The organism is Streptomyces sp. NPDC031554, from assembly GCF_055580685.1.
Genome location: NZ_JBVIKX010000009.1, coordinates 1 through 112531, shown reverse-complemented (window position 1 = coordinate 112531; position 112531 = coordinate 1). Strand labels below are relative to the sequence as shown.

At 73.5% G+C, this 112531-nt stretch carries 106 protein-coding genes, 2 pseudogenes and 1 riboswitch (1 of these 109 cut by a window edge); of the genes and pseudogenes, 60 read left to right on the top strand and 48 right to left on the bottom strand.

Going from position 1 to position 112531, the window contains the following annotated elements:
* The 19 genes from ACZ5FU_RS23335 to ACZ5FU_RS23245 form a co-directional block, all read left to right on the top strand.
* Positions 1–150: the final stretch of a 5-dehydro-4-deoxyglucarate dehydratase gene (locus ACZ5FU_RS23335; protein ID WP_451527984.1), read on the top strand. 792 nt of this gene lie to the left of the window's left edge; the window shows 150 of its 942 coding nt (coding positions 793–942); the start codon falls outside the window, past its left edge; it ends in the stop codon at positions 148–150.
* Complete coding sequence (locus ACZ5FU_RS23330; RefSeq protein WP_469046542.1) at positions 147–1310, top strand: hypothetical protein; 1164 nt, start codon at positions 147–149, stop codon at positions 1308–1310. The genes ACZ5FU_RS23335 and ACZ5FU_RS23330 overlap by 4 nt, the downstream gene beginning before the upstream one ends.
* Before the next feature lie 193 nt (positions 1311–1503).
* Positions 1504–2136: a TIGR03086 family metal-binding protein gene (locus ACZ5FU_RS23325; RefSeq protein WP_468837565.1), complete on the top strand. Its 633-nt coding sequence runs from the start codon at positions 1504–1506 to the stop codon at positions 2134–2136.
* A 442-nt stretch (positions 2137–2578) separates the two neighbouring features.
* Positions 2579–3328, top strand: coding sequence for an MBL fold metallo-hydrolase (locus ACZ5FU_RS23320; RefSeq protein WP_468837563.1), 750 nt, complete (start codon positions 2579–2581; stop codon positions 3326–3328).
* Between the two features lie 145 nt (positions 3329–3473).
* Positions 3474–4130 carry a GntR family transcriptional regulator gene (locus ACZ5FU_RS23315; RefSeq protein ID WP_451527988.1) on the top strand — a complete coding sequence of 219 codons (657 nt, stop codon included), beginning with the start codon at positions 3474–3476 and terminating at the stop codon, positions 4128–4130.
* Positions 4127–5038, top strand: a complete 912-nt coding sequence (locus tag ACZ5FU_RS23310; RefSeq protein WP_451527989.1) for a dihydrodipicolinate synthase family protein — start codon at positions 4127–4129, stop codon at positions 5036–5038. The genes ACZ5FU_RS23315 and ACZ5FU_RS23310 overlap by 4 nt, the downstream gene beginning before the upstream one ends.
* A complete protein-coding gene (gene araD, locus ACZ5FU_RS23305) occupies positions 5035–6771 on the top strand; it encodes an L-arabinonate dehydratase (RefSeq protein ID WP_451527990.1) in 1737 nt (578 codons plus the stop codon). Before ACZ5FU_RS23310 ends, araD begins: the two co-directional genes overlap by 4 nt.
* A 157-nt stretch (positions 6772–6928) precedes the next feature.
* Positions 6929–7864, top strand: coding sequence for a carbohydrate ABC transporter permease (locus ACZ5FU_RS23300; protein ID WP_451527991.1), 936 nt, complete (start codon positions 6929–6931; stop codon positions 7862–7864).
* Positions 7861–8763 carry a carbohydrate ABC transporter permease gene (locus ACZ5FU_RS23295; RefSeq protein WP_451527992.1) on the top strand — a complete coding sequence of 301 codons (903 nt, stop codon included), beginning with the start codon at positions 7861–7863 and terminating at the stop codon, positions 8761–8763. Before ACZ5FU_RS23300 ends, ACZ5FU_RS23295 begins: the two co-directional genes overlap by 4 nt.
* Before the next feature lie 118 nt (positions 8764–8881).
* The gene (locus tag ACZ5FU_RS23290) at positions 8882–10063 is read left to right on the top strand and encodes a Gfo/Idh/MocA family protein (protein ID WP_469046616.1); all 1182 of its coding nucleotides are present in this window, start codon (positions 8882–8884) and stop codon (positions 10061–10063) included.
* On the top strand, positions 10063–10914 hold the full coding sequence (locus ACZ5FU_RS23285; protein WP_451527994.1) for a DUF6807 domain-containing protein: 852 nt from the start codon (positions 10063–10065) through the stop codon (positions 10912–10914). Before ACZ5FU_RS23290 ends, ACZ5FU_RS23285 begins: the two co-directional genes overlap by 1 nt.
* Before the next feature lie 11 nt (positions 10915–10925).
* The gene (locus ACZ5FU_RS23280; protein ID WP_468837656.1) at positions 10926–12461 is read left to right on the top strand and encodes a glycoside hydrolase family 43 protein; all 1536 of its coding nucleotides are present in this window, start codon (positions 10926–10928) and stop codon (positions 12459–12461) included.
* A gap of 33 nt (positions 12462–12494) precedes the next feature.
* Complete coding sequence (locus tag ACZ5FU_RS23275; RefSeq protein WP_468837560.1) at positions 12495–13073, top strand: hypothetical protein; 579 nt, start codon at positions 12495–12497, stop codon at positions 13071–13073.
* A 67-nt stretch (positions 13074–13140) separates the two neighbouring features.
* Complete coding sequence (locus ACZ5FU_RS23270; RefSeq protein ID WP_451527996.1) at positions 13141–14481, top strand: ABC transporter substrate-binding protein; 1341 nt, start codon at positions 13141–13143, stop codon at positions 14479–14481.
* Between the two features lie 200 nt (positions 14482–14681).
* On the top strand, positions 14682–15476 hold the full coding sequence (locus ACZ5FU_RS23265) for a rhamnogalacturonan acetylesterase (RefSeq protein WP_451527997.1): 795 nt from the start codon (positions 14682–14684) through the stop codon (positions 15474–15476).
* Between the two features lie 32 nt (positions 15477–15508).
* Positions 15509–16828, top strand: coding sequence for a pectate lyase family protein (locus tag ACZ5FU_RS23260; RefSeq protein WP_451527998.1), 1320 nt, complete (start codon positions 15509–15511; stop codon positions 16826–16828).
* A 171-nt stretch (positions 16829–16999) separates the two neighbouring features.
* On the top strand, positions 17000–18127 hold the full coding sequence (locus ACZ5FU_RS23255) for a pectinesterase family protein (RefSeq protein WP_451527999.1): 1128 nt from the start codon (positions 17000–17002) through the stop codon (positions 18125–18127).
* 1 nt (position 18128) lies between these two features.
* Positions 18129–19154 (top strand): pectinesterase family protein, encoded by a 1026-nt coding sequence (locus ACZ5FU_RS23250; protein ID WP_469046540.1) that lies wholly within the window; start codon positions 18129–18131, stop codon positions 19152–19154.
* A 255-nt stretch (positions 19155–19409) separates the two neighbouring features.
* Positions 19410–20564: a right-handed parallel beta-helix repeat-containing protein gene (locus ACZ5FU_RS23245; protein ID WP_469046538.1), complete on the top strand. Its 1155-nt coding sequence runs from the start codon at positions 19410–19412 to the stop codon at positions 20562–20564.
* Between the two features lie 90 nt (positions 20565–20654).
* Here ACZ5FU_RS23245 and ACZ5FU_RS23240 read toward each other — a convergent pair whose 3' ends face one another.
* The 3 genes from ACZ5FU_RS23240 to ACZ5FU_RS23230 form a co-directional block, all read right to left on the bottom strand.
* Positions 20655–21485 (bottom strand): pectate lyase, encoded by an 831-nt coding sequence (locus ACZ5FU_RS23240; protein ID WP_451777076.1) that lies wholly within the window; start codon positions 21483–21485, stop codon positions 20655–20657.
* Between the two features lie 106 nt (positions 21486–21591).
* Complete coding sequence (locus ACZ5FU_RS23235; RefSeq protein ID WP_451528003.1) at positions 21592–22461, bottom strand: hypothetical protein; 870 nt, start codon at positions 22459–22461, stop codon at positions 21592–21594.
* A complete protein-coding gene (locus ACZ5FU_RS23230) occupies positions 22458–23027 on the bottom strand; it encodes a SigE family RNA polymerase sigma factor (RefSeq protein WP_451528004.1) in 570 nt (189 codons plus the stop codon). The genes ACZ5FU_RS23235 and ACZ5FU_RS23230 overlap by 4 nt, the downstream gene beginning before the upstream one ends.
* Before the next feature lie 272 nt (positions 23028–23299).
* Between ACZ5FU_RS23230 and ACZ5FU_RS23225 the strand changes: the two are divergent.
* Positions 23300–23590, top strand: a pseudogene (locus ACZ5FU_RS23225) (NCS2 family permease); the annotation flags it as partial.
* Between the two features lie 539 nt (positions 23591–24129).
* On the opposite strand, the gene ACZ5FU_RS23220 reads toward ACZ5FU_RS23225, so the two are convergent.
* Together ACZ5FU_RS23220 and ACZ5FU_RS23215 are read right to left on the bottom strand one after the other, a co-directional pair.
* Positions 24130–24600, bottom strand: a complete 471-nt coding sequence (locus tag ACZ5FU_RS23220; protein WP_451528005.1) for a GNAT family N-acetyltransferase — start codon at positions 24598–24600, stop codon at positions 24130–24132.
* A gap of 3 nt (positions 24601–24603) precedes the next feature.
* Positions 24604–25377, bottom strand: coding sequence for an IclR family transcriptional regulator (locus ACZ5FU_RS23215; protein WP_451528006.1), 774 nt, complete (start codon positions 25375–25377; stop codon positions 24604–24606).
* A gap of 144 nt (positions 25378–25521) precedes the next feature.
* On the opposite strand from ACZ5FU_RS23215, the gene ACZ5FU_RS23210 reads away from it, so the two are divergent.
* The 4 genes from ACZ5FU_RS23210 (at position 25522) to ACZ5FU_RS23195 (ending at position 29684) form a co-directional block, all read left to right on the top strand.
* Positions 25522–27051 carry an aldehyde dehydrogenase (NADP(+)) gene (locus tag ACZ5FU_RS23210; protein ID WP_451528007.1) on the top strand — a complete coding sequence of 510 codons (1530 nt, stop codon included), beginning with the start codon at positions 25522–25524 and terminating at the stop codon, positions 27049–27051.
* 51 nt (positions 27052–27102) lie between these two features.
* Complete coding sequence (locus ACZ5FU_RS23205; protein ID WP_469046536.1) at positions 27103–27738, top strand: DUF1349 domain-containing protein; 636 nt, start codon at positions 27103–27105, stop codon at positions 27736–27738.
* Between the two features lie 60 nt (positions 27739–27798).
* A complete protein-coding gene (locus ACZ5FU_RS23200) occupies positions 27799–28515 on the top strand; it encodes a DsbA family oxidoreductase (protein ID WP_469046534.1) in 717 nt (238 codons plus the stop codon).
* Between the two features lie 116 nt (positions 28516–28631).
* Entirely contained in the window at positions 28632–29684 is a 1053-nt protein-coding gene (locus ACZ5FU_RS23195; RefSeq protein ID WP_451528082.1) for an aminotransferase class V-fold PLP-dependent enzyme, read from the top strand.
* 27 nt (positions 29685–29711) lie between these two features.
* Here the strand turns inward: ACZ5FU_RS23195 and thpD are convergent, their stop codons facing one another.
* From thpD to ACZ5FU_RS23170, 5 genes are all read right to left on the bottom strand, one after another.
* On the bottom strand, positions 29712–30614 hold the full coding sequence (gene thpD / locus ACZ5FU_RS23190) for an ectoine hydroxylase (protein ID WP_469046532.1): 903 nt from the start codon (positions 30612–30614) through the stop codon (positions 29712–29714).
* Positions 30615–30621: 7 nt separating this feature from the next.
* Positions 30622–31026 carry an ectoine synthase gene (locus tag ACZ5FU_RS23185; RefSeq protein WP_451528011.1) on the bottom strand — a complete coding sequence of 135 codons (405 nt, stop codon included), beginning with the start codon at positions 31024–31026 and terminating at the stop codon, positions 30622–30624.
* A gap of 49 nt (positions 31027–31075) precedes the next feature.
* Complete coding sequence (gene ectB / locus ACZ5FU_RS23180) at positions 31076–32347, bottom strand: diaminobutyrate--2-oxoglutarate transaminase (RefSeq protein WP_451528012.1); 1272 nt, start codon at positions 32345–32347, stop codon at positions 31076–31078.
* An 86-nt stretch (positions 32348–32433) separates the two neighbouring features.
* Positions 32434–32943, bottom strand: a complete 510-nt coding sequence (ectA, locus tag ACZ5FU_RS23175; RefSeq protein WP_469046530.1) for a diaminobutyrate acetyltransferase — start codon at positions 32941–32943, stop codon at positions 32434–32436.
* Positions 32944–33632: 689 nt separating this feature from the next.
* The gene (locus ACZ5FU_RS23170) at positions 33633–34733 is read right to left on the bottom strand and encodes a pyridoxal-phosphate-dependent aminotransferase family protein (RefSeq protein ID WP_468646787.1); all 1101 of its coding nucleotides are present in this window, start codon (positions 34731–34733) and stop codon (positions 33633–33635) included.
* Positions 34734–34907: 174 nt separating this feature from the next.
* On the opposite strand from ACZ5FU_RS23170, the gene ACZ5FU_RS23165 reads away from it, so the two are divergent.
* The 4 genes from ACZ5FU_RS23165 to ACZ5FU_RS23150 are packed head-to-tail and all read left to right on the top strand — an operon-like array spanning position 34908 to position 38513.
* Entirely contained in the window at positions 34908–35759 is an 852-nt protein-coding gene (locus ACZ5FU_RS23165; RefSeq protein ID WP_451528014.1) for a transporter substrate-binding domain-containing protein, read from the top strand.
* Complete coding sequence (locus ACZ5FU_RS23160; RefSeq protein WP_451528015.1) at positions 35756–36589, top strand: amino acid ABC transporter permease; 834 nt, start codon at positions 35756–35758, stop codon at positions 36587–36589. Before ACZ5FU_RS23165 ends, ACZ5FU_RS23160 begins: the two co-directional genes overlap by 4 nt.
* Positions 36586–37377: an amino acid ABC transporter ATP-binding protein gene (locus ACZ5FU_RS23155; RefSeq protein ID WP_469046528.1), complete on the top strand. Its 792-nt coding sequence runs from the start codon at positions 36586–36588 to the stop codon at positions 37375–37377. Before ACZ5FU_RS23160 ends, ACZ5FU_RS23155 begins: the two co-directional genes overlap by 4 nt.
* Before the next feature lie 38 nt (positions 37378–37415).
* A complete protein-coding gene (locus tag ACZ5FU_RS23150) occupies positions 37416–38513 on the top strand; it encodes an amidohydrolase family protein (RefSeq protein WP_469046526.1) in 1098 nt (365 codons plus the stop codon).
* Between the two features lie 64 nt (positions 38514–38577).
* On the opposite strand, the gene cobC is transcribed toward ACZ5FU_RS23150, so the two are convergent.
* The 6 genes and pseudogenes from cobC to cobM form a co-directional block, all read right to left on the bottom strand.
* Positions 38578–39636, bottom strand: a complete 1059-nt coding sequence (gene cobC, locus ACZ5FU_RS23145; RefSeq protein ID WP_451528018.1) for an Rv2231c family pyridoxal phosphate-dependent protein CobC — start codon at positions 39634–39636, stop codon at positions 38578–38580.
* Positions 39626–40558 carry a sirohydrochlorin chelatase gene (locus tag ACZ5FU_RS23140; RefSeq protein ID WP_451528019.1) on the bottom strand — a complete coding sequence of 311 codons (933 nt, stop codon included), beginning with the start codon at positions 40556–40558 and terminating at the stop codon, positions 39626–39628. Before ACZ5FU_RS23140 ends, cobC begins: the two co-directional genes overlap by 11 nt.
* Positions 40555–41153 (bottom strand): annotated as a pseudogene (locus tag ACZ5FU_RS23135) (precorrin-8X methylmutase). Before ACZ5FU_RS23135 ends, ACZ5FU_RS23140 begins: the two are co-directional and overlap by 4 nt.
* Positions 41150–42832, bottom strand: a complete 1683-nt coding sequence (gene cobJ / locus ACZ5FU_RS23130; protein WP_451528020.1) for a precorrin-3B C(17)-methyltransferase — start codon at positions 42830–42832, stop codon at positions 41150–41152. The pseudogene ACZ5FU_RS23135 and the gene cobJ overlap by 4 nt, the downstream one beginning before the upstream one ends.
* On the bottom strand, positions 42829–44160 hold the full coding sequence (cbiE, locus tag ACZ5FU_RS23125) for a precorrin-6y C5,15-methyltransferase (decarboxylating) subunit CbiE (RefSeq protein ID WP_469046524.1): 1332 nt from the start codon (positions 44158–44160) through the stop codon (positions 42829–42831). Before cbiE ends, cobJ begins: the two co-directional genes overlap by 4 nt.
* Complete coding sequence (gene cobM / locus ACZ5FU_RS23120) at positions 44157–44987, bottom strand: precorrin-4 C(11)-methyltransferase (RefSeq protein WP_451528022.1); 831 nt, start codon at positions 44985–44987, stop codon at positions 44157–44159. The genes cbiE and cobM overlap by 4 nt, the downstream gene beginning before the upstream one ends.
* A gap of 95 nt (positions 44988–45082) precedes the next feature.
* Between cobM and ACZ5FU_RS23115 the strand changes: the two genes are divergently transcribed.
* Positions 45083–45811 carry a ZIP family metal transporter gene (locus ACZ5FU_RS23115; RefSeq protein ID WP_451528023.1) on the top strand — a complete coding sequence of 243 codons (729 nt, stop codon included), beginning with the start codon at positions 45083–45085 and terminating at the stop codon, positions 45809–45811.
* 329 nt (positions 45812–46140) lie between these two features.
* On the opposite strand, the gene cobI is transcribed toward ACZ5FU_RS23115, so the two are convergent.
* The 9 genes from cobI to ACZ5FU_RS23070 all read right to left on the bottom strand — a co-directional run bounded on the left by cobI (position 46141) and on the right by ACZ5FU_RS23070 (position 59016).
* Positions 46141–46890, bottom strand: coding sequence for a precorrin-2 C(20)-methyltransferase (gene cobI / locus ACZ5FU_RS23110; protein WP_451528024.1), 750 nt, complete (start codon positions 46888–46890; stop codon positions 46141–46143).
* Positions 46887–48308 (bottom strand): cobyrinate a,c-diamide synthase, encoded by a 1422-nt coding sequence (locus tag ACZ5FU_RS23105; protein WP_469046522.1) that lies wholly within the window; start codon positions 48306–48308, stop codon positions 46887–46889. The genes cobI and ACZ5FU_RS23105 overlap by 4 nt, the downstream gene beginning before the upstream one ends.
* Positions 48302–48901 carry a cob(I)yrinic acid a,c-diamide adenosyltransferase gene (gene cobO / locus ACZ5FU_RS23100; protein WP_469046521.1) on the bottom strand — a complete coding sequence of 200 codons (600 nt, stop codon included), beginning with the start codon at positions 48899–48901 and terminating at the stop codon, positions 48302–48304. Before cobO ends, ACZ5FU_RS23105 begins: the two co-directional genes overlap by 7 nt.
* Positions 48901–50916: a putative cobaltochelatase gene (locus tag ACZ5FU_RS23095; protein WP_451528027.1), complete on the bottom strand. Its 2016-nt coding sequence runs from the start codon at positions 50914–50916 to the stop codon at positions 48901–48903. The genes cobO and ACZ5FU_RS23095 overlap by 1 nt, the downstream gene beginning before the upstream one ends.
* On the bottom strand, positions 50913–54569 hold the full coding sequence (gene cobN, locus ACZ5FU_RS23090; protein WP_469046519.1) for a cobaltochelatase subunit CobN: 3657 nt from the start codon (positions 54567–54569) through the stop codon (positions 50913–50915). The genes ACZ5FU_RS23095 and cobN overlap by 4 nt, the downstream gene beginning before the upstream one ends.
* Positions 54566–56164, bottom strand: a complete 1599-nt coding sequence (locus ACZ5FU_RS23085) for a cobyric acid synthase (RefSeq protein WP_469046517.1) — start codon at positions 56162–56164, stop codon at positions 54566–54568. The genes cobN and ACZ5FU_RS23085 overlap by 4 nt, the downstream gene beginning before the upstream one ends.
* Positions 56161–57129: a cobalamin biosynthesis protein gene (locus tag ACZ5FU_RS23080; protein WP_468837522.1), complete on the bottom strand. Its 969-nt coding sequence runs from the start codon at positions 57127–57129 to the stop codon at positions 56161–56163. The genes ACZ5FU_RS23085 and ACZ5FU_RS23080 overlap by 4 nt, the downstream gene beginning before the upstream one ends.
* Positions 57130–57230: 101 nt before the next feature.
* Positions 57231–57370, bottom strand: a riboswitch (cobalamin riboswitch).
* A gap of 151 nt (positions 57371–57521) precedes the next feature.
* Positions 57522–57743: a hypothetical protein gene (locus ACZ5FU_RS23075; RefSeq protein ID WP_451528031.1), complete on the bottom strand. Its 222-nt coding sequence runs from the start codon at positions 57741–57743 to the stop codon at positions 57522–57524.
* 34 nt (positions 57744–57777) lie between these two features.
* Entirely contained in the window at positions 57778–59016 is a 1239-nt protein-coding gene (locus tag ACZ5FU_RS23070) for an inorganic phosphate transporter (RefSeq protein WP_451528032.1), read from the bottom strand.
* Positions 59017–59237: 221 nt separating this feature from the next.
* On the opposite strand from ACZ5FU_RS23070, the gene ACZ5FU_RS23065 reads away from it, so the two are divergent.
* The 3 genes from ACZ5FU_RS23065 (at position 59238) to ACZ5FU_RS23055 (ending at position 63361) form a co-directional block, all read left to right on the top strand.
* Positions 59238–59930, top strand: a complete 693-nt coding sequence (locus ACZ5FU_RS23065) for a class II aldolase/adducin family protein (RefSeq protein WP_451528033.1) — start codon at positions 59238–59240, stop codon at positions 59928–59930.
* Between the two features lie 696 nt (positions 59931–60626).
* Positions 60627–61754: an alpha/beta hydrolase gene (locus ACZ5FU_RS23060; protein WP_451528034.1), complete on the top strand. Its 1128-nt coding sequence runs from the start codon at positions 60627–60629 to the stop codon at positions 61752–61754.
* A 170-nt stretch (positions 61755–61924) separates the two neighbouring features.
* Positions 61925–63361, top strand: a complete 1437-nt coding sequence (locus ACZ5FU_RS23055) for a hypothetical protein (protein ID WP_451528035.1) — start codon at positions 61925–61927, stop codon at positions 63359–63361.
* Positions 63362–63587: 226 nt separating this feature from the next.
* On the opposite strand, the gene ypfJ is transcribed toward ACZ5FU_RS23055, so the two are convergent.
* Positions 63588–64478: a KPN_02809 family neutral zinc metallopeptidase gene (gene ypfJ, locus ACZ5FU_RS23050; protein WP_451528036.1), complete on the bottom strand. Its 891-nt coding sequence runs from the start codon at positions 64476–64478 to the stop codon at positions 63588–63590.
* Between the two features lie 330 nt (positions 64479–64808).
* Between ypfJ and ACZ5FU_RS23045 the strand changes: the two genes are divergently transcribed.
* The 3 genes from ACZ5FU_RS23045 to ACZ5FU_RS23035 all read left to right on the top strand — a co-directional run bounded on the left by ACZ5FU_RS23045 (position 64809) and on the right by ACZ5FU_RS23035 (position 67884).
* Positions 64809–66407 (top strand): ABC-F family ATP-binding cassette domain-containing protein, encoded by a 1599-nt coding sequence (locus ACZ5FU_RS23045; RefSeq protein WP_403578576.1) that lies wholly within the window; start codon positions 64809–64811, stop codon positions 66405–66407.
* 334 nt (positions 66408–66741) lie between these two features.
* Positions 66742–66963 (top strand): helix-turn-helix domain-containing protein, encoded by a 222-nt coding sequence (locus ACZ5FU_RS23040; protein ID WP_004002281.1) that lies wholly within the window; start codon positions 66742–66744, stop codon positions 66961–66963.
* A 117-nt stretch (positions 66964–67080) separates the two neighbouring features.
* Positions 67081–67884, top strand: a complete 804-nt coding sequence (locus ACZ5FU_RS23035) for an enoyl-CoA hydratase/isomerase family protein (RefSeq protein ID WP_451528037.1) — start codon at positions 67081–67083, stop codon at positions 67882–67884.
* 59 nt (positions 67885–67943) lie between these two features.
* Here the strand turns inward: ACZ5FU_RS23035 and ACZ5FU_RS23030 are convergent, their stop codons facing one another.
* Complete coding sequence (locus ACZ5FU_RS23030; RefSeq protein WP_468837516.1) at positions 67944–68696, bottom strand: nucleopolyhedrovirus P10 family protein; 753 nt, start codon at positions 68694–68696, stop codon at positions 67944–67946.
* 87 nt (positions 68697–68783) lie between these two features.
* Here ACZ5FU_RS23030 and ACZ5FU_RS23025 point away from each other — a divergent pair, with 87 nt between their 5' ends.
* Genes ACZ5FU_RS23025 through amaP form a run of 5 tightly spaced genes read left to right on the top strand, consistent with a single transcriptional unit; the run spans position 68784 to position 71126 of the window.
* Positions 68784–69269: an Asp23/Gls24 family envelope stress response protein gene (locus ACZ5FU_RS23025; RefSeq protein WP_451528039.1), complete on the top strand. Its 486-nt coding sequence runs from the start codon at positions 68784–68786 to the stop codon at positions 69267–69269.
* Positions 69270–69311: 42 nt separating this feature from the next.
* On the top strand, positions 69312–69497 hold the full coding sequence (locus tag ACZ5FU_RS23020; protein ID WP_437088472.1) for a hypothetical protein: 186 nt from the start codon (positions 69312–69314) through the stop codon (positions 69495–69497).
* Positions 69494–69877 carry an Asp23/Gls24 family envelope stress response protein gene (locus tag ACZ5FU_RS23015; protein WP_451777035.1) on the top strand — a complete coding sequence of 128 codons (384 nt, stop codon included), beginning with the start codon at positions 69494–69496 and terminating at the stop codon, positions 69875–69877. Before ACZ5FU_RS23020 ends, ACZ5FU_RS23015 begins: the two co-directional genes overlap by 4 nt.
* Entirely contained in the window at positions 69874–70542 is a 669-nt protein-coding gene (locus tag ACZ5FU_RS23010; RefSeq protein ID WP_468837513.1) for a DUF6286 domain-containing protein, read from the top strand. The genes ACZ5FU_RS23015 and ACZ5FU_RS23010 overlap by 4 nt, the downstream gene beginning before the upstream one ends.
* Positions 70539–71126, top strand: a complete 588-nt coding sequence (gene amaP / locus ACZ5FU_RS23005; RefSeq protein WP_451528042.1) for an alkaline shock response membrane anchor protein AmaP — start codon at positions 70539–70541, stop codon at positions 71124–71126. The genes ACZ5FU_RS23010 and amaP overlap by 4 nt, the downstream gene beginning before the upstream one ends.
* Positions 71127–71183: 57 nt before the next feature.
* Here the strand turns inward: amaP and ACZ5FU_RS23000 are convergent, their stop codons facing one another.
* From ACZ5FU_RS23000 to ACZ5FU_RS22975, 6 genes are all read right to left on the bottom strand, one after another.
* The gene (locus ACZ5FU_RS23000) at positions 71184–71939 is read right to left on the bottom strand and encodes an SDR family oxidoreductase (RefSeq protein WP_451528043.1); all 756 of its coding nucleotides are present in this window, start codon (positions 71937–71939) and stop codon (positions 71184–71186) included.
* Positions 71940–71944: 5 nt separating this feature from the next.
* Positions 71945–73735: a glycoside hydrolase family 15 protein gene (locus tag ACZ5FU_RS22995; protein WP_451528044.1), complete on the bottom strand. Its 1791-nt coding sequence runs from the start codon at positions 73733–73735 to the stop codon at positions 71945–71947.
* Positions 73736–73962: 227 nt separating this feature from the next.
* The gene (locus ACZ5FU_RS22990) at positions 73963–74757 is read right to left on the bottom strand and encodes an SURF1 family cytochrome oxidase biogenesis protein (protein ID WP_469046515.1); all 795 of its coding nucleotides are present in this window, start codon (positions 74755–74757) and stop codon (positions 73963–73965) included.
* Positions 74758–74806: 49 nt separating this feature from the next.
* A complete protein-coding gene (locus ACZ5FU_RS22985; RefSeq protein ID WP_363091090.1) occupies positions 74807–75040 on the bottom strand; it encodes a hypothetical protein in 234 nt (77 codons plus the stop codon).
* Positions 75041–75119: 79 nt separating this feature from the next.
* Entirely contained in the window at positions 75120–76112 is a 993-nt protein-coding gene (locus ACZ5FU_RS22980) for a DEDDh family exonuclease (protein WP_451528046.1), read from the bottom strand.
* A 420-nt stretch (positions 76113–76532) separates the two neighbouring features.
* Positions 76533–78065, bottom strand: coding sequence for a S8 family peptidase (locus ACZ5FU_RS22975; RefSeq protein ID WP_451777032.1), 1533 nt, complete (start codon positions 78063–78065; stop codon positions 76533–76535).
* 310 nt (positions 78066–78375) lie between these two features.
* On the opposite strand from ACZ5FU_RS22975, the gene ACZ5FU_RS22970 reads away from it, so the two are divergent.
* The 3 genes from ACZ5FU_RS22970 (at position 78376) to moaA (ending at position 81518) form a co-directional block, all read left to right on the top strand.
* Positions 78376–78732: a DUF485 domain-containing protein gene (locus tag ACZ5FU_RS22970; RefSeq protein ID WP_451528048.1), complete on the top strand. Its 357-nt coding sequence runs from the start codon at positions 78376–78378 to the stop codon at positions 78730–78732.
* Positions 78729–80351, top strand: a complete 1623-nt coding sequence (locus ACZ5FU_RS22965; RefSeq protein WP_451528049.1) for a solute symporter family protein — start codon at positions 78729–78731, stop codon at positions 80349–80351. Before ACZ5FU_RS22970 ends, ACZ5FU_RS22965 begins: the two co-directional genes overlap by 4 nt.
* A gap of 177 nt (positions 80352–80528) precedes the next feature.
* Complete coding sequence (moaA, locus tag ACZ5FU_RS22960; RefSeq protein ID WP_451528050.1) at positions 80529–81518, top strand: GTP 3',8-cyclase MoaA; 990 nt, start codon at positions 80529–80531, stop codon at positions 81516–81518.
* A 79-nt stretch (positions 81519–81597) separates the two neighbouring features.
* Here the strand turns inward: moaA and ACZ5FU_RS22955 are convergent, their stop codons facing one another.
* Complete coding sequence (locus tag ACZ5FU_RS22955) at positions 81598–81867, bottom strand: hypothetical protein (RefSeq protein ID WP_451528051.1); 270 nt, start codon at positions 81865–81867, stop codon at positions 81598–81600.
* A 175-nt stretch (positions 81868–82042) separates the two neighbouring features.
* Positions 82043–82480 (bottom strand): DUF3099 domain-containing protein, encoded by a 438-nt coding sequence (locus tag ACZ5FU_RS22950; protein WP_451528052.1) that lies wholly within the window; start codon positions 82478–82480, stop codon positions 82043–82045.
* 199 nt (positions 82481–82679) lie between these two features.
* On the opposite strand from ACZ5FU_RS22950, the gene ACZ5FU_RS22945 reads away from it, so the two are divergent.
* The gene (locus ACZ5FU_RS22945; RefSeq protein ID WP_451528053.1) at positions 82680–82958 is read left to right on the top strand and encodes a GlsB/YeaQ/YmgE family stress response membrane protein; all 279 of its coding nucleotides are present in this window, start codon (positions 82680–82682) and stop codon (positions 82956–82958) included.
* Positions 82959–83270: 312 nt separating this feature from the next.
* Here the strand turns inward: ACZ5FU_RS22945 and tyrS are convergent, their stop codons facing one another.
* From tyrS to ACZ5FU_RS22930, 3 genes are read right to left on the bottom strand one after another with little or no spacing between them, the layout of a single operon-like run.
* Entirely contained in the window at positions 83271–84539 is a 1269-nt protein-coding gene (tyrS, locus tag ACZ5FU_RS22940) for a tyrosine--tRNA ligase (RefSeq protein WP_451528054.1), read from the bottom strand.
* 55 nt (positions 84540–84594) lie between these two features.
* Positions 84595–85989: a metallopeptidase TldD-related protein gene (locus ACZ5FU_RS22935; RefSeq protein ID WP_451528055.1), complete on the bottom strand. Its 1395-nt coding sequence runs from the start codon at positions 85987–85989 to the stop codon at positions 84595–84597.
* Positions 85986–87509 (bottom strand): TldD/PmbA family protein, encoded by a 1524-nt coding sequence (locus ACZ5FU_RS22930; protein ID WP_451528056.1) that lies wholly within the window; start codon positions 87507–87509, stop codon positions 85986–85988. Before ACZ5FU_RS22930 ends, ACZ5FU_RS22935 begins: the two co-directional genes overlap by 4 nt.
* A 461-nt stretch (positions 87510–87970) precedes the next feature.
* Between ACZ5FU_RS22930 and fabG the strand changes: the two genes are divergently transcribed.
* The 3 genes from fabG (at position 87971) to ACZ5FU_RS22915 (ending at position 89982) form a co-directional block, all read left to right on the top strand.
* On the top strand, positions 87971–88690 hold the full coding sequence (gene fabG, locus ACZ5FU_RS22925) for a 3-oxoacyl-[acyl-carrier-protein] reductase (protein WP_451528057.1): 720 nt from the start codon (positions 87971–87973) through the stop codon (positions 88688–88690).
* Between the two features lie 5 nt (positions 88691–88695).
* Positions 88696–89463: an enoyl-ACP reductase FabI gene (fabI, locus tag ACZ5FU_RS22920; protein WP_363091077.1), complete on the top strand. Its 768-nt coding sequence runs from the start codon at positions 88696–88698 to the stop codon at positions 89461–89463.
* A gap of 162 nt (positions 89464–89625) precedes the next feature.
* Positions 89626–89982: a hypothetical protein gene (locus ACZ5FU_RS22915; RefSeq protein ID WP_451528058.1), complete on the top strand. Its 357-nt coding sequence runs from the start codon at positions 89626–89628 to the stop codon at positions 89980–89982.
* Here ACZ5FU_RS22915 and ACZ5FU_RS22910 read toward each other — a convergent pair.
* On the bottom strand, positions 89963–90652 hold the full coding sequence (locus ACZ5FU_RS22910; RefSeq protein ID WP_451528059.1) for a FadR/GntR family transcriptional regulator: 690 nt from the start codon (positions 90650–90652) through the stop codon (positions 89963–89965). The genes ACZ5FU_RS22915 and ACZ5FU_RS22910 overlap by 20 nt on opposite strands.
* Before the next feature lie 81 nt (positions 90653–90733).
* On the opposite strand from ACZ5FU_RS22910, the gene ACZ5FU_RS22905 reads away from it, so the two are divergent.
* From ACZ5FU_RS22905 to ACZ5FU_RS22890, 4 genes are all read left to right on the top strand, one after another.
* Complete coding sequence (locus tag ACZ5FU_RS22905) at positions 90734–92029, top strand: CynX/NimT family MFS transporter (RefSeq protein WP_451528060.1); 1296 nt, start codon at positions 90734–90736, stop codon at positions 92027–92029.
* 136 nt (positions 92030–92165) lie between these two features.
* Positions 92166–92282, top strand: a complete 117-nt coding sequence (locus tag ACZ5FU_RS22900) for an SGM_5486 family transporter-associated protein (RefSeq protein WP_365468142.1) — start codon at positions 92166–92168, stop codon at positions 92280–92282.
* A 174-nt stretch (positions 92283–92456) separates the two neighbouring features.
* Entirely contained in the window at positions 92457–92666 is a 210-nt protein-coding gene (locus ACZ5FU_RS22895; RefSeq protein WP_451528061.1) for a hypothetical protein, read from the top strand.
* Positions 92667–92772: 106 nt separating this feature from the next.
* Positions 92773–93291: a SixA phosphatase family protein gene (locus ACZ5FU_RS22890; RefSeq protein ID WP_451528062.1), complete on the top strand. Its 519-nt coding sequence runs from the start codon at positions 92773–92775 to the stop codon at positions 93289–93291.
* Between the two features lie 68 nt (positions 93292–93359).
* Here the strand turns inward: ACZ5FU_RS22890 and serB are convergent, their stop codons facing one another.
* Positions 93360–94583, bottom strand: a complete 1224-nt coding sequence (gene serB, locus ACZ5FU_RS22885; protein ID WP_451528063.1) for a phosphoserine phosphatase SerB — start codon at positions 94581–94583, stop codon at positions 93360–93362.
* 517 nt (positions 94584–95100) lie between these two features.
* The gene (locus ACZ5FU_RS22880) at positions 95101–97056 is read right to left on the bottom strand and encodes a streptophobe family protein (RefSeq protein WP_469046513.1); all 1956 of its coding nucleotides are present in this window, start codon (positions 97054–97056) and stop codon (positions 95101–95103) included.
* A 256-nt stretch (positions 97057–97312) separates the two neighbouring features.
* On the opposite strand from ACZ5FU_RS22880, the gene ACZ5FU_RS22875 reads away from it, so the two are divergent.
* Positions 97313–99856 carry an FHA domain-containing protein gene (locus tag ACZ5FU_RS22875; RefSeq protein ID WP_451528065.1) on the top strand — a complete coding sequence of 848 codons (2544 nt, stop codon included), beginning with the start codon at positions 97313–97315 and terminating at the stop codon, positions 99854–99856.
* A gap of 99 nt (positions 99857–99955) precedes the next feature.
* Here ACZ5FU_RS22875 and ACZ5FU_RS22870 read toward each other — a convergent pair whose 3' ends face one another.
* From ACZ5FU_RS22870 to ACZ5FU_RS22860, 3 genes are all read right to left on the bottom strand, one after another.
* Positions 99956–100678 (bottom strand): transglycosylase SLT domain-containing protein, encoded by a 723-nt coding sequence (locus ACZ5FU_RS22870; RefSeq protein WP_451528066.1) that lies wholly within the window; start codon positions 100676–100678, stop codon positions 99956–99958.
* Between the two features lie 303 nt (positions 100679–100981).
* Complete coding sequence (locus ACZ5FU_RS22865) at positions 100982–102067, bottom strand: S-adenosylmethionine:tRNA ribosyltransferase-isomerase (protein ID WP_451528067.1); 1086 nt, start codon at positions 102065–102067, stop codon at positions 100982–100984.
* A complete protein-coding gene (locus tag ACZ5FU_RS22860) occupies positions 102064–102762 on the bottom strand; it encodes an SDR family NAD(P)-dependent oxidoreductase (protein ID WP_468837474.1) in 699 nt (232 codons plus the stop codon). The genes ACZ5FU_RS22865 and ACZ5FU_RS22860 overlap by 4 nt, the downstream gene beginning before the upstream one ends.
* Before the next feature lie 209 nt (positions 102763–102971).
* On the opposite strand from ACZ5FU_RS22860, the gene ACZ5FU_RS22855 reads away from it, so the two are divergent.
* The 3 genes from ACZ5FU_RS22855 to ACZ5FU_RS22845 all read left to right on the top strand — a co-directional run bounded on the left by ACZ5FU_RS22855 (position 102972) and on the right by ACZ5FU_RS22845 (position 105240).
* A complete protein-coding gene (locus ACZ5FU_RS22855; protein ID WP_451528069.1) occupies positions 102972–104141 on the top strand; it encodes a GAF domain-containing sensor histidine kinase in 1170 nt (389 codons plus the stop codon).
* Positions 104134–104775, top strand: coding sequence for a response regulator (locus ACZ5FU_RS22850; RefSeq protein WP_451528070.1), 642 nt, complete (start codon positions 104134–104136; stop codon positions 104773–104775). Before ACZ5FU_RS22855 ends, ACZ5FU_RS22850 begins: the two co-directional genes overlap by 8 nt.
* 219 nt (positions 104776–104994) lie before the next feature.
* Positions 104995–105240, top strand: a complete 246-nt coding sequence (locus ACZ5FU_RS22845) for a chaplin (protein ID WP_451528071.1) — start codon at positions 104995–104997, stop codon at positions 105238–105240.
* A 180-nt stretch (positions 105241–105420) separates the two neighbouring features.
* Here ACZ5FU_RS22845 and ACZ5FU_RS22840 read toward each other — a convergent pair whose 3' ends face one another.
* A complete protein-coding gene (locus ACZ5FU_RS22840; RefSeq protein WP_451528072.1) occupies positions 105421–106200 on the bottom strand; it encodes a Rossmann-fold NAD(P)-binding domain-containing protein in 780 nt (259 codons plus the stop codon).
* Positions 106201–106355: 155 nt separating this feature from the next.
* Between ACZ5FU_RS22840 and ACZ5FU_RS22835 the strand changes: the two genes are divergently transcribed.
* From ACZ5FU_RS22835 to ACZ5FU_RS22825, 3 genes are all read left to right on the top strand, one after another.
* Positions 106356–107153, top strand: a complete 798-nt coding sequence (locus ACZ5FU_RS22835; protein WP_468837468.1) for an ABC transporter ATP-binding protein — start codon at positions 106356–106358, stop codon at positions 107151–107153.
* A 54-nt stretch (positions 107154–107207) separates the two neighbouring features.
* Positions 107208–107639 (top strand): NfeD family protein, encoded by a 432-nt coding sequence (locus ACZ5FU_RS22830; protein ID WP_451528073.1) that lies wholly within the window; start codon positions 107208–107210, stop codon positions 107637–107639.
* A 139-nt stretch (positions 107640–107778) separates the two neighbouring features.
* Positions 107779–108726 (top strand): SPFH domain-containing protein, encoded by a 948-nt coding sequence (locus ACZ5FU_RS22825; protein WP_451528074.1) that lies wholly within the window; start codon positions 107779–107781, stop codon positions 108724–108726.
* A gap of 111 nt (positions 108727–108837) precedes the next feature.
* Here ACZ5FU_RS22825 and ACZ5FU_RS22820 read toward each other — a convergent pair whose 3' ends face one another.
* The 3 genes from ACZ5FU_RS22820 to ACZ5FU_RS22810 all read right to left on the bottom strand — a co-directional run bounded on the left by ACZ5FU_RS22820 (position 108838) and on the right by ACZ5FU_RS22810 (position 110922).
* Complete coding sequence (locus tag ACZ5FU_RS22820) at positions 108838–109344, bottom strand: HNH endonuclease (RefSeq protein ID WP_451528075.1); 507 nt, start codon at positions 109342–109344, stop codon at positions 108838–108840.
* Positions 109345–109556: 212 nt separating this feature from the next.
* Positions 109557–110096 carry a YbhB/YbcL family Raf kinase inhibitor-like protein gene (locus ACZ5FU_RS22815; protein ID WP_451777010.1) on the bottom strand — a complete coding sequence of 180 codons (540 nt, stop codon included), beginning with the start codon at positions 110094–110096 and terminating at the stop codon, positions 109557–109559.
* Positions 110097–110139: 43 nt separating this feature from the next.
* A complete protein-coding gene (locus ACZ5FU_RS22810) occupies positions 110140–110922 on the bottom strand; it encodes a sporulation protein (RefSeq protein ID WP_469046510.1) in 783 nt (260 codons plus the stop codon).
* 144 nt (positions 110923–111066) lie between these two features.
* Between ACZ5FU_RS22810 and ACZ5FU_RS22805 the strand changes: the two genes are divergently transcribed.
* Both ACZ5FU_RS22805 and ACZ5FU_RS22800 read left to right on the top strand, forming a co-directional pair.
* Positions 111067–111327 (top strand): DNA-3-methyladenine glycosylase, encoded by a 261-nt coding sequence (locus ACZ5FU_RS22805; protein ID WP_451777007.1) that lies wholly within the window; start codon positions 111067–111069, stop codon positions 111325–111327.
* Complete coding sequence (locus tag ACZ5FU_RS22800; protein ID WP_469046508.1) at positions 111324–111935, top strand: DNA-3-methyladenine glycosylase; 612 nt, start codon at positions 111324–111326, stop codon at positions 111933–111935. Before ACZ5FU_RS22805 ends, ACZ5FU_RS22800 begins: the two co-directional genes overlap by 4 nt.
* The last annotated feature ends 596 nt before the right edge of the window (positions 111936–112531 follow it).

Below are 112531 nucleotides of genomic sequence, written 5' to 3'. Positions count from 1 at the left end.
GCGGTCTCCCTCGTCAAGGCGGGCGTACGGCTGCGCGGCCTGGACGTGGGCGAGGTGCGGCCCCCGCTGCACGAACCCGACGAGGACCACGTCAAACAGCTCGCGCAGCTGATCGACCGCGGGTACGCGCTGCTGGAGGAGGACAAGTGAAGGCGTCGACGTTCGTCTACCCCTGGGACGTCAACGGCGACCCGGCGGCGCCGGACCGGATCGCCGCGCTCGGCGTCCGGCAGGTCACCCTGGCCGCCGCCTACCACTCCACCCGCGCCCTCACCCCCCGCCACCCCCGCCACCGCGTCGTCACCGCCGAGCACGCGGCCGTGCTGTACCCGGCCGGCAGCCGCTGGCACGGCCGCGCGCTGCGCCCGTACCCGGCCGGGGACTGGGCGCCCGGCGACGCGTACGGCGAGGCCGCCGGCGCGCTCGCACGGGCCGGCCTGGAGGTGCACAGCTGGGTCGTCCTCGCCCACAACTCCCGGCTGGGTGCCGAGCACCCGCGGACCTCCGTCGTCAACGCGTACGGCGACCGGTACCCGTGGGCCCCGTGCATCGCGCAGCCCGCCACGCGCGCGTACCTCGTCGACCTGGCCGCCGAGGCCGCCGTACGGCCCGGCGCGGCCGGCACCGAACTGGAGTCCCTCGGCTGGTACGGCCTCCAGCACCTGCACGCCCACGACAAGACCGGCGGGGTCGGGCTCGGCGAGGCCGGGCAGTACCTGATGTCGCTCTGCTTCTGCCCCGCCTGCCGGACCGGCTACGACGACCTGGGCCTGGACGCCGACGAGCTGGCGGCGGCGGTGCGGACCGCGCTGGAACCGGTGTGGCGGGGGCTGCCGGACGACGGGGGCTGGGCCGGCGTGGAGAAGCTGCTCGGCGCGGAGCCGGCGGCGGCCACGCGCGCGTGGCGGGACGCGACCGCCCGCTCGCTCCAGGAGGAGGCCGTCGCCGCCGTCCGCGCGGCGGCACCCGAGGGCTTCCAGGTGCTCCTGCACGCCGACCCGGTGTCCCACCGCGTCGGTGCCAACCCGGGCGTCGACCCCGCGCACATCCTGTCGGTGGCCGACGGCGTGGTCGTGCCCTGCGCGGGCGGTCCCGTGCTCCTGGAACCGTTCGCGCGGCAGCGCCGCGAGAACGCCGTGATCGCCGCCAACCTCACCGTCGTCTCCGGCATGGGCGGCAGCCCCGGCACGCTCGCCGAGGACGCGGCACGCGCGCGGGAGCTGGGCGCCACGGAGATCCGGCTGTACCACGCGGGACTGGCCTCGGACGCCGACCTGGAGGCGGTCCGCGAGGGACTCGCCGCGCTCTGATCCGGCGCGGCGGCGAGGGGGCGGGCCGGCAGCGGGGACGGGGCACGGGGTGCGGGCGCGGGTCGGCGGAGGGGTCGTCACCCCCGTGATCGCCGTGGGGCGCCGGGCCGCGGCGAGGAGGGGGTCCGCCCCGCGATGAGTCCGGGCCGCTCCGCCGGTCTTCCCTTCAGGCACCGACCCGGAGGAGCGACAGATGACCCACACCGACACAGACACCGAAACCGGCACCGGCACCGGCGGGACGGTCCTCGACCTCGGGGCGCAGGCCGAGGTGGTGGCCCGGCTCGCGGCGGCCGTGCGGGACGACCGGCTCGCGGACGGGACGCCCTGCCCCGCGTACGCGGTCCGCGACCTGCTGGGCCACCTCACCGGCCTCGCCGTCGCCTTCCGCGACGCCGCCCGCAAGGACCTCGGACCGACCACCGACACCCCTCCCGGCACCCCGCCCGACCTCGGCCCCGGCCGGCGCGAGGAGCTGCCCCGCGTCCTCGGCGAACTCGTCGAGGCCTGGCGGGAGCCCGCCGCCCGGACCGGCCTGACCCGCGCCGGCGGGATCGACCTGCCGGCCGAGGTCGCGATCGCCGTCGCGGTCGACGAACTGGTCGTCCACGGCTGGGACCTCGCCCGCGCCACCGGCCAGGACTACACCCCCGACCCGGCCGCGCTGCGGGCGTCCCACGCCTTCCTGCTGGCCGCCGCCGAGGACCCCGCCGGCGGCGCGGGCGTCTTCGGTCCCGTCGTACCGGTCCCGCCGGACGCCCCCCTCCTGGACCGCACGATCGGCCTGAGCGGCCGCGACCCGGCCTGGACCCCCGGGCGGGCGTGAGGGGGAGAGGGGCGGCGGAAGGGCGTGGCCCCGGCGGGGACGGGCGCACGACCGTGGCCCGTGCGGGGCACGGCCGCCCGGCCGGGTGCGCCCCGCACGCGCCCCGCCCCGGTCTGCCCGGCCAGGTCCGGCTCGCCTTGTCCCGGTCGGCTCGCCCCCGGTCCGGTCCGCTCATCCGGTTCGCCCGCCCCGCCCCGGCGCGGTCCGGTCTGTTGGCCGCGGATCAGGTCCGGCCCGCCCCGCCCCTGCCCGCTCGCCCGCGCCGCCCGGCCCGCCCCGGTCCGCTCATAGGCTGCCGCGGAAGTCCCGTCGGCGGCACCCGCGGCACCCGCGTGGCACCGCCGCAGCACTCCGGGGCGGCGTCGTGGACGCCTCCGCCGAAGAAACCGTAGACGGACGTGATCCGGGCGCGGTCCGGCGGCGTGGTACGTACCCTCCCTCCATGCCCCTCAGCCTCACCGTCCTCGGTACCGCCTCTCCGCACCCCGGGCCGGGACGGCCCTGCTCCGGCTACCTGGTGCGGGGCGGGGGCGCCGAGGTGTGGGTGGACGCCGGACCGGGGACGTTCGCCGAGTTGCAGAGGCACACGGATCCGCGGCGGCTCACCGCGATCTGGATCTCGCACCTGCACGCCGATCACAGCGCGGACCTCCTCGCCGCCGCCTACGCCTTCGCGTTCGGCGGCATGACCCCGCCGGCCCCGGTGCCGGTGTACGCGCCGCGCGACTGCGCCCGGCGCCTGGCGGGCTTCCTCGGCCGGCCGGACGTGCGCTTCCTGGACGGGATCCTCGACTTCAGGCCGCTGCACGACGGGCACACCGTCCGCCACGGGAACCTGCGCCTCACCTCCCGCGCGGTGCTCCACGGCACCGAGGCGTACGGGCTGCGCGCCGCGTGCCAGGGCAGCGTGCTCGCCTACTCGGGAGACAGCGGACCGTGCGAGGCGCTCGCCGAACTCGCGCGGGGAGCCGACCTGTTCCTGTGCGAGGCCGACATCGACGCACATGGCGAAAGCGAACAGCGGGTGCACCTGACTCCGGAGGACGCCGGCGCCTGTGCGAAGGGCGCGCGGGAACTGCTCGTCACCCACGTGGGACCCACCCTCACCCGGGAGGCCGCGGCCGACCGCGCCGCACCGGTCTTCGGCGGGCGGACCGCCGCCGCGCGCGAGGGCGAGACCTTCTCCCTCTGACGGGGCGGGGAGAAGCAACCTCGACTTCCTCTGTCAGAAGCATTGACGAAACACAGCGCCCCTCCTACCTTCATCCCGTCGTACTTCGTACGTCATATATGAGACGCGATACGCGAGATCAGATACGCGACACCGAGAGGCGCGCATGACCTCTGTGCCCACGCCGATCCCCTCCCGCACGCAGTACGTGCTGGAGGAGATCAAACGCCGCATCCTCACCGGGCAGCTGACCCCTGGCCAGGCGCTGGTCGAGACCGAGCTGGCCGCGCAGTTCGGGGTCTCCAAGACCCCGGTGCGCGAGGCGCTCAAGACCCTGGCCGGCACCGGACTGGTCGTCATGAGCCAGTACAAGGGCGTCACGGTGCGCATGGTGGACGCGGACATGGCGCGCGAGGTCTACGACGTGCGACTGCTCCTCGAACCCGAGGCGCTGAAGCGGGCCGTGCGCCGCGGTGCCTCCCTGGACGCCGCCCGCGCGGCGCTCACCATGGCCGACGAGGCGACCGACACCGCCGAACGCTCCCTGGCCAACCGGGAGTTCCACCGCGCGCTGTACCTGCCGTGCGGCAACCCGCTGCTCGGCCGGATGCTCGACGAGGTCCGCGACCAGGCCGCCCTGGTCTCGGCCGTCGCCTGGGCCGCCTCCCCCTCCTGGGAGCGGGAGGCGGGCGAGCACCGCGAGATCCTGCGGCTCGCCCTGGGCGGCGACGCCGACGGCGCGGCCCGCGCCCTGCACGCCCACATCGCGTCGTTCGTCCACCGGGCGTTCCCCGGCACCCAGGCAGAGGAAGGTCAGGAATGAGCAGCGTGGCGTTCGAGACCCAACGTGCGGCGCTCGCCGACGTCGTGGCCATCCCGGTGACCCCGTTCGCCGAGGACGGCTCCGTCGACCGGGACGTCCACCGGGCCCTGCTGCGCCGTCTGCTCGACGGCGGGATCAGGACCCTCACCCCCAACGGCAACACCGGCGAGTTCTACGCCCTCACCCCCGAGGAGCGCCGTCTCGTCACGGAACTGACGATCGAGGAGACCGGGGACCGCGCGGTGGTCCTGGTCGGCGTCGGACACGACGTGCCCACCGCCGTCGCCTCCGCCCGGCACGCCCGTGAACTCGGTGCGGGCATGGTGATGGTCCACCAGCCCGTGCACCCCTACGTCTCGCAGAGCGGCTGGGTCGACTACCACCGTGCCATCGCCGAGGCGGTGCCCGAGCTGGGCGTCGTCCCCTACATCCGCAACGCGCAGCTCGCCGGCGCCCGCCTCGCCGAACTCGCCGACGCCTGCCCGAACGTGATCGGCGTGAAGTACGCCGTCCCGGACGCCTCCCGGTTCGCCGCGTTCGCCCGGGACGCGGGTCTCGAGCGGTTCGTCTGGGTGGCCGGCCTCGCCGAGCCGTACGCCCCCTCCTACTTCTCCGCCGGCGCCACCGGATTCACCTCGGGGCTGGTGAACGTCGCCCCGGCCGTCTCGCTGAACATGCTCGAGGCGCTGCGGTCCGGCGACTACCCGGCCGCGATGAAGGTCTGGGAGCAGATCCGCCGCTTCGAGGAACTGCGCGCGGCCAACGGCTCCGCCAACAACGTCACCGTCGTCAAGGAGGCCCTCGCCTCCCTCGGCCTGTGCCGCCGCGAGGTCCGCCCGCCGAGCCGGCCGCTGCCCGAGGCGGACCGCGCCGAGGTCGCCGCCATCGCCGCGGGGTGGTCCATATGACCGAGCCCGTCCGCAGGCGCCCCGAGGACCTGCGCAGCCACCAGTGGTACGGCACGGAGGGCCTGCGCTCCTTCAGCCACCGCGCCCGCACCCGCCAGCTCGGTTACCTGCCCGAGGAGCACCTCGGCAAGCCGGTGATCGCGATCCTCAACACCTGGTCGGACATCAACCCCTGCCACGTGCACCTGCGGGACCGGGCGCAGGCCGTCAAGCGGGGCGTGTGGCAGGCGGGCGGCTTCCCGCTGGAGTTCCCGGTCTCCACCCTCAGCGAGACCTTCCAGAAGCCGACCCCCATGCTCTACCGCAACATGCTGGCGATGGAGACCGAGGAGCTGCTGCGGTCCTACCCGGTGGACGGCGCCGTCCTGATGGGAGGCTGCGACAAGACCACCCCCGCCCTCCTCATGGGCGCCGCCAGCGTCGACCTGCCGGCCGTCTTCGTGCCCGCCGGCCCGATGCTGCCGGGCCACTGGCGCAACGAGGTCCTCGGATCCGGCACCGACATGTGGAAGTACTGGGACGACAAGCGGGCCGGCCTGATCGGCGACTGCGAGATGGCCGAGCTGGAGAACGGCCTGGCCCGCTCGCCCGGTCACTGCATGACGATGGGGACGGCGTCCACGCTGACGGCGGCCGCCGAGGCGCTCGGCGTCACCGTCCCCGGCGCCTCCAGCATCCCGGCCGTGGACTCCGGGCACGACCGGATGGCCGCGAAGGCCGGCATGGCGATCGTCGACCTCGTCCACCGGGACCGCAGGCTGTCGGGCATCCTGACCCGCGACGCCTTCGAGGACGCGGTGACGACCGTCCTCGGCCTCGGCGGCTCCACCAACGCCGTCATCCACCTGATCGCCATGGCGGGGCGGGCGGGGGTCAAGCTCACGCTGGACGACTTCGACCGCATCGCCCGCACGGTCCCGGTCCTCGCCAACGTCCGGCCCGGCGGACAGAAGTACCTGATGGAGGACTTCCACTTCGCCGGCGGTCTGCCCGGGTTCCTCTCCCGCATCCCCGACCTGCTCCACCTGGAGCGGCCGACCGTGTCGTACGACACGATGCGCGAGCAGCTCGCCGGCGCGCAGGTGCACCACGACGACGTCATCCGGCCGCGGGACAACCCGGTCGCGGCCGAGGGCGGGGTCGCCGTCCTGCGCGGCAACCTCTGCCCGGACGGCGCGGTCATCAAGCACATCTCGGCCGAGCCGCACCTGCTCAAGCACACCGGCCCCGCGGTCGTCTTCGACGACTACCGGACCATGCAGCGCACCATCAACGACCCGGAGCTCGGCATCACCGCCGACAGCGTGCTGGTCCTGCGCAACGCCGGCCCCAAGGGCGGTCCGGGCATGCCCGAGTACGGCATGCTGCCCATCCCCGACCACCTGCTCCGGCAGGGCGTGCGCGACATGGTCCGCATCTCCGACGCCCGGATGAGCGGGACGAGCTACGGCGCGTGCGTGCTCCACGTGGCGCCCGAGTCCTACGTGGGCGGCCCCCTCGCCCTGGTCCGCACCGGTGACCTGATCACCCTCGACGTCGAGGCCCGCACCCTCCACCTCCAGGTGGACGACGAGGAGCTGGAGCGGCGCAGGGCCGACTGGACGCCGCCGCCCGACCGCTACGAACGCGGCTACGGCGCGCTCTACAACGAACAGATCACCCAGGCCGACACCGGCTGCGACTTCGAGTTCCTGGCCCGTCCGGGCACCGTGCGGGACCCCTACGCGGGCTGACCCGCACCACGGAACCACCTCGACACACCCCTGTCCGGGGAGAAAGCGCTTCCTGCACCACGAGAACACCGCGCGACCACCACCCGAGCACCTCGCGTACCGCGCCGCACCACGCCAGCACGACGTACGACGACGTACCCAGAAACGGAGAACAGTCATGGCCCAAGCCGCAGCCGTGGCGAAACCGCCCGCGCCAGCCCGGCGGCGCCGTGCCTCCGCCACGCCGCGCAGGCTGCCGTACCTGCTGATCGCGCCGGCGGCCCTGCTCATGCTGGGCTTCATCGCCTACCCGGTCATCAGCGTCTTCTACTACAGCCTGCAGAACTACAACCCCACCAAACCGTGGCGCAACGGCTACGCGGGCTTCGACAACTTCGTCCACGCCTTCACCGACGACCCGGTGTTCTGGGACACGCTCACCTTCAGCGCCAAGTGGGTGTTCGTCGAGGTCGGGCTCCAGCTGCTGTTCGGCCTGGCCCTCGCGCTCATCGTCAACCAGACCTTCGTGGGCCGCTCGCTCGGCCGCGCCCTGGTCTTCTCCCCGTGGGCCGTCTCCGGCGTGCTGACCTCCGCGATCTGGGTGCTGCTCTACAACTCCCAGACCGGCATCACCCGTTACCTCGCGGACATGGGCATCGGCAGCTACGGCACCAGCTGGCTGTCGGACACCTCGACGGTCTTCCCGGCCGCGGTCGTCGCCGACCTGTGGCGCGGCGTCCCCTTCTTCGCGATCCTCATCCTCGCCGACCTCCAGTCCGTCTCGAAGGACCTGTACGAGGCCGCAGAGGTCGACGGGGCGAGCCGGCTGAAGCAGTTCTGGCACATCACGCTGCCCCACCTGAAGGACGCGATCGTCCTGTCCACGCTGCTGCGCGCGGTGTGGGAGTTCAACAACGTCGACCTGCTCTACACCCTGACCGGCGGCGGGCCCGCGGGCGAGACCACCACGCTGCCCCTCTACATCGCCAACACCTCCGTGGACGCCCACAACTTCGGCTACGCGTCCGCCCTGACCACCGTCGCGTTCGTGATCCTGCTCTTCTGCTCGATGGTCTACCTGAGGCTGAGCAAGTTCGGAAGTGAGGCCAAGTGATCACCAAGGAGGCCACCGAGGCGGCGCCCACCCCCGTGAGCGTCCCCGTCGCGTCCGAGCCGGACCCGCGCGGCCGCAAGAACCGCGCCTGGGACGAGGCCCCGCGCTGGCAGATCTACCTGCCGCTGTCGATCTACCTCGTCTTCACGCTGATCCCCTTCTACTGGATCCTGCTGTTCGCGCTGCGCCCGGCCGGCTCCACCTCGCTCCTGCCCTGGCCGATCACCTTCGACCACTTCGAGAAGGTCTGGACGGACCGCAGCTTCGGCACCTACTTCCAGAACAGCCTGCTCGTCGGCGTCGCCACCCTGCTGACGACGACCCTCGTCGCGCTGGCCGGCGGCTACGCCCTCGCCCGCTTCGACTTCAAGGTCAAGCGCGCCTTCATGCTGGCCCTGCTCTGCTCCCAGTTCGTGCCGGGCGCGCTGCTCCTGGTCCCGCTGTTCGAGATCTTCGCCGAACTCCAGATGATCAACTCGCTGACCAGCGTGATCATCGCCGAGACGGTGTTCCAGCTGCCGCTGTCGATGATCCTGATCAGCAACTTCATCAAGAACGTGCCGTACTCCCTGGAGGAGGCGGCCTGGGTCGACGGGTGCAACCGGCTCACGGCCTTCCGCATCGTCGTCCTGCCGCTGCTGCGGCCCGGTCTGATCGCCGTCGGCTCCTTCGCCTTCGTGCACTCCTGGAACCACTTCCTGTTCGCCCTGATGTTCCTCAACAACCAGAGCAAGCAGACCATCCCGGTCGGCCTCAACACCCTGATGAGCGCGGACAGCGTCGACCTCGGCGCCCTCGCCGCCGGCGGCATCATCGCCGCCGTCCCGGTGGTGCTCGTCTTCGCCTTCATCCAGAAGTGGCTGATCACCGGCTTCAGCGCGGGGGCGGTGAAGGGATGAGCGACCGTCACCCCGCCGTCGCCGGCCGCGCCCACACCCCGCACACGGCGCACGGCCCCGGGACGGCACACGGAGCGGGCGAGGGGAGGATCCCGTGAGCACCCCCGAACCGCTGACCATGGGCACCCCGCCGAGCACGGCGGACGCCGGCGTCCCGGTCGTCCTCGCCGGTGCCCGCGGCCACGGCCGCTGGCACCTGGAGAACATCCGCCGTCTCCAGGACAAGGGCATCGTCCGCCTCGCGGGCGTCTGCGAGCTGACCCCGCTCACCCCCGGCGAGCTCCCCCAGGGCCTCGGTGCGCCCGAGCAGTCCGCCGACTTCGGCGAGCTGCTGGACCGCACCGGCGCCCGGGTCGCCGTCGTCTGCACCCCGATCCCCACCCACACCGACCTGGCGCTGACCGCGGCCCGCAAGGGCGTGCACCTGCTGCTGGAGAAGCCGCCGGCGCCGTCCTACGCGGAGTTCCGCCGGATGGCCGACGGGGTCGCCGAGGCGGGCGTGGCCTGCCAGGTCGGCTTCCAGTCGCTCGGCTCGCACGCCCTGCCCGCGGTCCGCCGGATGATCGGCGACGGGGTGATCGGCGAGGTCACCGGGGTCGGCGGGGCCGGCGCCTGGGCCCGCCCGGAGGCCTACTTCCGGCGCGCGCCCTGGGCCGGGAAGCGGCGGCTGAACGGCGTCGACGTGATCGACGGCGCCCTCACCAACCCGCTCGCGCACGCCGTGGCCACCGCGCTGGCGCTGGCCGGCGTCACCCGCGCCGAGGACGTCACCGGCATCGAGACCGAACTGGCGCACGCCAACGCCATCGAGTCCGACGACACCTCCTGCGTGCGGATCACCACCGCCGGCGGACGCCCCGTCGTCGTCGCCGCGACCCTGTGCGCGGAGGACCCCGACGACCCGTACGTCGTCGTCCACGGCAGCCAGGGCCGGATCACCTTCTGGTACAAGCAGGACCGCGTCCTGCTCCAGCGCGGCGGCCACGGCCCCGAGGAGTTCGAGTACGGCCGCACCGACCTGCTGGAGAACCTCGTCGACCACCTCACCGACGGCGCCGACCTGCTGGTCCCGCCGGCCGCGACCGAGGCGTTCATGCGGGTCGTCGAGGCGATCCGGGTCGCCCCCGACCCGCTCGAACTGCCCGAGGGGGCCTGGCACCGGCTCCCCGGCGAGGACCGCCGGGTCGTCCCCGGCGTCGACGGCCTGGTCGCCGCCGCCGCCGACGCCCTCTCCCTCTTCTCCGAGCTGGGCGCCGCCTGGGCGCCCCCGACCACACGTCAGGAAGGGGTGGACACCTGATGGCACAGGATCCCGACGCACCCGTCGTGCTGCGGGTCGCGGGCCGCCCGGTCGGCCACTACGTCACCCGGCCCGAGCTGCCCGACCGGCTCTCCCCGCGCCCCTTCCTGCACCCGGTCACCACCCTGGCCGGCACGGCCGTCACCGAACTGAGCCCCGCCGACCACATCCACCACCTCGGCGTCGGTGTCGCCGTTCCCGACGTCGAGGGGCACAACTTCTGGGGCGGCCGCACCTACGTCCGCGACCGGGGCCCGACCGAACTCGACAACCACGGCGTCCAGCGGCACACCGGCTTCCCCCTGTGCGACCCCGACGGCTTCGTGGAGGAGCTGCGCTGGACGGCCGCCGGAACCGAGCTGCTGCGCGAGCGCCGTACGGTCGCGGCCACCGGGCTCACCGACACCGCCTGGGCCCTGGACCTCACCTTCTCCCTCACCAACGCCACCGCGGCCCCGGTGACCATCGGCAGCCCGGCGACCAACGGGCGCCCCGGCGCGGCCTACGGCGGCTTCTTCTGGCGCGCCCGCAAGGAGGACCGGGCCCCCGACGTCTTCACCGCCACCGCCGAGGGAGAGGCCGGGGTGCACGGCGGACGCGCCGACTGGCTCGCCCTGACCGGCCGGGACTGGACGCTGGTGTTCGCGGGCGCCACCGACGCCACCCGCCGCGACCCCTGGTTCGTGCGCACCGCCGAGTACCCCGGCGTCGGCTCCTCGCTCGCCTGCGCCGAGCGGCTCGTGATCGCCCCCGGCGACACCGCCGTCCGCCGCGTCGTCACCGTCGTCGCCGACGGCCGTCTCGGCCGCGACGAGGCGGCCGCCCTCGCCCGGAAGGCGGTCGCCCAGTGACGGACGTGGCCGTGACCGGCGCGACGTACGAGAACCCGGTCCTGAACGCCGACTGGTCCGACCCGGACGTGGTGTGCGTCGGCGACGACTTCTACCTCACCGCCTCCAGCTTCGGCCGCGCCCCCGGCCTGCCGCTGCTGCACTCCCGCGACCTGGTCGACTGGACCCTGGTCGGGCACGCCCTCGAACGCCTCGAACCGGAGGCCGCGTTCACCTCCCCGCGCCACGACTGCGGGGTCTGGGCGCCCTCGCTGCGCCACCACGACGACCGCTTCTGGATCTTCTGGGGCGACCCCGACCAGGGCATCTTCCAGGTCAACGCCCCGGAGATCACCGGACCTTGGACCCGGCCCCACCTGCTGAAGGAGGGCCGGGGCCTGATCGACCCCTGCCCCCTGTGGGACACGGAGACCGGCGAGGCGTATCTGGTCCACGCCTGGGCGAAGTCCCGCTCCGGGATCAAGAACCGCCTCACCGGCCACCGGATGCACCCCGACGGCACCTCGCTCCTCGACGACGGCGAGGTGATCGTCGACGGGGACCGCCTCCCCGGCTGGTTCACCCTCGAGGGGCCCAAGCTCTACCGGCACGACGGCTGGTTCTGGATCCTCGCCCCGGCCGGCGGGGTGGAGACCGGCTGGCAGGGCGCCTTCCGCTCCCGGGACTTCCTCGGCCCCTACGAGGAGAGGATCGTCCTGGAGCAGAAGGACACCGACGTCAACGGCCCCCACCAGGGCGGCTGGGTGCGCACCCCGTCCGGCGAGGACTGGTTCCTGCACTTCCAGCAGCGCGGCGCGTACGGCAGGGTCGTGCACCTCCAGCCGATGCGCTGGGCGGCCGACGGCTGGCCGGTGCTCGGGGACGACGGCGCCCCCGTCACCGTGCACCGCAGGCCCGCCCTGCCCCCGCAGCCCGCCGCCGCGCCCGCCACCGACGACGACTTCCCCGGCGGACGGTTCGGCCGGCAGTGGCAGTGGACGGCCAATCCCCCGGCTCCGCCCGGGCCGGGGGACCCCCACGACGGGTGGGCCGTCCGGCACACGGGCGACGGACTGCGCCTGTCCTGCGTCCGCACGGCCGACGCGCACGACCTGCGCAGGCTGCCCCACGTGCTCACCCAGCGGCTGCCCGGCACCCCGTCGGCCGTCGAGGTGGAGCTGGAGCTGCACGACGAGGAGCCCGGAGCACGGGCCGGACTCGCGGTGCTCGGGGACGCCTTCGCCTGGATCGGGCTGCAGCGCGGCACCGACGGCGCGGTCCACCTGGTGCACCGCTTCGCCGAGGCGGCCGCCGGGAGGGAACGGGACGCCGCCCACCCGCGGCCCGCCCCGCACGGCAGGGTCCGGCTGCGCGTCGAGGCCGGCGCCGGCGCCCGCTGCCGTTTCGCCTACGACCTCGGCGACGGCCCGCGCCGCAGCGGGCCCGTCTTCGCCGCCACCCCCTGGCGCTGGGTCGGCGCCCTGCTCGGTCTGTTCGCCCTGGCGCCCGAGGGACCGGGCCGTCCCGGGACCGCCACGTTCACCCGCTTCAGGATCAGCCCCCTCTAACCCACCGCAACGGTCAGTCTGTCGGGAGCCGCAATGACGCACTTCCCCAGCAAGCACTCGTCGAGACCCGGCGCCGCCGCGGCCGGCCGGACCGCCGCGCCGGTCCTCGGCGTGGCCGGCGTGGTCGGCTCCGCTCCGGCCACCGCCGACGGCGGGGCGGTCACCGTCACCGCTGCGGCCTCCCGCGCGGCGCGTACGGCGTGCGCCGCGGGTGAGCCGAACATCTTGCCGCAGGGGACTGGACAGGGCCGCCCCGGCACCGTCATCGTCTACGGCACGCCTGTGACGTACGGGAGTCCGACCGGCGGTGCCACGGTCCGGATCGCGGCCCACGACGTCACCGCCCGCCCCCTCGTTCGCGGCGACGGCCTCGGCGACGACCTCGACGAGGCCGCGCACGAGCCGGACGCCGGGCGGGCGCCGGCGGCGGGGACGACCGGCGACCGGACCGTCCTCCAGGACACCGCCTCCCCGCCCGGCCGGGCCACCCCGGTCACCGACGGCCCCCGGCCGGACGCGGCCACCGGCGTCCGCGTCCACGCCCGCCGCTCCCAAGGCGGCACCGACCACCTCGGGGACACCGGCGACCGGGCTCCCCACGCCCGCCGCTGACCCCGCGCGCCCCCACATGCCCGCACAGCCCGTTGGATCCAGAAGAGAAGAAGAAGAGAGCCGACCAATGAAGATCAGCATTCGCAGAAACAGGCGCGCCGCCACGGCCGTAGCCCTGGGGGCCGCGCTCGCCCTGACCGCCACCGCCTGCGGTGACGACGGCAGCGGTGCCGGCGGGGACAAGGGGTCCGACGGCAGCGGCAAGGGCAAGATCGTCTTCTGGGACAACAACGGCGGTGTCCGCACCGACATCTGGAAGCAGGTCATCGCCGACTTCGAGAAGGCCAACCCCGACATCGACGTCGAGTACGTCGGCATCGCCTCCACCGAGTACCAGTCCAAGGTCGACACCGCCATCCAGGGCGGCGGCCTGCCGGACGTCGGCGGCATCACGGCGTCGATGGCGGCGTCGATCGCGGCGCAGGACGCCCTGGAGCCGCTGGACGGCCGCCTCGCCAAGTCGTCCCTGAACGGTGAGCTCAACAAGTCCATGGTCGAGTCGCTGAAGTCCGCCGGCGGCGGCGACGCGCTCTACTCGGTCCCGACCTCCGCCAACAACGGCGTCCTCTACTACCGCACCGACCTGTTCAAGGCGGCGGGGCTGGCCGAGCCGACCACCTGGGACGCGTTCTACACGGCGGCGGAGAAGCTGACGAACACCGGCAAGAACCAGTTCGGGTACACCATCCGCGGCGGCGCCGGATCCATCGCCCAGGCGCTGGACGCGATGTACGGGCAGAGCGGGATCACCTCGTTCTGGAACGGCGACAAGACCACCGTCAACGACCCGAAGAACGTCGAGGCGCTGGAGAAGTACGCGGCCCTCTACAAGAAGGTCACCCCGGCCGCCGACCTCAACAACGACTTCACCAAGATGGTCGCCCAGTGGGACTCGGGCACCATCGGCATGCTGAACCACAACCTGGGCTCGTACCAGGACCACGTGAAGGCGTTCGGCGCCGACAAGTTCCGGGGCATCCCGCAGCCGGTCGGCGCCTCCGGCAAGCGGGTGCAGGTGTCCAACCCGGTCGACGGCATCGGCATGTTCAAGAGCTCGAAGAACAAGGACGCCGCCTGGAAGTTCATCGAGTTCGCCACCTCGCAGGCGGAGAACTCGAAGTTCAACGAGTCGGCCGGCCAGGTGCCGTCGAACACCGCGGCGGCGAACGACGCCTGGATCGCCAAGGCCGAGCCGACCAAGCTGGCCGCGCAGGCGCTGTCGGACGGGTCCACGACGATCGTGCAGCTGCCGTACTACCTGCCGGACTGGGGCACCATCTCCAAGTCCGACAACGAGCCCAACTTCCAGAAGGTCCTGCTGGGCAAGCTCACCGCCAAGCAGTTCCTGGACACCCTCGCTGAGCAGCTGAACGAGGCGCAGGCGGAGTGGAAGGAACAGAAGGGCTAGGCCTTCCTCCCGCCGCACGGCGGCCGGCCGCGGCGTCCCGCCGGGGCCGGCCGCGATCCCCGCGGCGGAACCGACCGCCGCTTCCGCGGCGGGACCGGCCGTGGATTCCGCGGCGCAGCCGCACCCGCGCACCGTCCCGCGCCCCGGCAGGGGCGCGGGCCCCTCCCCGTGAGACATCCCTGTGCGAAAGGCGCACCCCCGTGTCCCTCACCCGCAGACAGGTCACCTCGGCGGCCCTCGCCGCCGTCCCCCTCGCCGCCGCGGCCACCGGCACCGCCCGGGCCGCGGGGCGTCCCCGCACCCTCTACATCGCCGGTGACTCCACCGCCGCCCAGAAGTACGCCGACGCGGCGCCCGAGACCGGCTGGGGCATGGCGCTGCCGTTCTTCCTGCACAAGGACCGGCCGGTCGCCAACCACGCGGTGAACGGCCGCAGTTCCAAGAGCTTCGTCGACGAGGGACGGCTGGACGTCATCCTCGCGTCGATCCGTCCGGGGGACTTCCTCCTGATCCAGTTCGCGCACAACGACGAGAAGACCACCGACCCGGCCCGCTACACCGAGCCCTGGACGACGTACCAGGACCACCTGCGGCTGTACGTCGACGGGGCGCGCTCCCGCGGGGCGCGGCCCGTGCTGGCGACGGCCGTGGAGCGCCGCCGCTTCGACGCGGCCGGCGACGCGCTGCCCACGCACGGCGACTACCCGGCGGCGATGCGCGCCCTCGCCGCGCAGGAGGACGTCGCGCTCCTCGACCTCCAGGCCCTGTCGCTCGCGCTGTGGCAGAAGCTCGGGGCGGAGGAGACCAAGCGGTACTTCAACTGGACCGACACCGAGCAGGACAACACGCACTTCAATCCGCCGGGCGCGATCGCCGTGGCCCGGCTCGTCGCCGCCGAGCTGCTGCGCCGCCGGGTGCTGACGGCGCGCGACGTGCGCCGGCTGGACACCGAGATCCCGGAGTCGTGGATCACCTGGCCCCCGGCCACCGCCTGACACACCCCCTCCCGCGAAAGAGAGAGCGCACAATGAGCACACAGAGATGGCATGGGCATGCCACAAAGACCGCCCTCGTGGTCGGCTGCACCGCCCTCGCCCTGACGGTCACCGGCACCCCCGCCCAGGCCCACTCCGCCCGTGACGTCGCCCGGCAGACCCTGCCGGCCGGCGACGGCTGGGCGTCCTACGGGACCGGCACCACCGGCGGTGCCGCCGCCGACGCCGAGAACGTCCACACCGTCACCACCTGGGCGGAGTTCAGGGCCGCCCTGGAGGCCGGCGGCACCGCACCGAGGATCATCAAGGTCAAGGGCACGATCGACGCCGTCTCGGAAGGGTGCGACGCCTTCGCCGCGCCCGGCTACGACTTCGACGCCTACCTCGCCGCGTACGCGCCCGAGGTGTGGGGCCTGGACACCGACCTGAGCGCCGAGCCCGCGGACAGCCCCGAGGGCCTGCGGCGCGCCTCGGCCGCCGCCCAGGACACGGCGATCAAGGTGAACGTCCCGTCCAACACCACCATCATCGGCGTCGGCAGGAACGCGGGCATCAAGGGTGCCAGCCTCCAGATCAAGGCCGTCGACAACGTGATCGTCCGCAACCTCGCCTTCGAGAGCCCCATCGACTGCTTCCCGCAGTGGGACCCCACCGACGGCTCGAAGGGCAACTGGAACTCCGAGTACGACACCGCCGTCGTCTACGGGTCCACGCACGTGTGGCTGGACCACAACACGTTCACCGACGGCTCCCACCCCGACAGCGCCGCGCCGACCTACTTCGGCATGCTCTACCAGCAGCACGACGGCGAACTGGACATCGTGCGCGGCTCGAACCACGTCACCGCCTCCTGGAACGTCTTCACCGAGCACGACAAGACGATCCTCATCGGCAACAGCGACAGCGAGTCCACGGCCGTGGGCGACCGGGGCAAGCTGAAGGTCACCTTCCACCACAACCTGTTCTCGAAGCTCGTCGAGCGCGCGCCCCGCGTCCGCTTCGGACAGGTCGACTCCTACAACAACCACTTCGTCGCCGACGCCGACTACTCCTACAGCTTCGGCATCGGCAAGGAGTCCCAGCTCGTCGCCCAGCACAACGCGTTCACGCTGCCCGCCGGCGTCAGCGCCGCGAAGGCGCTGAAGAAGTGGAGCGAGGCGCCGGTCACCGCCGACGACAACTACGTCAACGGCAAGCGCGTCGACCTGATCGCCGTGCACAACGCGGAGATCCCCGCCGAGACCCTCCGGTCCGGCGCGGGCTGGACGCCCACCCTGCGCACCAAGGTCGACCCCGCGAAGGCCGTCCCCGGCATCGTCAAGGGCCGGGCCGGCGCCGGAAAGATCTGCTGACCCGCACCACCCGCACCGCTCGCACGACCCGTATGACCCGCACCACCCGCACCACAGAGCACCGCACCGTGTGGGCCGGGGCCCCGCCGCCCCGGCCCGCACACCCACCCCCCCCCACCCGAGGTCCGCATCCCACGAGCCGCACGAGCCGCACCCCGAAGGAGCACCCGCATGCCCTCGCCCCACGTCCAGCTCCCCCTGTCCCGACGGGGTTTCCTCCTGGCGAGCGCCGGTGCGGGCGCCGCCCTCGGCCTGGCGGCCGGCCCCGTCAGGGCCGCCGCCCGCCGGCCGTTCGGCCGCTTCGGCTCCCCGTCCGCCCGCCTCACCCCGGGGACCCTCTACGTCGACGCGCGCGGACGCGGGGACCACACCTCGGTCCGGGACGCCGTGGCCGCCGCCACCGGGACCGGCCGCACCCTCGTCATCGCCCCCGGCACCTACCGGGAGACCGTCGCGGTCGACACCACCCGCACCGGGGCGACGTGGATCGGCGCCTCGGAGAACCCCCGCGACGTGGTGATCGTGTACGACAACGCGGCCGGCACCCCCAAGCCCGGCGGCGGCACCTACGGCACCACCGGCTCGGCCACCACCACCGTGCAGGCCGACGGCTTCACCGCCCGCTGGATCACCTTCGCCAACGACTGGCTGCGCGCCGACCACCCCGGCGTCACCGGCACCCAGGCCGTCGCGATCAAGGTCCAGGGCGACCGCTCCGCCTTCCACCACTGCCGCTTCCTCGGCCACCAGGACACCCTCTACGCCGACTCGACCGCCCTCGGCACCTTCGCCCGGCAGTACTTCTCCCACTGCTACGCCGAGGGGGACGTCGACTTCGTCTTCGGCCGGGCCACCGCCGTCTTCGAGCACTGCCACTTCCGCACCCTGCGCCGCACGGACCTCACCGCCGCCCCCTACGGCTTCGTCTTCGCGCCCTCCACGGCAGGCGCCAACCCCCGCGGCTACCTGGTGACCGGCGGCCGGGTCACGAGCGAGGCCCCGGACGCCTTCTACAAGCTGGCCCGCCCCTGGGTGCCCAGCTCCGACACCACCGCCCGCCCCATGCTCACCGTCCGCGACACCCACCTCGGCCCCGGCATCGACGCGGTCGCGCCCTACACGAACATGTCGGCCTCCTTCCCCTGGCAGGACCAGCGGTTCGCCGAGTACCGCAACTCCGGACCGGGCGCGGTCGTCACCGTCCCCGAGAACCGGCCCCAGCTCACCCCCGAGCAGGCCGCGTCGGCGACCCGGTCGGCCCACCTCGGGGACTGGCGGCCCTGGAAGGAGACCTGCTGACATGCGCAGGCGCACCCTCCTCGCGGGCATCGCCGCCGGGACCCTGACCGCGGCGGCCCCCGCCCACGCGAGCCCGCGCCGCGTCCTGCACGTGCGCCCCGGCGACTCCGTCCAGGCCGCCGTGGACGCCGTCACCGGGCCCGGCTGGACGATCGTCGTGCACCCCGGCACGTACCGCGAAGTCGTCGGCGTCCCCGCGGACAAGGCGGAGCTGACCCTGCGGGGCGCCTCGCGCGACGCCCGCGCCGCCGTCCTCGTCTTCGACAACGCCAACGGCACGACGAGACCCGACGGCACCACGTACGGCACCGCCGGCTCCGCCACCTTCACCTCCGCCGCCCCCGGCCTGACCGTGCGCGACCTCACCCTCGCCAACGACTGGCTGCGCGCCGACCACCCCGACGTCACCGGCACCCAGGCGGTGGCCGCGTACGTCACCGGCGACCGCTCCCGCTTCGACAACGTGCGCTTCCTGGCCCACCAGGACACCCTCTTCGCGGACACCACCGCCCTGGACGCCTTCGACCGGCAGTACTACCACCGCTGTCACCTCCAGGGCGACGTCGACTTCGTCTTCGGACGGGCACGCGCCGTCTTCGACGCCTGCCGCTTCCACACCCTCCGGCGGGACGTCGCCTTCACCCCCAAGGGCATGGTCTTCGCCCCGGCCACCGCCCGCGCCAACCCCTACGGCTTCCTCGCCGTCCGCGGCCGGATCACCTCCGGCGCCGAGGACGGGGCGTACAAACTGGCCCGGCCCTGGGTGCCGTCGTACGAGACGACCGCCTGGCCCTCCCTCGTCGTCCGGGACACCTGGATCGGGCCCGGCATCGACGCGGCCGCCCCGTACACGAACATGCGCGAGGCCTATCCCTGGCAGACGATGCGCTTCCGCGAGTACGGCAACACGGGACCCGGCGCGGTGATCTCCGAGCCCGGCGACCGGCCGCAGCTCACGCCCGCCGAGGCGGCCGTCCACACCCGGCGCTCCTACCTCGGGGACTGGAGGCCGTACGAGCGTGCGTGAACCGGTGGGCCGGCGGGCGTTCGTGGCCGGGACGGGGGCGGCCCTGCCGGCCGGGGGAGCCGCCGGCGGTGCGTGCGGCGGTCGTCGCCGGTCCGCCGTCGGGGCGACCATGGACTGACCGCGGCGAAAGTTCCGACAGCTTTTCGCACGGTCCGGCAACCCTTTCCGGCCACGGCGGCGACTGGTGGGAGGGAACGGGCCGGGGCGGTCCCCCCGGCCCGTTCCCCCACCATCCCTCCAGGAAAGGAACGCCCCGTGCGTTTGAGCACCGGACGCCACCGCAGGACGCGCACCCTCTCGATCGCCGCCGCGGTGGCCGTCGCCTCAGGGGCGGGCGGCGTCTACCTCGGCCTGACGGACGACGGCGCGCAGGCCGCGACGAGCACGGTCACCGTGTCGACCACCGCGCAGCTGGAGGCGGCCGTGAAGAACGCCGCCGCCGGCACCGTCATCCAGGTCCGCGGCGGCACCTACTACCCGACGGCCACCCTGAAGTCCACGGCGAGCGGCACCTCCTCGAACCGCATCACCCTGCGGGCGTACGGCACCGAGAAGGTGAAGATCGACGGTTCGAAGCTCCCGGCCGGCTCCTGGCTCGCCGGGATCTACGGCAGCTACTGGACCGTGCAGAACCTCACCTTCCAGAAGTCCCCGGCGCAGGGCTTCGTCGTGACCTCTTCCACCGGAGGTGTCTTCAGGAACCTGGTCACCGCCGGCAACGGCGACACCGGCTTCACCCTGCGCGGCGACGACACCGTCGGCAACCTCGTCCAGAACCTCGACAGCCACAGCAACTACGACGCCGCGAACCACGGCCAGAACGCGGACGGCATCGCCGTGAAGTTCGGCTCCGGCAGCGGCAACCGGATCACCGGCGCCCGTCTCTACAACAACTCCGACGACGGCCTCGACCTCTGGCAGTTCTCCACGGCGGTCACCATCGAGCACTCGTGGGCCTTCGGCAACGGCAAGAACCGCTGGGGCGACACCGCCTTCGAGGGCAACGGCAACGGGTTCAAGCTGGGCGGCGGGGGCGTCGTCGTCGCGCACGTCGTGAACGACAACGCGGCCTGGGACAACACGCTGAACGGGTTCACCGAGAACTCCAACCCCGGCGCGATCGTGCTGAACCGCAACACCACATACGCCAACGCGCAGGCCGGCTTCTACTTCGCGACCGGCAAGGCCCGCCTCGCCCGCAACCTCGCCGTGGCCGACAAGGGCGGCCGCGCGAAGCCGGGCCCCGCCACGGTGAGCGCCGCGAACAACTGGGACGCCGGCGTCGCCACCCCGGCGTTCAGGTCGACGGACGCGACGACGGCGTACGGAGCCCGCGCGGCGGACGGGTCGCTGCCGGCGACGACGTTCCTGACCACCGGGTCCACCACGATCGGCGCCGACATGGACTGAACCGGACAGCCGAACGCCCCCGCCGGTGACCGCCGGCGGGGGCGTTCTCGCGCCGGCCCGAGAGGGGCTCGGGCCGGCGCGCCGACAGGCCTACTTGTAGGTGATGTCGGACGAGGAGAACTTGCAGGTCTTGCCGTCGGCGCCGGTGCCCAGCTCGGTGGGCTCCTTGCCGGTGCTGTTGCCCTTGAAGCGGACGCAGGTCTTCGTCTTCTTCTTGGTGTCGCCCTGGATGCGGATCTTCGACAGGGTCGCGGTGTCGCCGTAGTTGGCGTTGACGCCGACGATGGCCTTCAGGGGCGCCACGATGTCGATGTCGCTCAGCACGACCGTGCGCTTGTACTGCGTCTTGCAGTTGCCGCACGAGCGGACCAGCTTGCCGGAGTTCTCCACCCGGAAGCCGGTCACGGTCAGCGTGCCGGCGCCGTTGAACTGGAGCACCTTGTCGGCGCCGTTCTTCGCGCCGCCGCCGATGACCTTGTAGACCGACGAGGCGGACTTGCCCTTGAAGCTGGCCGCGTCCTCGCCGACGTCCAGCCACCACACGTTCTGGAGCGTGCAGGAACCCTTGCAGTGGACGCCGTCGGCGGCCGGGGTGCCGATGATCACGTTCTTCAGGACGGCGCCGTCGGCGAGCTCGAAGATCGGGTCCTGGCCCTCCTCCTGGCCGCTGCCGCCCAGGGCGCCGGAGCCGACGAACTTCGTCAGCTTGCCGTCGTAGGTCCCCGACACCTTGATCGTCGACGAGACGGACTTGCTGCCGGTGGCGGTGGGCCACGCCGTCGCCGCGCCCGCGGACGAGAGCATCGTCGTGGTGACGATCGCCGCGCCCGAGACCGCGAGGGCGGCGGAGCCGGCGATCAGCGCCCGCCGCTTGGTGACCTTGCGACGGTGCCGGACGCGGGGCTGTGCTGGTGCAGTCATGTACCGGTTCCTCAAGTGGGTGGTGACTCTTGCGCTGTGTGGTCGTCACCGGTGAGGAAAGGGTTGCCGCTCCGCCGAAAGTTTTTTTCTCCGGATCCCGCGGCCGCTACGAGTCGCCCTCGTCGTCGTCCCGGGCCGCGAAGTCGCCGCCCACGGAACTCTCCCCGCCGTCGGACACGCCGGCCACCACGTAGCTGTCGTCCTTGGCGTCCCGGCCGCCGCGCTCGTGGTCGTACTGCCCGGCGAAGACCCACTCGCCCTCGGGGACCGTACGGCCCTCCTTGAGCACCCAGGTGTAGACGACGAAGCCGTCCCGCTCCTCGGCCGTGAAGGTGAAGTCGCCCTCGGGCAGCGAGCGCCAGGCACCCGCGGCGGACACCCCGCCGGTCTGCGCGACCTTCAGCTGCACGGTCAGCGCGGTGAGCCGCTCGGAGGTCTTGAACGTCACGTTGCTCTGCGCCCAGAATTCGTTGCTGTGCGGGTCCACCGAGCCGTCCGACCACAGCGGGCCGTCCTCGGTGTCGTCGACGGCCGGCAGCACGGCCGGGGCGGGCGCGGACGGCGACGCCGGCGCCGACACCGTCGGTGAGGCGCTCGGCTCGGGCTCGTCCTGCCCGCTGGCGCTCGGGTCGGGCGTCGGCTCCGGCGAGGCGGGCGGGCGGCTCGTCGCGTCCGGGGACTCCACCGGCGGCGGCGAGACGGCGACCGTCTGCTGCGACGGCGAGTCGTCCTTCACCGCGGACGCCACCGCGTAGCCGCCGACCGCGAGCATGCCCGCGACCGCGGCCGTGGCGCTCACGATCCGCGCCCAGCCCCACAGGGCCGGCCGGGTCGCCCGGTGGGCGCCGGGCCGTTCCTGCTCCACCATGCCGCGTTCGATCCGGGCGAGGATCCGCTCGCGGTTCGGCTCGTACGCCCCGGCCGCCTCGTGCAGCCGGGCGCGCAGCTCGCCGTGCCCGTCCCGCTGCGTCGTCATCGGTTCCTTCCTCCGGCCTCACCCGTGCGCGCCGCCATCACGGCGTGCACCTTCCGCGGACCCGACGGGGCGCCGAGCAGCTTCTGCAGCTCGGCCATCCCCTTCGAGGTCTGGCTCTTCACCGTACCCACCGAGACGCCCAGGGCGAGCGCGGTGTCCTTCTCCGAGAGGTCGAAGGCGTGCCGGAGCACCACACAGGCCCGTTTGCGGAACGGGAGTCTACGCAGCGCCGACTGGACGTCCACCACGCCCGCGACGTCCGGATTCTCCGTCTTCTCCTCGCGCTGCGACCAGAACAGGGCGATCCTGCGGCGCTCGCGGACCGCGCTGCGGATCCGGGTGCGGGCCAGATTGGCCACGACACCGCGCGCGTACGCCACCGGGTGGTCGGCCGCGCGGACCCGGTCCCAGCGGTGCCAGAGCGCGAGCAGCGCGTCCGCCGCCAGGTCGTCGGCCGCGTCGGCCTCGCCGGTCAGCAGATGGGCGAGGCGGGCCAGTTCGGCATGGTGGCGTTCGAAGAAGGCATGGAACTCCACGGAGGCGGCGTCGTCGACGACTGTGCCCACGAGTGACCTCTTCTCGATGCGGAATCCGCACCCCGGCGGGGGTGCGCGTTGTGCGTGTCATGTGAATGACATGGGGATGTCCCGGGGAGGTGGTCGGGACAAGATCCGGAGCGTAGCAGTGGTCAACCGCGCGATCGGTACGGGGGTTCGAACAGTGTATGGCCGACCGAACCCCGATTTCGTGACACGGCGAAAACCCCGACGGAGTTCGGCGGGGGAACGATCCAGTCGGCATCCGCCCGCGGATCGCCAGGTCACCAGGAGCGCCCGTCATGCCCGAGATCCAGAAGGCGGCCGACCGGCCGACGCCCCCGCCCCCGGCGGCGAACGGCGTCGACCGGTTCCTCGGAATCACCGAACGGGGGTCCACCCTCGGCCGGGAGGCACGCGGCGGCTTCACCGCGTTCTTCACGACGGCCCACCTCCTCGTCCTGGACCCCCTCGTCCCGGGCAGCGCCGAGGACGAGTTCGGACACCGGCTCGACGCCGTCCAACTCGCCACCGTCACCGCCTTGGTGGCCGCCGTCATGACCGTGGTCACGGGTGTCGCCGGCGACCTCCCGCCGACGTCACGTCCCGGGGCCCGACCACACCGGCCCGGCCCGGCCGGCTCGTCGACACCCCCGGCTTCGGACTCGTCGGCCGCCTCAGCCCGTTCGGCGCGTCCGGCGAGCCCACCGCCGTCACGGTCGTCCTGCTCGTCCTCATCCTGGTCCCGTCCGGCTTCCTCGACACCATGGGCACCGCCATGGCGGCCGGACGCCCCGGCAGCGGGCCGCCCGCCGGAACGCCGACGCGCCCGCCGTCCGCCGTCCGCCCGGACGGTCCTCGGGGCCGGGTACGGCGGACAGGCGGCGATCGTGACGGCGCGCGGGAGCCCGCGCCTCCCCGAAGGCGCGGAGCGGGCGGCGGGGTGCACGGCGGGGCGGGGGCACGCGAGCGGGGCATGCCTCCCCGCTCGCGCGCGGACCGGCCCCGGCACATCGGGCGCGACGACGATCCGCCTCCGCCGCACGGGGGAGGGGCCCTCGTCCCCGGGGCTCAGCCCGCCGGATCAACGACCGGACGCGGGCGGCGGCGGAGGAGCCCTCGTCCCCGGGGCTCAGCCCTCCAGCACCAGGACGACCTCGTCGATCTCCGCACCGCGCGCCTGGGCGAACCCCGTGGCCCGCGCGGTCACCCGGAAGCCGCACTTCTCCAGGACGCGCCGGGAGCCGGCGTTGTCGTCCGCCGCGCGCGCGTACAGCGGGCGTTCGGGCACCTCGGCGAGGAGCGCCGCCAGCGCGGCCGTGGCGATGCCGCGCCCCCAGTGGGAGCGGTCCACCCAGTAGGTGACCTCGCGCTCGCCCGGTTCGCCGTAGACCGCCGCGCTGCCCACCACGTCGCCGTCGGCCAGGATGGCGCGCACCACGTCGGCGGAGGCGCGGATCCTTCTCCAGCGGGCGTCGAAGGCGTCCCGGTCGGCCGGGTCCTTCGGGGTGAACGCGGCCATCCGCAGGGACTCGGGGTCGTTCATCTGCCGGTAGAACACCGGCAGGTCGCTGTCGTGGACCGGGCGCAGGGCGATCTGCATGCCTCAGAGCCTACGCGTGGCCAGGGTCAGCCGGTCGCGCGCGTCGAACAGCGCGTCCTTCACCATCTGCTCGTGCGCGGGCGTCAGCCGGGCCACCGGCACCGAGCAGCTGATCGCGTCGCGCGCGGGGGTGCGGTACGGGATCGCGACGCCGAAGCAGCGCAGCCCCAGCGTGTTCTCCTCCCGGTCCACGGCGAAGCCCTGCTCGCGGATCTGGTGCAGCTCCTCGATGAGCTTCTCGCGGTCGGTGATGGTGTGCTCGGTCAGCGCGGGCAGCGTCTCGGGGAGCAGCTTGCGGACCTGTTCGTCGGTGCAGGTGCTCAGCAGCGCCTTGCCGAGGGAGGTGGAGTGGGCGGGCAGCCGGCGCCCGACGCGGGTGAAGGGGCGCAGGTAGTGCTGCGACTGGCGGGTGGCGAGGTACACCACGTTGGTGCCGTCCAGGCGCGCCAGGTGGATGGTCTCGGTGGTGTCGTCCGACAGCCGGTCCAGCGTGGGACGGGCGGCCGCGACCACCTCGTCGCCGTCGATGTAGGAGGTGCCGACCAGCAGCGCCCGTACGCCGATGCCGTACCGCGTGCCCGTCGCGTCCGTCTCCACCCAGCCCAGCTCCACCAGGGTGCGCAGCAGCATGTAGAGGCTGGACTTGGGATAGCCGACGGCCTCCTGGACCGACGCGAGGGAGTGCATTCCGGGGCGGCCGGCGAAGTATTCCAGCAGTTCAACCGTCCGCACCGCGGACTTGACCTGCGCCCCGCCCCCCGTCTCGCCAGCCGACATCGCCCTTGACCCCTTCGTTCGACGGGAAATAGTCTCCGACAGCATATTCATCATCAGAGACAGCGTTCAGTATATCGAACATCCCTGGTGGTGAGGTAAGGACAGCGGCATTGCGATGCGGCGACGAACGTGGAGGGACCCGCGGTGGCAGCAGCACCAGTCTGGAGTGTCGACCCCCGAACCGGGAAGCAGCGTGAACAGGTCGCGGTGGAGGCCACGGTCCAGGAGGTGGACTCCGTCGTCCGTGCCGCGCACGGCGCGCGCGCGGCCCTCGCCGACCGCGCCGTGCGCGCCGCCTTCCTGCGCGCCGCCGCGGACCGGCTGGAGGCGGCCAGGGACCAGCTCGTCGAGGTGGCCGACGCCGAGACCGCCCTCGGCCCGGTCCGGCTGACCGGCGAACTCGCCCGCACCTGCTACCAGCTGCGCGCCTTCGCCGACATCGTCGAGGAGGGCGCCTTCCTCGACGTCGTCGTCAACCACCCCGACGACACCGCGACCCCGCCCGTGCCCGACCTGCGCCGCTACAAGGTGCCGCTGGGCGTCGTCGCCGTGTACTCGGCGTCCAACTTCCCCTTCGCCTTCTCGGTCGCCGGCGGCGACACCGCGAGCGCGCTGGCCGCGGGCAACCCGGTCGTCGTCAAGTCCCACCCCGACCACCCGGGCCTGTCCGAGCTGGTCGCCAACGTGGTCCGCCGGGCCGCCGCCGAGCACGGCGTCCCCGGCGACGTGCTGGGCCTCGTGCACGGCTTCGAGGCGGGTGTCGAGCTGGTCAAGCACCCGCTGATCGCCGCCGCCGGCTTCACCGGATCCATCCGGGGCGGCCGCGCGCTGTTCGACGCGGCGGCCGCGCGGCCCGTGCCGATCCCCTTCCACGGCGAGCTGGGCTCGCTCAACCCGGTCGTGGTGACCGAGGCCGCCGCCGCCGAGCGCGCGGAGGCCATCGGGACCGGTCTCGCCGGCTCCATGACGCTGGGCGTCGGACAGTTCTGCGTGAAGCCGGGCCTGGTCCTCGTGCCCTCCGGCGCGGCCGGTGACGGCCTCGTCAAGTCCCTGACCGACGCGGTCAGCGACACCGACGCGGGCGTCCTGCTCGACCACCGCATGCGCGACAACTTCCTCGCCGGCGTCGCCGAGCGGGCGCAGCTGCCCGAGGTCGGGACGCCGGTCACCCCCGGGGCCGGCGGCGAGCACACCGTGAGCGCGGGCTTCCTGACGGTCGCGGCCGAGAAGCTCACCGCGGAAGGGGCCCACGACCTGCTCCTGGAGGAGTGCTTCGGCCCGGTGACCGTGGTGGCGCGCTACGACGACGACGAGCAGGCGCGGTCCGTCCTGTCGCGGCTGCCCGGCAACCTCACCGCGACCGTGCACCTGTCCGAGGAGGAGGCCGCCGGCCAGGGCCGCGGCGCCGAGATCCTCGCCGAACTCACCCCGCTCGCGGGCCGCGTGCTCGTGAACGGCTGGCCGACCGGTGTCGCCGTGGCCCCCGCGCAGCACCACGGCGGCCCCTACCCGGCGACCACCTCCACCTCCACCTCCGTGGGCGGCACGGCCATCGAGCGCTGGCTGCGTCCGGTCGCCTACCAGAACGCGCCCGAGGCTCTGCTGCCGCCGGAACTGCGCGACGACAACCCGCTCGGACTGCCGCGGCGCTTCAACAACCGCCTCGAACGCTGACCGCCACCGGGCGACGGCCCGGGCGACAGAAGGATCTGGAAAACTCGCCGCATGGACCTCGAACTGCCGGAACTTCCCTTCCCGTTGCGCACCTACGGGCCCGACGGACACTGGAGCCATGAGGACGGGGTCCTCACCGCATGGGCCGGTCCCCGCCAGGACCGGTTCGTGCCGCCCACCGCGGAGGCGCTGGACCCGGCCGGCGACGCGCCCCGGCTGCTGGGGTCGCCCGAGGGCGACTTCCAGCTCATCGCCCGGGTGACGGTCGGCTTCAACGGCACCTTCGACGCCGGGGTGCTCTACGTCCACGTCGGCGAACGGGCCTGGGCCAAGCTCTGCCTGGAGTACTCCCCGGACGTGCCCACCGTCTGCACGGTGGTCACCCGCGGCCACTCCGACGACGCCAACTCCTTCTCCGTGGAGGGCAGTTCGGTCTGGCTCCGGGTGAGCCGGACCGGCCGGGCGTTCGCCTTCCACGCCTCCCACGACGGCGAGCGGTGGATCTTCGTCCGGCTGTTCACGCTGGGCGACGAGACGGAGACGGGCGCGGCCCTGGTCGGCTTCATGGCGCAGGCGCCGATGGGGGAGGGGTGTGTCGTCACCTACGACCACCTGGAGTTCCGGCCGAAGTGGCCGGACGACCTCCGCGACGGGCCGTGCCGGGCGGGAATGAACCGAACCGTTTGAACGTTCACGCAGTCGCCGGAGGGAGTCTCCGCACCCGTACGACCTGGAGAGAGCCGAGACATGCGCGTCGAGATCTGGAGCGACATCGCCTGCCCGTGGTGCTACGTGGGCAAGGCCCGCTTCGAGAAGGCGCTCGACGCCTTCCCGCACCGTGACCAGGTCGAGGTCGTGCACCGCTCCTTCGAGCTGGACCCCGGCCGCGCGAAGGGCGACGTCCAGCCCGTGCTGATCATGCTCACCAGGAAGTACGGCATGAGCGAGGCCCAGGCCCAGGCCGGCGAGGACAACCTCGGCGCCCAGGCCGCCGCCGAGGGCCTCGACTACCGCACCCGCGGGCGCGACCACGGCAACACCTTCGACATGCACAGGCTGCTGCACCTGGCCAAGGCGCGGGGCCGCCAGGACGAGCTGATCCAGCTCCTGTACCGGGCCAACTTCGCCGAGGAGCGGTCCCTGTTCGACGGGGGCGACGAACGGCTCGTGGAACTGGCCGTCGAGGCCGGCCTCGACGCCGACGAGGCGCGCGCGGTCCTCGCCGATCCGGCCGCCTACGCCGACGAGGTCCGCGCCGACGAGCGCGAGGCCGCCGAGCTCGGCGCGAACGGCGTCCCCTTCTTCGTCCTCGACCGCGCCTACGGCGTCTCCGGTGCCCAGCCCGCCGAGGTCTTCGCCCAGGCCCTCACCCGGGCCTGGGGCGAGCGCTCCCCGCTCCGCCTCGTCGACCAGGGCGCGGCCGAGGCCTGCGGCCCGGACGGATGCGCGGTACCGCAGCACTGAGACGGGCGGTGCCGGAGCCGAAGGGGCTGCTCACGGCCGGTGTATAAGCGTCCCTTGGGGAGACCGGGCGGAAAATCGCCATGGACTTCGACTTCGCGGCACCGCACAGTGGGGTCATGGAGACCTTCGAGACCCTCGTCCGCACCGAGTTCGCCCCGAAGAACACCCACCTCAACACCGCGAGCAACGGCCTGCTGCCGGCCCGCACCGTCACCGCCCTGCACGAGGCGGCGCTGCTGCGCGCCGAAGGCAGGCCGCTGACCCCGCTGTACGAGGACGTGGAGGCCTGCCGCGCGGCCTACGCCCGGCTGGCCGGCGTCCCCGTGGGCCGGGTCGCGGCCGGCGCCTCGGTCGCCGCGCACACCGGCGTGATCGCCGCCTCCCTGCCGGCCGGCGCCGAGGTCCTCACCGTGGAGGACGACTTCACCTCGGTGCTGAACCCGTTCCACGTCCGCGGCGACCTCAAGGTCCGCGCGGTCCCGCTGGAACGGCTCGCCGAGGCGGTCCGCCCCGGCACCGCGCTCGTCGCGGTCAGCGCCGCCCAGTCCGCCGACGGACGGATCGCGGACCTGCCCGCCCTGCGCGAGGCGGCCCGCGCCCACGGAGCCCGCACCTACGTCGACTTCTCCCAGTCGGCCGGCTGGCTGCCGATGGACGCGGGCGCGTACGACTACTCCGTCTCCGTCTCCTTCAAGTGGCTGCTCGGCCCGCACGGGGCTGCCTTCCTCGTGGTGCCCGAGGACTTCGGCGGGCTCACACCGCTGCTGGCCGGCTGGGTCGCCGCCGAGGTGCCGTGGGACAGCTGCTACGGCCCGGTCGCCGAACCGGCCCGTTCGGCACGGCGGTTCGACCTGAGCCACGCCCTGTTCACCTACGCCGGGCTGCGCCGGTCCCTCGACCTGATCGAGGAACTCGGGGTCGCCGCCGTGCACGCCCACGACCTGGCCCTCGCCGACCGGTTCCGGGCCGGGCTCGCGACCCTCGGCCACGAGCCCGTGCCCGCACCCGGCTCGGCGATCGTCTCGGTGCCCGGTCTCGGCGTCCGCCAGCCGGAGCTGAGCCGGGCCGGCGTCGAGGTCTCCGACCGGGCGGGCAACCTGCGCGCGTCCTTCCACCTGTTCAACACGGCGGCGGACGTGGACCGGCTGCTGGACGTGCTGTCGGGCTGAGCACGCCCGAACGCCCGGCGGGCGGGTTCAGCGCACCGGAGTGAAGTCGCGGGCACCGATGAACTCGGGCCGCCGCACCGGCGCCGCGAACGGTTCCACCGCGGCGTTCTCCACGCTGTTGAACACGATGAAGACGTTGCTGCGCGGGAACGGCGTGATGTTGTCGCCGGACCCGTGCATGCAGTTGCAGTCGAACCAGGTCGCCGAACCGGCCCGCCCCGTGAACAGCCTGATGCCGTACGCCGACGCCATCTCGGTCAGCGCCTCGTCGGAGGGTGTGCCCGCGTCCTGCATCTGCAGCGACTGCTTGTAGTTGTCCTTCGGCGTGGCGCCGGCGCAGCCCAGGAACGTCTTGTGCGAACCCGGCATGATCATCAGACCGCCGTTGGTGTCGTGGTTCTCGGTCAGCGCGATCGACACCGACACCGTCCGCATCCGGGGCAGGCCGTCCTCGGCGTGCCAGGTCTCGAAGTCGGAGTGCCAGTAGAAGCCGGAGGCGCCGAAGCCGGGCTTGACGTTGATGCGCGACTGGTGGACGTACACGTCCGAGCCGAGGAGCTGGCGGGCCCGCCCGACGACCCGCTCGTCGCGCACCAGTCGGGCGAAGACCTCGCTGATCCGGTGCACCTCGAAGACGGACCGGATCTCCTTCGACTTCGGTTCGACGATCGACCGGTCGTCGTCCCGGATCGCCGGGTCGGCCACCAGCCGGTCCAGCTCCCGCTTGTGGACGGCGACCTCGTCGTCGGTCAGGAGCCGGTCGACGGTGGCGAAGCCGTCCCGCTCGAACGACTGGAGGTCGAGCGGTTCGAACGGGCCGGGCGCGTCCGGGGCGCCCCAGACGACCGGGTCCTGGCGGGGGACGGTCACCTCGGTGGCGCCGCGGCTGGGGTAGAGATCGGTGACGGTGGTGCCGGTGACGGTGGTCATGGGGACGTCACACCTCCTCGGGCTCGGTGAGCAGCGGGTAGACGCCGTCGTCGTCGTGGTCCTCCCGTCCCGTGACGGGCGGGTTGAACACGCAGATGCAGCGGAAGTCCTCCTTGACGCGGAGCGTGTGCCGCTCGTGCCCGTCGAGGAGGTACATGGTCCCGGGCGTGATGCTGTGCGTCAGCCCGCTCTCGTGGTCGGTGAGTTCGGCCGCGCCCTCCACGCAGACGACGGCCTCGACGTGGTTCGCGTACCACATCGACGTCTCGGTGCCGGCGTAGAGGACCGTCTCGTGCAGCGAGAAGCCGACCCTCTCCCTGGCGAGGACGATGCGCTTGCTCTCCCAGGTGCCGGACGCCGCCTTCACATGCCGGTCGGTGCCTTCGAGTTCCTTGAACGAACGGACGATCACGGTGGTGCGATACCTCCCGGGTAGGGATCGATGACGGCCTGACGGGTCGTCAGGCGGTTTCGCGGACGGCGCGGGCCAGGACGCTCATGCCCTCGTCCAGTTCCTCGGGCGTGACGGTGAGCGCCGGCAGCAGCTTGACGACCTCGCTCTCGGGTCCGGACGTCTCGATCAGGAGCCCGAGCTCGAAGGCGCGCCGCGCCACCCGCGCGGCCCGCCCCTTGTCGTGGAACTCCAGTCCCCACACCAGGCCGCGGCCCCGGTACTCCTTGACGTCGGCGAGGTTCTCCTCGGTGATCGAGACCAGCTCCCGCTCGACCTGCTCGCCGCGCTGCCGGGTCTGCTTCTCCATCGCCGACCCGTCGGCCCAGTAGGTCTCCAGCGCGGCGGCGGCGGTGACGAAGGCCGGGTTGTTGCCGCGGAAGGTGCCGTTGTGCTCGCCCGGCTCCCAGACGTCCAGCTCGGGCTTGAACAGGCACAGCGACATGGGCAGGCCGTAGCCGCTGATGGACTTGGACACGGTGACGATGTCGGGGGTGATGCCCGCCTCCTCGAACGAGAAGAAGGCACCGGTGCGTCCGCACCCCATCTGGATGTCGTCGACGATCAGCAGCATGTCCTGCCGCTCGCACAGCCCGGCCAGCGCCCGCAGCCACTCCGGGCGGGCCACGTTGATGCCGCCCTCGCCCTGCACGGTCTCGACGATCACGGCGGCCGGCTTGTTGAGTCCGGAGCCCTGGTCCTCCAGGAGCCGCTCGAACCACAGGAAGTCCGGCACCTGGCCGTCGAAGTAGTTGTCGAAGGGCATCGGCGTGCCGTGCACCAGCGGGACGCCCGCGCCGGCCCGCTTGAAGGCGTTGCCGGTGACGGCGAGCGAGCCCAGCGACATGCCGTGGAAGGCGTTGGTGAACGACACGATCGCCTCGCGCCCCTTCACCTTCCGCGCCAGCTTCAGCGCCGACTCCACCGCGTTGGTGCCCGTCGGGCCCGGGAACATGACCTTGTACGGCAGGTCGCGCGGCCGCAGCACCAGGTCCTGGAAGGTCTGCAGGAAGGTCCGCTTGGCGACGGTGGACATGTCGAGCGCGTGCGTGACGCCGTCGCGCATCAGGTAGTCGATCAACGCCCGTTTCAGCACCGGGTTGTTGTGCCCGTAGTTGAGCGACCCGGCACCGGCGAAGAAGTCGAGGTAGGAGTGCCCGTCCTCGTCGTGCATGCGGCTGCCCTGCGCCCGGTCGAAGACGACGGGCCAGCCGCGGCAGTAGCTGCGCACCTCCGACTCGAGGGTCTCGAACACGCTGAGGTCGGGCTGGGTGATGGTCACGGCGAAACGCTCCTCGGTGCGGTGGGGGAGTCGTGCGGGTGGTCGTGCGTGGCCGGCGACGGGCGTCCCGTGCGGCCGGGGGTGGCTCAGACGGAGGCCAGCGGGCCGATGCGGTACAGGACCTCACTGTCGTGGGGGCCGTCCGGGAACAGGTCGGTGCCGAAGAGGACCTCGCGCGTGACGTCCGCGCCGTGCCGGGCGGCGTAGGAGGTGAACAGCCGCTCGGAGGCGGTGTTGCCCGGGGCGATGGTGGTCTCGACGGTGGTGAGGGGGCGCTCGGCGGCCACCCGGGCGGTCAGCGCGTCGAGCAGCGCGGCGGCCAGGCCGCGGCCGCGGTACGCGTCGTCGACCGCCACCTGCCAGACGAGCAGCGTCCGCGGCGCCCCGGGGCGGACGTACCCGGTGACGAACCCGACCGGTCCGCCGTCCTCTGCGCGCGCCACCGCGGAGGTGTCGGCGAAGTCCCGGCACCACAGCAGATAGCTGTAGGAGGAGTTCAGGTCGAGGGTCCCGGATTCTTTCGCGATACGCCAGAGAGCGGCCCCGTCCGCCACCGAAGGGCGGTCGATCCGCAGGTCTGCTTGTGTGGCAGTCATGCGGATTGAACTTACCGAGGGGCATGGAAAAATTCATGGAGAGGTCGCGTCGATTCGGTGTCACCCCCGTGGACACCTTCTGTTATGACCCCTTATGTGCCGGGCGTACCGGGACATAAGGGGGTTCGTGTGGAATGCGTCACGCGCCCTTGGTGTGCTCGAGAAATACCCGGGTTTGATCTCCTGGAATTCGGGCAGAAGAACTCGGGAAAACCATTCGGGGAAAAGGCTGGGAAAAGGCTCTGCGGGAAACTGCGAGAAACTTCGGAAAAGGGTGGCAATTTTCTGGATTCGGGATCCGGCGATTCCTTTGATGATTCCGTCGATCCGCTGCCGCGGGAATGTCCGCATGGCCGTCGTGCCGCGCGGAATCCCCGGCGTGGCTGATCGGCGGCCGGCGCGGACCGACCCGCGCGCCGGTCACCGGTCCGTCGGCGGCCCGCCGGTGGTCCGACCGGTGCCGTCCGGGCCCGCGCGTGGGCCTCGGGGGTGCGTGGCGCGGTGCGTGGCGCGCGGCGCGGGTCGAGCCGGCCGCGACCCGCCCGTCGCCGGGCACGGCCCGCAGGATCGCCGGTCGCCGGTCCCTGGTCCCTGGTCGCCGGAGGGCGGGGCCGGTCGGGAAGGGCGGCCGTGCCGCGGGCGCGGCGGGCGCCGTCGACGGCCCGGTCAGGGGCGCGCCTCGGCCGGTCTCACCGCCAGGCGCGCTCCGCGGCGCGCAGCGCGCCCGTCAGGTCCACGTCCAGGCCCCTCTCCGCGAGCGCCGCGCCCAGGGCCGTGAGGGAGCCGCGGACCGCGCCCGGCGTCGCGTCCGCCCCGTAGTGGTTGACCCGGATCATCTCCCCGGCCAGCGCGCCCCCGCCCGCGGCCAGCGGCACCGCGGGGTCGCTCGCCAGCGCCCGCGCCACCAGCTCCGAGGCCACGACGCCCGACGGCGTCCTGAGCGTCGTGGCGACGGGCGCCGCCTCGCGCGCCTCGCGCACGTACGGCTCCAGGCCGCCCCCCAGGGCCAGCGCCCCCGCGCGGGTCGCGGCGGCGGCGGACGCGTGCCGGGCCATCACGGTCTCCAGGCCCTCCGCCTCGATCCGCTCCACACACGCCTCGAGCGCCAGCATCTCCAGCTGTGCCGGCGCGTGCAGCAGGGCCTTGCGGCCGCCGTCGACCCACCGCTCCTTCCAGTCCAGCAGCGACAGGTAGGAGCGGCGCGGCGCCCGCGGGTTGGCGGCCATCCGGGCCCATGCCCGCTCGCTCACCGACACCGCCGACACGCCCGCCGGCCCGCCCATCGCCTTCTGCGCGCCGATCACGCACAGGTCCACGCCCCAGGCGTCCGGCAGCACCGGCTCGGCGCCCACGGAGGCCACGGCGTCCAGGTAGAACAGCGCGCCGTGCTCCTTGACGACCTCGCCGATCTCCGCGACCGGGTTGGTGTTGCCGGTGGCCGCCTCGGCGTGCACCAGCGACACGAAGTCGATCCCCGGGTGCTCGGCGAAGGCCGCGCGGATCTGCTCGGCGGTGACCGCCGTGTGGAAGGGCACCGCGAGGTCGATCACGGTGGCGCCGCAGTCGCGCAGCCAGTCGCCGAAGGTCTGCCCGTACGGGCCGGTGATCACGTTCAGCGCGGTCGTGCCCGGCCCCGCCGTCCCGCGGATCGCGCCCTCCAGCGGCAGCAACGCCTCGCCCTGCGTGATCACGACGTCCTGCCGGGTGTCCAGCAGCCGTGCCACCCGGTCCTCCACGGAGGCGAACCGGGCGGCGGTCAGCGGAGCGAGATCCAGGAAGGGGTGCGTCACGGCGGTGCTCTCTTCACTCACGGGGTAATGGTGACGAGAGTAACCGGAGTGACCCCCACCCCCCGGACCGGCGACTTCGCAGGCCGAAGGACCCGGCTGTCAAGGGTTTGGTTTGAGAGCCTCAAACTTCTCCTTATAATCGGAACTCACCGTTCTCCCACAGGAAGGCCCGCCGTGAACACGCTCCTCGGGCGTCGCACCCGTGTCCTGGCCGCCACCACCGCTGCCGCCGGCCTCATGCTCGTGGCCGCCTGCACCTCCAGCGACGACGGCGGCAGCGGCTCCAAGACCGCGGCGGGCGGCGTGGAGCTGGTCAAGGCGGGGAAGCTCACCACCTGCACCCACCTGCCCTATCCGCCGTTCCAGTCGGAGATCGACGGCAAGGTGCAGGGCTTCGACGTCTCCCTCATCGACCTCGTCGCCAAGGACCTGGGCGTCGAGCAGGCGATCCTCGACACGCCGTTCGAGAACTTCAAGACCGGCGCCTTCCTCAACTCCGGCGAGTGCGACCTGGCCGCGGCCGGCATGACCATCACTGAGGAGCGCAAGAAGAACGTCGACTTCTCCGACCCCTACTTCGACGCCACGCAGGCCGTCCTGGTCGCCAAGGACGCCGGGGTGGACTCCCTCGCCGACATCAAGTCCAAGAACGTCAAGCTCGGCGCGCAGGCGCAGACCACCGGCGAGGACTACGTGACGAAGCAGGGCTTCGACCCGGTCTCCTTCGAGTCCTCCGACGCCGTCCTCAACGGCCTGCGCACCGGCCAGGTCAAGGCCGTCGTCATCGACTACCCGGTCGTCCAGGGCTGGCTGAAGGACAAGGCCACCGCGGACGCCTTCGAGGTCGTCGACAACCTCAACACCGGTGAGCAGTACGGCTTCACGGTGAAGAAGGGCAACACGAAGCTGGCCGAGGCCATCAACAAGGCGATCGCCGACGCCAAGGCCGACGGCACGTACAAGAAGCTCTACGAGCAGTGGATCGGCCCGTACGACACCTCCGCGGCCTCCCCGTCCGCCTCATGAGCGACGCCACGAAGCTCGAGGTCCCCCGGCGCAAGGGCCTGACCCGGACCCAGAAGCGCAGGCTGTCGCGCGGTGTCCAGTACGTCGTCTTCGTCGCCGCCCTGGTCGCGTTCGCGCTCTCGGCGGACTGGGGCCGGCTGAAGAACCAGTTCGCGCAGGCGGACATCGCCGAGAAGATGTTCCCGGACGTCATCACGCTGGCGCTGAAGAACACCGTGCTCTACACGCTGTCCGGCTTCCTCGTCGGGCTGGCCCTCGGCATGGTCATCGCGCTGATGCGGCTGTCCTCCGTCGGCCCCTACCGCTGGCTCGCCGGGATCTACATCGAGATCTTCCGCGGTCTGCCCGCCCTGCTGATCTTCATCTTCATCGGCGTCGCCGTGCCCCTGGCCTTCCCCGGCACGGAGATCGTCGGCGGCACGTACGGCAAGGTCGCCCTGGCCCTCGGCCTGGTGGCGGCGGCGTACATGGCGGAGACCATCCGCGCGGGCATCCAGGCGGTGCCCAAGGGGCAGATGGAGGCGGCCCGCTCGCTCGGCTTCTCGCCCGCCCGCGCGATGGTCTCGATCATCATCCCGCAGGCCTTCCGCATCATCCTCCCGCCGCTCACCAACGAGCTGGTCCTGCTGTTCAAGGACTCCTCGCTGGTGCTGTTCCTCGGCGTGACCCTGGAGGAGCGCGAACTGTCCAAGTACGGCCGCGACCTGGCCAGCACCACCGCCAACTCCACCCCCATCCTCGTCGCCGGCCTGTGCTACCTGCTGGTGACGATCCCGCTCGGCTTCGTCGTGCGCCGCATGGAGGCCAAGGCCCAGGAGGCCGTGCGATGAGCCGACCGGAGATCGAGGTCCGCGCCCTGCACAAGTCGTTCGGCGACAACGAGGTGCTGCGCGGCATCGACCTGGAGATCGGCCAGGGCGAGGTCGTGTGCGTCATCGGCCCGTCCGGCTCGGGCAAGTCGACCCTGCTGCGCTGCGTGAACCTCCTGGAGGAGCCCACCCGGGGCCAGGTGGTCGTCGGCGGCGTCGAGCTGACCGACCCCGACGTCGACATCGACGCCGCCCGCCGCCGCATCGGCATGGTCTTCCAGCAGTTCAACCTCTTCCCGCACCTGACGGTGACCGAGAACCTGACGCTCCCGCAGCGCCGGGTCCTGCGGCGCGGCAAGGCGGAGGCGGCCGCGGTCGCCGCCGAGAACCTGGAGCGGGTCGGCCTGTCGGAGAAGGCGGGCGCCTACCCCTCGTCCCTCTCCGGCGGCCAGCAGCAGCGCGTGGCCATCGCCCGCGCGCTGGCGATGGGCCCCCAGGTGATGCTGTTCGACGAACCCACGTCGGCGCTCGACCCCGAACTGGTCGGCGACGTCCTCGCGGTCATGCGCATGCTCGCCAACGAGGGCATGACCATGATGGTCGTCACCCACGAGATGACCTTCGCCCGCGAGGTCGCCGACCGGGTCGTCTTCATGGACGGCGGAGTGATCGTCGAGGACGGCGCCCCCGCGCAGGTCATCGGCGCCCCCCGCCACGAACGCACCCGCCACTTCCTCTCCCGCCTCCTCGACCCGGCGATGGCCGACGTGGAGGAGGAGACCTCGGACCAGGTGGGCGGCGGCGCCTGACCCCGGGCGGGCGGCGACGCCTGGCTAAGGTGCCGTGCATGAGCGACGACACGGTGCTGCACGTGAAGGGCAGGGTCCTCGCCGGACCGGGCGAGGACCAGGTCCGCGACGAACTGTGGGTGATCGGCGGGAGGGTCTCCTACGACCGTCCCGCCGCCGCCCGTGACATCCGCACGGTGACCGGCTGGGCCCTGCCCGGCCTGGTCGACGCCCACTGCCACGTCGGCCTCGGCGCCCACGGGCCGGTCGACGCCGGCGCCGCCGAGAAGCAGGCGCTCACCGACCGCGACGCGGGGACCCTGCTGATCCGGGACGCCGGCTCCCCCTCCGACACCCGCTGGGTCGACGACCGCGAGGACCTCCCGAAGATCATCAGGGCGGGCCGGCACATCGCCCGGACCCGCCGCTACCTCCGCGGCTACGCCCACGAGATCGAGCCGGCCGACCTCGTCGCCCACGTCGGCCGGGAGGCCCGGCGCGGCGACGGCTGGGTGAAACTGGTCGGCGACTGGATCGACCGGGAGGCGGGCGACCTGACGCCGTGCTGGCCGCGGGACGCCGTGGAGGCCGCGATCGCCGAGGCGCACCGCCTGGGCGCCCGGGTGACGGCGCACTGCTTCGCCGAGTCGTCCCTGCGCGATCTGGTCGAGTCGGGCATCGACTGCGTCGAACACGCCACGGGCCTCACCGACGACCTCGTCCCCCTGTTCGCCTCCCGCGGCGTCGCGATCGTCCCGACCCTGGTGAACATCGCGACGTTCCCGCGGCTCGCGGCCGGCGGCGAGACCAAGTACCCCGTCTGGTCCGCCCACATGCGACGCCTCCACGCCCGCCGCTACGACACCGTCCGCAACGCCCACGACGCCGGCATCCCGGTCTTCGTCGGCACCGACGCGGGCGGCTCCCTGCCGCACGGCCTGGTCGCCGCCGAGGTGGCGGAACTGGTGAAGGCGGGCATCCCCGCGGTGGCGGCCCTGGCCGCGGCGACCTGGTCCGCCCGCGACTGGCTCGGCCGCCCCGCCCTGACCGAGGGCGCCCCGGCCGACCTGGTCGTCTACGCGCAGGACCCGCGCACGGACGTCCGCGTGCTCGGGACGCCGGAGCGGATCGTGCTGAACGGGCGGATCGTGGGCTGAACCCGTCAGGGACGGGACGCGCAGGGGCGGCGGGGGGCGGAACACCCCCGCCGCCGGCCCCGCGTCACCCCGCCGTCCCCACCACCGTCCCGACCGCCCGCAGGAAGCCGTCCACCGTCCCGCGGTCCCGCACCGCGACCCGCAACCACTCCTCGCCCAGCCCGGGGAACGTGTCCCCGCGCCGCACCGCGTACCCGAGCGCCCGCAGTTCCCGCCGCACCGCCGCCGCCGCGGGCACCCGCACCAGCACGAACGGCCCCTCCGCGGGCCCCGCCACCCGCACCCCGGCCCCCGCGAACCCCGCCAGTCCGGCCACCAGGTGCGCCCGGTCGGCGGCCACCCGGTGCGCCGCGTGCGCCGCCTCGGCCAGCGCCCGCGGCGACACGCAGGCCTCGGCCGCCGCCAGCGCGGGCGTGGACACCGGCCACAGCGGCTGGGCCCGCTCCAGTTCGCGGACGGTGTCCGGCGCGGCGAGGACGTACCCGATGCGCAGCCCCGCCAGCCCCCACGTCTTCGTCAGGCTGCGCAGCACCACCAGACCGGGCACGTCCGTCCGCCCGGCCAGGGCCTCGCGCTCGCCCGGCACCGCGTCCATGAACGCCTCGTCGACCACCAGCGTCCGACCGGGCCGGGCGAGCCCGGCGACCGCGGCGGCGGGGTGCAGCACCGACGTCGGGTTCGTCGGGTTGCCGATCACCACCAGGTCGGCGTCCTCGGGCACGGCCGCCGGATCGAGCCGGAAGCCGTCCTCCTCCCGCAGCAGCACCCGGTCGACATCGTGCCCCGCGTCCCGCAGCGCGGCCTCCGGCTCGGTGAACTGGGGGTGCACCACGACCGGCCGCCGGACCTCCAGGGCACGGGCCAGCAGCACGAAGGCCTCCGCCGCGCCCGCCGTCAGCAGCACCCGCTCGGCCGGCAGGCCGTGCCGCGCCGCCACCGCCGCCCGCGCGGCCCGGCCGTCGGGGTAGGCCGCGAGCCCGGCCAGGGACGCGGCGAGGTGCTCGCGCAGCCACGCCGGGGGCGTGTCCGCGCGGACGTTGACGGCGAGGTCGACCAGCGCCGAGCCGTCGTCGCGCACCTCCGCGTCCCCGTGGTGGCGCAGGTCGTGCCCGTCAGTGCGCATGGGAATGCGTGTGCCCTCCGTGATGGTGGTGCCCGTGGCCGTGGTCGTGGCCCTCGTCGTCGGGGTGGAAGTGCGGCTGCTGCGGCTGCCCCACCTTGTCCTCGAAGCCGGGCAGCGCGATGCGGTACACGCACGAGTCGCAGTTCATCCGCAGATCGCCCTTCACGGCCTCCGCGTACCGCTCCATCACCAGGTCCAGCAGCTCCGGCTCGGGCCCGATGACGTCCGCCGAGCGCACCTCGACCTCCGGGTGCGCGGCCGCCCACTCCTCGGTCTGGTGCCGCACCCGGTCCGGCAGGATCCCGGTGAACAGGAAGTACGGCAGGACGACGATCCGCCGCGCGCCGAGCCGCACGCACCGCTCCAGCCCGCTCGGCACGTCCGGCGCCGCCAGCGACACGAACGCGGTCTCCACACCCGCGTACCCGCGTCCCTCCCACAGCAGCCGGGCCGCCTTGTGCACCTCGGCGTTGGCGTCCGGGTCGGTCGAGCCGCGCCCCACGAGCAGCACGGTCACGTCGGCCCGGTCCCCGGGCGCGTCCCCGCCGCCCAGCGCCTCGTCCAGCCGCCGCTCCAGCACGTTCAGCAGCGCCGGGTGCGGGCCCAGCGGGCGGCCGTACGTGTAGGAGATCCCCGGGTGCCGCTCCTTCTCCCGGGCCAGCGCCGCCGGGATGTCCCCCTTGGCGTGACCGGCGGACACCAGCATCAGCGGGACGGCCGCGAACCGCCGTACGCCGCGCTCCACCAGGTCCGTCACCGCCTCGCCCAGCGGCGGCGGGGACAGCTCGATGAACCCGCCCGCCACGGGCAGTTCGGGGTGGCGGCGGCCCAGCTCCCGGACGAAGTCACGGAACGCCTCGGCCCCGGCCTCGTCCCGGGTGCCGTGGCCGGCGATGAGCAGGGCGGGCGGTGGCGTGGTCACGGGTTCTCCTCGGAGTGCGGATCGGAGTGCGAAAGGGGGGTGTACAGCAGGGCGTTGAGGGCGGCGGCGGCGACCGCCGAGCCGCCCTTCTCGGACACGTTGCTCACGGCGGGCAGGCCGCTCTCGCGCAACGCGGCCTTGGACTCGGCCGCGCCGACGAAACCGACGGGCAGGCCGATGACGAGCGCGGGGGAGGCGTCGAGGACGAGCAGCTCCTCCAGGGCGGTCGGCGCGCAGCCGATCACCCAGAGGGCGCCGGGCCCGACCTGCTCGTACGCCAGCCGGACCGCGTGCGCCGAACGCGTCAGCCCGGGACCGGCGACGGCGTCCCGGAGCCGGCAGACGGTCTCCCGCCGGGTGATGCCGGCGGCCACCATCTCCACGTCCACGACCACCGGCGCCCCGGCGTGCAGCGCGGCGTGCGCCTTCTCCGGCGCGCCCTCGTCCGTGACGAGGTCGCTCGCGTACTCCAGGTCGGCGGCGGAGTGGATCATCCGCCCACCGCCCGGGTCAGCGGCGGGAAGTGCGAGGTGTCCAGGCGGGCGCGCAGCCGCCGGAAGGACTCCTGCTCGATCGGGTGGACGACACGGTTCACTGGGGCTCCTCCTGCCAGCGGTAGCCGCGCGGCGTCACCATGCGGCCGGCGATGTCCCGGGTCGCGGTGTTGCCCACCGTCACGACCGTCATCATGTCCACCGTCGCCGGGTCGAGCAGCGCGAGCGTCGTCACCCGCGCCGTGCCGTCCGGCCGGGAGGCGTTGCGCACGACGCCCACCGGGGTCGTCGGCTCCCGGTGACCCGCGAGGATCGCGAGCGCCTTCGGCAGCTGCCAGTCCCGGCCCCGGCTGCGCGGGTTGTAGAACGTCACCACGAGGTCCGCCTCGGCCGCCGCCCGCACCCGCCGCTCGATGACCTCCCACGGCGTGTGCAGGTCCGACAGGCTGATCGACACGTGGTCGTGGCCCAGCGGCGCCCCCAGCAGCGCGGCGGCGGCCAGCGCGGCGGTCACCCCCGGCACGCCGACCACGTCGATGTCGTCGGACGCCTCGGCGAGCGCGGGGGAGGCCATGGCGTACACCCCGGCGTCCCCGCTGCCGATCAGCGCCACGGCGTGCCCGCGCCGGGCCTCGGCGACGGCCGTGCGGGCCCGCTCCTCCTCCGCGCCGAGCCCGGACTCCAGCACCCGGGTGCCGGGCCGCAGCAGGTCGCGGATCTGGTCGACGTACTGGTCGAGGCCGACGAGCACCGAGGCGCGCCGCAGTTCGGCCTTCGCGCGCGGGGTGAGCAGGTCGCGGGCGCCCGGCCCGAGCCCGACCACCGCCAGCCGGCCGCGGCCGGGCCGCCGTACGACGGCACAGGTCGCCGTCGCGGGGACACCGGCCGACTTGCGCTTGGGCACGAGGAGTTCGCCGCCGCCGGCCAGGGCGGCGGCCTCGGCGACGGACGGGGTGCCCACGGCGGCGAGGGGCGCGTCGGAGGGGTTCGGCACCGGCACCGCCGCCAGCTCCTCGGCCGGGTACGTCACCAGCGGCACGCCGAGCCGCCCGGCCGCCTCCACGATGCCCGGCTCCTCGCGCTTGGCGTCCACGGTGGCCAGCTCGGCGACGCTGCGCGCGGACAGGCCCGCGTCCCGCAGGGCCGACTCGATCACGTCGAGCACTTCCCCCGCCGGAGCGCCCTTGGACGCACCGACCCCCACCACCAGTGACGGCGGACGCAGCAGCACCTCGCGCCCGGCGGGTCCGACGGCCCGGTCCGTGAGGCGCACCGTCCAGGCGCCCCGCTCGGCGAACGGCACCGGCGGCAGCGGCCACGCCACCTCCGCGCGCAGCGCGACCGGCTCCCCGTCCAGCAGGGCCCGCGTCACGCCCGCCACGTCGCCCTCCACGGGCATGCCGAGGGTGTCGAGACCGGGGATGCCGACGGAGTCCGTCGCCGTGGTCACCACGGGCAGCGCGCCCAGCGACTCGCCCACCTCGCGGGCCAGGTCGTTGGCGCCTCCCGCGTGCCCGCCGACCAGCGGCACCGCGAACCGGCCCGCCTCGTCGACGCACACCACACCCGGGTCGGACGCCTTGTCGGACAGCAGGGGCGCGAGGAGCCGTACCACCGCGCCCGTCGCCAGGAAGCACACGAGCTGCTCGCACTCCGCGAACGCCCGCCGCACGGCGTCCCCGACGGGCCCGTCGTACACGCGCGTGCGGTCCGGCCACGCCGCGGCCAGCCGGTCGCGTGCCGCCGCCCCCGCCGCGGTGGCGGAAATGAGGCCGATCACTGGGCAACTCCTTCTTCAGGTGCTTCAAGGACTTCGGGAAACTCGGGAACCCCGGGAACTTCGAGGACCTCTTCGGGGGCTTCCGCCGGGACCGCCCCGGGAGCGGGGGCCTTGGACCCCCACAGCAGGAAGACGGGGTTGGTCGCCGCCAGCCGGGTCACGTCCCCCGGCAGCGGGGCCAGCCGCGAGGACTGCAGCAGGACGCCGTCGACGGCGAACCCGGCCTCCGTGAGCGCGGCCCGCGCCGCGGGCACCCGGTCCAGCGCGGCCATCGCCACGACCACGGTCCGCCGGGCCCGGCGCGCGCACGCCCCGACGACGGCGGGCAGTTCGCGCCCGCCACCGCCGACGAACACCGCGTCGGGATCGTCGAGCCCGGACAGCACCGCGGGCGCCTCGCCGTGCACCACGTGCACGTCGACGCCGTGCGCGGCCGCGTTGGCGCGGATCCGCCCGACGCCGTCCCCCGACCTCTCCACGGCGCTGACCGCGGCGCCCAGCCGCGCGCACTCGACCGCCACCGACCCCGAACCGGACCCCACGTCCCAGACCAGGTCGCCGGTGCGCGGTCCGAGCCGGGCCAGCGCCAGCGCCCGCACCTCGAACTTGGTGATCATCGAGTCGCGGTGCGCGAAGTCGTCCTCGTCCAGCGCCCACCCGGCGGGCCGGCGCACCGGCCCCGCCAGCGTCCGCACGGGACCGGACGCCCGCGCCTCGTCCAGGCACAGCACGACGCTCACCGCCGTCCCCCAGTCGCGGGCCGCCGCCTCGGCGGGTGTGACCCGCTCCACGCGCTCGCGCGCCGGGTCGCCCAGCGCCGAGGCGACGACGAGGACCCGGCCGGAAGCGGCCCGCGCCAGCGCGGCGCCCAGCTCGGCGGGACCCGCACCGGGCCCGGTCAGCACGGCCACCTTCGGATGCGCCCGGCACACCTGGACCGCCGTCCGCGGATCCCGCCCGTGCGCGCTGACGACGACGGCGTCCTCCCAGGTCAGCCCGAGCCGCGCGAACGCGGTGGCGACCGAGGACACCCCCGGCACCACCTCCAGCCGGTCCGCGCCGAACCGCTCGGCGAGCGCCCGCACGATCCCGAAGAACCCCGGGTCCCCGGACGCCAGCACCACCACCCGCCGCCCCCGGGCGACGTACCGCTCGATGCCGTCGAGCGCGGGCGCCAGCGGCCCCAGCACGATCCGCTCGGCGCCCTCCGGCAGCTCCGCGGCGTCCAGGTGGCGGCGTCCGCCGACGACGAGGTCCGCGCCCGCCGCCACCGCCGCGGGGACGGGCGTTCCGGTCCCCGTGCCGACGACGGTGATCGGACGGCTCACGTACGGGCACCCCGTTCGCGCAGGGCCCTGCGGGCCTCGGGGTCGGCCCTGCGGTGGCCGTGGAAGTGACCGGGGTGGTAGAGGTGCGAGCGGGTGCCGTGCGCGGCGAGCGCCGGGCCGACCAGGAACAGCGTGTGCTTCCACAGCCTGTGCTCCTTGACCGTCTCCTCCAGCGTGCCGATCGTGCACCGCACGACCAGCTCCTCCGGCCAGGTGACCTGGTGGGCGACGACGACAGGCGTCGCGGTCGGGTAGCCGCCCTCCAGCAGCTCCCGCACCAGCTGCCCGCTGCGCGCTGCCGACAGGAAGAGCGCCATCGTCGTGCCGTGCCGGGCGAACTCCCGCACCTCCTCGCCGGGCGGCATGGGCGTCTTGCCGCCGCCGAGCCGGGTGAGGATCACCGACTGCGCCACCTCGGGGATCGTCAGCTCGCGCCGGGCCAGCGCGGCGACCGCGGAGAAGGAGGACACGCCGGGCACGATCTCGGTGGCGATGCCGATCTCGTCGCAACGGTCCATCTGCTCCTGCGTGCCGCCCCACAGGGCGGGGTCGCCGGAGTGGATCCGGGCGACCGCGAGACCGTCCCGGTGCGCCCGTTCGTAGACGGCGACGACGTCCTCCAGGGACATGGTCGCCGAATCGAGGATCTCCGCGCCCTCCCGCGCGTGCTCCAGCACCTCCGCCTGGACCAGGCTCGCGGCCCAGATCACGACATCGGCCTCGGCGATGGCGCGGGCGGCGCGGAAGGTCAGCAGGTCGGCGGCGCCGGGACCGGCGCCGACGAAGGTCACCTTGCCGGCGGGGGCGCCGGTGGGGGCGTCGGCCATGTGTTCGGGTCCTCTCATGACGGGGTGGAGTGCGGGGCGGCACAGGGGTGGTGGTGAAGGTGCGGGGCCGGGGCCCGATCGGATACGAAGGGCACATGGCGGTGTTCGTCGCGCTCGGCGCGTTCCTGATGACGTTGGCCGGCGGCTGGACCGCACAGCGCGTGACCGACCGCCGTCACCTGGTGCTGGGCCTGGCCGGGGGCCTGATGCTCGGCGTGGTCGGCCTGGACCTGCTGCCGGAGGCCCTGGAGGCGGCCGGCACGGAGGTCTTCGGCGTGCCCGCCGCACTGCTGCTGTTCGTGGCGGGCTTCCTGCTGGCCCATCTGGTGGAACGCCTGCTGGCCCACCGGCAGGCCTCGCACGGCGCCGGCGAACACGACGGCCGCAGCCCCCAGGTGGGCCTCACGGCGGCCGCGGCGATGGTCGGTCACAGCGCCATGGACGGCGTCGCGATCGGCGCGGCCTTCCAGGTCGGCGGCGGCATGGGCACGGCCGTCGCCCTGGCCGTCGTCGCCCACGACTTCGCGGACGGCTTCAACACGTACACCCTCACCAGCCTTTACGGGAACGACCGCCGCAGAGCCCTCGCCATGCTGGTCGCGGACGCGGCCGCCCCGGTCGTCGGCGCCGCCTCCACCACGTTCGTCACCATCCCCGAGCCGCTCCTCGGCGGCTACCTCGGCTTCTTCGCCGGCGGACTGCTCTACCTGGCGGCGGCCGAGATCCTCCCCGAGGCCCACCACGAACACCCCGCCCGCTCGACGGTGCTGTGCACGATCGCGGGCGCGGCCTTCATCTGGCTGGTGGTCGGCGTGGCACAGTGAACCGGCCGGCACCCGGCGACCCCCGCCGACAGCGACCCCGCCGACAGCGGCACCGGTGGCCGGCGAGCCCGCGGCCGGCGGGCGGTGCGCGGTGGCCGGCGAGCCCGCGGCCGGCCGTCGCCGGGACCGCGTCGCCGGGCCGCTGACCGGCTCGTGGCGCGGCCGCGCCACCGGCCCGGCGGCCCGCGCGCGGCGAGCACCGTCGGGCGAGGCGGCGGCCGGCTCGTGCACGGGCCGGGAGAGCGGAGGGGAGAGCGGAGAGGGCTGGGCGGACGGGGCCGGGGACGGCCCGCGGACCGCCCCGGCGGCCGCCTCCGGGGCGGGACGTCTCACAGCTTGCCGCCCCGTCCGCCGTCGCGCCGGGCGGGCGCGATGAGCGTCGACAGGTAGGGGAGCGGCTCCCCGGCCAGCTCGGCCGCGGGCCGGATCGACTCCCCGTCCAGCCCGAGCGCCGATCCCCACACCGCGTCCTGGAGCCGCCCGGTCTCGCGCAGCGCCTCCGCGACCTCGGCGGCCTGCCGGCCGAACTTGTAGGCCACGACGGTGCCGGGCCCGGCCAGGGCCTCCTCGAGCACGGCCGACCCCGCCGTCACGGGCACCAGCGTCAACGGCTCCGTCCCCTCGGTCAGCACGGCCCCCGACCGCGCCGCGAGGTCCTGCATGGCGGTGATCCCGGGCACCGTCTCCACGACGGTGCCCGGCACCAGCTCCCCGACGGTCTGGGCGAGGTACGTGAACGTCGAGTACACGTTCGGGTCGCCGATGGTGGCGAAGGCGACGGAGCCGTACCGCGCGAGCAGCCCCGCCACCCGCTCCCCGGCGACGTCCCAGGCGGACTCCCGCCGGCCCCGGTCGGTCCGCTCGTTCAGCGCGAACGCCACCCGTACGACCTTCTCCGCGGGCACGTAGTGGAGCACCGTGGCCTCGGCGCGCCCCCGCTCCGCGCCCGCCGTCCCGTCGGGCGCGGCCATCACGGGGACGACGACCACGTCGGCGGCCCGCAGCGCGTTGACGCCCTTCACGGTCACCAGTTCCGGGTCCCCGGGACCGACCCCGACTCCGATCAGCCTGCTGCTCATGACGTCCGGCACCTCTCCACGAACCGACGGGCCGCACCGGGCGACGACGCCCAGTGCGTGTGCAGGTAACTCGCGTGCACACCGCGCTCCACAAAACCTTCGACCCGCTTCACGGGCGCGAGCAGCCCCCAGGCGGGAGCCGCCCCGGCGCCCGGCTCGACGACGGTCCGGTGGAACTCGTGCCCCCGCGTCCGCGTCCCCGCCGCGGCGAGCACGCTGTCGCCCACCGCGACGGCGTCCCGGTAGCCGAGGGTGAGCCGCTCGGTCATCCGCGCCGTGGCGTCGAGCACCCCGCACATGGGCCGCCCGTCCAGCTCCCGGCACAGGTACAGCAGTCCCGCGCACTCGGCGGCCACGGGAGCCCCACCGCGGGCGAGTTCGGCGACGGCCTTGCGCAGCGGCTCGTTGGCGGACAGCTCACGGGCGTACACCTCGGGGAAACCCCCGCCGACGACCAGCCCGGCCGTTCCCTCGGGCAGCTCCTCGTCCCGCAGGGGATCGAAGGTGACGACCTCGGCCCCGGCGGCGGAGAGCAGCTCGGCGTGCTCGGCGTAGGAGAACGTGAAGGCCGCCCCGCCGGCGAGCGCGACGACCGGCCCGTCCGGCGCCGCACCGGAGCCCGCGCGCGAGGGGGCCGAGGCCCCACCCGTGCCCCCGTCCGCGTCCAGGGAGGAGCACAGCGCCTCACCCGCGTCCCACGCCGTGCCCGCCGGCGTCCCCGCGCTCCGCGCCAGCGCGGCCAGCGCCTCCAGATCACACCCGGCCGAGACCTGCGCCGCCATGGCGGCCACCGCCTCCACCGCCTGCGCCCCGCGCTCGGCCACCGGCACCAGCCCCAGGTGCCGCGACGGCGTCTCCACCGGCGCGGACCGCCGCAGCGCGCCCAGCACCGGCACCCCCACCGACTCGAGCGCCTCCCGCAGCGACGCCTCGTGCCGGTCGGAGGCGACCTTGTTCAGGATCACGCCCCCGACGCGCACCTGCGGGTCCCACGACACGAACCCGTGCACCAGCGCCGCCACCGACCGCGACTGCGACGACGCGTCCACCACCAGCACCACCGGCGCCCGCAGCAGCTTCGCCACCTGCGCCGTGGACGCCAGCTCACCGCGCCCCGCGGCCCCGTCGTACAGCCCCATCACGCCCTCGACGACGGCGATGTCGCACCCGCGCGCCCCGTGCAGGAACAGCGGAGCCACCAGCTCCGGCCCGCACAGGTACGCGTCGAGGTTGCGCCCCACCCGCCCGGTGGCGAGCGCGTGGTACCCGGGGTCGATGTAGTCCGGTCCCACCTTGTGCGGGGACACGGCGAGCCCCCGCGCGGCGAACGCGGCCATCAGCCCCGTGGCGACGGTGGTCTTGCCGCTGCCCGACGAGGGCGCGGCGACGACCAGCCGCGGGACGGAGGACGTCACCACTCGATGCCCCTCTGCCCCTTCTGCCCCACGTCCATCGGGTGCTTGACCTTGGACATGTCGGTGACGAGATCGGCGAGGTCCACGAGCTTCTCCGGCGCGTTCCGCCCGGTGATCACGACGTGCTGGGTGCCGGGCCGCTCCCGCAGCACCTCCACCACCTCGTCGGTGTCGATCCACCCCCAGTGCATCGGGTACGCGAACTCGTCCAGCACGTACAGCCGGTACGTCTCGGCGGCCAGGTCCCGCTTGACCTGCTCCCAGCCCTCGCGGGCCTTCTCCTCGTTGTCCAGCTGCGCGTCCCGCTGGACCCAGGACCAGCCCTCGCCCATCTTGTGCCAGGCGACGGTCCCGCCCTCACCGGAGTCCCCGAGCACCCGCAGCGCCCGCTCCTCGCCGACCTTCCACTTCGCCGACTTGACGAACTGGAACACCCCGATGGGCCACCCCTGGTTCCAGGCCCGCAGCGCCAGCCCGAACGCGGCCGTCGACTTGCCCTTGCCGACGCCGGTGTGCACGACGACCAGCGCCCGGTTGCGTCGCTGACGGGTCGTCAGTCCGTCGTCCGGTACGGTACTCGGCTGTCCCTGCGGCATTACGCGGCCCTCCTCGAAGTCCCCTGCACGTCCCTGACCAGCCCGGCGATCGAGTCGGCCCGCAACTCGTCGAGCGTGACGGCGCTGCCGCCCAGTTCCTGCGCGAGCCGCCCGGCGAGCCCCAGCCGCACCGGCCCCGACTCGCAGTCCACGACCACCGACGCGACCCCGTCGGCCGCGAACAGCCGCGCCGCCCGCCCGGCGAGGGCCACGGGCTCGGGCCCGCCGGTCGCCCGCCCGTCCGTCACCACGACCACCAGCGGCCGCCGGACGGAGTCCCGCAGCCGCTCCACCCGCAGCACGTCGTGCGCGCGGAGCAGTCCGGCCGCCAGCGGCGTACGGCCACCGGTCGGCAGCGACTCCAGCCGGGCCGCCGCCGCGTCCACGGACGAGGTCGGCGGCAGCGCCACGTCGGCGGCCGACCCTCGGAACGTCACCAGCCCCACCTTGTCCCGCCGCTGGTAGGCGTCGAGCAGCAGCGACAGCACGGCACCCTTCACGGCGCTCATCCGCTGCCGCGCGGCCATGGAACCGGAGGCGTCGACCACGAACAGCACGAGATTGCCCTCGCGCCCCTCCTTCACCGCCTGCCGCAGATCGTCACGGCGCACGACCAGCCCGCGCCCGGAGCGCCCGCGCGCCCGCTGGTGCGGCGCCGCCGCCCGCACGGTCGCCGCCAGGTGCAGCTTGGTCAGCGCCCCCCGGGGCCGCCGGGACCCGGTGGTCCGCCCCTGCTCGGTCCGCGCCCGCGACCGCCGCCCGGCGGCTCCCTCCCCGATGCCGGGCACGCTCAGCGCCTTGGTCCGGAAGGGCTCGCCGGCCCGCGCCGGCCGCTGCTCACCGGCACCGGCCCCCGAGGTCTGCGGCTCGCCGCCCTCCCCGGCCTCGGGCCGCGCCCCCGCGTCACCGCCCTCGGGCCCCTCCGACGGCGGCTGCCCGCCGCCGCCCCCGTCCGGCCCGTCCGGACCGGGATCGGGATCGGGGTCGGGGTCCTCGTCGTCGGACCCGCCGAACTCCTCCAGCGTCTCGTCGAGCCTGTCCTCGTCGAGCCCGGGCGCGTCGAACGGGTTGCGGCGCCGCCGGTGCGGCAGCGCGAGCAGCGCGGCCTGCCGGACGTCCTCCGCAAGCACCTCGGTCCGCCCGGCCCACGCCGCCAGCGCGGTGGCCGTCCGGGCCATCACGATGTCGGCCCGCATCCCGTCGACCTCGAAGGCCGCGCAGGTCGCCGCGATCTGCCGCAGCGCCCCGTCGCCCAGCCGCACCGACGGCAGCAGCTCGCGCGCCGCCACGATCCGCGCCCGTACGGCGGTCTCCTCGTCGGCCCACCGGGCGGCGAAGGCCGCGGGGTCGTCGTCGTACGCCAGCCGCCGCCGGACGACCTCCACCCGCTGGTCGGGCTCCCGGGAGGCGGCGACCTCCACGGTCAGCCCGAACCGGTCGAGCAGCTGCGGCCGCAGCTCGCCCTCCTCCGGGTTCATGGTCCCGACCAGCAGGAACCGCGCCGCGTGCCGCACGGAGACGCCCTCGCGCTCGACGTAGGAGGCTCCCATGGCGGCGGCATCCAGCAGAACGTCGATGAGGTGGTCATGGAGCAGGTTGACCTCGTCGACGTACAGGATGCCCCGGTTCGACGCGGCGAGCAGACCTGGCTCGAAGGCCTTCACGCCTTCTGTCAGCGCCCGCTCGATGTCGAGCGCGCCCACCAGCCGGTCCTCGGAGGCGCCGACCGGCAACTCGACCATCCGCGCCGGGCGTTCGGCCCCGGGCCCCGGCTCGTGCGGCCCGTCCGGGCACGCGGGGTCCGGCGCCGCGGGATCGCAGGAGAACCGGCATCCCGGGACCACGGCGACCGCCGGCAGCAGCACCGAGAGGGCCCGCACGGCGGTGCTCTTCGCGGTCCCTTTCTCGCCGCGCACCAGCACCCCGCCGACGGCCGGGCTCACGGCGTTGAGGAGCAGCGCCAGCCGCAGGTCGTCCTGTCCGACGACGGCGGTGAACGGGAACGGGGTACTCACTGGTCGTCACCCTCCAGGTCGCCTTCCAGCTCCAGGTAGGTCGCCCGGAGCCGTTCGATCGTGTCCGCGTCCGGCTCCGCCCACAGCCCGCGGTCCGCCGCCTCCAGCAGCCGCTCGGTGATGCCGCGCAGCGCCCACGGGTTGGACTTCCTCATGAAGTCCCGGTTCTCCGGGTCGAAGACGTACTCGGCGCTGAGCTTCTCGTACATCCAGTCGTCGACCACGCCCGCCGTGGCGTCGTAGCCGAAGAGGTAGTCCACGGTCGCCGCCATCTCGAAGGCGCCCTTGTAGCCGTGCCGTCGCATCGCGGCCATCCAGCGCGGGTTGACCACCCGGGCGCGGAACACCCGGTGGGTCTCCTCGCCCAGCGTCCGGGTCCTCACCTGGTCGGGAGTGGCCGAGTCGCCGACGTACGCCTCGGGGGAGGCGCCCGTCAGATGGCGCACCATGGCGACCATGCCGCCGTGGTACTGGAAGTAGTCGTCCGCATCCGCGATGTCATGTTCGCGCGTGTCCACGTTCTTCGCCGCGACCGCGATCCGCCGGAACGCCGTCTCCATGTCGCCGCGCGCCGCCCGCCCGTCGAGCCCGCGCCCGTAGGCGTAGCCGCCCCACACCGCGTACACCTCGGCGAGGTCCGCGTCCGAGCGCCAGTTGCGGGCGTCGATCAGCGGCAGCAGTCCGGCGCCGTACGCGCCCGGCTTGGAGCCGAAGACGCGGGCCGTCGCCCGGCGCCGGTCGCCGTGCTCGGCGGTGTCCTCGTCGGCGTGCGCCTTCACGTAGTTCACGTCGGCCGGCTCGTCCAGCTCGGCCACCGCCCGCACCGCGTCGTCGATCAGGCCGACGACGTGCGGGAACGCGTCGCGGAAGAACCCGGAGATGCGGACCGTGACGTCGATGCGGGGCCGGCCCAGTTCCGCCGCCGGCACGATCTCGAAGCCGGTCACCCGGCGCGAGGCGTCGTCCCACACCGGGCGGCAGCCCAGCAGCGCGAGGATCTCGGCGATGTCGTCGCCCTGGGTGCGCATGGCCGAGGTGCCCCACACCGTCAGGCCGACCGACTTCGGGTACGCGCCGGTGTCCGTCAGGTACCGCTGCACGAGGGAGTCGGCGAGGGACTGGCCGACCTCCCAACTCAGGCGGGACGGGATGGCCTTGGGGTCGACCGAGTAGAAGTTGCGGCCGGTCGGCAGCACGTTGACCAGCCCGCGCGTCGGCGAGCCGGACGGGCCGGCGGGGACGTAACCCCCGTTCAGCGCGTGCAGGATGTGCCCGATCTCGTCGGTGGTCCGCTCCAGCCGGGGCACGACCTCCGTGCAGGCGAACTCCACCACCGCGACGGCGTCGGCGAGTTCGGTGCCCAGCACCTCCCGGACGAGCGCCCGGCTCTCACCGGCCGCCCACCCCCGCGCCTCCATGCCCTCCGCGATCCGCCGGCACAGCTGCTCCAGCAGGTCGATCGCGTCGGCGGCGCTGCGCGACGGCCCCGGCACCAGCTCCGTCAGCTCCACCGGCACCTTGACCGGCGCCCCCGGCTCGGCGAGCAGCTCCTTCTCGGCCAGCCCGAAGTGCTCGGCCAGGCAGGCCCGCAGGCCCGGCAGCGCGTTCGCCCGCCCGCCCCACACCTGCGAGGCCCGCAGCACGGCCAGCACCAGGTTCACGCGCGGCTCGCCCACCGGCCCGCCGCCCAGGACGTGCAGGCCGTCGCGGATCTGCACGTCCTTGATCTCGCACAGGTAGCCGTCGATGTGCATGACGAACTCGTCGAACGCCTCGTCGTCCGGCTGGTCGTCGACGTGCAGGTCGTGGTGGAGCTCGGCGGCCTTCACCAGCGTCCAGATCTGCGCCCGCACGGCCGGCGCCTTGGCCGGGTCCAGGTCGGAGACGAGCGCGTACTCGTCGAGGAGCTGCTCCAGCTTGGCCAGGTCGCCGTAGGTGTCGGCGCGCGCCATCGGCGGCACCAGGTGGTCGACGACGGTGGCGTGCCCGCGCCGCTTGGCCTGCGTGCCCTCGCCGGGGTCGTTGACGATGAACGGGTAGATCAGCGGGAGTTCACCGAGCACGGCGTCGGGGGCGCAGCCCCCGCTCAGGCCCAGCCCCTTGCCCGGCAGCCACTCCATCGTGCCGTGCTTGCCCATGTGGACGATCGCGTCGGCGCCGAAACCGTTCTCCAGCCAGCGGTAGGCGGCCATGTAGTGGTGCGACGGCGGCATGTCGGGGTCGTGGTAGATCGCGATCGGGTTCTCGCCGAAGCCGCGCGGCGGCTGGATCATCACGACGACGTTCCCGAACCGCAGGGACGCCAGCACGATGTCGTCGCCGTCGACGTACAGGCCGCCCGGCGGCTCGCCCCACGCGTCCAGCATGCCCTGCCTGAGGTCCGCGTCGAGCCGGTCGAACCAGGCCCGGTAGTCGGCCAGCGGCACCCGGGCGGGCGCGGCGGCGAGCTGCTCCTCGGTCAGCCACTCGACGTCGTGGCCGCCGGCCTCGATCAGCCGGTGGATCAGCTCGTCGCCGTTGTCGGGGTACTCGGTGAGGGAGTAGCCGGCCGCCTTCAGCGCGTCCAGCACCCGGACGGCGGAGGCGGGTGTGTCGAGGCCGACCGCGTTGCCGACCCGCGAGTGCTTGGTGGGGTAGGCGGTGAAGACGAGCGCGAGCTTCTTGTCGGCGTTCGCCTTGTGCTTCAGCCGGGCGTGCCGTACGGCGATCCCGGCGACGCGCGCGGCCCGCTCGGGGTCGGCGACGTACACCGGGACGTCGTCGGGGCCCTGCTCCTTGAAGGAGAAGGGGACGGTGATCAGCCGTCCGTCGAACTCGGGGATCGCGACCTGCATCGCCGCGTCCATCGGGGACAGGGCGGCGTCGGAGGCGTCCCAGGCGGCCCTCGACGAGGTCAGGCACAGCCCCTGCAGGACGGGCACGTCGAGGTCGGCGAGCGCCCCGATGTCCCAGGCCTCCTCGTCGCCGCCGGCCGACGCCTGCGAGGCGTGGGTGCCGCCCGCGGCCAGCACGGTGGCGACCAGGGTGTCCGCCGTGCCGAGGATCTCGTACAGGCCGGGGTCGGCGTCGCGCAGCGAACCGCAGTACACCGGGAGGGCGTTGGCGCCCGTCGCCTCGATCGCGTCGCACAGCGTGTCCACGAAGGCGGTGTTGCCGCTCAGCTCGTGCGCCCGGTAGAAGAGCACGCCGACGGTCGGCCGGCCCTCCCGGAGCTCCCGGTCCCCGTGGACGCCGTGCGCGGGCATCGGCCGCGGCTCCTCGAAGCCCTCGCCCGTCAGCAGGACGGTGTCCGAGAGGAACCGGGCCAGCTCGGTGAGGTTGGCGGGGCCGCCCTCGACGAGGTACCGGAGCGCCTCCGCCACCACGCCGGCCGGCACGGACGACTCGGCCATCAGCTCCGCGTCCGGCACGGCCTCCCCGCCCAGCAGGACGGTGGGGACGCCGGACGCCTTCAGCGCGGCGAGCCCGTCCTCCCAGGCCCGCTTCCCGCCGAGCAGCCGTACGACGGCGACGTCCGCGCCCTCGATCAGGCCCGGCAGGTCCTGTGCGACGTCCACGCGGGTCGGGTTGCCGATCCGGTACGAGGCGCCGTCGGCGGCCCGGGCCGCCAGCAGGTCGGTGTCGGCGGTGGACAACAACAACACTGTGCTCATGCGGGCGCTCCCGGTGGGATGAAGGGCAGTCCTTGCGGCGCGCCCGACTCGATGAGCCGCCACAGCGCGTCCGTGTCCGCGTGCTGTTCGATCAGGTCGCCGAGCCGGTCGAGCTGCTCCTCGCGCAGCGCGGCGAAGGAGGTGTCGGCGGCCGGCACGAAGCGGCGGCCCGCGGCGGCCGCCACCTCCCGCAGGAACGCCCGGCGGAATCCGTCCGACTCCAGGGAGCCGTGCCAGTGGGTGCCCCAGGTCTGGCCGACCCGGCAGCCGTCCAGGCTGTGCCCCTCGTCATCGCGGAGGAACGCCTCGCCCCCGGTGACGTCGGCGACCCCGTGATGGATCTCGTACCCCTCGACCCGTTCGCCGAGGGCCTCGCCGGCCGGCCGGGTGAGGGTCTTCTCGCGGGCGAACCGCACCCGGACGGGGAGGACGCCGAGCCCCGCGACCTCGCCGGCGCGCGACTCGACCTCGTCCTCGATGCGCTCGCCGAGGATCTGGAAGCCGCCGCAGACGCCCAGCACGGGCCGCCGCTCGGCGACCCTGCGCAGGATCGCGTCCGCCAGCCCGCGCTCCCGCAGCCACTCCAGCGCGCGCACCGTCCCGCGGGTCCCGGGGATCACCACGAGGTCGGCGTCGGCCAGTTCCTCCGGCCGGTCCACGAACCGCACGACGACGCCCGGCTCGGCGGCCAGCGCGTCCACGTCGGTGAAGTTGGACATCAGCGGGACCGCGCAGACGGCGACCCGCAGCACGTCCTCGCCGACGGGCGGGGCGGTGTTCGACTCCCGGACGGTACCGCGCAGCGACACCCGCAGTCCGTCCTCCTCGTCGATGCCGAGGCCGTGCCGGAAGGGCAGGACGCCGTAGGTGTGCCGCCCGGTGAGCCCGTGGAGCATGTCGAGCCCCGGTTCCAGCAGGCTCACGTCCCCCCGGAACTTGTTGACCAGGAACCCCGCGACCAGTGCCTGGTCCTCGGGGGAGAGCAGCGCGACGGTGCCGAAGAAGGAGGCGAAGACCCCGCCGCGGTCGATGTCGCCGACGACGAGCACGGGGAGCCGCGCGTTGCGGGCGATCCCCATGTTCACGATGTCGGTCCGCCGCAGGTTGATCTCGGCGGGACTGCCCGCCCCCTCACAGATCACCGCGTCATACGTGCCCCGCAACTCGGCGAGACAGTCGAGGACGGTCCCGAGGAGTTCCTCCCGCCGTCCGCCGCGCAGCCCGCCCCTGGAGGACGATCCGCCGGGCTCCCCGGGCCTCCCGGGCTCCCCGGTCTCCCCGAAGAAGCCGCGCGCGCTCATCTCGCCGACCGGCTTGCCGAGCAGCACGACCTGGCTGCTCCGCTCGCCGCCCGGCTTGAGCAGCACCGGGTTCATCAGCGCCGTCGGCTCGATGCGGCAGGCCTGCGCCTGCATGGCCTGCGCGCGCCCGATCTCGGCGCCCTCGCGGGTCACGAACGAGTTGAGGGACATGTTCTGCGCCTTGAAGGGCGCCACCCGGACGCCCTGCCGCACCAGCCACCGGCAGATCCCGGCCGTGACGACGCTCTTGCCGGCGTCCGAGGTGGTGCCGGCGACGAGGAGACCCCCGCTCATGACGTACGCCCCTTCACTCCCGCCGCGAGGATCCTCGCGGCGACGACGCGCGCGGCGACGGTGGCGCCGAGCGCGAGCAGGCCGACGCGGCGGGAGAGCCGCGCGGCACGTTCGATGTCGCGGGCCTCGACGGGCCGCCCCCGCCCGCCGTTCAGCACGGGCCGGTGCTCGACGCGTCCGCCGTACGACAGCGTCCCGCCCAGCCGCACCCCGAGGGCGCCGGCGAACGAGGCCTCCACGGGACCGGCGTTGGGGCTGGGATGCCTGCGCGCGTCGGCCCGCCAGGCCCGCACCGCCCCGCGCGGATCGTCACCGGCGACGGCGGCCAGGACGGCGGTCAGCCGTGCCCCCGGCCAGCCGGCGACGTCGTCGAGCCGGGCCGACGCCCATCCGAAGCGCAGGTGGCGCGGCGAGCGGTGGCCGACCATGGCGTCCAGGGTGTTGACGGCCCGGAACCCGAGCAGCCCCGGCACGCCGCCGACGGCCCCCCACACCAGGGCGCCCACGACCGCGTCGGAGGTGTTCTCGGCGACGGACTCGACGACCGCGCGGGCGATCCCGTCGGCGTCCAGGGACTGCGGGTCCCGCCCGCACAGGTGCGGCAGCCGTGCCCGCGCGGCCTCGACGTCCCCCGCCTCCAGGGCCCGCCCGACGGTCCGGGCCTCCCGTACCAGCGAGGTCCCGCCGACGACGGCCCACGCGGCGGCTGCGGTCAGCGTGACGGAGGCGGCGGGGGAGCGGCGTGCGGCACGGGCGGCGAGGGCCCCGAGGGCCACGGCGCCGCCGGCGCACACGGCGGTGTGCAGGGCGCCCCACCCGCGGTGGTCCCGCCACAGCACCCGCTCCACGCCGGCCGCGGCCCGCCCGAACACGGCGACCGGATGCCCCCGGCGCGGATCGCCGAGGAGCAGGTCCCCCAGGAGGCCGGCGGCGGCACCGTACGCGTAGTGGCGATCGGTACCCATCGGCTCAGCCGGCCGACGGGCCGGGCAGTGACCTGGTGCTGTACCTCGAACGGCAGCCGAGCATGGCGGTATGTCCTCACTCAGGGTGTCCACGCCCTGGTTCGACGAGACCGGCGACGAGAGTTCCTGGCTCCCGGGGGGGTCTACCCCGGTGACAGTGGCGGGACCGCGCCGGATTCACACCGGCTTCCTCCTGCGTCGCCGTACATGGCCCCGGAAGTCCACCACGGGCCCGGAACGGCCGTCAACTCGCTGTTGACCTGCGACGGGACAGTGTGCAGAACCCCACAGGCCGCCGGCCCCCGCACATCGCCGGTCACGGCCGCCACGCGCGCGTGGGGCGCGGGACGGTGGTCCGTCCCGCGCCCCACGCGCGTGTGTGTGCCGTCCGGTCAGACGATGATCAGCGAGATCCCGTAGGCCACCGCCCCGGCGCAGGCTGCGAAGCACGCGTACGCGCCGGTGACGGCCAGGGTGGCGGAGCCGCCCCGGGCCACGGCCCGCTCGCGGTGGGAGAGGCCCATGATGCCGAGGGTGAACAGGGCCACGAGGGCCACGGTGACGACGAGACTGACGCCGAAGACGGAGCCGAGAGCCGCCCAGTCGATCTTCATGCTGCTTCTTCCTTCGTACCGGTGGGGGCCGGACTCAGACGGTGGTGACGGTGGGGGCGGCCGGCGGGGCCGGCTCCGCCGGGGCGGGGATGGTGGCCGTGAGGTCCTCGGTGACCGTGCCCGCCGGGGGCGGGGTCACGGCGGCGATCGCGGTGGTGACCACGCCGGCCGGCTCGTCGTCGACGACGTTCGTGTGGTCGACGACCTCGCGCCGCGAGATCTTCCAGATCGCCGCGCTGGAGGCGATGAGGAACACCGCGACGAGCGCCGTGCCCCAGCTGCCGAAGCCGGTCACGTACTCGGCGAGGGCGCCGACCAGGGCCGCGGCCGGCAGCGTCAGGCCCCAGGCGACGAACATCCGGGTGGCGGTCGACCAGCGCACGACGCCGCCCTTGCGGCCCAGGCCCGCGCCCATGACCGAGCCGGAGACCGAGTGCGTGGTGGAGAGCGAGAAGCCCAGGTGGGAGGAGGCCAGGATGACGGTGGCCGCGCTGGTCTGGGCGGCGAAGCCCTGCTGCGGCTGGAGGTCGGTCAGGCCCTTGCCCATGGTGCGGATGATGCGCCAGCCGCCGAGGTAGGTGCCGAGCGCGATCGCCAGGCCCGCGGACAGGATGACCCACAGCGGCGGGTCGGAGTCGGGGGCGACGGCGCCGCCGGCGACCAGGGCGAGGGTGATGATGCCCATCGTCTTCTGCGCGTCGTTGGTGCCGTGGGCGAGCGAGACCAGGCCGGCGGAGGCGATCTGGCCGGTTCGGTAGCCCTTGGCGGCGGCCTTGCCGTCGGCCTTCCTGCCCAGCGAGTACGACAGCCGGGTCGCGAGCATCGCCGCGACGCCCGCGACGATCGGCGCCGCGACCGCCGGGATCAGGACCTTGGTGACGAGCACGTCGCCGTGGACCGCGCCGGCGCCGGCCGAGGCGATGGTGGCGCCGATCAGACCGCCCATCAGGGCGTGCGAGGAACTGGACGGGAGTCCGACCAGCCAGGTCAGCAGGTTCCAGAGGATCGCGCCGACCAGGGCGGCGAAGATGACCTCGGGGCGGATGCCGGTCTCGTCGACGAGACCCTTGGAGATCGTGTTGGCGACCTCCACGGAGAGAAAGGCGCCTACAAGGTTCAGGACGGCGGACATGGCCACCGCCACCTTGGGCTTGAGCGCACCGGTCGAGATGGTGGTGGCCATCGCGTTGGCGGTGTCGTGGAAACCGTTCGTGAAATCGAACGCGAGTGCGGTTACTACCACAATCGCGAGGATCAGCGAGAAGCTTTCCATTTACCCAGGCAATCGTTCGAAGTCATTGGCTGGATGAACGTAGGTAACCCGGGTGAACGGAAGGTGAACTGGGACGGGCATCGTGGTGTCCACAATCGGCGATGTCGATTCCGCTTCGTCGCGACGCCCCGGACGCCGCACGGGTCCGGGTCCCCGCCCCCCGTTCCCGACGGCCCCGCGGGGCCGTCGAGGAGACGTTCGTCACCTGGCAGGATCGCGGCATGGCAGAGCAGCGAAGCGACACCGGCGACGGCCTCCACGACCTCCGCGGTGAGGAGGTCGCGCACGCCTGGGAACAGCTCGTGGCGACGGCCCGCCGCACCGTCGCAGACGGGCTCGTCGTCGGCACCTCGGGCAACGTCTCGGTCCGCGTCGGGGACCTCGTCCTGGTCACCCCCTCGGGCGTCCCCTACGACCGTCTCACCCCGGACGACGTCACCGGCGTCGACCTCGACGGCCGGCAGGTCCTCGGCACCCTCACCCCGACCAGCGAACTGCCCATGCACCTCGCCGTCCACCGCACCACCGACGCCCGCGCCGTCGTCCACACCCACGCCGTGCACGCCACCGCCGTCTCGACCCTCGTGAGCGAGCTCCCCTCCGTCCACTACATGACGGCCGCCCTCGGCGGCCCCGTCCGCGTCGCCCCCTACGCGACCTACGGCACCGAGGAACTCGCCCGCAACCTCCTCCACGCCCTCACCGGCCGCACCGCCTGCCTCCTCCAGAACCACGGCACCCTCACCCACGGCACCACCCTCGACCAGGCCTACGACCGCACGGCCCAGCTGGAGTGGATGTGCCGGCTGTGGCTGACCGCCTCGTCCGTCCCGGGCCGCACCCCGAACCTGCTGACCGACGAGCAGCTGGGGGAGGTGGCGGAACGCCTGCGGGGCTACGGACAGAAGCGCTGAGGCGGCACACCGGGCCCGCGGCCGCGGCACGGGCGCCCTCGGCCGCCGCCCCTCGGCCGCCGTCTCGACGGCGACGGCCGTGCCGGTGCGCGACCGCGCCGCGCGGGCGGGGGGCGTGCTCCGCCGCGCGGGCCGGCCACCCGGCCACCCGGCCACCCGGCCTCGCGGTCCGGGCCGACGGGCGGGGGCGGGCGCCCCGCGGGCCGACCCTGTGGCTTCGCCGGGCGGGTGGGTCGTGCGGTTCCGCAGGCGGGCGGACGAACGGTTCCGCCCTCGACGCCGACGCGGGGACCGGGCACCTGACTCCGCCGCGCGGGCCGACGGCGCGGCCCTGCGATGCCGCGCGGGCCGACGGCGCGGCCCTGCGACACGGACCGCACGCGGCTCCGCCCTCCGGCCCCGGACGGGCCGGCCCCGGACGGGCCGGCCCCGGACGGGCCGGCCACGCGGCCCGGGTACACGGCCAGACCACCCGGCCCGGATACACGGCTCCGCCGTGCGGGCCGGCCGGGTGGCCGGTGGGCGGGCCCCACGCGGCTCCGCCGTCCGGCCCCCGTCCGGCCCGGCGGACAGCGGCTCGCCCGCCGTCCGCCGCGGGCCCGCGGGCGCCGGAGGAACGGCCGCGGCCGTCCGCTCCCGCACCCCCGCCGCCCTCCACCACTGGCCCCCGGCGGGATCGGCCAGGACACTGGACGGGTGCGCACCGTCACCGCAACCGCCGTCACCGCCGCCGCGGCCCTGGCCGCCGGCGCCGCAAGCGTGGCCGCAGGCCGCCTCGCCAGCGGCGCGGCGCTGAAGCCGTCACCCGGCCGCCCCCTGCCCACCGAACCCCGGCTCACCGTCCACGGCACGGCCGACGGCCGGGTGACCCTCACCCGCGACCTCGCCGCCCTGCGCCCCGGCACCTACGGGCTCGCGGGCGACGGCTCCCACGCGGTCGTCGGCCCCGTCCTGGACACCGCCCCGCACTCCGCCGACACGGTCGTGCGCCGTCTGGAGCGGGTCACCCACGGCACCCTCGACGCGGGCGACGCGGTGTGGCTCACCCCGAACCTGTACGTGGGCGACCCGAGCACCGCGCTCGGCCTCGACCACGCCGACGTCGACGTGCCCGGCGAGCTGGGACCGCTGCCCGCCTGGTTCGTCCCCGGCGCCCGCCGCACCTGGGTGATCGCGGTGCACGGCCTGGGCGCCACCCGGGAACACGCCCTGAACCTGACCGGCTTCCTGCACCGCCGCCGCTTCCCGGTCCTCGCCCTCTCCTACCGCGGCGACCTGGGCGCCCCCCGCCCCCCGGACGGCCTCAACCACCTCGGCGAGAGCGAGTGGCGCGACCTGGACGCGGCGATGCGCTACGCCGTCCGCCACGGCGCCGAACGTCTCGTCCTGCTCGGCTGGTCCACCGGCGCCACCATGGTCCTGCGCGCCGCCGCCCGCTCGGGGCTGCGCGACCTCGTCTCGGGGCTGGTGCTGGACTCACCGGTCCTCGACTGGCAGGCCACCCTGCGGGCCCTCGCCTCCGCCCGCCACACCCCGGGCGCGCTGCTGCCGCTGGCCGTCCGCGCCGCCGAGGGCCGCGCCGGCCTGGGCGCCGACACCGCCGACGGGGCCGCCGGCCCGGCCGTCCCCCTCGTACCGACCCTGATCGTCCACGGCCCCGGGGACACCGTGGCCCCCTGGGAGGCCTCCCGCCGCTTCGCCGACCGCCACCCCGGCCCGGTCACCCTCCACTCCGTCCCGCACGCCCCGCACGCCGCCATGTGGAACCCCGACCCGGCCGCCTACGAGGAAGTGCTGCGCCGCTTCCTGACACCCCTGATGTGAGGTGTCGCGGCGCACCGCGCCGGAGCGGTCCCACGCGTTCCGTTTGAGGCCGGACCACTGGCTCGAACAGGCCCCCTCGCCCCTCCCCGCGCCCCGTGCGTTGGCCAGTCCCGTAGCCCGTCGTGACATTCCGTTTGGGATTTCGGACCGTCAACCGGAAGACTGCACCCGTGACGTCCCGTATCCCGCGCGACTCCAGGCTTCGACTCGTCCGCCCACGACCCCTGGCCGCCGCCCCCTCAGCTGTGAACCAGCGGCGCCAGCGCCGCCCCGCACCCCGCCCGCCGGAGGGCACCCCCGCCCCGGCGGAGCTGGCCAGAATGGCGCGCTCCGGGCTGGCCGCCGCGGCCCGCGTCGCCCGCTGGGCCGACAACGCCCTCGGCCCCGGCCGGGACGCGGCCACCGACGACGGCAAGGCCACCCTCTCCGAGACGACCGCCGAACGCGCCGCGGCCGACCTGGGCCTGACGGTGGCCCAGGTCCGTGCCGACTGGGACACCGCCCGCCTCGCCGGCCTCATCGAGGTGCACGGCGACAGCGCTCGCCCCGGCTGGCGGCTGCGCGCCTGGAACCGTGACGACAGCGCCGTCCTGCGCGGCTGGGTCGCGCTCTTCGACGCCTGGTCGCTGGCCACCCCGGAACCCGCTGGCCAGGAGCCCGGCGCCGTCGCCGAGGTCGTCTCGGCCATGCCGCAGGTGCTCTCCTTCCTCCAGCTGTCCGCCGGCCCCGTCCCGGTGGACCAGCTCCTGGACCTGCTGCGCCAGCGCGTCACCGAACTGCGCACCGAACGCTGCGAGGTGTCCTACGGCCCCGAGGACGCCGACACCGCGAGCTCCCGCCGGCCCCGCCCCCTCACCGACGCCGACCCGGCGGAACCGGCGCGCGCCGACGAACTCGCGCCCCTCCTCGACTGGGCCCTGCACGCCCTCGCCTCGGTGGGCGCGCTCACCTGCGGGGACGGTCACGCCACCCTGACCCCGCTCGGCAACTGGGCGGTCTGGGTCAAGCTGGAGCAGATCTGCGTCGCCGCGCAGAGCCCCGCGGGCAACATCGAGGTCGCGGCCGAGGAGATGCTCCGCGGCTGCGCCCAGCTCCGCCCGAACGCCGCCCGCGCCGAGTACCGGGCCTGGCTCGCCGCCCGCACCGTCGGCAGCGCCGTCGGCGATCTCCTCACCGCCGCCCGCGGTGAGGACGCCCTGCTGCGCGGCCTCGCCTTCGAGGCGCTGCGCGTCGTCGGCGCCCCCGCGGAGCCCGACGTGCGCGCCGTCGTCGAGGAGCCCGCCCTGCGGCCGTACGCCCTGCTGTGGCTGGCCGAGCACGACGGGGTGGACCCCGAGGACGCCCACGAGGTGCTCACCCGCGAGGAGGCCACCTGGCTGTGGGTGGACACCGCCGCCGCCGTCGCCGACCACGGCGAGGCGCCGATGCTGGTGCGCCACCTGGAGTCCGCGCTCCAGCCGACCGTGCCGGCGCTGCTGGCCGAGGTCCGCTCCGTCGGGCACCCGCGCACCGTGCAGGTCCTGGTGGCGCTCGCCGCCGCGCACCCCGACCCGGCGCTGGCCAAGGCCGTGCGCCGGGCCGCCTTCCAGGTCCACACCGGAGGTTAGGCGTACCGCCCCGCCGGGCTGTCGACACGGCTCACCGGTGACCGGCCCGTGAGAGCGGTACGGCGGCGGGCGCCGGCGTCGTCCACCACGACGGCGTCCGCCCCCGCCGGGCGTCCGCCCTCACGGCCCGGTGCCCGCGCGGCCCGGCGTGCGACCGCGGCGCCGCGCCGTCCCCGCCCGTCGGCGACGCCGGCCGGCGACACTCTCGGGCGCGGCCACCGCGCGGTCAGCGGAAGGTGTCGCACCGCGCCATGTCCCCGCTCCGGTACCCCACGTCGAACCACTGCTGCCGCTGCGCCGACGACCCGTGCGTCCACGTCTCGGGCGTCACCCGGCCCTGGAACCGCTCCTGGATCCGGTCGTCGCCCACGGCCGCCGCGGCGTCCAGCCCGTCGGCGATGTCCGCGGCGGTGAGGCTGGTGATCAGCGGCCGCCCGGTCGACTCGTCCGGCGTCGTGGTGGCGTGCCGGGCCCACACGCCCGCGTAGCAGTCGGCCTGGAGCTCGACACTCACCGCGGCGCTGCCGGCGCCGGTCGGCCCGTCCTGCGAGCGGCCCAGCGTGCCCATGAGGTCCTGCACGTGGTGCCCGTACTCGTGCGCCACGACGTACGCCTGCGCGAAGGGGCCGCCGCTCGCGCCGAACGTCGACCGCAGGTCGTCGAAGAACCCCAGGTCCAGGTAGACCTTCCGGTCGCCCGGGCAGTAGAACGGCCCGACCTCCGAGGTCGCCGCCCCGCACGCCGTCCCCACCCGCTGGGCGAAGAACACGGTGGACGAGCGCGTGTAGGTGCCGTCGCGCCGCTGGAACTCCTCGTCCCAGAAGTCCTGCACGCTGTTGACCACCGCCACCGTCCGGCAGTCGTCCCGCGTGTTCGCGTCCTGCCCGGTGAGGCAGTCGCGCTGCACCTGCGCGAGCCCCGACGAGGCCGCCGCGGGCTCGTCGCCGCCCGAGGAGAGCCCGAGCCGGTCCGGCCCGACCCCGAGGAACAGCCCCAGCAGCAGCGCGATCAGCCCGGCGATCCCGCCGCCCACGGTCGCCCGCCCGCCCGGGATCCGGCTTCCGCGCACGTCCTGCACCTCGGACGCGTCCAGCCTGGCGTCGTCGTCGAACTGCAAGGGCCACCTCCGTCTGTGCCGCCGCCGGCCGGCGCCGCCGCGGCCGTCGTCCTCACCCGGCGAGCCCCTCCCCGCGCGGAGGGGCGTCGGCGACCAGGTACCCCCGCGTCCCGCCGTTGCACGCGCGATCTCGTCGGCGGCCCGCGCGGCCCACCGGGCCGTCGTGCGCCGGACCGGGCACGCGCCCCGCGCGGAGATCGAACACGCGCACTCAGGAAAAGTGCTTGCACGGCCCCGTTAGAATGGCCTCATGGCCATTCTCCTCGCGCATTAGACGGCGGGAACGTCCTCAGCCGCCCATCCCGCCCCCACCCGCTCTGGAGTCTGTCCGTGATCTCCGCCTCCGGCATCGAGCTGCGCGCCGGTGCCCGTATCCTCATCGAGAACGCCTCCTTCCGCATCGCCAAGGGCGACCGCATCGGCCTGGTCGGGCGCAACGGCGCCGGCAAGACCACGCTGACCAAGGTCCTCGCCGGTGAGGGCATCCCCGCCGCGGGCCAGGTCACCCGCTCCGGCGAGGTCGGCTACCTCCCGCAGGACCCCCGCACCGGAGACCTCGACGTCCTCGCCCGCGACCGCATCCTCTCCGCCCGCGGTCTCGACGTGCTGATCCGCAAGATGCGCGACAACGAGCAGCGCATCGCCAACGGCCAGGGCTCCACCCGCGACAAGGCCATGCGGCAGTACGAGCGCCAGGAGACGGAGTTCCTCACCAAGGGCGGGTACGCCGCCGAGGCCGAGGCCGCCACCATCGCCGCCGCGCTCAACCTGCCCGACCGCGTCCTCGGACAGCCCCTGCACACGCTGTCCGGCGGTCAGCGCCGCCGGGTCGAGCTGGCCCGGATCCTGTTCTCCGACGCCGACACCCTCCTCCTCGACGAGCCGACGAACCACCTGGACGCCGACTCGATCGTCTGGCTGCGGGACTACCTCAAGACCTACCGCGGCGGCTTCATCGTCATCTCCCACGACGTCGACCTGGTCGAGACGGTCGTCAACAAGGTGTTCTACCTGGACGCCAACCGCTCCCAGATCGACGTCTACAACATGGGCTGGAAGCTCTACCAGCAGCAGCGCGAGGCCGACGAGAAGCGCCGCAAGCGCGAGCGGCAGAACGCCGAGAAGAAGGCCGCCGCCCTGCACTCGCAGGCCGACAAGATGCGCGCCAAGGCCACCAAGACGGTCGCCGCCCAGAACATGGCCAAGCGGGCCGACCGGCTGCTCGCCGGACTCGAGGCCGTGCGGGCCTCCGACAAGGTCGCCAAGCTGCGCTTCCCGGAGCCCGCGCCCTGCGGGAAGACCCCGCTGATGGCCGAGGGCCTGTCGAAGTCGTACGGCTCGCTGGAGATCTTCACCGACGTCGACCTGGCCATCGACAAGGGGTCCCGCGTCGTCATCCTCGGCCTCAACGGCGCCGGCAAGACCACCCTGCTGCGCCTGCTCGGCGGCGTGGAGAAGCCCGACACCGGCGAGGTGCGCCCCGGCCACGGACTCAAGCTCGGCTACTACGCCCAGGAGCACGAGACCCTCGACCCCGAGCGCTCGGTCCTGGAGAACATGCGCTCCGCCGCCCCCGACCTCGACCTCGTCGAGGTCCGCAAGGTGCTCGGCTCGTTCCTGTTCTCCGGCGACGACGTCGACAAGCCCGCCGGTGTCCTGTCCGGCGGCGAGAAGACCCGGCTGGCCCTGGCCACCCTCGTGGTCTCCTCGGCCAACGTGCTGCTGCTGGACGAGCCCACCAACAACCTCGACCCCGCCAGCCGCGAGGAGATCCTCGGCGCGCTGCGCACCTACAAGGGCGCGGTCGTCCTCGTCACCCACGACGAGGGCGCCGTGCAGGCGCTCCAGCCCGAGCGGATCATCCTGCTGCCCGACGGCGTCGAGGACCTGTGGGGCTCCGACTACGCGGACCTCGTCGCCCTGGCTTGACCGAACGCGTGATCCACGGCGTATGGATCATTCGGCCCACCGGTGATCCACCATCTGTGTGAGATCTCCTCGTATCGAGGTGTGTCCTACACCCATTTCACGGCCGACCCCTCTGTCGTCGGGGGTCGGCCGTCGTGCGTCCCTGACCTGGCACTTCGCGGAAGGACCCGTTCGGCCATACGAACGCCCGCCACCGGAATGGATGATTCCGTTCGTGGTGACGTGCTCCTGTCGTCACCACCGTGTCGCACGGACCTTGCCGAATGGGTGGCCATCGGGCTCCGGAGGGGTGATCATGAGGGGACCAGAGCGCACTTCCCATGAGGAGGCACGGGTGGCCGAGACTCTGAAGAAGGGCAGCCGGGTGACCGGCGCCGCGCGCGACAAGCTCGCGGCAGACCTGAAGAAGAAGTACGACTCCGGTGCGAGCATCCGGGCGCTGGCCGAGGAGACCGGCCGCTCGTATGGCTTCGTGCACCGGATGCTCAGCGAGTCGGGCGTCACGCTTCGTGGGCGTGGCGGAGCGACCCGCGGCAAGAAGGCCGCCTCGTCCTGATCCGGGCGGCTCACCGGCTTCGATGGTGGCCACCCGGTCGGTCTTCCGGCCGACCGGGTGGTTACTGTGCAGTCACTTGGCTGACCGCCAGCTGACCGCACCCATCGGAGGCGCCCCATGGCCACGCCCGACCGGGAACTCGTTCCCCTGCTCGACAAGGACGGCGTACGGCTCACCGTCGACGACGCGCTCGCCACGGTGACGCTGACCAACCCGGCCAAGCGCAACGCGCAGAGCCCCGCGATGTGGCGCGCGCTGGCCGAAGCGGGCCGGCAGCTGCCGGGCTCCGTCCGCGTGGTCGTGCTGCGCGGCGAGGGCAAGTCCTTCTCCGCCGGCCTCGACCGGCAGATGTTCACGCCCGAGGGGATCGAGGGCGAGCCCTCCTTCGTCGACCTCGCGCGCAGCGGCGACGACGAACTCGACGCCGCCATCGCCGAGTTCCAGGAGGGCTTCACCTGGTGGCGGCGCAACGACCTCGTGTCGATCGCCGCCGTCCAGGGCCACGCCATCGGCGCGGGCTTCCAGCTGGCCCTCGCCTGTGACCTGCGCGTCGTCGCCGACGACGTGCAGTTCGCGATGCGCGAGACCGCCCTCGGCCTGGTGCCGGACCTCACCGGCACGCACCCCCTCGTCTCCCTCGTCGGGTACGGCCGCGCCGTCGAGATCTGCCTGACCGGCCGCTTCGTGCACGCCGAGGAGGCGGTCGCCACCGGCCTCGCCAACGTCACCGTGCCCGTCGCCGAACTGGACGCGACGGTGCGCGAGCTGGCCGCGGCGGTCCTGGCCGCGCCGCGCGACGCGGTCGTCGAGACCAAGGCGCTGCTGCGCGGCGCCGGCGACAGGACGTACGACGAACAGCGGGCCGCCGAACGCGCCTCCCAGGCCCGCCGCCTCCGGGACCTGGCCGGCCTCGGAGAGTGACACCACGGGTCCGGTGACCCCCGGACGACCCCGGTGGGTCAGGTGGACGCGGCGGGCGTTCAGTCCGCCGCCGTCACCAGCACCGCCACCGTCGGCCGGTCCGGCAGCGCCTCGGACACCGCCGCGCGGACGCCCCGGGCGACCTCCAGCGCCCGGTGGTCCGCGCGCACCGCGACCTCCACGCGCGCGTGCCGTCGCGGCAGGGCGGCCGTCGCGTCCCGCCGCTCCTCCAGGCGCACCGCGCGCCCGAGCACGTCCGTCAGCGCGGACACGCCGGGCACCGAGAGGGCGGCCCCGGCGGCCCGCGCCTCGTCGCCCTCCCGTACCGCCCCGGCCGGCCGCGGCGGCCGCCCGAACTCCGGCCCGGGCCCCGGCCGTTCCGCCGCCGCCTCGCCGTCCTCGGCCCCGGCCCCGGTATCGTCGAGCAGCGCCGTCACCCGCAGGTCCACCTCGGCCACCACCAGCCCGAGCCGCTCCGACGCCGCCAGCGCCAGCGCCGTGCGCAGCCGGGACGCGGTCGTGGGCAGCGGGGCGAAGGCCGCCGCCGCGAACTGCGCCGTCACCCGCAACGGGCCCGGCGGCAGCGCGCCCGGCGGCTCCGGGACCACCGGCTCGTACGCCGCGTCGGGATCCGCCGTCGCGAACCGCAGCGTGTCCAGACGCACACCGGGCAGCTCCCGCGCCGCCCGCCGCAGCACCGCCTCCGCCGCGTCCTGCGCGATCCATGCCCCGTCCCGCGGCCCGCCCAGAGGGAGCAACCGTCCCCTCGCGAGCTGTTCGCGCACTCCGCGCGTCCATCCGTCCGACGTCATTCCTCCAGCCTGCCGCATCCCTGGGGCGCGGTCGGGCTCCCGCGCTTACGGTGGCAGGAGGACGACGACCGAAAAGGACGTACGGCGATGAGCGAGACGAGCGAACAGAGCAGGACGCAGCTCCCCGACGGCGGCACCGAGCCGGTGTCGACCCGCAAGACGACGAGGCGTGGCGGCGGCGCCCCGGGCTCCCGCGGACGCACCACGATCGCCGACGGCGTCGTGGAGAAGATCGCCGGGCTGGCGGCCCGCGACGTGGTCGGCGTGCACGCGATGGGCAGCGGCATGAGCCGTACCTTCGGCGCGGTGCGCGACCGGGTGCCCGGCGGCAGCACGAAGGCCGTCACCCGCGGCGTCAAGGCCGAGGTCGGCGAGGTGCAGACGGCACTCGACCTGGAGATCGTGGTCGACTACGGCGTGTCCATCATCGAGGTCTCCCGGGACGTGCGCGAGAACGTGATCGCGGCCGTCGAGCGGATGACCGGCCTCGAGGTGGTCGAGGTCAACATCGCGGTCAGCGACGTCAAGCTGCCCGAGGAAGAGGAAGAGGAGCCGGAGTCCCGGCTCCAGTGACGCACCGGCCACGGGCGACCGGGCCGCTGAGGGGAGTGCACCGTGAACATGGCCGTGGTGGGCATGATCGCCGGCATGGCACTGGGCTTCGCCGGGTACTTCGGCGGGTTCGGGGCCTTCCTGCTGGTGGCGGCGCTGGGCGCCGTCGGGTTCGTCGTGGGCCGGTTCCTCGAAGGGGACCTGGAACTCGGCGACTTCTTCCGCGCGCGCGACGACCGACGCCGGTGACGTCCGTGAGCGAGGCGCCCGGCGCGCCCGGCACCCGCCCGGCCGCGGTCCCGCCCGGGGAGCGGGGCGCCCTGCGGATCGCCGACCGGGTGGTGGCGAAGATCGCCGCACAGGCCGCGCGCGAGGCGGTGGGACCGCTGCCGGCCGCCGCCGCCCGGCCGTACGCCACCGTGGTCGTCCATCACGACGCCGCTCACATCCGCGTCCACCTCGAACTCGGCCACCCCACCGACATCGGCTCCCGCTGTCACGCCGTGCGTCGCCATGTCACCGAGCGGGTGGGCACGTTGGTGGGAATGGAGGTGCCGGAGGTCGCCGTCCAGGTCGAACGCCTGCATCTGACGGCGGAACACGGCGTGGCACACGGGAGGACGCCATGAGCGAGTTCCCGGGATCCGAGGACGGCACACGACGGCTGCCGGTCCTCGAGAAGGCCGCCGAGGACGACGGGCCCCGGGCCGGGCCCCCGCACCGCCCCGGCCCCGACCCGGCCCCCGCGCCGGGCAGCGGACGCTTCTGGTCGGCCCGCCGGGTCCCGGCGGCCGTCGTCGCGCTGCTGCTCGCCGCCCTCGCGGGCGTGCTGCTGTACGACATCGCCGCGGTGCGGGCCGACCGGCCGGCCCTGCGCGTACGCCGGGAGCTGGCGCGGCAGCTCGCCGAACGGCCCCTGGACGACACCTGGGTCCTCGTCGGCGCGGGTGTCGCCGCGGCCCTCGGCCTGTGGCTGGTCCTCCTCGCCGTCACGCCCGGGCTGCGCGACCTGCTGCCCATGCGGCGCCCCCACCCCGACGTCCGCGCCGGACTGCACCGGGGCGCCGCCGGGCTGGTGCTGCGCGACCGGGCCATGGAGGTCGCCGGCGTGCAGTCGGTCCACGTCCGTGCCGGGCGCCGCCGGGCCGACGTACGGGCGGTCTGCCACTTCCGCGACCCGGACGAGGTGCGCGCCGACCTGGGCGAGGTGCTCGGCGACGCCGTCCGCGGCCTCGGACTCGTCCGGCCGCCCGCACTGTCCGTGCACGTGCGCCGGCCCGGGAAGAAGGGATGACGACGATGCTCCGGACCGTCAACCGGGTGGCACTGGGCCTCGTGGGCCTCGTCCTGCTCGCCGTCGGCGGCGCCGTGCTCGCCGTCGGCCTGGGCGCGCACCCGCCCTCCTGGTGGATCCACGACGACCGGCACGACGTCCTGCTCAGCACCGCCGAACGCACCCGCTGGCGGGACGAGGGCTGGTGGTGGCCGGTCGTCCTCGCCGCGCTGGCGGTGCTCGTCCTGCTCGCCCTGTGGTGGCTGGTCGCGGCCCTGCGCAGGCGCCGTCTCGACGAGGTCCTCGTCGACACCGGCGACGGCGCGGGCGCCCTGCTGCGCGGCCGGGCCCTGGAGCACGCCCTGGCCGCCGACGCGGCCCGCCTGGACGGCGTGTCCCACAGCCGCGCCCACCTCACGGGCCGCAGGACCGCCCCCGAGGCCCACGTACGGCTCCAGCTGGAACCGCACGTGGACCCGGCCGTGACGCTCGACCGGCTGGCGAACGGGCCCCTGGCCCACGCACGGGACTCGGCGGCACTGACGTCGCTCCCGGCGAAGGTCCGCCTGAGGACCCACAAGCACAAGGCGGAACGGGTCAGTTGACACCGGTCCGGACCGGTCGCCCGGCCGCCCGGACCGGTCCGGGCGGCGGAGGGGTCCTCAGAACCCGTGCCGCATGCCGCCGTCCACCGGCACCATGACACCGGTCAGGTAGGAGGCGGCCGGCGACAGCAGGAAGGCCGCCACCCGCCCGAACTCCTCCGGCGCCCCGTACCGCCGCAGCGGGATCCGGGACTCGTTCGCGGCCCGGGTCGCCTCCGGGTCGGCCGACAGCGCGTCCAGCTCGCGCACCCGGTCGGTGTCGATCCGTGCCGGCAGCACCCCCACGACCCGGATGCCGCGCGGCCCCAGTTCGTCGGAGAGCGACTTCGCGAAGCCGGCCAGCCCCGGCCGCAGGCCGTTGGAGATCGTCAGTCCCGGAATCGGTTCGTACACCGACCCCGACAGCACGAACCCGATGACACCGCCGGCCGTCAGTTCGGCGGCGGCCGCCCGCGCCAGCCGCACCGCGCCGAGGAACACCGACTCGAACGCCGTCAGCCACTGCTCGTCCGTGTTGTCCGCGACGAACCCGGGCGGCGGCCCGCCCACGCTCACCAGCACACCGTCGAGGCGGCCGAACGCCTCCCGCGCGGCCGCGACCAGCCGCGCGGGCGCCTCGGGGTCGGCGTTGTCGACGGCCACCCCGACCGCGTCCGGCCCCAGCGCCCTCGCCGCCTCGGCGGCACGCTCCTCGTCCCGCCCCGTGACGACCACCTTCGCGCCGTCGGCGACCAGCTCGCGCGCGGTGGCGTTGCCGAGGCCGCGGGTGGCCCCGGTGACGACGTACACCCGGTCCTTCAGTCCAAGATCCATGGCCCCTATCCTGCCTGTCCGTCGCCGTAGAGCGTGAGGGCGGTGTTGACGAGACCGATGTGGCTGAACGCCTGCGGGTAGTTCCCCAGGTGGCGGCCGGTCCTCGGGTCGTACTCCTCGGCCAGCAGCCCCACGTCGTTGGCCAGGGCCACCAGGCGGTCGAACAGCTCGCGCGCCTCCCGGGTCCGGCCCGTCATGTGCAGGGCGTCCGCGAGCCAGAAGGAGCACGCCAGGAAGGTGCCCTCGTCGCCGGGCAGACCGTCGACGGGCAGGCCGGCGGTGCTGTAGCGGCGCAGCAGGCCGTCGTGCCCGAGTTCCTCGCGGACGGCGTCGACGGTGCCGGCCACCCGCGGGTCCTCGGGGGGCAGGAAGCCGACGCGCGGGATGAGCAGCAGGGCGGCGTCCAGGTCGCGCGAGCCGTAGTACTGGGTGAAGGTGTTGCGCTCGGGGTCGTAGCCCTTCTCGCACACCTCGCGGTGCACCTCGTCGCGCATCGCCCGCCACCTCTCGAGGTCGCCGCCGAGCCGCGGGTACCGCTCCACCGCGCGGACGGCACGGTCGGCGGCCACCCACACCATCACCTTGGAGTGCACGAACTGGCGGCGGCCGCCGCGCACCTCCCAGAGCCCCTCGTCGGCCTGCCGCCAGTTGTCGCACAGCCAGTTCACCAGCGCGCACTGGAGCGACCACATGTGCGGCTTGGGCGACATCCCCGCGGTGCGGGCCAGCGACAGCGAGTCCATCACCTCGCCGTACACGTCGAGCTGGAGCTGGTTCACGGCGCCGTTGCCGATGCGCACCGGACGGGAGTCCGCGTAGCCGGCCAGCCACGGCAGCTCGGACTCGGGCAGCCGGCGCTCGCCCGCCAGCCCGTACATGATCTGCAGGTCCGCCGGATCGCCGGCGACGGCGCGCAGCAGCCAGTCGCGCCAGGCCTCGGCCTCCTCCTCGTAACCGGCCGCCAGCAGGGCGCCGAGGGTGAGGGTGGAGTCCCGCAGCCAGCAGTAGCGGTAGTCCCAGTTGCGGACCCCGCCCGGCTCCTCGGGCAGGGACGTGGTGAGCGCGGCGGCGATGCCGCCCGTCGGCACGTAGGTGAGGGCCTTCAGGGTGATGAGGGAGCGCACCACGGCGTCCCGGTGGGGCCCGTCGTAGCGGCAGCGCGCCGACCAGGCCCGCCAGTCCGCGAGGCTGACCCGCAGCGCCTCGTGGGGGTCGACGAGCGGCGGGCGCGCGTGGTGCGAGGGGTGCCAGGTCAGCACGAAGGCGACCCGCTCGCCCGCGGCGACGGTGAACTCCGCGTGGGTGCCGAAGTTCTCGCCCCAGGTGCGCACCTCCGGCTCGCTGCGCAGCCACACCGAGTCCGGCCCGGCGACCGCCACCCGGTGCCCGTCGACCCGGCGCATCCACGGGACGACCCAGCCGTAGTCGAAGCGCAGCCGCAGCACGCTGTGGACGGTGACCCGCCCGCGCAGTCCCTCGACGATCCGTACGACGTCGGGGGCCCGGTCGCGCTGCGGCATCAGGTCGGTGACCCGGATCGCGCCCTCGTCGGTCTCCCACTCGGTGTCCAGCACGAGCGTGTCCGGGCGGTAGGCGCGGCGGGTGCAGTACTTCCCGTCGGCGCCCTTGGGCGCGATGCGCCAGTGGCCGTTGTCCTCGTCGCCCAGGAGGCGTGCGAAGCAGGCCCCGGAGTCGAAGCGGGGCAGGCACAGCCAGTCGACCGAGCCGTCCCTGCCGACCAGGGCCGCGGTCTGTTCGTCGCCGATGACGGCGTAGTCCTCGATGCGGGGGTGCACGGGGTGCGGGTTCCCGGCGGTGCGGCAGGGCAATCCGGGCGGGAGCCGGGCGGGTGACACGGTGTCGGCGCGAGCGGCCGGCCGCGGCCCCGGCGGCGCGGCGGGCTCCCGTCCTCGACGGCGCGCCGAGGGCCGGGGGCGCCGCCGAGCGCGGTCCCGGGCGTGCGGCCCGGCGGGGTCTCGGAAGCGGACCCGGCGGGGTCTCGGAGGTGCGGCCCGGTGGTGCCTCAGACCGCCGCGGGCTGCGCCTCCGCGGGCTTCTGCGGATCGGCCGCCTCCCTGCGGTCGCGCAGCTCCCGCCGGACCAGGACGACCCAGCCGACCGGTACGCCCGCGGAGAACAGCCACCACTGGATCGCGTAGGCGTAGTTGAGCGCGGCGTCCTCGTTGCCGGGCCTGCCGACCAGCTGGGGCGTGCCGTTCGCGGGCTCGGGCGCCGTCTGGGCGACGTAGCCGCCGAGGACCCGGGCGTCCAGACGCCGCGCCTCCCGCGCGCTGTCGATCAGCATGACCTGCCGGTCCGGCAGCCCCTGGAGGTTCTTGATGCCGCTCGCCGCCGTCGTCTCGTCGGGCATCAGCCGCCCGGTCACGGTGACCTGTCCGGCGGGCGGCGCGGGGACCTCGGGGAACGCGGTCTGACTGGGGGCGTCGGCGGGGATCCAGCCGCGGTTGACCAGCAGCACCTTGCCGTCCCGCAGGACCAACGGGGTCAGGACGTGGAAGCCGACCTCCTCGTCGCTGTTGACGCGGCGCCGGACCACGACCTCCCGCCCGGTGTCGAAGCGGCCCACGGCGGTCACGGAGCGGTACCGCTGACCGGTGCTGACGGTGTGGCCCGGAGAGGTCAGCTCCTCCACCGGCACGGGGTCGGCGGAGAGCGCCTCGGAGACCAGCCGGTTGCGGGCGGCACGCTCGTCGTGGCGGTGCATCTGCCAGATGCCCAGTTCGATCATCGTGGGGATCAGGAGAAGGGCGACGAGCGTGATGATCACCCACTGCCGGGACAACAGGAAGCGGTACACCCCACGACGGTACCCCCCGGCCGTGGGGTGTCCTCGGGTGGGGCCCGCTTCAGACCCGGTCGACGATGCCCGCCTTTCCCTCGGCGCGGGCGCAGTGGGCGCCGCAGTACCAGCGCCCCTCGGCCTCCACGCCCTGGCCGATGATCTGCACCCGGCAGTGCTCGCAGATCGGTGCCATGCGGTGGATCGCGCAGGAGAAGCAGTCGAAGACGTGCACCGCGCCCTGCGCGTGCACCTCGAAGGTCATTCCGTAGTTGTTGCCGCAGACTTCACATGTCGCCATGGGCCACAGGGTGGGCCGTCGGTGCGGCGGGGGCGAGACGGCGCCGGGCGAGTCGCGCGGCAATCACCCGTCCGTACGGTCACCGCGGCGCGGCCGGCTCGACGTCGCGCAGCAGCTGGCCGAACGCCGCCTCGTCCACCACCGGCGTGCCGAACTGGCGGGCCTTGACCACCTTGGAGGTGCCCGAGTCGGGGTCGTTGGTGACGAGCAGGCTGGTCAGCCGGGAGAGCGACGTGGCGACGTGCAGTCCGGCCTCGGTCGCGCGGTCCTCCAGCAGGTCGCGCTCGACCGAGGTGTCCCCGGAGAACGCGATGCGCATGCCCTGTCTGAGGCGTTTGCCGTCCTCGTACCGCCCGGGGTTGGGGTACGGGCACGCGGGCCGCTTCCGGGCCGGGCGCCAGCTCGTCGGCCGGGGGCCGGCGGAGCCGCCCGTCCGCTGCCCGATCCGCGGCGCCGGGCGGTCCTGCCACTCCGTCAGCGGCCGGCACTCGTGCAGCGGCAGCCGCACCCCGCCCGCCGCCGCGGCCCGCAGGCTCGGCCGGAACGCCTCCGCCAGCACGCGCGCGTCGTCCAGGGCGTGGTGCGCGCGCCGCTGGACGACACCGAAGTGGGCGGCCAGCGACTCCAGCTTGTGGTTGGGCAGCGGCAGGGCCAGCTCCTTGGAGAGCGCGATGGTGCACAACCGCTGCCTCACCGGGGCCTCGCGGTTCGCGCGCGCGTACTCGCGGGCGATCATCTGCCAGTCGAACACCGCGTTGTGCGCGACCAGCACCCGGCCGTCGAGCCGGTCCGCGAACTCCTGCGCCACCTCGCGGAAGAGCGGCGCGCCCTCCAGCACCTCGCTCGTCAGACCGTGGATCCACACCGGGCCGGGGTCGCGCTCCGGGTTGACCAGCGTGTACCAGTGGTCCTCGACCTCACCGCGCGCGTCCAGCCGGTAGACGGCGGCGGAGATGATCCGGTCGTCGCGGGCCAGGCCGGTGGTCTCCACGTCGACGACCGCGTATCCCCGGGGGTAGGCGGCCGGCCATTCCGTGGGGGAGGAGGCTGCGGGCGTACGGTCTTCGAGCATGGTCAATGAGGATACGGGCCGCCACCGACAGCGGGCACCCGCATCCCGCCCCACCGCCGTGCACCCCCGCACGCGCGTGCGGGACGACGCCGGACGCGGGGCGCGAGGGACGCGCGCCGGCACGCGCGCGTGGAGCGTCGGTACGACGTCCCGCCGGCCGGGGTGCGATCCCTCCCGTGTGCCCGGACCACCCCGTGACGAGCCGCACGGCGAGCCCCACGACGAACCTCGTGGCGGAGCGCCCGGAACCCGGCTCGACCGGCTGCGGGCCGCCGTGCTCGGCGCCGACGACGGCAGGCCCGGCCGGCCGGCTCGCCGGGTCGATGCCGACGGCGACGGGGACGCACGCGCGGCTCGACGGTCCCGCGAGGACGCCGAGGGGCCGGACGGATCCGCTCCGCCCGGCCCCTCGCGTTCCGGCTACTTCACCGCGCGCAGCGCGTTCACCACGCCGAAGCCGTAGAAGCCGTTGACGCGCTTGCCGCCCGCGCAGGTCGCGTCCACCACGCCGTCACCGTTGCCGTCGTACGGCTCGGTGGGGCAGCCCGGGTTGTCGGCCTGCGCCTTGAGCAGCGCCTGGAGCGCCGCCGGGGACGCGAACGGGTGCTTGGACTTCAGCAGCGCGGCCACACCGGCGACGTGCGGTGACGCCATCGACGTGCCCTGCAGGAAGCCGTACCCGCCGTTCGGCATCGTCGACAGGATGCGGCCGTTGGCCGACGGGGTGTCCGGGATCTGGTACCGGTCGCCGCCCGGCGCCGCCACGTCCACGGCGCCCAGACCGTACGTGGAGTAGTACGACTTGGTGCCCTTGACGCCCGTCGCGCTCACCGTGACGACCCCCGGCAGCTGGGTCGGCACGTCGAAGCACTCGTGCGGGTCGATCGTCCGCGTCACCGGGGTGGAGTCGTCCGGGCTGGACTCGTCCACGATGGCGTCGGAGTCCAGGTCGTGGTTGGAGTTGCCGGCCGAGGCGACGTTGAGCGTGCCCTTCTTCTGGGCGTACAGCTGCGCCCTGTTGACCGCGTCGACGATGGCCTTCTGGTCCGGGTCGTCCATGCAGTTGTACAGCCACGGGTCCACGTAGTAGCTGTTGTTCGTGATCTCGACGCCGTGGTCGGCGGCGAACACGAAGGCGCAGACGACGTTCTCCGGGTAGAAGAGGCCGTCCGTGGGGTCGCTCACCTTGATGCCGGCGACCTTCACGCCGGGCGCGACACCGGCCACGCCCACGCCGTTGCGGGCCGCCGCGATCTCACCGGCGACGTGCGTGCCGTGGTAGTCCTCGGTCGGGTTGTACGGCCGCCAGGCGCCCGCGGAGGTGTCCGCGACGCCGCCGACGCAGTTCGCCGACTGCGACGCGGAGAAGTTCGGCGCGAGATCGGGGTGGGTGTCGTCCACACCGGTGTCGATGACGGCGACGGTCACCTTGCGGCTGCCCGGGTTGATCTCGGCGGCCTTGTCGGCGCCGATGGCGCGCAGGTCCCACTGGTCGGCCTCGAGCGGCTCGCTCACGCCCGCGGCGGCGGACGCGCTCGCCGTCCTCGCGGCGTCGGCCGCGGACATCAGCTCGGCGGCCCCCTCGTCCGTGGTGCCGGCGGGGCTCAGCGGCGCGGTGCGGGTCGCGCCCGCCGACTGCACCCCGCGCACCGCGCGTATCCGCGTGCCGAAGTCGGGGTTCGCCGAGTGCACGACGATGACGCCTATCTTCGCGTAGGTCGCGACGACGGTGCCGTCGGCCGCGGCGATCGCCTTCTTCACCGACTCGATCGTGCGGTGGTCCACCTTGGTGTTGACGACGTACGCCAGCGTTCCGGCGTCCGCCGCCTGGGTGGCCGTGGTCGTGACCGGAGCCGCCGAGGCCGCCGTCGGCAGGAAGCCGAGGGAGGCGGTCAGCGACAGCACGACGGGCACCGCGAGGGCGAGGCGGCGTCTGGAAGGCAGATGAGCCATGGGGTCTCCACATCATCCGGAAGCGAGACCTGCCCGGACACGGATTGTGCCTGAACAGGTACATGACGGGTGGTGCTCGCCCGAAGCTATCTCCCCGACTCACCGACCAGCAATGACCTTCGGGAGGTGATTTCACCCGGCCATGACCTCCGCCGGGCGTGGCTCGTTGACACAGCGGCCGCCGAGGCCGCTCCGGAAACCGGTGGGAGGTGTTGAACCCGTCGTCGTGCGCCGCCGTGACCTTGGGCAGGGACGGCGAGGACCTTCGCCCGCCCCTTCGCCCACCGCACCCGCAACGCGAGGAGACTCCGTGGCCACCGAGACACCGCCCCCCTCGAAATCCCCAGCCCGACTCCCCTCCGGCGAGGAGTTCGTCGCGGTGCAGGAGAGCGCGGAGTTCGGTGAACTGCGCCGCTCCTACCGCGGCTTCGCCTTCCCGCTGACCTTCGCCTTCATCGTCTGGTACCTGCTGTACGTCCTGCTCTCCAACTACGCGGGCGACTTCATGGGCACCAAGCTGTTCGGCAACTTCAACGTCGCCATGACGCTGGGCCTCGGCCAGTTCCTCACCACGTTCCTCATCGCCTGGTGGTACGCGCGCGTGGCCGCCGCCAAGTTCGACCCCAAGGCCGAAGCGATCAAGTCCCGGATGGAGGGCGACGCATGAACACCGCGCAGACGTTCCTCGCCGCCGGTGAGGCCGGCGAGCACCGCACACTGATCATCACCCTGTTCGCCGTCTTCGTCGCCGCGACCCTCGTCATCACCGTGTGGGCGGGCCGCCAGACGAAGGACGCCGCCGACTTCTACGCGGGCGGCCGCCAGTTCACCGGATTCCAGAACGGCCTCGCCGTCTCCGGCGACTACATGTCGGCCGCGTCCTTCCTCGGCATCGCCGGCGCGATCGCCCTCTTCGGCTACGACGGCTTCCTGTACTCCATCGGGTTCCTGGTCGCCTGGCTGGTCGCCCTGCTCCTGGTCGCCGAGCCGCTGCGCAACTCCGGCCGCTACACCATGGGCGACGTCCTCGCGTACCGCATGCGCCAGCGCCCGGTGCGCACGGCGGCCGGCGCCTCCACGATCGTCGTGTCGATCTTCTACCTGCTGGCCCAGATGGCGGGCGCGGGCGTCCTCGTCTCCTTGCTCCTCGGCATCACCAGCGACAGCGGCAAGATCGGCATCGTCGCCCTCGTCGGCGTCCTGATGATCGTGTACGTCACCATCGGCGGCATGAAGGGCACCACCTGGGTCCAGATGGTCAAGGCCGTCCTGCTGATCGCCGGAGCCCTGCTGCTCACCTTCCTGGTGCTGCTGAAGTTCGACTTCAACCTCTCCGACCTGCTGGGCTCGGCCGCCGACAACAGCGGCAAGGGCGCCGCCTTCCTGGAGCCGGGCCTGAAGTACGGCGCCACCGGCACCACCAAGCTGGACTTCATCTCCCTCGGCATCGCCCTGGTCCTCGGCACCGCCGGCCTGCCGCACATCCTGATCCGCTTCTACACCGTCCCCACCGCCAAGGCCGCCCGCAAGTCGGTGCTGTGGGCCATCGGCCTGATCGGCGCCTTCTACCTGATGACCCTCGCCCTCGGCTTCGGCGCCGCCGCGCTCATCGAGCCGGAGGAGATCACCTCCTCCAACAAGGCGGGCAACACGGCCGCGCCCCTGCTGGCGCTCCATCTCGGCGGAGTCGACTCCAACTGGGGCGCCATCCTGCTCGCCACCATCTCCGCCGTCGCCTTCGCCACGATCCTCGCGGTCGTCGCCGGCCTGACCCTGGCCTCGTCCTCCTCGTTCGCCCACGACATCTACGCGAACGTCATCAAGAGGGGCACGGCCACCGAGAAGCAGGAGATCAACGCGGCCCGGTACGCGACCGTGGGCATCGGCGCCGTCTCCATCCTGCTCGGCGCCCTCGCGAGGGACCTCAACGTCGCCGGACTGGTCGCCCTCGCCTTCGCGGTCGCCGCCTCGGCCAACCTGCCGACCATCCTCTACAGCCTGTTCTGGAAGCGTTTCACCACCGCGGGCGCCCTGTGGTCCATCTACGGCGGCCTGGTCACCGCCGTCGGCCTCGTGCTGTTCTCCCCGGTCGTCTCGGGCAAGCCCACCTCGATGTTCCCCGACGTCGACTTCCACTGGTTCCCGCTGGAGAACCCCGGCATCATCTCCATCCCCGTCGGCTTCCTGCTCGGCTGGCTCGGCACGGTCCTCTCCAAGGAGGAGCCGGACACCGCCAAGTACGCGGAGCTGGAGGTGCGGTCCATGACCGGCACCGGCGCGCACTGACACACCCCGAGGGGGCCGCGTCGCGGGCGGTCCACCGCTCCCCGCGACGCGGCCCCGGTGTTCCTCGTTCTTCGTGTCCCGTCCCTCGTGCGGAACGCGCCCCCGCGCTGTCGGTGGTGTCACGTAGGCTCGCAGATGACGGAAAATCCGTGATCCGCTACGAGGGAGGGGGCCCGCGTGCTCATCGACACCTACGGCCGGGTCGCCACCGACCTGCGCGTCTCGCTGACCGACCGCTGCAATCTCCGGTGCACGTACTGCATGCCCGAAGAGGGCCTGCAGTGGCTGGCCAAGCCGGATCTGCTCACGGACGACGAGATCGTCCGCCTGATCGACATCGCCGTCACCTCCCTCGGCATCGAGGAGGTCCGCTTCACCGGCGGCGAACCCCTGCTGCGCCCCGGCCTGGTCGGCATCGTCGAGCGGGTCGCGGCCCTGGACCCGCGCCCCCGGATGTCGCTGACCACCAACGGCATCGGCCTCAGGCGCACCGCACCGGCCCTCGAGGCCGCGGGCCTGGACCGGGTCAACGTCTCCCTCGACACGCTCCGCCCGGACGTCTTCAAGACCCTGACCCGCCGCGACCGCCACCAGGACGTCCTCGAAGGCCTCCGGGCCGCCCGGGACGCGGGCCTGACCCCGGTCAAGGTGAACTCGGTCCTGATGCCGGGCCTCAACGCCGACGAGGCCCCCGACCTCCTCGCCTGGGCCGTCGAGCACGACTACGAACTGCGGTTCATCGAGCAGATGCCCCTGGACGCCCAGCACGGCTGGAAGCGCGAGGGCATGGTCACGGCGGGCGACATCCTCGCCTCCCTGCGCACCCGCTTCGACCTCACCGAGGAGGGCCCGCAGGAGCGCGGTTCGGCCCCGGCCGAACGCTGGATCGTCGACGGCGGCCCGCACCGGGTCGGCGTCATCGCCTCCGTCACCCGCCCGTTCTGCGCGGCCTGCGACCGCACCCGCCTCACGGCGGACGGCCAGGTCCGCACCTGCCTCTTCGCCCGCGAGGAGACCGACCTGCGCGCCGCCCTGCGCTCCGGCGCCCCCGACGAGGAGATCGCGCTCATCTGGCGGGAGGCGATGTGGGGCAAGAAGGCGGGCGCGGGCCTGGACGACCCGTCCTTCGTCCAGCCGGACCGCCCGATGTCGGCGATCGGCGGTTAGGGCCTCTCGTTCGGATCAGGCCGGGCTCGCGGGGTCCGGCCTGATCCGAACGGAAAGACCCTGGGCCGGCGATCGGCGGTCAGGAGGCCCCGTCGGCTCCCGGCAGCCCCGGAGAGCCCGGGGCCGGGACCCGAGGCGCCTCGGGCGACTCCCACTCCGCCAGCAGGACGACGTCCTTCAGGAAACCGCGCACTCCGAGGAACTGGGACAGGTGCTCCCGGTGCTCCTCGCACGCCAGCCACGTCTTGCGGCGCTCCGGCGTGTGGATCTTCGGGTTGTTCCACGCCAGCACCCACACGGCGTCGGCACGGCAGCCCTTGGCGGAGCAGATCGGGGTCTCGTCACTCACAGGTTCGTCTCACAAGCGCGCGGAAAAAGGCGACGCCGAGCAGCCACGGGGGGAGCTGCCCGGCGTCGGTCCGTCGCTCCGACGGGGGATGCGGAGCGCGTACGAAGTATGTCACGGCGACCCGGCGCCACGGCACCGGAACAACAGCTTTTATTGGGCCCGGCGCACAGCCGGCTCATGGCCGCCGCTCGGTCGGACCGGCCTCCGCGTGCCCCGACAGCGGCCCGGTCCGCTCGCGCCCGGACTCCGGCTCCGCCCGCGGGGATTCCGCGGCGGGCTCCTCTTGTGCCGCCCGCCCCTCCGGGTGCCCGGCAGTGATCATCGGCGGCGGGGGAGGGGTCACGAACGTCGACGGCAGCCCCGGAGCGTTCTCCCGCCCGGCATTGGCGATCACCACCGCGACGTACGGCAGGACCAGGCCCAGGACCAGCGCCACCACCGCGACGTGCCGTTCCACGTTCCACAGCGTCGCGCCCAGGATCACCGCCACGGTGCGGACCGACATCGAGATCACGTACCGTCGCTGCCGGCCCCGGACGTCCTCCTGGAGCCCCTGACGTGCCCCGGTGATCCGGAACACCTGGACGTCGCCGCCACCGCGCTGCTTCCGCATCACATTCCACCATTCGCGCGCTCGGACTCTCCCCGTCCACCACGGTACGCCGCGGCCCGGCCGCCATCGAGGCCGGGGCGTCACCGGCCGGGCGGACACGCTGCGCCACAGCGCGTAGGGCAGCACTCGACATGCGGCGTACGGAGACCGGGCCGACACTGAGGGCAATGCTCGCGTAGAGCCGTACGAGGAGGCATCCATGGGCTGGTTGTGGGCGATCATCGTGGGATTCGTGCTGGGACTGATCGCCAAGGCGATCATCCCGGGAAAGCAGCACAGCCCGCTGTGGCTGACCACCATCTTCGGCATCCTGGGTGCGATCGTCGGCAATGCCGTCGCCCGGGGTTTCGGAGTCGAGGAGACGTCGGGCATCGACTGGAGCCGGCACATCTTCCAGCTGATCGCCGCCGTCATCATCGTCGCCGTCGGCGACATGCTGTACGTCCGCACCCTGGGCAGGCGCAGGCACCACGCCTAGGGGGTGTCCGCCCCTGCGCGTCGGGTCGGCGCGCGGCGTCCGGTGCCGGGGGCACCTCCCACGCCGTTCGGGCAGTGGGGGAGCGTCGCACGGCGGAGGACCGCCCGTGCACCGGAGGTGCCCGGGTGGTCCGGTGACGCGGCGGTGGGGGTCCCTCCCGCGCGAGCGGAGCCGAGCGTGGGGGAGCCGTGCCGGACGCCGCGCGCCCGACGGGAAGGGCCGGACACCCCCCTGGAGCGCACGAAGAGACGCGGGCGGCGGGCCACGGGAATCCCGTGACCCGCCGCCCGCGCCCCGGGGCGTGCGGTGCCGCTACGCCCCGGTCACCTCGACGGCGGCGAGGTTCTTCTTGCCGCGCCGCAGCACCAGCCACCGCCCGTGCAGCAGGTCCTCCACCGCCGGGACGGCGTCCTCGGCGGTGACCTTGACGTTGTTCACGTAGGCCCCGCCCTCCTTCACCGTCCGCCGGGCCGCGGACTTGCTCGCCACCAGACCGACCTCGGCCAACAGGTCGACGACCGGTCCCGGCTCGGCGACCCGGACGTGCGGCACCTCCGACAGGGCCGCGGCCAGCGTCCGCTCGTCGAGGTCCGCCAGCTCGCCCTGCCCGAACAGCGCCCTGGACGCGGCGATCACGGCAGCCGTCTGGTCGGCGCCGTGCACCAGCGTCGTCAGCTCCTCGGCCAGCGCCCGCTGCGCGGCCCGCGCCTGCGGCCGCTCCTCGGTCTGCCGCTCCAGCTCCTCCAGCTCCTCACGGGAACGGAAGGACAGGATGCGCAGGTACTTCGAGACGTCCCGGTCGTCCACGTTCAGCCAGAACTGGTAGAAGGCGTACGGCGTCGTCATCTCCGGGTCGAGCCAGACGGCGCCGCCCTCGGTCTTGCCGAACTTGGTGCCGTCCGCCTTGGTCATCAGCGGCGTCGCCAGCGCGTGCACGGAGGCGTCCGGCTCCAGCCGGTGGATCAGGTCCAGGCCGGCCGTGAGGTTGCCCCACTGGTCGCTGCCGCCCTGCTGGAGCGTGCAGCCGTAGCGCCGGTGGAGCTGGAGGAAGTCCATGCCCTGCAGGATCTGGTAGCTGAACTCGGTGTAGCTGATGCCCTGGTCGGACTCCAGCCGGCGGGCCACGGAGTCCTTCGTCAGCATCTTGTTGACGCGGAAGTGCTTGCCGATGTCCCGCAGGAACTCGATCGCGGACAGCCCGGCCGTCCAGTCGAGGTTGTTGACCATCACGGCCGCGTTCTCCCCCTCGAAGGAGAGGAACGGCTCGATCTGGGAACGCAGCCTGCCGACCCAGCCGGCGACCGTCTCCGGGTCGTTCAGCGTGCGCTCCGCCGTCGGGCGGGGGTCGCCGATCAGACCTGTGGCGCCGCCGACCAGCGCCAGCGGCCGGTGCCCGGCCTGCTGGAGCCGGCGCACGGTGAGCACCTGCACCAGGTGTCCGACGTGCAGGGACGGCGCGGTCGGGTCGAAGCCGCAATAGAACGTGACGGGACCGTCCGCGAGCGCCTTGCGCAAGGCGTCCTCGTCGGTGGACAGGGAGAACAGCCCCCGCCACTTCAGCTCGTCGACGATGTCCGTCACGGTTCTCGTGTCTCCTCGATGATCTCGGGCGGTCGGGCGACCGCCGGCTATGAGGTTATACGCCCTGGCTGACAGAGCTCATGTTGAAATCCGGCACCCGCAGCGCGGGCATGGCGGACCTGGTGAACCAGTCGCTCCACTCCCGGGGCAGCGTCTTCTCCGTGCGCCCGGCCTCGGTGGCCCGGCCCAGCAGGTCGACGGGGGACTCGTTGAAGCGGAAGTTGGTGACCTCGCCCACGACCTCGCCGTCCTCGACGAGGTAGACGCCGTCCCGGGTCAGCCCGGTCAGCAGCAGCGTCGCCGGGTCGACCTCGCGGATGTACCACAGGCAGGTCAGCAGCAGCCCGCGCGTGGTGCTCGCGACCATGTCCTCCAGCGACCGGTCGCCACCGCCGTCCAGGACGAGGTTGTCGGCTCCCGGGGCCACCGGCAGGCCGGTCAGGGCCGCGCCGTGCCGGCTGGTCGTGAGCTGCTTCAGCTCACCGCCGCTGATCCACTCGGTGGCGCGGATCGGCAGGCCGTTGTCGAACACCGACTGATCACCGCCCGAGGAGTGCGCGACGACGAACGGCGCCGACTCCAGGCCCGGCTCGTCGGGGTCGCTGCGCAGGGTCAGCGGCAGCTCCGTCAGCCGCTCGCCGAGCCGGGTGCCGCCGCCCGGCCTGGAGAACACCGTCCGCCCCTCGGCCGCGTCCCGGCCCGACGACGACCACAGCTGGTAGATCATCAGGTCCGCGACCGCGGTCGGCGGCAGCAGCGTCTCGTACCGTCCCGCGGGCAGCTCGATCCGCCGCTCGGCCCAGCCCAGCCGGACGGCCAGCTCGGCGTCGAGCGCCGCCGGGTCGACGTCCTTGAAGTCCCGCGTCGAGCGGCCCGCCCACGCCGAGCGCGTACGGTCCGGTGACTTGGCGTTCAGCTCCAGCGTCCCGGTGGGCTGGTCGTGCCGCAGCCGCAGCCCCGTCGACGTGCCCAGATAGGTCGAGACCAGCTCGTGGTGGGCGAAGCCGTACAACTCCCGGCCGCCCCCGCGCGCGCGGGCGAACGCCTCGCCCAGCGCCGGCGCGAAGTCGGCGAACACCGCGGAGGAGGTCTCGAGGGGCGCCTCGGTGAACTCGGGGGACGGTGCCACGCCCGTCACCAGCGGCTGGGCGTCCTCGGCGGGCGCCGCACCGCGCGCGGCGGTCTCGGCGGCCCGCACCAGGGGCTCCAGCTCGTCGGCGGTCACCGCGGACCGCGAGACGACCCCGGAGGCGGTGCCCTCCCTGCCGTCGACGGTCGCGATCACGGTGAGCGTGCGCCCGCGCGTGACGCCGTTCGTGGTCAGCGCGTTGCCCGCCCAGCGCAGATTGGCGCTCGACCGCTCGTCGGCGATCACGACGCAGCCGTCGGCCCGCGACAGCTCCAGCGCCCGCTCCACGACCTCGTGCGGCTTGTCGGTACGGGCGCTCATCGGCCGGCCTCCTGCGTCGTGTTGAGGATGTTGACGCCCTTGAACAGGGCGGACGGGCAGCCGTGCGACACGGCCGCGACCTGGCCCGGCTGGGCCTTGCCGCAGTTGAAGGCACCGCCCAGGACGTACGTCTGAGGGCCGCCGACGGCCGCCATGGAGCCCCAGAAGTCGGTGGTCGTCGCCTGGTAGGCCACGTCCCGCAACTGCCCGGTGATCCGCCCGTTCTCGATCCGGAAGAACCGCTGTCCGGTGAACTGGAAGTTGTAGCGCTGCATGTCGATCGACCAGGACCGGTCCCCGACGACGTAGATCCCGCGGTCCACGCTTCCGATCAGGTCCTCGGTGGACATCCCCGCCGGGTCCGGCCGCAACGACACGTTGGCCATGCGCTGCACCGGCACATGGTCGGGGGAGTCGGCGAACGCGCACCCGTTGGAGCGCGCGAAGCCGGTCAGCTTCGCGATGCGCCGGTCCAGCTGGTAGCCGACGAGCGTGCCGTCCTTGACCAGGTCCCAGGACTGCGCCTCGACGCCCTCGTCGTCGAAGCCGACGGTCGCCAGGCCGTGTTCGGCGGTGCGGTCGCCGGTGACGTTCATCAGGTCCGAGCCGTAGCGCAGCGTGCCGAGCCGGTCGAAGGTGGCGAAGGAGGTGCCGGCGTAGGCGGCCTCGTAGCCGAGGGCCCGGTCCAGCTCGGTGGCGTGCCCGACGGACTCGTGAATGGTCAGCCACAGGTTGGACGGGTCGACCACCAGGTCGTACAGCCCCGGCTCGACGCTCGGCGCCCGCATCTTCTCGGCGAGCAGCTCCGGGATCCGCTCCAGCTCCTCGTCCCAGTCCCAGCCGGTGCCCGTCAGGTACTCCCAGCCGCGCCCGACCGGCGGCGCGACGGTCCGCATCGAGTCGAACTCGCCGCTCGACTCGTCGACCGACACCGCCGTCAGCGCCGGGTGCAGCCGCACCCGCTGCTGGGTGGTCACCGTCCCCGCGGTGTCGGCGTAGAACTTGTTCTCGTGGACGGTGAGCAGCGAGGCGTCGACGTGGTTGATCCCGTGGGCCGCCAGCAGCCGGGCGCTCCAGTCCGCCAGCAGCGCCGCCTTCTCCTCGTCGGGCACCGTGAACGGATCGATCTCGTACGAGGAGACCCACGTCTTCTCGGCGTGCACCGGCTCGTCGGCCAGCTCCACCCGCTCGTCCGACCCGGCCGCCCTGATCACCTGCGCGGACAGCTTCGCCATCGCCACCGCCTGCGAGGCGACCTTGGCGGCGGCGTCCATCGTCAGGTCCACACCGGAGGCGAACCCCCACGTCCCGCCGTGCACCACCCGCACCGCGTAGCCGAGGTCGGTGGTGTCCGACGACCCGGAGGGCCTGGCGTCCCGCAGCCGCCAGGACGCGCTGCGCACCCGCTCGAACCGGAAGTCGGCGTGCTCCGCGCCGAGCGCACGCGCGCGTGCCAGGGCGGCGTCGGCAAGGGCGCGCAGGGGTAGTGCCAGAAATGACTCGTCGATTTCATGGGGCACGGGTGGGAATCCCTTCGAACTGCTCGCCTGTGAGGTACGTCGCAAGCAGTGAACCATGGCTCACCGAATTCATTCCTCGGAAGCAGAAGCACGACGGTTCCTGCCGATATGGCGAAGAACGAGAGCACCGGTGGCGATGTTCGCGCGGAGCGACAGGGCGGCTCGGTCACGCGGGGATCCATGTGGCCGGCGCGCTCTCCCTGCGGGACGACCTGACCGCCTTGGTGACGTACGACCGCAGGATGCTCGAAACTGCTCGGGCCGAGGGCCTGCCCGCTCACGCTCCCGGAATGGCTGAGTGACCGGGCGGCCGACTGTAGAAACCCGACAGCCGCCTCTGCACGTCACTGTCGGTGCCCGATTCCTTGTCGGCGCGCCCGGACCGATAGGTTTCGAGGAAGCCGCCTGTGGATCCAGCTGACCGGGCGGTGTGTCACGACCCCTAAGGAAAGGGTGATCCGTTGAGCCGCTCGGTTCTCGTCACCGGAGGTAACCGGGGCATCGGCCTCGCCATCGCCCGCGCGTTCGCCGACGCCGGCGACAAGGTCGCGATCACGTACCGGTCGGGAGAGCCGCCCGCCGCCCTCGCCGAACTCGGCTGCCTCGCCGTCAAGTGCGACATCACCGACCCCGAGCAGGTGGAGCAGGCCTACAAGGAGATCGAGGCCGAGCACGGCCCGGTCGAGGTCCTGATCGCCAACGCCGGCATCACCAAGGACCAGCTCCTGATGCGCATGTCCGAGGAGGACTTCACCTCGGTCGTCGACACCAACCTCACCGGCACCTTCCGGGTCGTCAAGCGCGCCAACCGCGCCATGCTGCGGGCCAAGAAGGGCCGCGTCGTCCTGATCTCCTCCGTCGTCGGCCTGCTCGGCTCGGCGGGGCAGGCGAACTACGCCGCCTCCAAGGCCGGCCTGGTCGGCTTCGCGCGGTCCCTCGCCCGTGAGCTGGGCTCGCGCAACATCACCTTCAACGTCGTCGCCCCCGGCTTCGTCGACACCGACATGACGCAGGCGCTGACCGACGAGCAGCGCGCCAACATCGTGTCGCAGGTGCCGCTCGGCCGGTACGCGCAGCCCGACGAGATCGCCGCGACGGTGCGGTTCCTCGCCTCGGACGACGCTTCGTACATCACTGGAGCCGTCATCCCCGTTGACGGCGGACTGGGAATGGGTCACTGATCACCATGAGCGGAATCCTCGAGGGCAAGCGCGTCCTGATCTCCGGTGTGCTGATGGAGTCCTCCATCGCCTTCCACGCCGCCAAGCTGGCCCAGGAGCAGGGCGCGGAGATCATCCTCACCGCCTTCCCGCGGCCCACCCTGACCGAGCGCATCGCCCGGAAGCTGCCCAAGCCCACCAAGGTCATCGAGCTCGACGTGACCAACGACGAGCACCTCGGCCGGCTGGCCGACATCGTCGGCGAGGAGCTGGGCGGCCTCGACGGCGTCGTGCACTCCATCGGCTTCGCGCCGCAGGACGCGCTCGGCGGCAACTTCCTGAACACGCCGTTCGAGTCGGTGGCCACCGCCATGCACGTCTCGGCGTACTCCCTGAAGTCGCTGACCATGGCCTGCCTGCCGCTGATGCAGAACGGCGGCTCCGTCGTCGGCCTCACCTTCGACGCGCAGTACGCCTGGCCGCAGTACGACTGGATGGGTCCGGCCAAGGCCGCGCTGGAGGCCACCAGCCGCTACATCGCCCGTGACCTGGGCAAGCAGAACATCCGCTGCAACCTCATCTCCGCGGGCCCGCTCGGTTCCATGGCCGCCAAGTCCATCCCGGGCTTCAGCGACCTGGCCGCCGTGTGGGACACCCGCTCCCCGTTGGAGTGGGACCTGAAGGACCCGGAGCCGGCCGGCCGCGGCATCGTCGCCCTGCTGAGCGACTGGTTCCCGAAGACCACCGGCGAGATCATCCACGTGGACGGCGGCCTGCACGCCATCGGCGCCTGATCCACCGGCACGTCCCCGACGCCCCGCCGCCCGCCTCGCGCGGGAGGCGGGGCGTCACCCGTTCGGCGTACCCGGCCGGGCGGTGGAGCACCCGCGCGGGCCACTCTGAAGTGCGCGTCCGTCAAGCGCTTTCCTCCCCAGCCCGGCCGAGGAGGTCTCCTTGTGCGCCTGTTCCGCAGCGTGGCCCCACTGACCGTCGCCGTCTTCTTCGTCCTGCCGTTGCCGGCACACGCGCTGTCCCACGCACGCGTGGCGGCTCGGCCCGTCACCACCGCGGCACCCGAGGACCTGTTCGGCGCGGAGTGCCGGACCACCGTCGAGGGGTCCGAGGTGACCGTCCACTGCCACAACCCCTACGCCGTCGTCGACCGGGTGCGCCTGCACGTCGAGTGCGCGCGCTGGTGGGACCTCGACACGGACGGCGCACCCGCCGACGCCGGACCGGCCGTGACCGTACGGCTGACCGGGCGCTGCTGGAAGGAGGTGGGGGAGGCCTGGGTCAGCCACCAGCGGGTGTGAACCGCCCGGGCCGGCACAGGAAGGGATAGCTCGCCGCCTCGACGGCGGCCGTCTCCGCGTCCCCCGCGCGGATCGCGTCGACCAGCCGGCCGTGGTCCATGCGCGTCTGTGGCGTCAGCTCCCCGCCGACGTCCTCGCGCAGCCAGTCCCGCAGGACCTCGCCCAGATCGGCGTACACGGCCGTCATCGCGTCGTTGTGGGAGGCGGCCACCACGGCCAGGTGGAACGTGGCGTCCGCCGTCACGAAGGCCTCGGCGTCACCCGACTCCCACGCCTCCTCGCGGCGCAGCAGCAGGGTGTCCAGCTGGGTAAGGTCCTTCTCCGTGCGCCGCTCGGCGGCCAGCCGTGCCGCGCCCGACTCCAGGGTGGCGCGCAGTTCCGCGATGTGCCGCGGGTCGGCGCCCGCGAAGCGGCGGTGCATCACGCCCGCCAGCTCGCTGGTCGCCACCACGTAGGTGCCCGAGCCCTGGCGGATGTCCAGCAGCCCGTTGTGCGCGAGCGCGCGGACGGCCTCGCGGACGGTGTTGCGCGCGACGCCCAGCTGCCCGACCAGCTCGGGCTCCGTCGGGATGCGCGAGCCCACCGGCCACTCTCCCGAGATGATCTGGGTGCGCAGCGCGGCGATGACCTGCTCGGACAGCGCCGAGCGGCGGGGATGGCTCAGGGGCATGGCACACCTTCGCACGGGCGGGGCCGGGACCGGGTCCCCGGGGGTGGACAGCAAATCATCCCATGATTCTATGATGGGCGGATGGTGAGCAAGGAAACCACGAGCACGCGCGACGCGGCCCCCTCGACCGACCACCGCCCGGCGCCCGCCCCGCGCGCGTGGACGGCCCGTCTGGTCGTCGTGGGCGTGGTGCTGGCCGCCCTCAATCTCCGTCCCGCCATCACCAGCCTCGGCGCCCTCCTCGAAGAGGTCCGCGACGGCCTCGGCATGAGCGGCGGCGTGGCCGGCCTCCTCACCTCCGTGCCCCCGCTCTGCTTCGCCGTCTTCGGCGTCACGGCGCCCCGTCTCGCCCGCCGCTTCGGCGCCGGCGCGGTGGTCTGCGCCGGCATGGCCGCCATCACCGCGGGCCTGCTGATACGCCCGTACGCGGGCGGTACGGCGGGCTTCCTCGCCGCCAGCGCCCTCGCCCTGATGGGCATCGCCGTCAGCAACGTCCTCATGCCGGTCATCGTCAAGCGCTGGTTCCCCGACCGGGTCGGCTCCATGACCGGCCTGTACTCGATGGCCCTCGCCCTCGGCACCTCGGCCGCCGCCGCGGTCACCGTGCCCCTGACCGACGCGCTCGGCGGCGACTGGCGGTCCGGACTCACGGTGTGGGCCGGCCTGGCGGCGGCCGCCGTACTGCCGTGGCTGCCGTTGGCCCGCGAGCGCGGGGCGGCGTCCGTCGCGCCGTCCCCCGCGCGTGCGGAGGACGGCCGTGCGGGGGAGGGCCGTGCGCAGGACGCCCCCGTGCTGCGCATCACCCGCAGCCGCACCGCCTGGGCGCTCGCCGCCTTCTTCGGGCTCCAGGCCACGGCCGCCTACATCACCATGGGCTGGATGCCGCAGATCTTCCGCGACGCGGGCGTGCCCGCGAGCACGGCCGGACTGCTCCTGGCCGTCACCATGGTCATGGGAGTGCCGCTCGCCTTCGTCATCCCGCGCCTGGCGACCCGGCTGCCGCACCAGGGCCCGATCGTCGTCGCGCTCGGCCTGTGCGGCCTCGCCGGGTACGCCGGTCTGCACCTCGCGCCCGCCGCCGGCGCCTGGGCCTGGGCCCTGCTGCTCGGCGTCTCCAACTGCGCCTTTCCGCTGGCCCTCACCATGGTCGGGATGCGGGCCAGGACCGGCGGGGGAGTGGCCCAGCTGTCCGCCTTCGCGCAGAGCGCCGGCTACCTGCTGTCCATCCCCGGCCCGCTGCTGGTCGGCGTCCTCTACCAGCACAGCGGCGGCTGGGGCCTGCCCCTGGCGCTCATGGCGGCGCTGATGGTCCCGCAGATGGCGGTGGGCGTCCTGGCCGGCCGCGACCGTACGGTGGAGGACGAGGCCGCCCGCTGACACCGCCGCGCCCTGCCACCTCGCCCCCTGTGTCCACCGCCCTCCTGTGTCCACCGCCCCTCCGTGTCCACCGCCCTCCAGCACGTCCGCCGACCCCGCGGCGACCGCCCGGCGCGCCGGGTGCGAGACTGGGCGCATGCCAGTGCTCGACCCGAACCCCCAGAACGGCCAGAAGAAGATGCTGATCGTCTTCGGCTCGTTCCTCCTCATTTTTGTGATCATCGGGATCATCGCCACCATCGCCTCGCCCTGACCCGGGTCCGCCCCCTGCGCAGCGGGGGTGGGGTTAACCCCCCGGTCCCCTAGGGGGCGAGGGTCAGGGTCAAGTGGGTGGATCACCGGATGGGACGCCGGCCACCGGGTCCGTACCTTCGAGATGTGGCCGCGCGACGCGGCCGGAACCCCTCGGAGACCAGCGGAGGCACCCATGTCGGCCCCCACGCACACCCGGCCCCACCCGGCCGCCCAGGGCAGCGGCGTCGGCACCCGGCTGCCCTGGTGGGCCCTGGCCCTGCCGACCCTGGCCTTCGTGGCCCTCCTCGCGCTGATACTGAACCCGTCCGACGCCCAGGCGGCGTCCGGTGGCCCGGCGCTCGCCGACCTCGTCGACCGCGTGCGGCAGCTCGTCGGGCGGTAGGCCCCGCCGATCACGCCCCGGGTACACGCCTCACCCCCCGCTCCCAGGTGAAGACGCATGTCAACTCCCTGCGCCCCGTGGCCTGTTTCATGCGAAGCTGGGAGCCATGAGCGTCGCAGAACCCCGCAGGATCATCCTCTTCCGGCATGCGAAAGCCGACTGGCCACAGGTGACCGATCACGAGCGGCCGCTCGCTGAGCGGGGCCGCCTGGACGCGGCCGCCGCCGGACGCAAGCTGACCGACACCGGTATCCCCGTCGACCTGGCCCTGTGCTCCACCGCGACCCGCACCCGCGAGACGTGGAAGCTCGCGGTGCACGAGTTCCCGCACCGGCCCAGGACGGTCTACGAGGAGCGGATCTACGAGGCCTCCCCGGGCGAGCTGATCGCCCTGCTCAACGAGACCCCGGACGACGCGCGCAACGTTCTCCTGGTCGGCCACAACCCGGGCGTCCAGGGACTCGCGGACGTCCTCTCCGGCGCCTCGGAGGGCGACGCACGCGAGCGGATGACCCGCCGCGGCTTCCCCGCCGCCGCCTTCGCCGTCCTGACCTTCGACGGCTCCTGGAAGTCCCTGGAACCGGGCGTGGCCACCCTCGTCGACTACTGGGCGCCCTCCGAGTGACACCGGCACGACCACGACACCCGTGAGGCCCGGCGGCACGCCGGGCCCCGCGGCCGGCTCCCCGGCCGCTACTCCTCGTCGTGCGTGTCCGCCGCCTCGACCTCTTCCCGGGTGACGCCCAGCAGATACAGGACGGTGTCCAGGAAGGGCACGTTCACCGCCGTGTGCGCGGCCTCCCGCACCACGGGCTTGGCGTTGAAGGCCACCCCGAGACCGGCCGCGTTCAGCATGTCCAGATCGTTGGCGCCGTCGCCGATCGCCACGGTCTGCGACAGCGGTACGCCCGCCTCCGCGGCGAACCGGCGCAGCAGCCGCGCCTTGCCCGCGCGGTCCACGATCTCCCCCGTGACCCGGCCGGTCAGCTTCCCGTCGACGATCTCCAGGGTGTTGGCCTGCGCGAAGTCCAGCCCCAGCCGTTCCTTGAGGTCGTCGGTGACCTGGGTGAAGCCGCCGGAGACGACACCCACCTGGTAGCCCAGCCGCTTCAGGGTCCGGATCAGCGTGCGCGCGCCCGGCGTCAGCCGGACCTCGGCGCGCACCTTCTCCACGACCGAGGCGTCCAGCCCCTCCAGCAGTGCCACCCGGGCGTGCAGCGACTGCTCGAAGTCCAGCTCGCCCCGCATCGCCGCCGCCGTCACCCCGGCGACCTCGTCCTCACAGCCGGCGTGCGCCGCGAAGAGCTCGATCACCTCGTCCTGGATCAGCGTGGAGTCGACGTCCATGACGACCAGCCGCTGCGCGCGCCGGTGCAGACCCGCGGCCACCACGGCGACGTCGACACCGAGTGCCGCCGCGTCCGTGACCAGCGCGGTGCGCAGCGGTTCGGTCTCCACTCCGGAGACGGCGAACTCGACCGCGGTGACCGGGTACTTGGCCAGCCGGAAGATGCGGTCGATGTTGCCGCCGACCTTGGTGATCTTCGCGGCGACGGAGGCGGTGGCCTCCGCGGTGAGCGGATGCCCGAGCACGGTGACCAGCGACCGTCCGAGGCCGCGCGGCCGGTTGTCACCGAGGCCGGAGATGATCTCCGCCTGCATCTTCATCGACTCCGCCCAGCTGTGGACGGTCGACCGCAGGTCACCCTCCAGCCCGTGCGGCGGCTCGGTCACGAGCGCGCACAGCACCATACGGCCACGGGTGACGACCTGCTCGATGTCGACCACGTCGACGGAGTAGGCGGCAAGGGTGTCGAAGAGACCGGCCGTGATGCCCGGCCTGTCCTTGCCGAAGATCTTGACAAGGACGGTCGGGACGTCGGAGGACCAGGTCGGCGAGGTCTGCGAAGCGCTCATGGTGTACCCACCGTATCCGGCACCCCGTGCCTCCCGCCCCCGAGGTCCGTCTGGCGGACACTGAACAGTGGGTGTCGCTCACATGGCGATCACCTGGAGGAACGGCGGTGAGCAGCCGGCGGCCCTCCACCGGCCGAGCACCGGCCCTCATGCCGGCCACCGGCCGTTCCCGTGAGCGTGAGCGTGAAACGGAACGTCGTCCCCGCGACAACGGCGACCCGCCCGTCCGCCGCGCCCCCGCCCTGCTCTTCCGGGGCCTCACGACGCCGACGGCGCCGGGCCCCCTCGTCCTCCTGGCCGTCCTCCCCCTCGCCCGGACACGACCGGTGGCCTCGGTGAGGCCGTGGGCGCAGGTCGTCCTGCCCCGGGCCGAAGTCGTCGCGGCCGTGCTGACGCCGGCCTGCCCCGCGCCCGGCTCGGCCGCCCCGCCCGCCCCGCCCGGCTCGCCCCGCCGGGACCCGTGGCAGCGGCCGCCGCGTGGCCGTCCTCCTCCGCGTCGGCCTTCCCGCGGGACGACTCACCGCCCCCCGCCCGGCCCGTCCGGCGGCGGGGGAGGGGGCGGTGGGGGCGGCGGCACGAGGCCGTCGTCCGGTGGGCGTTCCCGGGAGCCCGGCCGCCCCGTCGGGCGCCGGGGCGGCCGGGCGGGGGGTTCCACGGGGCCCACCATCGTCGGCGCGTCGTACAGCCCGTGCCCGGGCCGCTCGTGCCCGGACGAATCCTGTCCCGACCACTCCTGTCCCGACCACTCCTGCCCGGTCCGCTCGTGTCCGGGCCGCGAGCCCTCCGGTTCTCCCCGCCCTCCCGGCAGCCGCAGGTACGGGTTGGTCGCGGGGTTCGGCGGCCGGTACGGCGCACCCGGCGCGTACGGGCCCGAGCGGTCGTTCCTCCCTGGGGAGCCGCCGGACCCCCCGGCCGCCCGCCCCGGACCGTCCCCGTGCGGAGGCGGTCCGCCACGCCCCGGCGCCGCCCACTCACCCCCGTCCCCGCGCCCCGCCGCGGAGTCCCGCGGCACCACCGCCCGCCCGCCGACGTCCCCGGTCGCGAAACCGTGCGCCGCCACCACCCGTGTCCCCGCCGCCCCGGTCGCAAGGGCGAGGAGCGCCCCGGCCGCCCCGGCACCGGCCCCCCACGCGCCCCCCAGCAGCACGGCCGCGCCGAGGTGCCCGTGCAGTTCCAGGCCGGCGCCGAAGGCGTCGAACCCGAGGACGGACAGGGAGGCGTCGACGGACACGTCCGTCAGCCGGGCGAGCAGCGGCAGCGCCGACGCCGTCACCACCCCCAGCCGCACCGCACACCACACCGTGAACCCGGCGCCGGCCGCGCCCCGCACCACCCCGGAACCGCTGGCCGCGCCCGCTCGGCCCACCGGGCTCCGCACCGCCGTCAACACCCCCGCCAGCAGCGCCGTCACCGCCGCCGCGACCCCCAACAACCACACCCGTCCGTCCAGTTCGGCCAGCCGGCCCAGCGTCACCGGCCCCTCGGCGCCGGAGCCCAGCAGGTCGTCGAGCGGATCGGGCAGCACACGCGTCAGAACTCCCGTCGCCCGTCCGTCCCACGGCACGAACAGACCGACACCCACCCCGAGCCACACCCCGTTGGGCGCCCCGAGCAGCGCCGCGCCCGCGATCCGCTTCGGGTGGTCGTCACCGATCGCCGCGTACGCCGCCGCCGCGAACCCGGCGGCCACCGCGACCAGCAGCACCGTGACGAGGGCGGACACCGCGGGCCGCACCACCCGGTGCACGGCATCCCAGCCGGGCGGCAGCGGCGTACGGCGCGAGGCCAGCAGGGCGATCAGCAGCACCGCCGCCGACCAGAGCAGTCCGCCGAGCAGCGTCGCGGACGCGTCGACGGTGAAGCCGACCGCGGCCCGCGCGTCCACGAGGTCCCCCAGCCGGTCGGGCAGCAGCCCGCCGACGTCCCCGAGGTCGCCCAGCCCGGGGACCTCGACACCGCTCCCGCCGCCGGGCAGGTCGGCCGGCCCCAGCGCCCCGCCGTCGAGGGTGACGACGTCGTGCCCTGCCCAGGCCAGCCCGCCCAGCACGGCGACGAACAGCGCGACCACCGTGCCCGCGCGGGCCAGGAGTTCACCGGGCGCGACCACGGCTCCGGCCGCGCGCAGGGACCGCAGGAAGAACCAGGACAGGAGCACCGCCCCGACCAGGCCCACACCCAGTGGCGTGATCTCGACGGCGGTGTTCGCCTCCGCGCCCGTCAGGCCGAACGTGGACACATCGCCCGACGGCGTCACGGAACCGCCGGCGCCCAGCGCCACGACCGCCGCCGTCATCGGCCCCAGCGAACCCGCGGCGTCCGCCCCCAGCAGGTGCAGGCCGAGCGCCGCCGTCCCCGCCATCCCGATCGACGCCCAGCTCACCGCGGCGACCGCGGACAGCAGCACGTCCGGCCACGGCACCCCCTCGTCGTACGCCGTGCTCCCGCCGTGCCCGACACCCGTGCCGGTACTCATGCAGACCCCCCGATCCGCGGTGCGCAGCGGCGAAGATCGCCGCTTCCGTCCCCCTCGCGTGCGTTTACCACTCTCCGGCCGGGTTTCCACCCCGTCAACGGAAACGGACGACGAGAGGGTGCGAGCCCGCGCGCCCCCTTGGCAAGGCCCGGCTTTCGGTCAGGAGGCCGCGCCTGAAATAGTTCCCGACGATGTTCGACATCCCTAGACTCCCTGTGATGGGGGTAACTCGGGGGACTACTCAGTGGGGCATGGAGTGCCGGAACTCGTACTGGAATTGAACGGACGCACCTGGACGCTCGATCCGTCCAGGTCATACACCCTCGGACGGGATCCGCAGGGGGACGTCGTCCTCGACGACGCCAGGGTCTCGTGGCGTCACGCCACGGTCAGCTTCAACGGCCGCGGCTGGACACTGGAGGACCACGGCAGCACCAACGGGACGTTCGTGCAGGGCCGGCGCGTCCAGCAGGTGGACATCGGGCCCGGCTCGGCCGTCCACCTGGGCAACGCCACCGACGGACCGCGCCTGAACCTCTCCGCCGCGCAGGCGGCGGTCGCGCAGCCGCAGCAGCCCTACGCCGCCCAGGCCGCGAACCCCGGCTGGGCGCAGCAGGCCCCGCCCCAGCAGGTGCCCCAGCAGCAGGCCCCGCCCCAGCAGCAGATCCCGCAGCAGCAGGCCCCGCAACCCGGATGGGAGCCGCCGCAGAAGGTCGGCGCGTCCGTTCCCCCGCAACAGGGCCCTGGTGCCGGCGCGGGGGCGCCGCCGGTCCACGGCGACCGCAGCCCGACCACGTTCCACCAGTTCTCCCTCGGCCGCGTCATGCGCATCGGCCGTGCCCTGGAGAACGACCTGGTCGTGTCCGACCTCCAGGTCTCCCGCAACCACGCCGAGTTCCACTCGACGCCCGACGGGCGCATGGAGATCCGTGACCTCGGCTCGCACAACGGCACGTACGTCAACGGCCAGCCGATCGCCAAGGGCGGCTCGCAACTGCTCGGCCCCACCGACATCGTGGGCGTCGGCCACTCGACGTTCCGGATCGTCGGCGACCGGCTCGAGGAGTTCGTCGACACCGGTGAGGTCTCCTTCTCCGCGCGCCACCTGACCGTGACGGTCGACGGCGGCAAGCAGATCCTGAAGGACGTCTCCTTCGGCGTCCCGGAGAAGTCGCTGATCGCGGTCATCGGCCCGTCCGGCTCAGGCAAGTCCACCCTGCTCAAGGCCCTCACCGGCTACCGGCCGGCCAACCAGGGCGACGTCCTCTACGACAACCGCAACCTCTACAAGCAGTTCGCCGAGCTGCGCCAGCGCATCGGTCTGGTCCCGCAGGACGACATCCTGCACAAGGAACTGACCGTCAAGAAGGCCCTCAAGTACGCGGCCAAGCTCCGCTTCCCCGCCGACACCACGGCCGCCGAGCGCGAGGCCCGCATCGACGAGGTGCTGCGCGAGCTGAAGCTGGACATCCACAAGGAGAAGAAGGTCACCTCGCTCTCCGGCGGCCAGCGCAAGCGCGTCTCGGTCGCCCTGGAGCTGCTGACCAAGCCGTCGCTGATCTTCCTGGACGAGCCCACCTCGGGCCTCGACCCGGGCATGGACCGCGACGTGATGCAGCTGCTGCGCGGCCTCGCCGACGACGGCCGCACGGTCCTCGTGGTCACGCACTCCGTGGCCGAGCTCGCCATCTGCGACAAACTGCTCGTGATGGCGCCCGGCGGCAGCGTCGCCTACTTCGGTCCGCCCGAGGAGGCGCTGAACTTCTTCGGCTACGACAGCTGGGCCGACGTCTTCTCCGCCTTCGAGAACTACCGCGACTACGACTGGGCGGGGCGCTGGAAGGGCTCGCAGCACTACCAGATGTACGCCGCGGACATCGACGCCATCGCGCCGCAGTCCGTATCGATGCCGCCGATGCAGGCGATGCGACCGCCGAAGCCGCAGAGCTGGATGTCCCAGTTCGTCACCCTGGTCCGCCGCTACGCGTCGGTGATCGTCTCCGACAAGGGCTTCCTGGGCCTGATGGTGATCCTGCCGGCCGTGATCGGCGCGGTGAGCCTGCTCATCGACCCCGACCGGGGCCTGCTGCCCAACGGGGTCAACCCGCAGAGCGGCCGGATCGTCCCCAACGGCACGGCCAGCACCGTCCTGCTGCTCCTCGCCGTCGGCGCCTGCTTCTCGGGCGCGGCGAACTCCGTCCGCGAGCTGATCAAGGAACGGGTGATCTACGAGCGGGAGCGCGCGACCGGCCTGTCCCGCTCGGCCTACCTGATGTCCAAGGTGTTCGTGCTCGGCCTGATCACCGTGTTCCAGGGCCTGCTGGTCGGCGTCATCGGCTTCGCCAGTCGTGAGATCCCCGAGGAGGGCCTGATCTTCGGCGGCGCCCCGCTGCTGGAGCTCTGCCTGCCGATCATGGGGCTGGGCTTCACCTCGATGATGTTCGGTCTGGTCATCTCCTCACTGGTGAAGACGTCCGAGAAGACCATGCCGCTGCTGGTCATGTTCGCCATCGTCCAGGTCGTGTTCACGGGCTGCCTGTTCGCCCTGAACGGCTCGATCGGCGCCAACCAGGTCTCGTACCTGATGCCGTCGCGCTGGGCGGTCGCCGCCGCGGGCGCCACGCTGGACTTCAACAAGATCAGCCCGCCCGAGAAGGGCGCCGACGACGACCCGCTGTGGGAGCACACCCTCGGAGCCTGGAGCCTGGACATGGCCGCCCTGCTCGTCCTCGGCGTGATCTGCGGCTTCTTCGTGGCCCGCTTCCTGCGCCGCCACGAGCCCGAGGTCATGCGCAAGTAGGCGGCGGCGGTCGTACGACGCCGAAGGGCGGCACCCCGGTCAGGGAAGGTGCCGCCCTTCGGCGCGTGGGGGCCCGGCGGGACCCGGGACCCGGGACGCTCAGTACGCGCTGTTGACGTTGTCGATCGTGCCGTACCGGTCGGCCGCGTAGTTGGCGGCGGCGGTGATGTTGGCGACCGGGTCGTAGATGTTCCAGGAGGTGCCCGGGACGTGGTACGCCTTGAAGGTCGGCGGGATCACCTGGAGCAGACCCTTCGACGGGATGCCGTTGACGGCGTTGATGTCCCAGTCGTTGATGGCCCTCGGGTTGCCCGAGGACTCACGCATGATGTTCTTGTGCAGCCCGTGGTAGGAGCCCGGGATGCCCTTCTTCTCCATGATGCCGAGCGCCTCGCGGATCCAGCCGTCGAGGTTGTTCGAGTAGCTCTTGACGGAGACCTGCTTGACCACGGGGCGCTGGGCGGACCGGTTCGCGGCGGCCTTGGCCTCGCGCGCGGCGGCCTTCTCCGCGGCCGCCTTCCTCGCGGCGGCGGCCTTCTTCTGCGCCGCGGCGGTGGCGGCCGCCTTCTTCGCGGCCACCGCGTCGGCGGCGGCCTTCTTCTTGGCCTCGATGGCCTCGATCTTCAGGCTGGCGCCGGCCAGCTGGTCGGTCACGCCGGCCTTGACGTCGCGCACCTGCTCGGAGCTGTAGGCCACGTGGGACGCGGGAAGGGCGTCCGTCGTGGTCGTCTGACCGTCGGCCGGAACCACGGTGAAAGCGACGGCGGCGGCACCGAGCGTGGCGACACCGGCGAGCGCGATCTTGTGAGTGTTCTTGGGCATGGCGGAAGGACCTCTTCGAATAGCGCGGAGGTCGCTCACTTCGTCCGACGGCGGACAGCGGGTGCTTTTCGGCACGAGCGCCGCGGATCAGAAACCGCGGCGCTGAGCGACGAGAGCCATTGTTAGCGGCCGCAAAATGCCCAGGCAAAGGTGTGACGTACTATCCCCGGTAGTGGATCAGGTACGGTCAAAACGGGGCAGATCGGGCCATCTGCGCCGCTCAAAAGGGGTCTTTTGACTTCTATCTCCCTTAGTACGTGACGTGCACCCTATGTGCGGGCTCACAGGAGTGGCAAGGTTTTGTCACCATACGTCACGAGAAGGGCGTTTTGTGTGAGCGACTTCCGCAGGCAGGAGGAGATGCAGGTCCCCGAACTCGTGCCACAGGTAGCCACCCCGCAGCGCCTCCCGGTAACCCCGGTCGATCGCGGCCCGCCCCGCCACCGCCTCCAACATGAGCAGATGCGAAGCCTCCGGCTCGTGCAGGCCGGTCAGCAGCCCGTCCACCACCCGCACCCCACGCCCGGGGGTGACGACGAGGTCCGTCCATCCCGCACGCGCGCGTACGACCCCGTCGGCCCCCACCGCCGACTCCACCGCCCGGACGGCGGTCGTCCCCACCGCGACGACCCGGCCCGCGCCCGCCCGCGCCGCGTTGATCAGCCGGGCCGACCCCGCGGGCACCGAGAACCGCTCCGGGTACGGCGGCTCGTGCGCCTCCGCCGACGCCACCCCGGTGTGCAGCGTGACCGGCGCGAACTGCACCCCCCGGCTGACCAGCTCCGTCACCAGCCGTGCCGTGAAGGGCCGCGCCGCGCTCGGCATCTCCGCACTGCCCGCCCCGTCGGCCGACGGCAGCGCGAACACCGTCTGGTACGCCGACAGCGGCTGGTCCCGTTCCGTGTAGGAGTACCGGATGGGCCGCCCGTGCTCCCGCAGCAGCCCCGGCACCGCCCCCGCGCTCACCCGCGCCCACCACAACCGCCCCCCGGGCGCGCCCAGCGCCTCCTCCAGCACCAGCCGCACCCCCGAGGGCAGCCGCACCTCCGTCCCGGCCGGTCCTCCCGCGCGCGGACGCGTGGTGCCCCGCCCGTCGGGCTCCCGCAGCTCGACCGCCCACCGCCCGTCGTCCCCGCGCGTGGAGAAGTGCACCACCACGCGCGCGTGCCCGATCCGCCCGTCCACGGCGGCGGCCAGCGTCGGCGAGGTGTTCACCACGAGCAGGTCGCCGGCCCGCAGCAGGCCGGGCAGCTCCCGGAACACGTGATGCGCCGGCTCGCTCCCGCGCGACACCAGCAGCCGTACGGAGTCTCGGTCGCGGCCGGGCCCGCGCTGCTCGGCCGGAACCCGGGCCGACAGCTCCCGCGGCACGCTCAGGGCCAGGGTCATCGCCGTCCCTCCAGCAGGGCCGGTGCCCCGTAGCGCCCACCGGGCGGCCGCTCGTCCAGCAGCCGCAGGAAGGCCGGCACCACCCCGCCCGGCTCCGGCCGCACCCCGTCGTCGGCCGGTACGGCCGCCGCGTACAGGTCCGTCGCCATGTCCCCGGGGTCCACCGCCCACACCCGCAGCCCCGGCTCCTCCTCGCCGAGAACCGCCGCGATCCGGTCGAGGGCCGCCTTCGACGCCCCGTACCCGCCCCACGTCGCGTAGGCCTCGGCCGCCGCGTCCGAACTGACCGTGATCACCGCGCCGTCCGGCGCCCCCCGCAACAGCGGCAGCGCCTCCTGCACCAGCCCCAGCGCGGCCACCACGTTCACCTCCAGGGCCCGCCGCAGTCCCTCCAGGGGCAGCTCCGCCAGCCGTACCAGCGGCTCGGCGCCCAGCGCGCTCGCGTTGTTCACCAGCAGCCGGCACCCGCCGAGCCGCCGGGCGGCCGCCACCAGCGCGCTCCGGTGCGCGGGATCGGTCACGTCCCCCGCGAGCGCCTCCACCCTGGTCCCGTGCTCCGCGAGCGCGGTGGCCGTCTCCTCCAGCACCTCGGCCGTCCTGGCGTCCAGCACCAGATCCCAGCCCCGGGCGGCCAGGGCCTCGGCGAGCGCCCGGCCCAGTCCCTTCGAGGCACCCGTGATGATCGCAACCGGCATGACAACCGTCCCCTCGTCGACCCGCCGCGCGGCGGTGCCCTCACCGTAGGAACGCGCCCCCACCGGCCGCCTCGGACGCGGGGCGGGGCCCACCGGGGCCCTTCGACGTACGCCCCCGGCACCGGGGCCTCGGGACTAGGTCCCGCGACCTACCCCGCTGCGGCACAGGCCCGATGCCCGCTGTCACCCCCCGCCGCTACCGTGAGGACATGAGTCAAGGCCCCCGGTCCGGCCTCGCCGCGGTCAGTTCCGCGCTGCTGGCCATGAGCAGGCACCTCGAGGTGCGCGACGTCCTCAAGACGATCGTCGCCTCGGCGCGCGAGCTGCTCGACGCGCAGTACGCCGCGCTCGGCGTGCCCGACGACCACGGGGGCTTCGCCCAGTTCGTCGTCGACGGGGTCGACGAGGAACAGTGGAAGGCCATCGGCCCGCTGCCCCGCCAGCACGGCATCCTGGCGGCGATGCTGCGGGAGGCCAAGGCCGAACGCCTCGCCGACGTGCGCGAGGACCCGCGCTTCGAGGGCTGGCCGGCCGCCCACCCGGAGATGTCCGACTTCCTGGGCCTGCCCATCCGCGACGGCGACGAGATCATCGGCGCCCTGTTCCTCGCGAACAAGCTGTGTCCCGACGGGGCGGACCCGCAGCGCTCCGGGCCCTCCGGCGGCTGCGGCTTCACCGAGGACGACGAGGAACTGCTCGCGATCCTCGCCCAGCACGCCGCGATCGCCCTCACCAACGCCCGCCTGTACGAGCGCAGCCGTGAACTCACCATCGCCGAGGAACGCTCCCGGCTCGCCCACGAACTGCACGACGCTGTGAGCCAGAAGCTCTTCTCCCTGCGCCTGACCGCCCAGGCCGCCGCGACCCTCGTCGACCGCGACCCCGCCCGCGCCAAGGACGAACTCCAGCAGGTCGCCGCCCTCGCCGCCGAGGCGACCGACGAACTGCGCGCCGCCGTCGTCGAGTTGCGCCCCGCCGCCCTCGACGAGGACGGCCTGGTGGCCACCCTCCGCACCCAGATCCAGGTCCTGGACCGCGCCCACTCCGCGCGCGTGACCTTCACCGGCCACGGTGTCCGGGCCCTGCCCGCCGCCCAGGAGGAGGCCTTCCTGCGCGTCGCCCAGGAGGCCCTGCACAACGCGCTGCGCCACTCCGGTGCCGAGCACGTCGACGTGACCCTCCACAAGCGCGGCCCGGACACGGTCCTGCGCGTGGCGGACGACGGCGACGGATTCGACCCCACGACGGTCCGCAGGGCCGGCCGCCACCTCGGCCTGGTCTCCATGCGGGACCGGGCCGGCGGGGTCGGCGGCAGCCTGACGGTGCAATCGGCGCCCGGCAAGGGCACCACGATCGAGATGGAGGCTCCCGGTGGCTGACGCAATCAAGGTGCTGCTCGTCGACGACCACCAGGTCGTCCGCCGGGGCCTGCGCACCTTCCTGGAGGTCCAGGACGACATCGAGGTCGTCGGGGAGGCGTCCGACGGTGCCGAGGGAGTCGCCCGCGCCGAGGAGCTGAGGCCCGACGTCGTGCTGATGGACGTCAAGATGCCGGGCACGGACGGCGTGGAGGCCCTGCGCAGACTCCGCGAACTGGCCAACCCCGCGCGCGTCCTCGTCGTCACCAGCTTCACCGAGCAGCGCACGGTGGTGCCCGCCCTGCGCGCGGGCGCCGCCGGATACGTCTACAAGGACGTGGACCCCGACGCGCTGGCCGGCGCCATCCGCTCGGTCCACGCCGGCCACATCCTGCTCCAGCCCGAGGTCGCCGACGCCCTGCTCTCCCAGGAGGAGGCCCACTCCGGTCAGGGCAGGGGCGGTTCGCTCACCGACCGGGAGCGTGAGGTCCTCGGTCTGATAGCGGACGGCCGCTCCAACCGGGAGATCGCCCGCGCCCTCGTCCTGTCCGAGAAGACCGTCAAGACCCACGTCTCGAACATCCTGATGAAGCTCGACCTCGCCGACCGCACCCAGGCCGCCCTGTGGGCCGTACGCCATGGCATGGCGGGCTGACGCACGCCCCGGCGCGCGACCAGGCGCACGGCACCCGGCGCACGCCACCCGGCACACGACCGGTGGCACGGCGGGGCGTCCGGCCGGACGAGTCTCCTCCGGTCCGAGATTCGTACCGTGGTGGGAACGTCCCCCGAACGGCGCGTTCTCCGTCGGACTCCGGCGTCCTCCCGTGCGTACCGCGGTGATCGCCGCGGTCGTCACCGGGAGAGGTCGGAAATGAAGAACCTGAAGAGAGCAGCGGCCGTGACGACGGTCGCCGGCGGACTGGTGGCCGCGGGCGCCGGGACGGCGTCGGCCGCCGGCGGCGCGTCGGCCGACGGCGTGGCCGAGCACGCGCCGGGCGTCGTCCCGGGCAACGTCGTCCAGGCCCCGGTGCACATCCCGGTCGACGCCGTCGGCAACAGCGTCGACGTCATCGGCGTGCTCGACCCCGCCTTCGGCGACCCGGGCCCCGACCACTGAGGCACGGCCGAGGCGCCGACCGCCGAGGAACCGCCGCACCCCTCCCGGCCCCGCCCCGGGGAGGCCGGTTTGCCGCACCGCCGCACCGCCGCACGGCACCGCGGCCGGCGTCCTCCACCCGGGCCCCGGCGGGTGCCGCCGGCCACCGGCGGGGAGACACCCGCGCCGCACGCGGGCACCTCACCGCTCCCGCTCCTCCACATACGCGTTGTACGCGGCCACCTGAGCCCGCCGCCCCGTCCGCTCCACCGGCCGCAGCGCGGCCACCCGGGCCCCCATCTCCGAGGCGCTCACCGCACCTCCGTGCCCGTTCTCCTCGGCGAGCGACACCAGCAGCCCCACCCGCTGCGCCAGCTCCAGCACCCGCACCGCGCGCGGCGGGTACCCCGGCGCCAGCACCTCCCGCCCGCGCTCCGCCCGCGCCCGGTACGCGTCGATCGCCGCCTCGGCCACCGGCCCCGAGCCCGCCACGTCCAACCGCGCCAGCACGGCCGTGGCGTCGCGCAGCGCCTCCGCCAGCTCCCGCTCGGCCTCGCCCAGCGACGGCACGTCCGCCGGCGGGGCCTCCCGCACCGGGAGGCAGTGCCACGTCACCTCGACATGCGCGTCGCCCGCCGGCCCGGCCTCGCGCACCTCCGGCACCAGCCCGAGCGCGGCCCCGTGACAGACCACCGCCTCCTCGGCCGCCAACGCCCTGGCGTTGAACTCCGGCGGTCCGCTCAGCCCCAGCGGGTGCCCCGGCGCCGGCAGCGCCACCCGCAGCCCCCTCACCCCGAGCGACCGCAGCCGCCCGAGCGCCAACGTGAGCCCGACGGGCGCGGCCTCGCCGGGCAGCCCTTCCACCCGGTGCACGGCGTCCGTCCCGACGACGGCGAGCACGGCGTCGTCCGGAGAGACGAGTCCGGCCAAAAGGGCGTTTCCCCAAGCGGCGAGGCGACCGGAGCGCGGTTCAGAGAGCATGCCCCCAGCCTAAGGACCGGACCGATGGAACGGTCCACCCGGCCGGTGGCGTAGATTTTCCTGGAGGGGCCGCGCCCACCCGCGCGCGGCGGTCCGAGCCACAGGCGTACGCGACAACCGAGACCGGCCACACTGCAAGGGGAGACAACGCGCTCATGAGCGATGTTCTGGAGCTTCAGGACGTATCCGTGGTCCGCGAGGGCCGGGCTCTGGTGGACCAGGTCTCCTGGTCGGTCAAGGAGGGCGAGCGCTGGGTCATCCTCGGCCCCAACGGAGCCGGCAAGACGACCCTTCTGAACGTCGCCTCCAGCTACCTCTACCCCAGCAGCGGCACCGCCGCCATCCTCGGCGAGACCCTCGGCACGCCCGGCACCGACGTCTTCGAGCTGCGCCCCCGCATCGGCGTGGCCGGCATCGCCATGGCCGACAAGCTCCCCAAGCGCCAGACCGTCCTGCAGACCGTCCTGACCGCCGCGTACGGCATGACGGCCGGCTGGCGGGAGGACTACGAGGAGATCGACGAACAGCGCGCCCGCGCCTTCCTCGACCGCCTCGGCATGACCGAGTACCTGGACCGGAAGTTCGGCACCCTCTCCGAGGGCGAGCGCAAGCGCACGCTCATCGCCCGCGCCCTGATGACCGACCCCGAACTGCTGCTGCTGGACGAGCCGGCCGCCGGCCTCGACCTCGGTGGCCGCGAGGACCTCGTCCGTCGCCTCGGCCGCCTCGCCCGCGACCCGATCGCCCCCTCGATGATCATGGTCACGCACCACGTCGAGGAGATCGCCCCCGGTTTCACGCACGTCCTCATGATCCGTCAGGGCAAGGTCCTGGCCGCCGGACCGATCGAACTCGAACTGACCTCGCGCAACCTCTCCCTCTGCTTCGGCCTCCCCCTCGTCGTGGAACAGGTCGGCGACCGCTGGACCGCCCAGGGCCTGCCGCTGTCCTGACCGCCCCCGTTCGCGCCCTGTCGGCCGCACCCCCGCCGGACCTACCATGAACGCGTGGACGACATCGACGCGTGGGTGTGGTGGCTGGTGGGCGCGGCAGCGCTCGGAATCCCTCTGGTGGTCACCGCGATGCCGGAGTTCGGCATGTTCGCGGTCGGCGCCGTGGCCGCGGCCGTCACGGCCGCGCTCGGCTTCGACGTGGTCGCCCAAGTGCTCGTCTTCGTGATCGTCTCCGTCGCCCTCATCGCCGTCGTACGGCCCATCGCCGCCCGGCACAGCGCCCAGCGGCCCCAATTCGCCAGCGGCGTCGACGCGTTGAAGGGCAAGCAGGCCGTCGTACTGGAACGGGTCGACGGCTCGGGCGGACGCATCAAGCTCGCCGGGGAGATCTGGTCGGCGCGCGCTCTCGACACCGACCGCACCTATGAAGTGGGGCAGGAGGTCGACGTCGTGGACATCGAGGGGGCCACGGCGATCGTCATCTGACCCGCCAACTGCCGCACCACGTAAGTGAACCGAACACCCCACGAGCCGGACGACGGTCTGGCACACTCGACCAGCAAGATCTTCAACAAGCCTAAGATCTTCCGAAAGCGCCGAGGCGGAGAAGGGTACGGGGAGCACGATGGAACCGGTCATCATCGTCTTGATCATCCTGGTGGTGTTGGTCTTCATCGCCCTGATCAAGACGATCCAGGTCATCCCACAGGCGAGCGCCGCGATCGTGGAGCGGTTCGGCCGCTACACACGGACGCTCAACGCGGGCCTCAACATCGTCGTGCCGTTCATCGACACCATCCGCAACCGCATCGACCTGCGGGAACAGGTCGTCCCGTTCCCGCCGCAGCCGGTCATCACCCAGGACAACCTGGTCGTCAACATCGACACCGTCATCTACTACCAGGTGACCGACGCCCGCGCCGCGACCTACGAAGTCGCCAGCTACATCCAGGCGATCGAGCAGCTCACCGTCACCACCCTGCGCAACATCATCGGCGGCATGGACCTCGAACGCACCCTGACCTCCCGCGAGGAGATCAACGCGGCCCTGCGCGGAGTGCTCGACGAGGCCACCGGCAAGTGGGGCATCCGCGTCAACCGCGTGGAGCTGAAGGCGATCGAGCCCCCGACCTCCATCCAGGACTCGATGGAGAAGCAGATGCGCGCCGACCGGGACAAGCGCGCCGCGATCCTCACCGCCGAAGGCACGCGCCAGGCCGCCATCCTCACCGCGGAGGGCGAGAAGCAGTCCGCCATCCTCAAGGCCGAGGGCGAGGCCAAGGCCGCCGCCCTGCGCGCCGAGGGCGAGGCCCAGGCCGTCCGCACGGTCTTCGAGGCGATCCACGCCGGCGACGCGGACCAGAAGCTGCTCTCCTACCAGTACCTCCAGATGCTCCCGAAGATCGCCGAGGGCGACGCCAACAAGCTCTGGATCGTCCCCAGCGAAATCGGCGACGCCCTCAAGGGCCTCTCCGGCGCCATGGGCAACTTCGGTCCCATGGGCGGCGGTTCGAGCTCCAACGGCGGCTCGGACAGCCCGAGGGAACGCCGCGAGAAGCCGTCGATCGACTGACACGCCTCCTGAGACGAACGGTTGCCCGCGCCCCCTTCCGAAAGGGGGCGCGGGCAACCGTTCGTCACCGTCACAGCGAGCCGGCGGACGGAACACGGACCGCCCGCCGGGCTACGCCGCGTCCGTGGTCAGCCACTCCGGCAGCGCGGCCAGGTCCTCCTGCCCCAGGGCGAGCAGCATCGCGTCCTGCGGGGTCGGCTCGAACGGCTGCCGCAGCAGCGGCATGCCCGCCTGGTCCGGAGTACGGTCCGCCTTGCGGTGGTTGTCCTCCGCGCACGAGGCGACCGTGTTGAGCCAGGAGTCCCGGCCACCCTGGGCCCGCGGCACGACGTGGTCCACCGTGGTCGCCCGGCGGCCGCAGTAGGCGCACCGGTGCCGGTCCCGGACCAGCACACCCCGCCTCGACCACGGGGCTTGTCTTCGGAACGGCACTCGTACGTACCTGCACAGCCTGATGACCCGGGGCGCCGGTATGTCCACCTCGGCTCCCCGCATCCGCAGTTCGGGGTGGGCCTGCTCGACGACGGCCTTGTCCTGAAGCACCAGAACGACGGCTCGGTTCAACGTCACCGTCGACAGCGGCTCGAAGCTCGCGTTCAGTACCAGCGTGTCCCGCATACCAGCCCACCTCCTGTGTGCACCGGCCCACCCCCTGGCGGGCTGGGAACAACTCTGGCCGGGCACGCCGAGATGGACAACGCAATATCTGCTGCTCCCACGGGGGATGCCCCCCGCGCCCCCGGCAACAAAATGCCCGCCCCTGATCACTTCCAAGACCAGGGACGGGCAAACGTCGAATGAACGATGAGCTGACGGGGCGGAGGCCCGGCTCAGCTCGACGCGGGGTTCTCGTACTCCCCGATCAGCTGGGCCCGCGCGAGCGTGTGGAAGCGCAGGTTGAACCCGACGGCGGCCGGAGAGGCGTCCGAGTCCGGACCGAGCTTCTCCTGGTCCACCGCGTACACCGTGAAGACGTACCGGTGCGGGCCGTCCCCGGGCGGCGGGGCGGCACCGCCGAAGTCCTTCGTCCCGTAGTCGTTGCGCGCGTGGACGGCGCCTTCGGGCAGGCCCTCGAACTTGCCCCCGCCGGCCCCCGCCGCAAGCTCGGTCACCGAGACGGGGACGTCGAACAGGACCCAGTGCCAGAAGCCGCTGCCCGTCGGCGCGTCGGGGTCGTAACAGGTCACCGCGAAACTCTTGGTCTCCGGCGGGAAGCCCTCCCACCGCAGGTGCGGCGAGGTGTTCCCGTCCGCCTGGACCTGGTCGCCCTTGAGGGTCGCGCCCTCCCGGACGTCCTCGCTCGTCACCGTGAACGACGGCACGGGCGGATGGAAGTCGTGGGGGAGCGGCCGCCGCTTGAGCTCGGTCACCTCGGTACCTCCTGCATCGGTTCTGGAGTCAGTGGTTCCGAGCCTAGAACCAGTTGCGCTTGCTGCCGACCTCGGACAGCCACTGGTTGAGGTACGAGGCCCAGTCGGTCCCCTGGTAGTCGTTCAGCCCGACCTGGAAGGAGCGGAAGGTGTCGCTGCCCTCGCTGAACAGCCCCGGCTTCTTGTCCATCTCCAGCACGACGTCCATCGTGTGCTCGTCGGCGACGAAGCTCACCTCGACCTGGTGCAGACCGTGGTACTGCGACGGCGGGAAGAACTCGATCTCCTGGTAGAACGGCAGCTTCTGCCGCGTGCCCCGGATGTGACCGCGCTCGAGGTCCGCGTTCTTGAAGCGGAAGCCCAGCTGGAGGAAGGCGTCCAGGATCGCCTTCTGCACCGGCAGCGGGTGCACGTTCACCGGGTCCAGGTCACCGGAGTCCACGGCCCGCGCGATCTCCAGCTCGGTGGTCACCCCGATGTTCATCCCGCGCAGGGCCTGCCCGTCGATCATCGTGATGGGCGTCTCCCAGGGGATCTCCAGGCCGAACGGCACGGCGTGCACCGCACCCGCCTGGAGCTCGAAGGCGCCTCCGAGCCGCTGCTTGACGAACTCGATGTCCTGCTTGTACTCCTGGTCGCCGCTCTCGACCTCGACCTTGGCCTGGAGCCCGACGGACAGTCCCTCGATCTGCTGGTTCACGGACCCGCCCTGGATCCGCACCTCGCCCTGCACCACGCCACCCGGAACGACGTTGACCTCGGTCAGTACCGTCTCGACCGAGGCCCCACCGGCCCCGAGACTCGCGAGCAGCTTCTTGAACGCCATGACTCTCCCTCTAGACCTCTACGACGGGATCCCTGATCCCTACAAACGCAATCCGGCCGGAGCCGGTTCCGTACCCCACCCTGGCAAGCCGGGTGCCCATCGGCCACCCCGGCGCACCGGCCGTCTCCGTTACGCTCGGAGAGCATGATCGCGAGCCCCGACCGTACGCCCCCGCCCAGGAACTTCTCCGAGCGCCCTGTCCTGGAGGTCGCCCCCGATCCCCTCGGCGGCCCCGTCGTACGCGCCACCCCGGACGGCCGGATCACCCCGCGCCCCACCGAGGCCGAGGCACACGACGGACCGAAGGCCCCGGGCTCCCCCACCTTCCGCACCAGCATGATGTTCGGCTCGTCCGGACACGTGCGCGTCTGCTTCCCCTACGGCATGTCAAGGCGGACAGCATGAACGTCGACTTCCTCGCCCGCCCCGCGGAAGAGGTCGCCCCCGAGCTGCTCGGGAGCGTCCTCACCTGCAAGACCCCCGAGGGGACCGTGAGCATCGCCATCACGGAGACCGAGGCGTACTCCGGTGCGGCCGACCCGGCCTCCCATGCCTACCGAGGCCGGACGCCCCGTAACACCGTCATGTTCGGACCCGCAGGACACCTGTACGTCTACCGGTCCCACGGCCTCCACTGGTGCGCCAACGTCGTCACCGGGACGGACGGCATCGCCTCGGCCGTCCTCGTCCGGGCAGGCAGGGTCGTCGAGGGGGAGGACCTGGCACGCGAGCGGCGAGGGGAGAAGGTCGAGAACCCACGTCTTGCCCGAGGACCGGGGAACTTCTGCCAGGCACTCGGCATCACGGGAGAGCACGACGGCGAGGACCTCCTCGCAGGCACCTCGGTCGTGCTGTCCGAAGGCGAGTCGGTACCTGCCGCGCTCGTCCGGGTCGGTCCCCGGGTGGGCGTGAGCAAGGCCCACGACTGGCAACACCGGTTCTACCTCGCCGGCGATCCGACGGTCTCGGCGTACCGGCTGAGTCCGCGAGCCCGGCGGTCCGACGGAGTCTGAGCCGCTGTGCGCCTCGTTCCGTGTCCTCACCCGCACCCCGCCACCGGCCGACCAGGCGGGCAACGGTCCGCGCCCCCCTGGCGCCACTGGAGCGCCGGCGACCCGACGGTGGGCCCTCTGCCGGGGCCACGTGCCCCGGCGCCGCCGAAGTTGACTCGCCTTGGACAGCGGCGTAACGTAGCCCGAGCCGCTTGAACCGGGTACGGCATTCGCCAGCAGCCGGAAGCGGCCAACCCACTACCTACGACGCCCCTCAGACGGGTCGAATTCGGTGTGCCTGCACGTCCGAATTCAAACTCGATGGAGCTCGATTATGAGCTGCTGAGGGAATCGGCTAACGTAGTGAATGTCGAAAGGCCGACAGGCGAAAGCCGAAAGTCCAAGACAAATCCCGCCGACGGGGAATCAGGGCCGAAAGGATCTGATAAAGTCGGAACCGCCGGAAAGGAAACCGCGAAGGAAAAGCGGGGGCCTGGAAAGCACCGAGGAAATCGGATCGGAAAACGGTCTGATAGAGTCGGAAACGCAAGACCGAAGGGAAGCGCCCGGAGGAAAGCCTGAGAGAGTCTCTCGGGTGAGTACAAAGGAAGCGTCCG

What these genes read in the sequence shown, in the direction of transcription:
- ACZ5FU_RS22865 (WP_451528067.1), bottom strand. Translation starts at nt 102,067, where the DNA reads ATGACCCTGGCCCTGAGCGTGCCGCGGGAGCTGTCGGCCCGGGTTCCG.
- ACZ5FU_RS23150 (WP_469046526.1), top strand. Translation starts at nt 37,416, where the DNA reads ATGAGCGACGACACGGTGCTGCACGTGAAGGGCAGGGTCCTCGCCGGA.
- ACZ5FU_RS23155 (WP_469046528.1), top strand. Translation starts at nt 36,586, where the DNA reads ATGAGCCGACCGGAGATCGAGGTCCGCGCCCTGCACAAGTCGTTCGGC.
- ACZ5FU_RS23215 (WP_451528006.1), bottom strand. Translation starts at nt 25,377, where the DNA reads ATGTCGGCTGGCGAGACGGGGGGCGGGGCGCAGGTCAAGTCCGCGGTG.
- ACZ5FU_RS23065 (WP_451528033.1), top strand. Translation starts at nt 59,238, where the DNA reads ATGGCAGAGCAGCGAAGCGACACCGGCGACGGCCTCCACGACCTCCGC.
- araD (WP_451527990.1), top strand. Translation starts at nt 5,035, where the DNA reads ATGACCGAGCCCGTCCGCAGGCGCCCCGAGGACCTGCGCAGCCACCAG.
- ACZ5FU_RS23260 (WP_451527998.1), top strand. Translation starts at nt 15,509, where the DNA reads ATGAGCACACAGAGATGGCATGGGCATGCCACAAAGACCGCCCTCGTG.
- ACZ5FU_RS23325 (WP_468837565.1), top strand. Translation starts at nt 1,504, where the DNA reads ATGACCCACACCGACACAGACACCGAAACCGGCACCGGCACCGGCGGG.
- ACZ5FU_RS23285 (WP_451527994.1), top strand. Translation starts at nt 10,063, where the DNA reads ATGGCACAGGATCCCGACGCACCCGTCGTGCTGCGGGTCGCGGGCCGC.
- ACZ5FU_RS22870 (WP_451528066.1), bottom strand. Translation starts at nt 100,678, where the DNA reads ATGCCCAAGAACACTCACAAGATCGCGCTCGCCGGTGTCGCCACGCTC.
- ACZ5FU_RS23235 (WP_451528003.1), bottom strand. Translation starts at nt 22,461, where the DNA reads ATGACGACGCAGCGGGACGGGCACGGCGAGCTGCGCGCCCGGCTGCAC.
- ACZ5FU_RS23000 (WP_451528043.1), bottom strand. Translation starts at nt 71,939, where the DNA reads ATGGATCTTGGACTGAAGGACCGGGTGTACGTCGTCACCGGGGCCACC.
- ACZ5FU_RS23290 (WP_469046616.1), top strand. Translation starts at nt 8,882, where the DNA reads ATGGGCACCCCGCCGAGCACGGCGGACGCCGGCGTCCCGGTCGTCCTC.
- ACZ5FU_RS23205 (WP_469046536.1), top strand. Translation starts at nt 27,103, where the DNA reads ATGGACCTCGAACTGCCGGAACTTCCCTTCCCGTTGCGCACCTACGGG.
- serB (WP_451528063.1), bottom strand. Translation starts at nt 94,583, where the DNA reads ATGAGCGCTTCGCAGACCTCGCCGACCTGGTCCTCCGACGTCCCGACC.
- ACZ5FU_RS23270 (WP_451527996.1), top strand. Translation starts at nt 13,141, where the DNA reads ATGAAGATCAGCATTCGCAGAAACAGGCGCGCCGCCACGGCCGTAGCC.
- ACZ5FU_RS23200 (WP_469046534.1), top strand. Translation starts at nt 27,799, where the DNA reads ATGCGCGTCGAGATCTGGAGCGACATCGCCTGCCCGTGGTGCTACGTG.
- ACZ5FU_RS22820 (WP_451528075.1), bottom strand. Translation starts at nt 109,344, where the DNA reads ATGCGGGACACGCTGGTACTGAACGCGAGCTTCGAGCCGCTGTCGACG.
- ACZ5FU_RS23075 (WP_451528031.1), bottom strand. Translation starts at nt 57,743, where the DNA reads ATGAAGATCGACTGGGCGGCTCTCGGCTCCGTCTTCGGCGTCAGTCTC.
- ACZ5FU_RS23195 (WP_451528082.1), top strand. Translation starts at nt 28,632, where the DNA reads ATGGAGACCTTCGAGACCCTCGTCCGCACCGAGTTCGCCCCGAAGAAC.
- fabI (WP_363091077.1), top strand. Translation starts at nt 88,696, where the DNA reads ATGAGCGGAATCCTCGAGGGCAAGCGCGTCCTGATCTCCGGTGTGCTG.
- ACZ5FU_RS23250 (WP_469046540.1), top strand. Translation starts at nt 18,129, where the DNA reads ATGCGCAGGCGCACCCTCCTCGCGGGCATCGCCGCCGGGACCCTGACC.
- thpD (WP_469046532.1), bottom strand. Translation starts at nt 30,614, where the DNA reads ATGACCACCGTCACCGGCACCACCGTCACCGATCTCTACCCCAGCCGC.
- ACZ5FU_RS22835 (WP_468837468.1), top strand. Translation starts at nt 106,356, where the DNA reads ATGAGCGATGTTCTGGAGCTTCAGGACGTATCCGTGGTCCGCGAGGGC.
- ACZ5FU_RS22945 (WP_451528053.1), top strand. Translation starts at nt 82,680, where the DNA reads ATGGGCTGGTTGTGGGCGATCATCGTGGGATTCGTGCTGGGACTGATC.
- ACZ5FU_RS22805 (WP_451777007.1), top strand. Translation starts at nt 111,067, where the DNA reads ATGATCGCGAGCCCCGACCGTACGCCCCCGCCCAGGAACTTCTCCGAG.
- ACZ5FU_RS22810 (WP_469046510.1), bottom strand. Translation starts at nt 110,922, where the DNA reads ATGGCGTTCAAGAAGCTGCTCGCGAGTCTCGGGGCCGGTGGGGCCTCG.
- ACZ5FU_RS22860 (WP_468837474.1), bottom strand. Translation starts at nt 102,762, where the DNA reads ATGCCGGTTGCGATCATCACGGGTGCCTCGAAGGGACTGGGCCGGGCG.
- ACZ5FU_RS22895 (WP_451528061.1), top strand. Translation starts at nt 92,457, where the DNA reads ATGTCGGCCCCCACGCACACCCGGCCCCACCCGGCCGCCCAGGGCAGC.
- ACZ5FU_RS23160 (WP_451528015.1), top strand. Translation starts at nt 35,756, where the DNA reads ATGAGCGACGCCACGAAGCTCGAGGTCCCCCGGCGCAAGGGCCTGACC.
- ACZ5FU_RS23275 (WP_468837560.1), top strand. Translation starts at nt 12,495, where the DNA reads ATGACGCACTTCCCCAGCAAGCACTCGTCGAGACCCGGCGCCGCCGCG.
- ACZ5FU_RS23220 (WP_451528005.1), bottom strand. Translation starts at nt 24,600, where the DNA reads ATGCAGATCGCCCTGCGCCCGGTCCACGACAGCGACCTGCCGGTGTTC.
- ACZ5FU_RS22825 (WP_451528074.1), top strand. Translation starts at nt 107,779, where the DNA reads ATGGAACCGGTCATCATCGTCTTGATCATCCTGGTGGTGTTGGTCTTC.
- ACZ5FU_RS23300 (WP_451527991.1), top strand. Translation starts at nt 6,929, where the DNA reads ATGGCCCAAGCCGCAGCCGTGGCGAAACCGCCCGCGCCAGCCCGGCGG.
- ACZ5FU_RS22985 (WP_363091090.1), bottom strand. Translation starts at nt 75,040, where the DNA reads ATGGCGACATGTGAAGTCTGCGGCAACAACTACGGAATGACCTTCGAG.
- ACZ5FU_RS22910 (WP_451528059.1), bottom strand. Translation starts at nt 90,652, where the DNA reads ATGCCCCTGAGCCATCCCCGCCGCTCGGCGCTGTCCGAGCAGGTCATC.
- cobC (WP_451528018.1), bottom strand. Translation starts at nt 39,636, where the DNA reads ATGCGCACTGACGGGCACGACCTGCGCCACCACGGGGACGCGGAGGTG.
- ACZ5FU_RS23010 (WP_468837513.1), top strand. Translation starts at nt 69,874, where the DNA reads ATGAGCGAGTTCCCGGGATCCGAGGACGGCACACGACGGCTGCCGGTC.
- ACZ5FU_RS22980 (WP_451528046.1), bottom strand. Translation starts at nt 76,112, where the DNA reads ATGCTCGAAGACCGTACGCCCGCAGCCTCCTCCCCCACGGAATGGCCG.
- ACZ5FU_RS22935 (WP_451528055.1), bottom strand. Translation starts at nt 85,989, where the DNA reads ATGAGCGCCCGTACCGACAAGCCGCACGAGGTCGTGGAGCGGGCGCTG.
- ACZ5FU_RS22840 (WP_451528072.1), bottom strand. Translation starts at nt 106,200, where the DNA reads ATGCTCTCTGAACCGCGCTCCGGTCGCCTCGCCGCTTGGGGAAACGCC.
- ACZ5FU_RS23070 (WP_451528032.1), bottom strand. Translation starts at nt 59,016, where the DNA reads ATGGAAAGCTTCTCGCTGATCCTCGCGATTGTGGTAGTAACCGCACTC.
- ACZ5FU_RS23320 (WP_468837563.1), top strand. Translation starts at nt 2,579, where the DNA reads ATGCCCCTCAGCCTCACCGTCCTCGGTACCGCCTCTCCGCACCCCGGG.
- cobN (WP_469046519.1), bottom strand. Translation starts at nt 54,569, where the DNA reads ATGAGCACAGTGTTGTTGTTGTCCACCGCCGACACCGACCTGCTGGCG.
- cobI (WP_451528024.1), bottom strand. Translation starts at nt 46,890, where the DNA reads ATGAGCAGCAGGCTGATCGGAGTCGGGGTCGGTCCCGGGGACCCGGAA.
- ACZ5FU_RS23085 (WP_469046517.1), bottom strand. Translation starts at nt 56,164, where the DNA reads ATGAGCGGGGGTCTCCTCGTCGCCGGCACCACCTCGGACGCCGGCAAG.
- ACZ5FU_RS22965 (WP_451528049.1), top strand. Translation starts at nt 78,729, where the DNA reads ATGAACACCGCGCAGACGTTCCTCGCCGCCGGTGAGGCCGGCGAGCAC.
- ACZ5FU_RS23080 (WP_468837522.1), bottom strand. Translation starts at nt 57,129, where the DNA reads ATGGGTACCGATCGCCACTACGCGTACGGTGCCGCCGCCGGCCTCCTG.
- ACZ5FU_RS23025 (WP_451528039.1), top strand. Translation starts at nt 68,784, where the DNA reads ATGAGCGAGACGAGCGAACAGAGCAGGACGCAGCTCCCCGACGGCGGC.
- ACZ5FU_RS23115 (WP_451528023.1), top strand. Translation starts at nt 45,083, where the DNA reads ATGGCGGTGTTCGTCGCGCTCGGCGCGTTCCTGATGACGTTGGCCGGC.
- ACZ5FU_RS23035 (WP_451528037.1), top strand. Translation starts at nt 67,081, where the DNA reads ATGGCCACGCCCGACCGGGAACTCGTTCCCCTGCTCGACAAGGACGGC.
- ectA (WP_469046530.1), bottom strand. Translation starts at nt 32,943, where the DNA reads ATGACTGCCACACAAGCAGACCTGCGGATCGACCGCCCTTCGGTGGCG.
- ACZ5FU_RS22845 (WP_451528071.1), top strand. Translation starts at nt 104,995, where the DNA reads ATGAAGAACCTGAAGAGAGCAGCGGCCGTGACGACGGTCGCCGGCGGA.
- cobO (WP_469046521.1), bottom strand. Translation starts at nt 48,901, where the DNA reads ATGCCGCAGGGACAGCCGAGTACCGTACCGGACGACGGACTGACGACC.
- ACZ5FU_RS23030 (WP_468837516.1), bottom strand. Translation starts at nt 68,696, where the DNA reads ATGACGTCGGACGGATGGACGCGCGGAGTGCGCGAACAGCTCGCGAGG.
- ACZ5FU_RS22950 (WP_451528052.1), bottom strand. Translation starts at nt 82,480, where the DNA reads ATGCGGAAGCAGCGCGGTGGCGGCGACGTCCAGGTGTTCCGGATCACC.
- ACZ5FU_RS22800 (WP_469046508.1), top strand. Translation starts at nt 111,324, where the DNA reads ATGAACGTCGACTTCCTCGCCCGCCCCGCGGAAGAGGTCGCCCCCGAG.
- ACZ5FU_RS22855 (WP_451528069.1), top strand. Translation starts at nt 102,972, where the DNA reads ATGAGTCAAGGCCCCCGGTCCGGCCTCGCCGCGGTCAGTTCCGCGCTG.
- ACZ5FU_RS22905 (WP_451528060.1), top strand. Translation starts at nt 90,734, where the DNA reads ATGGTGAGCAAGGAAACCACGAGCACGCGCGACGCGGCCCCCTCGACC.
- cobM (WP_451528022.1), bottom strand. Translation starts at nt 44,987, where the DNA reads ATGGCCGACGCCCCCACCGGCGCCCCCGCCGGCAAGGTGACCTTCGTC.
- amaP (WP_451528042.1), top strand. Translation starts at nt 70,539, where the DNA reads ATGACGACGATGCTCCGGACCGTCAACCGGGTGGCACTGGGCCTCGTG.
- ACZ5FU_RS23255 (WP_451527999.1), top strand. Translation starts at nt 17,000, where the DNA reads ATGCCCTCGCCCCACGTCCAGCTCCCCCTGTCCCGACGGGGTTTCCTC.
- ACZ5FU_RS23240 (WP_451777076.1), bottom strand. Translation starts at nt 21,485, where the DNA reads ATGACTGCACCAGCACAGCCCCGCGTCCGGCACCGTCGCAAGGTCACC.
- ACZ5FU_RS23310 (WP_451527989.1), top strand. Translation starts at nt 4,127, where the DNA reads ATGAGCAGCGTGGCGTTCGAGACCCAACGTGCGGCGCTCGCCGACGTC.
- ACZ5FU_RS22900 (WP_365468142.1), top strand. Translation starts at nt 92,166, where the DNA reads ATGCCAGTGCTCGACCCGAACCCCCAGAACGGCCAGAAGAAGATGCTG.
- ACZ5FU_RS23315 (WP_451527988.1), top strand. Translation starts at nt 3,474, where the DNA reads ATGACCTCTGTGCCCACGCCGATCCCCTCCCGCACGCAGTACGTGCTG.
- ACZ5FU_RS22880 (WP_469046513.1), bottom strand. Translation starts at nt 97,056, where the DNA reads ATGAGTACCGGCACGGGTGTCGGGCACGGCGGGAGCACGGCGTACGAC.
- ACZ5FU_RS22975 (WP_451777032.1), bottom strand. Translation starts at nt 78,065, where the DNA reads ATGGCTCATCTGCCTTCCAGACGCCGCCTCGCCCTCGCGGTGCCCGTC.
- ACZ5FU_RS22890 (WP_451528062.1), top strand. Translation starts at nt 92,773, where the DNA reads ATGAGCGTCGCAGAACCCCGCAGGATCATCCTCTTCCGGCATGCGAAA.